The 115,343-nt window shown below is 37.2% G+C and carries 91 protein-coding genes, 1 pseudogene and 1 riboswitch (2 of these 93 cut by a window edge); of the genes and pseudogenes, 11 read left to right on the top strand and 81 right to left on the bottom strand.

Translation table 11 applies throughout. The features are described from left to right. From IGJ93_RS05580 to pcrA, 12 genes are all read right to left on the bottom strand, one after another. Positions 1 to 1,149 carry the 5' portion of an ABC transporter substrate-binding protein gene (locus IGJ93_RS05580; protein ID WP_067484414.1) on the bottom strand. The gene continues 96 nt to the left of window position 1, outside the view, so 1,149 of the gene's 1,245 nt are visible here — the first part of the coding sequence; the start codon lies at positions 1,147 to 1,149; its stop codon lies beyond the left edge, outside the window. Positions 1,150 to 1,166: 17 nt separating this feature from the next. Then, positions 1,167 to 1,991 carry a carbohydrate ABC transporter permease gene (locus tag IGJ93_RS05575; protein WP_067484411.1) on the bottom strand — a complete coding sequence of 275 codons (825 nt, stop codon included), beginning with the start codon at positions 1,989 to 1,991 and terminating at the stop codon, positions 1,167 to 1,169. Continuing rightward, positions 1,988 to 2,860: a carbohydrate ABC transporter permease gene (locus IGJ93_RS05570; protein ID WP_067484408.1), complete on the bottom strand. Its 873-nt coding sequence runs from the start codon at positions 2,858 to 2,860 to the stop codon at positions 1,988 to 1,990. The genes IGJ93_RS05575 and IGJ93_RS05570 overlap by 4 nt, the downstream gene beginning before the upstream one ends. Positions 2,861 to 2,874: 14 nt before the next feature. Continuing rightward, positions 2,875 to 5,142, bottom strand: a complete 2,268-nt coding sequence (locus IGJ93_RS05565; protein WP_284590541.1) for a TIM-barrel domain-containing protein — start codon at positions 5,140 to 5,142, stop codon at positions 2,875 to 2,877. Then, positions 5,126 to 6,157 carry a LacI family DNA-binding transcriptional regulator gene (locus IGJ93_RS05560; protein ID WP_067484404.1) on the bottom strand — a complete coding sequence of 344 codons (1,032 nt, stop codon included), beginning with the start codon at positions 6,155 to 6,157 and terminating at the stop codon, positions 5,126 to 5,128. The genes IGJ93_RS05565 and IGJ93_RS05560 overlap by 17 nt, the downstream gene beginning before the upstream one ends. A gap of 222 nt (positions 6,158 to 6,379) precedes the next feature. Continuing rightward, positions 6,380 to 7,753, bottom strand: coding sequence for a 23S rRNA (uracil(1939)-C(5))-methyltransferase RlmD (gene rlmD, locus IGJ93_RS05555; RefSeq protein ID WP_376715573.1), 1,374 nt, complete (start codon positions 7,751 to 7,753; stop codon positions 6,380 to 6,382). Between the two features lie 117 nt (positions 7,754 to 7,870). Beyond that, positions 7,871 to 8,914, bottom strand: coding sequence for a diacylglycerol kinase (locus tag IGJ93_RS05550; RefSeq protein WP_067484400.1), 1,044 nt, complete (start codon positions 8,912 to 8,914; stop codon positions 7,871 to 7,873). 10 nt (positions 8,915 to 8,924) lie between these two features. Next, a complete protein-coding gene (gatB, locus tag IGJ93_RS05545; protein WP_067484397.1) occupies positions 8,925 to 10,355 on the bottom strand; it encodes an Asp-tRNA(Asn)/Glu-tRNA(Gln) amidotransferase subunit GatB in 1,431 nt (476 codons plus the stop codon). Next, on the bottom strand, positions 10,352 to 11,824 hold the full coding sequence (gene gatA, locus IGJ93_RS05540) for an Asp-tRNA(Asn)/Glu-tRNA(Gln) amidotransferase subunit GatA (protein WP_071868476.1): 1,473 nt from the start codon (positions 11,822 to 11,824) through the stop codon (positions 10,352 to 10,354). Before gatA ends, gatB begins: the two co-directional genes overlap by 4 nt. After that, entirely contained in the window at positions 11,824 to 12,129 is a 306-nt protein-coding gene (gene gatC / locus IGJ93_RS05535) for an Asp-tRNA(Asn)/Glu-tRNA(Gln) amidotransferase subunit GatC (protein WP_067484390.1), read from the bottom strand. The genes gatA and gatC overlap by 1 nt, the downstream gene beginning before the upstream one ends. A gap of 99 nt (positions 12,130 to 12,228) precedes the next feature. Next, complete coding sequence (gene ligA / locus IGJ93_RS05530) at positions 12,229 to 14,271, bottom strand: NAD-dependent DNA ligase LigA (RefSeq protein ID WP_430597024.1); 2,043 nt, start codon at positions 14,269 to 14,271, stop codon at positions 12,229 to 12,231. A gap of 16 nt (positions 14,272 to 14,287) precedes the next feature. Further along, on the bottom strand, positions 14,288 to 16,525 hold the full coding sequence (gene pcrA, locus IGJ93_RS05525) for a DNA helicase PcrA (protein ID WP_071868478.1): 2,238 nt from the start codon (positions 16,523 to 16,525) through the stop codon (positions 14,288 to 14,290). Between the two features lie 164 nt (positions 16,526 to 16,689). Between pcrA and IGJ93_RS05520 the strand changes: the two genes are divergently transcribed. Further along, positions 16,690 to 18,225 (top strand): ClC family H(+)/Cl(-) exchange transporter, encoded by a 1,536-nt coding sequence (locus IGJ93_RS05520; protein WP_285700836.1) that lies wholly within the window; start codon positions 16,690 to 16,692, stop codon positions 18,223 to 18,225. A 32-nt stretch (positions 18,226 to 18,257) separates the two neighbouring features. On the opposite strand, the gene IGJ93_RS05515 is transcribed toward IGJ93_RS05520, so the two are convergent. The 9 genes from IGJ93_RS05515 to IGJ93_RS05475 all read right to left on the bottom strand — a co-directional run bounded on the left by IGJ93_RS05515 (position 18,258) and on the right by IGJ93_RS05475 (position 27,445). Next, positions 18,258 to 18,500, bottom strand: a complete 243-nt coding sequence (locus IGJ93_RS05515; protein WP_075491038.1) for an LPXTG cell wall anchor domain-containing protein — start codon at positions 18,498 to 18,500, stop codon at positions 18,258 to 18,260. Between the two features lie 51 nt (positions 18,501 to 18,551). Further along, positions 18,552 to 19,154, bottom strand: a complete 603-nt coding sequence (locus tag IGJ93_RS05510; protein ID WP_067484376.1) for a hypothetical protein — start codon at positions 19,152 to 19,154, stop codon at positions 18,552 to 18,554. 21 nt (positions 19,155 to 19,175) lie between these two features. Further along, complete coding sequence (locus IGJ93_RS05505) at positions 19,176 to 19,703, bottom strand: hypothetical protein (protein WP_244897512.1); 528 nt, start codon at positions 19,701 to 19,703, stop codon at positions 19,176 to 19,178. Then, complete coding sequence (locus tag IGJ93_RS05500) at positions 19,700 to 21,925, bottom strand: hypothetical protein (protein WP_430597023.1); 2,226 nt, start codon at positions 21,923 to 21,925, stop codon at positions 19,700 to 19,702. The genes IGJ93_RS05505 and IGJ93_RS05500 overlap by 4 nt, the downstream gene beginning before the upstream one ends. Before the next feature lie 210 nt (positions 21,926 to 22,135). Continuing rightward, positions 22,136 to 24,067, bottom strand: a complete 1,932-nt coding sequence (locus IGJ93_RS05495) for a PTS fructose transporter subunit IIABC (RefSeq protein ID WP_067484370.1) — start codon at positions 24,065 to 24,067, stop codon at positions 22,136 to 22,138. Between the two features lie 18 nt (positions 24,068 to 24,085). Beyond that, a complete protein-coding gene (gene pfkB, locus IGJ93_RS05490) occupies positions 24,086 to 25,000 on the bottom strand; it encodes a 1-phosphofructokinase (RefSeq protein WP_071868482.1) in 915 nt (304 codons plus the stop codon). Further along, positions 24,997 to 25,749, bottom strand: a complete 753-nt coding sequence (locus IGJ93_RS05485; RefSeq protein WP_071868483.1) for a DeoR/GlpR family DNA-binding transcription regulator — start codon at positions 25,747 to 25,749, stop codon at positions 24,997 to 24,999. Before IGJ93_RS05485 ends, pfkB begins: the two co-directional genes overlap by 4 nt. Positions 25,750 to 25,917: 168 nt before the next feature. Next, positions 25,918 to 26,106 (bottom strand): hypothetical protein, encoded by a 189-nt coding sequence (locus IGJ93_RS05480; RefSeq protein ID WP_067484364.1) that lies wholly within the window; start codon positions 26,104 to 26,106, stop codon positions 25,918 to 25,920. A gap of 10 nt (positions 26,107 to 26,116) precedes the next feature. Next, on the bottom strand, positions 26,117 to 27,445 hold the full coding sequence (locus IGJ93_RS05475) for a hypothetical protein (protein WP_270660324.1): 1,329 nt from the start codon (positions 27,443 to 27,445) through the stop codon (positions 26,117 to 26,119). Between the two features lie 133 nt (positions 27,446 to 27,578). On the opposite strand from IGJ93_RS05475, the gene IGJ93_RS05470 reads away from it, so the two are divergent. Beyond that, positions 27,579 to 27,743 carry an SPJ_0845 family protein gene (locus IGJ93_RS05470; protein ID WP_086271020.1) on the top strand — a complete coding sequence of 55 codons (165 nt, stop codon included), beginning with the start codon at positions 27,579 to 27,581 and terminating at the stop codon, positions 27,741 to 27,743. A 684-nt stretch (positions 27,744 to 28,427) separates the two neighbouring features. Here the strand turns inward: IGJ93_RS05470 and IGJ93_RS05465 are convergent. The 9 genes from IGJ93_RS05465 to ftcD all read right to left on the bottom strand — a co-directional run bounded on the left by IGJ93_RS05465 (position 28,428) and on the right by ftcD (position 37,825). Next, positions 28,428 to 28,958, bottom strand: a complete 531-nt coding sequence (locus IGJ93_RS05465; protein WP_067484358.1) for a folate family ECF transporter S component — start codon at positions 28,956 to 28,958, stop codon at positions 28,428 to 28,430. Positions 28,959 to 28,987: 29 nt separating this feature from the next. Then, positions 28,988 to 29,086: riboswitch (THF riboswitch) on the bottom strand. Between the two features lie 9 nt (positions 29,087 to 29,095). Next, positions 29,096 to 29,857, bottom strand: a complete 762-nt coding sequence (locus IGJ93_RS05460; protein WP_270345654.1) for a formate/nitrite transporter family protein — start codon at positions 29,855 to 29,857, stop codon at positions 29,096 to 29,098. Between the two features lie 51 nt (positions 29,858 to 29,908). Then, positions 29,909 to 30,787 (bottom strand): YitT family protein, encoded by an 879-nt coding sequence (locus IGJ93_RS05455; RefSeq protein ID WP_067484353.1) that lies wholly within the window; start codon positions 30,785 to 30,787, stop codon positions 29,909 to 29,911. A 239-nt stretch (positions 30,788 to 31,026) separates the two neighbouring features. Then, positions 31,027 to 32,580 (bottom strand): histidine ammonia-lyase, encoded by a 1,554-nt coding sequence (gene hutH, locus IGJ93_RS05450; RefSeq protein WP_071868486.1) that lies wholly within the window; start codon positions 32,578 to 32,580, stop codon positions 31,027 to 31,029. A gap of 42 nt (positions 32,581 to 32,622) precedes the next feature. Continuing rightward, on the bottom strand, positions 32,623 to 33,993 hold the full coding sequence (locus tag IGJ93_RS05445) for an APC family permease (RefSeq protein ID WP_067484349.1): 1,371 nt from the start codon (positions 33,991 to 33,993) through the stop codon (positions 32,623 to 32,625). A gap of 37 nt (positions 33,994 to 34,030) precedes the next feature. Next, positions 34,031 to 34,591 carry a HutD family protein gene (locus tag IGJ93_RS05440; RefSeq protein WP_071868487.1) on the bottom strand — a complete coding sequence of 187 codons (561 nt, stop codon included), beginning with the start codon at positions 34,589 to 34,591 and terminating at the stop codon, positions 34,031 to 34,033. Between the two features lies 1 nt (position 34,592). After that, positions 34,593 to 36,269 (bottom strand): formate--tetrahydrofolate ligase, encoded by a 1,677-nt coding sequence (locus IGJ93_RS05435; protein WP_075491026.1) that lies wholly within the window; start codon positions 36,267 to 36,269, stop codon positions 34,593 to 34,595. An 18-nt stretch (positions 36,270 to 36,287) separates the two neighbouring features. Next, on the bottom strand, positions 36,288 to 36,914 hold the full coding sequence (locus tag IGJ93_RS05430; protein ID WP_067484342.1) for a cyclodeaminase/cyclohydrolase family protein: 627 nt from the start codon (positions 36,912 to 36,914) through the stop codon (positions 36,288 to 36,290). A gap of 11 nt (positions 36,915 to 36,925) precedes the next feature. After that, entirely contained in the window at positions 36,926 to 37,825 is a 900-nt protein-coding gene (gene ftcD, locus IGJ93_RS05425) for a glutamate formimidoyltransferase (RefSeq protein WP_067484339.1), read from the bottom strand. 688 nt (positions 37,826 to 38,513) lie between these two features. On the opposite strand from ftcD, the gene glmL reads away from it, so the two are divergent. Then, positions 38,514 to 39,893: a methylaspartate mutase accessory protein GlmL gene (gene glmL, locus IGJ93_RS05420; protein WP_393968620.1), complete on the top strand. Its 1,380-nt coding sequence runs from the start codon at positions 38,514 to 38,516 to the stop codon at positions 39,891 to 39,893. Positions 39,894 to 40,007: 114 nt separating this feature from the next. On the opposite strand, the gene IGJ93_RS05415 is transcribed toward glmL, so the two are convergent. Both IGJ93_RS05415 and hutI read right to left on the bottom strand, forming a co-directional pair. After that, entirely contained in the window at positions 40,008 to 43,049 is a 3,042-nt protein-coding gene (locus tag IGJ93_RS05415; RefSeq protein WP_075491022.1) for an AAA family ATPase, read from the bottom strand. A 185-nt stretch (positions 43,050 to 43,234) separates the two neighbouring features. Then, positions 43,235 to 44,500 carry an imidazolonepropionase gene (gene hutI / locus IGJ93_RS05410; RefSeq protein WP_067484331.1) on the bottom strand — a complete coding sequence of 422 codons (1,266 nt, stop codon included), beginning with the start codon at positions 44,498 to 44,500 and terminating at the stop codon, positions 43,235 to 43,237. Positions 44,501 to 44,709: 209 nt separating this feature from the next. Between hutI and IGJ93_RS05405 the strand changes: the two genes are divergently transcribed. Continuing rightward, positions 44,710 to 46,734, top strand: coding sequence for a urocanate hydratase (locus tag IGJ93_RS05405; RefSeq protein ID WP_067484328.1), 2,025 nt, complete (start codon positions 44,710 to 44,712; stop codon positions 46,732 to 46,734). Between the two features lie 210 nt (positions 46,735 to 46,944). Here IGJ93_RS05405 and yihA read toward each other — a convergent pair whose 3' ends face one another. From yihA to IGJ93_RS05370, 7 genes are all read right to left on the bottom strand, one after another. Beyond that, positions 46,945 to 47,538, bottom strand: a complete 594-nt coding sequence (gene yihA, locus IGJ93_RS05400) for a ribosome biogenesis GTP-binding protein YihA/YsxC (RefSeq protein WP_067484324.1) — start codon at positions 47,536 to 47,538, stop codon at positions 46,945 to 46,947. A gap of 64 nt (positions 47,539 to 47,602) precedes the next feature. Beyond that, positions 47,603 to 48,853: an ATP-dependent Clp protease ATP-binding subunit ClpX gene (gene clpX / locus IGJ93_RS05395; RefSeq protein WP_067484321.1), complete on the bottom strand. Its 1,251-nt coding sequence runs from the start codon at positions 48,851 to 48,853 to the stop codon at positions 47,603 to 47,605. 235 nt (positions 48,854 to 49,088) lie between these two features. Then, on the bottom strand, positions 49,089 to 50,375 hold the full coding sequence (tig, locus tag IGJ93_RS05390; protein WP_067484318.1) for a trigger factor: 1,287 nt from the start codon (positions 50,373 to 50,375) through the stop codon (positions 49,089 to 49,091). A gap of 163 nt (positions 50,376 to 50,538) precedes the next feature. Beyond that, complete coding sequence (locus IGJ93_RS05385; RefSeq protein WP_067484316.1) at positions 50,539 to 51,474, bottom strand: hypothetical protein; 936 nt, start codon at positions 51,472 to 51,474, stop codon at positions 50,539 to 50,541. 257 nt (positions 51,475 to 51,731) lie between these two features. After that, a complete protein-coding gene (locus tag IGJ93_RS05380) occupies positions 51,732 to 52,412 on the bottom strand; it encodes an RDD family protein (RefSeq protein WP_082294006.1) in 681 nt (226 codons plus the stop codon). A 1-nt stretch (position 52,413) separates the two neighbouring features. After that, the gene (sppA, locus tag IGJ93_RS05375; protein ID WP_430597022.1) at positions 52,414 to 53,442 is read right to left on the bottom strand and encodes a signal peptide peptidase SppA; all 1,029 of its coding nucleotides are present in this window, start codon (positions 53,440 to 53,442) and stop codon (positions 52,414 to 52,416) included. Between the two features lie 23 nt (positions 53,443 to 53,465). Next, positions 53,466 to 53,756, bottom strand: a complete 291-nt coding sequence (locus IGJ93_RS05370) for a hypothetical protein (RefSeq protein WP_270344569.1) — start codon at positions 53,754 to 53,756, stop codon at positions 53,466 to 53,468. Between the two features lie 414 nt (positions 53,757 to 54,170). Here IGJ93_RS05370 and glmS point away from each other — a divergent pair, with 414 nt between their 5' ends. Then, entirely contained in the window at positions 54,171 to 55,979 is a 1,809-nt protein-coding gene (gene glmS, locus IGJ93_RS05365; RefSeq protein WP_270344570.1) for a glutamine--fructose-6-phosphate transaminase (isomerizing), read from the top strand. 186 nt (positions 55,980 to 56,165) lie between these two features. Here the strand turns inward: glmS and glmM are convergent, their stop codons facing one another. The 4 genes from glmM to nifJ form a co-directional block, all read right to left on the bottom strand. Continuing rightward, complete coding sequence (gene glmM / locus IGJ93_RS05360) at positions 56,166 to 57,521, bottom strand: phosphoglucosamine mutase (protein ID WP_071868495.1); 1,356 nt, start codon at positions 57,519 to 57,521, stop codon at positions 56,166 to 56,168. Positions 57,522 to 57,590: 69 nt separating this feature from the next. Continuing rightward, complete coding sequence (locus tag IGJ93_RS05355; RefSeq protein WP_075491020.1) at positions 57,591 to 58,730, bottom strand: CdaR family protein; 1,140 nt, start codon at positions 58,728 to 58,730, stop codon at positions 57,591 to 57,593. After that, positions 58,727 to 59,614 carry a diadenylate cyclase CdaA gene (gene cdaA, locus IGJ93_RS05350; protein WP_067484300.1) on the bottom strand — a complete coding sequence of 296 codons (888 nt, stop codon included), beginning with the start codon at positions 59,612 to 59,614 and terminating at the stop codon, positions 58,727 to 58,729. The genes IGJ93_RS05355 and cdaA overlap by 4 nt, the downstream gene beginning before the upstream one ends. Positions 59,615 to 59,803: 189 nt before the next feature. After that, the gene (gene nifJ / locus IGJ93_RS05345) at positions 59,804 to 63,487 is read right to left on the bottom strand and encodes a pyruvate:ferredoxin (flavodoxin) oxidoreductase (RefSeq protein WP_430597021.1); all 3,684 of its coding nucleotides are present in this window, start codon (positions 63,485 to 63,487) and stop codon (positions 59,804 to 59,806) included. A 204-nt stretch (positions 63,488 to 63,691) separates the two neighbouring features. Between nifJ and IGJ93_RS05340 the strand changes: the two genes are divergently transcribed. Continuing rightward, positions 63,692 to 64,207 carry a DsbA family protein gene (locus IGJ93_RS05340; RefSeq protein ID WP_067484295.1) on the top strand — a complete coding sequence of 172 codons (516 nt, stop codon included), beginning with the start codon at positions 63,692 to 63,694 and terminating at the stop codon, positions 64,205 to 64,207. 87 nt (positions 64,208 to 64,294) lie between these two features. On the opposite strand, the gene whiA is transcribed toward IGJ93_RS05340, so the two are convergent. From whiA to uvrB, 7 genes are all read right to left on the bottom strand, one after another. Further along, positions 64,295 to 65,230, bottom strand: coding sequence for a DNA-binding protein WhiA (gene whiA / locus IGJ93_RS05335; RefSeq protein ID WP_067484292.1), 936 nt, complete (start codon positions 65,228 to 65,230; stop codon positions 64,295 to 64,297). A 32-nt stretch (positions 65,231 to 65,262) separates the two neighbouring features. After that, positions 65,263 to 66,261 (bottom strand): gluconeogenesis factor YvcK family protein, encoded by a 999-nt coding sequence (locus tag IGJ93_RS05330; RefSeq protein WP_172843723.1) that lies wholly within the window; start codon positions 66,259 to 66,261, stop codon positions 65,263 to 65,265. Beyond that, a complete protein-coding gene (gene rapZ / locus IGJ93_RS05325) occupies positions 66,258 to 67,142 on the bottom strand; it encodes an RNase adapter RapZ (RefSeq protein ID WP_067484287.1) in 885 nt (294 codons plus the stop codon). Before rapZ ends, IGJ93_RS05330 begins: the two co-directional genes overlap by 4 nt. Positions 67,143 to 67,335: 193 nt before the next feature. Beyond that, the gene (locus IGJ93_RS05320; RefSeq protein ID WP_075491012.1) at positions 67,336 to 68,058 is read right to left on the bottom strand and encodes an amino acid racemase; all 723 of its coding nucleotides are present in this window, start codon (positions 68,056 to 68,058) and stop codon (positions 67,336 to 67,338) included. 2 nt (positions 68,059 to 68,060) lie between these two features. Continuing rightward, positions 68,061 to 69,326 carry a D-aspartate ligase gene (locus tag IGJ93_RS05315; RefSeq protein ID WP_172843722.1) on the bottom strand — a complete coding sequence of 422 codons (1,266 nt, stop codon included), beginning with the start codon at positions 69,324 to 69,326 and terminating at the stop codon, positions 68,061 to 68,063. A gap of 264 nt (positions 69,327 to 69,590) precedes the next feature. Beyond that, a complete protein-coding gene (uvrA, locus tag IGJ93_RS05310) occupies positions 69,591 to 72,416 on the bottom strand; it encodes an excinuclease ABC subunit UvrA (protein ID WP_430597020.1) in 2,826 nt (941 codons plus the stop codon). A 16-nt stretch (positions 72,417 to 72,432) separates the two neighbouring features. Beyond that, positions 72,433 to 74,427, bottom strand: a complete 1,995-nt coding sequence (uvrB, locus tag IGJ93_RS05305; RefSeq protein WP_430597019.1) for an excinuclease ABC subunit UvrB — start codon at positions 74,425 to 74,427, stop codon at positions 72,433 to 72,435. 258 nt (positions 74,428 to 74,685) lie between these two features. Between uvrB and IGJ93_RS05300 the strand changes: the two genes are divergently transcribed. Both IGJ93_RS05300 and IGJ93_RS05295 read left to right on the top strand, forming a co-directional pair. Then, entirely contained in the window at positions 74,686 to 76,179 is a 1,494-nt protein-coding gene (locus IGJ93_RS05300) for an amino acid ABC transporter substrate-binding protein/permease (RefSeq protein WP_270492484.1), read from the top strand. A 1-nt stretch (position 76,180) separates the two neighbouring features. Beyond that, positions 76,181 to 76,918, top strand: coding sequence for an amino acid ABC transporter ATP-binding protein (locus tag IGJ93_RS05295; protein ID WP_071868498.1), 738 nt, complete (start codon positions 76,181 to 76,183; stop codon positions 76,916 to 76,918). A 264-nt stretch (positions 76,919 to 77,182) separates the two neighbouring features. Here the strand turns inward: IGJ93_RS05295 and dnaJ are convergent, their stop codons facing one another. The 7 genes and pseudogenes from dnaJ to IGJ93_RS05260 form a co-directional block, all read right to left on the bottom strand. Next, entirely contained in the window at positions 77,183 to 78,355 is a 1,173-nt protein-coding gene (dnaJ, locus tag IGJ93_RS05290) for a molecular chaperone DnaJ (RefSeq protein WP_430597018.1), read from the bottom strand. Positions 78,356 to 78,616: 261 nt separating this feature from the next. Next, on the bottom strand, positions 78,617 to 80,446 hold the full coding sequence (gene dnaK, locus IGJ93_RS05285) for a molecular chaperone DnaK (RefSeq protein ID WP_067484266.1): 1,830 nt from the start codon (positions 80,444 to 80,446) through the stop codon (positions 78,617 to 78,619). Between the two features lie 46 nt (positions 80,447 to 80,492). Then, complete coding sequence (gene grpE, locus IGJ93_RS05280) at positions 80,493 to 81,056, bottom strand: nucleotide exchange factor GrpE (RefSeq protein ID WP_067484263.1); 564 nt, start codon at positions 81,054 to 81,056, stop codon at positions 80,493 to 80,495. A 96-nt stretch (positions 81,057 to 81,152) separates the two neighbouring features. After that, the gene (hrcA, locus tag IGJ93_RS05275) at positions 81,153 to 82,196 is read right to left on the bottom strand and encodes a heat-inducible transcriptional repressor HrcA (protein WP_067484260.1); all 1,044 of its coding nucleotides are present in this window, start codon (positions 82,194 to 82,196) and stop codon (positions 81,153 to 81,155) included. A 230-nt stretch (positions 82,197 to 82,426) separates the two neighbouring features. Next, positions 82,427 to 83,608, bottom strand: coding sequence for a radical SAM family heme chaperone HemW (gene hemW, locus IGJ93_RS05270; protein WP_075491004.1), 1,182 nt, complete (start codon positions 83,606 to 83,608; stop codon positions 82,427 to 82,429). 101 nt (positions 83,609 to 83,709) lie between these two features. After that, positions 83,710 to 83,940: pseudogene (locus IGJ93_RS05265) on the bottom strand (tyrosine-type recombinase/integrase); the annotation flags it as partial. A gap of 154 nt (positions 83,941 to 84,094) precedes the next feature. Further along, the gene (locus IGJ93_RS05260) at positions 84,095 to 84,928 is read right to left on the bottom strand and encodes a helix-turn-helix domain-containing protein (RefSeq protein ID WP_067484255.1); all 834 of its coding nucleotides are present in this window, start codon (positions 84,926 to 84,928) and stop codon (positions 84,095 to 84,097) included. A gap of 235 nt (positions 84,929 to 85,163) precedes the next feature. On the opposite strand from IGJ93_RS05260, the gene IGJ93_RS05255 reads away from it, so the two are divergent. Then, positions 85,164 to 85,817 (top strand): hypothetical protein, encoded by a 654-nt coding sequence (locus IGJ93_RS05255; protein ID WP_067484252.1) that lies wholly within the window; start codon positions 85,164 to 85,166, stop codon positions 85,815 to 85,817. Positions 85,818 to 86,243: 426 nt separating this feature from the next. On the opposite strand, the gene IGJ93_RS05250 is transcribed toward IGJ93_RS05255, so the two are convergent. Genes IGJ93_RS05250 through IGJ93_RS05240 form a run of 3 tightly spaced genes read right to left on the bottom strand, consistent with a single transcriptional unit; the run spans position 86,244 to position 87,346 of the window. After that, on the bottom strand, positions 86,244 to 86,405 hold the full coding sequence (locus IGJ93_RS05250) for a hypothetical protein (protein WP_169819314.1): 162 nt from the start codon (positions 86,403 to 86,405) through the stop codon (positions 86,244 to 86,246). Positions 86,406 to 86,449: 44 nt separating this feature from the next. Beyond that, the gene (locus tag IGJ93_RS05245; protein WP_067484249.1) at positions 86,450 to 86,668 is read right to left on the bottom strand and encodes a hypothetical protein; all 219 of its coding nucleotides are present in this window, start codon (positions 86,666 to 86,668) and stop codon (positions 86,450 to 86,452) included. Positions 86,669 to 86,683: 15 nt separating this feature from the next. Next, positions 86,684 to 87,346 (bottom strand): hypothetical protein, encoded by a 663-nt coding sequence (locus IGJ93_RS05240; protein WP_067484246.1) that lies wholly within the window; start codon positions 87,344 to 87,346, stop codon positions 86,684 to 86,686. A gap of 904 nt (positions 87,347 to 88,250) precedes the next feature. Here IGJ93_RS05240 and IGJ93_RS05235 point away from each other — a divergent pair. Next, on the top strand, positions 88,251 to 88,967 hold the full coding sequence (locus IGJ93_RS05235; RefSeq protein WP_067484243.1) for a hypothetical protein: 717 nt from the start codon (positions 88,251 to 88,253) through the stop codon (positions 88,965 to 88,967). Positions 88,968 to 89,203: 236 nt separating this feature from the next. On the opposite strand, the gene IGJ93_RS05230 is transcribed toward IGJ93_RS05235, so the two are convergent. The 10 genes from IGJ93_RS05230 to IGJ93_RS05185 form a co-directional block, all read right to left on the bottom strand. Beyond that, a complete protein-coding gene (locus IGJ93_RS05230) occupies positions 89,204 to 90,547 on the bottom strand; it encodes a glycosyltransferase family 2 protein (RefSeq protein WP_086271030.1) in 1,344 nt (447 codons plus the stop codon). Beyond that, positions 90,544 to 91,053, bottom strand: coding sequence for a cell division protein (locus IGJ93_RS05225; RefSeq protein ID WP_179189261.1), 510 nt, complete (start codon positions 91,051 to 91,053; stop codon positions 90,544 to 90,546). Before IGJ93_RS05225 ends, IGJ93_RS05230 begins: the two co-directional genes overlap by 4 nt. Before the next feature lie 169 nt (positions 91,054 to 91,222). Continuing rightward, on the bottom strand, positions 91,223 to 92,545 hold the full coding sequence (locus tag IGJ93_RS05220) for a 2-hydroxycarboxylate transporter family protein (RefSeq protein WP_071868505.1): 1,323 nt from the start codon (positions 92,543 to 92,545) through the stop codon (positions 91,223 to 91,225). Between the two features lie 99 nt (positions 92,546 to 92,644). Next, positions 92,645 to 94,288 carry a malolactic enzyme gene (locus tag IGJ93_RS05215; protein ID WP_422718645.1) on the bottom strand — a complete coding sequence of 548 codons (1,644 nt, stop codon included), beginning with the start codon at positions 94,286 to 94,288 and terminating at the stop codon, positions 92,645 to 92,647. A 495-nt stretch (positions 94,289 to 94,783) separates the two neighbouring features. Continuing rightward, on the bottom strand, positions 94,784 to 95,737 hold the full coding sequence (locus IGJ93_RS05210) for a tRNA dihydrouridine synthase (RefSeq protein WP_067484236.1): 954 nt from the start codon (positions 95,735 to 95,737) through the stop codon (positions 94,784 to 94,786). Positions 95,738 to 95,968: 231 nt separating this feature from the next. Beyond that, the gene (gene ribF, locus IGJ93_RS05205) at positions 95,969 to 96,907 is read right to left on the bottom strand and encodes a riboflavin biosynthesis protein RibF (protein ID WP_071868507.1); all 939 of its coding nucleotides are present in this window, start codon (positions 96,905 to 96,907) and stop codon (positions 95,969 to 95,971) included. A gap of 3 nt (positions 96,908 to 96,910) precedes the next feature. Further along, a complete protein-coding gene (gene truB / locus IGJ93_RS05200; protein WP_218658177.1) occupies positions 96,911 to 97,834 on the bottom strand; it encodes a tRNA pseudouridine(55) synthase TruB in 924 nt (307 codons plus the stop codon). 344 nt (positions 97,835 to 98,178) lie between these two features. Next, complete coding sequence (locus tag IGJ93_RS05195; protein ID WP_071868509.1) at positions 98,179 to 98,682, bottom strand: hypothetical protein; 504 nt, start codon at positions 98,680 to 98,682, stop codon at positions 98,179 to 98,181. 202 nt (positions 98,683 to 98,884) lie between these two features. Further along, entirely contained in the window at positions 98,885 to 99,853 is a 969-nt protein-coding gene (locus IGJ93_RS05190) for a metallophosphoesterase (protein ID WP_430597046.1), read from the bottom strand. A 79-nt stretch (positions 99,854 to 99,932) separates the two neighbouring features. Further along, positions 99,933 to 100,292: a hypothetical protein gene (locus IGJ93_RS05185; protein ID WP_270492483.1), complete on the bottom strand. Its 360-nt coding sequence runs from the start codon at positions 100,290 to 100,292 to the stop codon at positions 99,933 to 99,935. Positions 100,293 to 100,617: 325 nt separating this feature from the next. Between IGJ93_RS05185 and IGJ93_RS05180 the strand changes: the two genes are divergently transcribed. Continuing rightward, positions 100,618 to 100,953 carry a helix-turn-helix domain-containing protein gene (locus tag IGJ93_RS05180; RefSeq protein ID WP_071868512.1) on the top strand — a complete coding sequence of 112 codons (336 nt, stop codon included), beginning with the start codon at positions 100,618 to 100,620 and terminating at the stop codon, positions 100,951 to 100,953. Positions 100,954 to 101,104: 151 nt separating this feature from the next. Here the strand turns inward: IGJ93_RS05180 and rbfA are convergent, their stop codons facing one another. The 11 genes from rbfA to IGJ93_RS05125 form a co-directional block, all read right to left on the bottom strand. Next, positions 101,105 to 101,452: a 30S ribosome-binding factor RbfA gene (rbfA, locus tag IGJ93_RS05175; RefSeq protein WP_067484229.1), complete on the bottom strand. Its 348-nt coding sequence runs from the start codon at positions 101,450 to 101,452 to the stop codon at positions 101,105 to 101,107. Between the two features lie 26 nt (positions 101,453 to 101,478). Further along, positions 101,479 to 103,725: a translation initiation factor IF-2 gene (gene infB / locus IGJ93_RS05170; protein ID WP_071868513.1), complete on the bottom strand. Its 2,247-nt coding sequence runs from the start codon at positions 103,723 to 103,725 to the stop codon at positions 101,479 to 101,481. Positions 103,726 to 103,737: 12 nt separating this feature from the next. Continuing rightward, the gene (locus IGJ93_RS05165) at positions 103,738 to 104,049 is read right to left on the bottom strand and encodes a YlxQ-related RNA-binding protein (RefSeq protein ID WP_067484225.1); all 312 of its coding nucleotides are present in this window, start codon (positions 104,047 to 104,049) and stop codon (positions 103,738 to 103,740) included. After that, on the bottom strand, positions 104,046 to 104,339 hold the full coding sequence (rnpM, locus tag IGJ93_RS05160) for an RNase P modulator RnpM (protein ID WP_067484224.1): 294 nt from the start codon (positions 104,337 to 104,339) through the stop codon (positions 104,046 to 104,048). The genes IGJ93_RS05165 and rnpM overlap by 4 nt, the downstream gene beginning before the upstream one ends. A 19-nt stretch (positions 104,340 to 104,358) precedes the next feature. After that, positions 104,359 to 105,555, bottom strand: a complete 1,197-nt coding sequence (gene nusA / locus IGJ93_RS05155; RefSeq protein ID WP_067484223.1) for a transcription termination factor NusA — start codon at positions 105,553 to 105,555, stop codon at positions 104,359 to 104,361. A 21-nt stretch (positions 105,556 to 105,576) separates the two neighbouring features. Beyond that, a complete protein-coding gene (gene rimP / locus IGJ93_RS05150; protein WP_067484222.1) occupies positions 105,577 to 106,050 on the bottom strand; it encodes a ribosome maturation factor RimP in 474 nt (157 codons plus the stop codon). A 292-nt stretch (positions 106,051 to 106,342) separates the two neighbouring features. Then, the gene (locus tag IGJ93_RS05145; RefSeq protein WP_285700811.1) at positions 106,343 to 110,695 is read right to left on the bottom strand and encodes a PolC-type DNA polymerase III; all 4,353 of its coding nucleotides are present in this window, start codon (positions 110,693 to 110,695) and stop codon (positions 106,343 to 106,345) included. Between the two features lie 141 nt (positions 110,696 to 110,836). Next, positions 110,837 to 112,546, bottom strand: a complete 1,710-nt coding sequence (locus IGJ93_RS05140) for a proline--tRNA ligase (RefSeq protein ID WP_067484220.1) — start codon at positions 112,544 to 112,546, stop codon at positions 110,837 to 110,839. 66 nt (positions 112,547 to 112,612) lie between these two features. Next, entirely contained in the window at positions 112,613 to 113,881 is a 1,269-nt protein-coding gene (gene rseP, locus IGJ93_RS05135) for an RIP metalloprotease RseP (RefSeq protein ID WP_075491102.1), read from the bottom strand. A gap of 287 nt (positions 113,882 to 114,168) precedes the next feature. Then, positions 114,169 to 114,969, bottom strand: a complete 801-nt coding sequence (locus IGJ93_RS05130; protein ID WP_067484217.1) for a phosphatidate cytidylyltransferase — start codon at positions 114,967 to 114,969, stop codon at positions 114,169 to 114,171. Then, a protein-coding gene (locus IGJ93_RS05125) for an isoprenyl transferase (protein ID WP_067484215.1) crosses the window boundary here: on the bottom strand, positions 114,966 to 115,343 show its 3' end. The gene runs 435 nt beyond the window's last position; only the last 378 of its 813 coding nucleotides appear in the window; its start codon lies off the right edge, out of view — the gene reads right to left on this strand; the stop codon is at positions 114,966 to 114,968. The genes IGJ93_RS05130 and IGJ93_RS05125 overlap by 4 nt, the downstream gene beginning before the upstream one ends.

Raw genomic sequence — 115,343 nt, 5'->3', positions numbered from 1 at the left:
TTTACTCCAATCCGCATCTACTGGCGGTAAAATTAGATAATCCAATGAATCAAACACAGCTTGACGATTTTCAGGTGGTGTCTGTTCTAGATAAGGTGCCAAAATCTTGTCATCAGTAATCGCCGGAAGCTCCCAACCATTATCAATGCGAATTTTTGCAGTTTCCGGACTTGCACTCATAAAACGAGTAAATTTATATGCCGCTTCTGCGTGTTTTGAATCTTTAGAAACTGCCAAACCATTCGCAAAGAAATGTGTTGCCTTTTGAGTATTCCCTGCTTCAACTTGAATATCCCAATCAAAATCTGCATCCTTGAATTGACCAAACATCCAAATACCTGTGTGTACCATCGCTAATTGGCCATTTAAAAATAGATCTTCTGAATTTTGACCTGACATTTCTTCTGGTGAAGGAGAAATTTTTTCTTGAACAACATTATTAACCATGTGTTCTAATGCTTCGACATTTTTAGAATCATTCAAGGTCCAGTTTCCATTTTCATCTTTTAATTTGCCACCGTTTTGTGCAGCAACTTTATAAAATTCGTTCATTGTCACTGGTGAATAAGTACCATAGATATTTCCTTTACTATTCGTTAATTTTTTTGCAGCTGCAACTTCGTCTTGCCATGTCCACTCTTTTGTTGGATAGCTGACATCAGCTTCATCGAACAGTTCCTTGTTATAGAAAGTAACAACGTTAGAAAAACTTTCTACCATTCCGTATTGCTTTCCATCGTACTTGTATGCCTCAAAAGCCTCTTTATTTAAATCATTTGCATCAAATTCCGTATCTTTTTTGATGTAATCATCTAAATTTAATAGCGCACCTTTTTCAGCATAAGAAACAAAATTTTCATAATTTAATTCAAAAACATCTGGTGTCTGGTCCCCTGCCATCAGTGTCTGTAACTTTGTAAAGTAATCCTTATAGGGGATTAACTCGACATCAACCTTTATTTCTTCATTTTCTTTCTCAAATTCAGAAACCATTTCATTGAGCTGGTCTTCATAATCAGGCGTTGCCGAGAAACTATAATACTTGATGACAGTTTCTTTCTCACTTGACGAACTGCTCCCACTGCCACAAGCACTTAAAAATAAAGCTGTGATTACTGCTACTCCTGTCAATAAAACTTTTTTATTCATTTTATCTCCCCCAAATTTTATTCTTTCATTCCACTCATGGTCATCCCCTGAATGAAGTATTTCTGAGCAAATAAGTACACTGCCAAAATTGGTATCACGCTAATGACCACACCAGCCATGACTAGGTTCCAATTCGTGCTCCAACGACCTTGCAACAACGATAATCCTAACGGCAAAGTCGCCATCTCACGACTGCTTGTCACAATCAATGGCCATAAATAATTGTTCCAAGATTGCATAAACGTAAAAATAAAAAGTGTTGCAATCGTCGGCTTAACAAGTGGCAAATCAACTTTCATAAAGACCGTCCAATGATTTGCACCATCCATAAAGGCTGCTTCCTCCAGTTCAGTTGGAATTGTCAAAAATGCTTGTCGCATCAAGAAAACACCAAACACACCAAAAATATTTGGTAAAATCAATCCTTGATAGCTATCAATCCAGCCCAAATTTTTCAACAAAATAAATTGTGGAATCATGATTACTTGAGAAGGAATCATCATTGTGCTCAAATAAAGCAAAAACAACAGGTTTCTCCCTTTAAATCGCATACGCGCAAACGCATAAGCTGCCATTGATGCCACTACAATCGTACCAATCGTTGTCAATAATGAAACGATGATTGAATTTTTCATAAACGTTAGCATCGGAAACCGTTCGATTACTTGTTGGTAATTTTGTAGTTGTGGATTGCTAGGCAAAAACTCAGGTGGAAAGACCATCGTTGCCCCGCGCTCCTTTAATGAAGTTGAAACCATCCACAAAAAGGGTAAGATCATAACGATACATCCTAGCAAAATAATGCTATATTTTAGAATCATCCATACATTGACTTTTTTCATCTTGTCATCCTCCTTTCTCCCCACATTTGACCGATTGACACGACTAGGATAATTAAAAAGAGTACCCAAGACATCGCTGCTGCATACCCCATTTCTGAGTATTTAAAAGCTGAATTGTAAATATTTTGTACTAAGACCGTCGTCGCTTCACCTGGTCCACCTTCTGTCATGATATTTACTTGATCAAATACTTGAAATGAATTGATTAATGAGATCATCGAAACGAAAAAAGTAGTTGGTTTCAACATAGGTAATGTGATTTTCCAAAATTGATGCCAATGATCTGCCCCGTCGATATCTGCCGCTTCATATAATGATGGCGAAATGTTTTGCAAACCTCCTAAATAAAGCACCATGATAAACCCGATATCCTTCCACACGCTGGTAATGATAATTGCTAACATAGCTGTTTTCGGATCATTTAACCAATTAGGACCTTGTACACTTAGCAATGACAAAAAATAATTAATCAAACCAAATTTGGGATTAAACAACCATTTCCAAACTAAGGATACAGCCACCCATGAAGTAACAACTGGCAAAAAATAGATACCACGAAATACCGCTTTCATTTTCAGTTTGCTATTCAACAATAATGCTACCATCAAACCAATAATCATGACTGAAGGAAGATAGCCCAGAATGAAGAGAAAAGTATTCTTTAAAGAATTCCAAAATTTCGGATCATGGAGCAAATTTTGATAATTTTTTAATCCTACAAATTTCATTGGATTAATTAAATCCCAGTCCGTAAAACTCACCCCTAATGAATAAAAGACTGGATAAATAATAAAAAGCAAAAATCCAATCAAACTGGGTAATAAGAATAAACAAATCCAAAAGAGGTTATTTTTCTTTGAACCAATCATTTTTCATTTCCTCCTTAACTTTCTTCAATATAGAAGACTTCAAATAACATTTCTGTTAGCCATTCATCTTTAAAGTGTTTAACAGTTGCTAACCTCTTCATCAGTTCTTGCTTCTGAGATAGATACGTCCAAAGTTGATTTTTTAATTCGTATGAGATAGCCGGCCGATCAATTCGTTCAAACAATAAATCAGTGACCTCTTGCTTCACGATTTCCCTAACTGGTAGCTGAAGCTGATCAATTATTTCTGCATGAAAAATATTGTTGATTAGTTTGGAACCATCTTCATTTTCTACACAATATAAAGAGATTTGATTCTGCCGTTTTTCAGGTAAAATCGAAGTATCTCCACTGGTACTAATTGAAACGAGTTTTCTTTTCCAATCTAATGAAAGTACAGTGATACAGCGTTTTCCATTCAAATCTTCGATCATTTCGTAACAATTACTGTCACCTGGAAAAATTTTCCATTCAATTTTCTCTGGTAAACAATCAGGTTTTGTTTCCATCACATTTGGATCTGTTGGAATAATTCCACCCGCTTTAGCAAACACAGCCAGTTCATTCACTTGGCGAAAGATACTCAATTCTGCTTGTCCTGCATACCGATTTCCTGTATAAAAGTCGTACCATTTTCCTTCAGGCAACCAAATTTCTTCCTTAGCAAATTGATAATCAGGATTCATTTGATGCACAATTGGTACAACTAAGAGTTCTTGACCAAATAGATAGTTATTTTGATAAAGATATGCTTCATTTTCTTCGGGGTAGCTATAATATAGGGGCTGGATCAATGCCTCACCTTTTTCACTCGTTTCAACATTCGCTGTGTACAAATAGGGAAGTAAACGATGACGTTCTCTAAGGGTTTCCTTCATCGCTACTTGGATTTCTCCAGAGAAATTCCATGGTTCTTTGCTATTAAATGGGCTTGATGAACTATGCAAACGATTAATCGGACTAAACGTACCAAATTGCATCCAACGTAGTGTCAACTCATCATCCCGACTCCCCCCCATATGTCCACCAATATCGTGACTCCACCAGGTATACCCAATATTAGTAGCTGTTGCTGTAAAATATGGCTGAAATTGTAATGAGGCCCAACTAATGATAGAATCTCCTGAAAAACCAATTGGATATCGATGACTGCCTGGTCCCGCATAGCGGGAAAGTATCAGTCCCTCTTTTCTTTGGGAAAGATCTTCAAAATGATATTGATTTAACAGCCAAAGTGGATCTAGTCCTTCTTCTTTACTTTTCTCACCTTGTTGCCAATCAATCCACCAAAAATCAACACCTTGTTCTTCCAAGGGATGATGCACATCTTCAAAATAGCCTTTTACAAATGTTTCATTCGTCAGATCAAACTCTGCTGGCTCTTCAAGTAAAACGTTTAACTTCATTCGTTTAGAAATAGCTGGATAAGCATCCTCAAACGCACGTATTCCATCAGATGGGTGAACATTTAACGAAACTTTTAATCCTCGGTCATGAAGTTCTTGTAAAAATTTATCTGGATTTGGAAAAAGCTCTTTGTTCCATGAATAACCGGTCCAACCACTACCAAAACGTTTTGGAATATCGCGAAGATGCCAATCCATATCGACTACACTCACTGCGAGTGGAACCTGTTCTTCCGTAAACTGATTTATTAATGCTAAATAGGATTCATCTGTGTAAGCCCAGAAGCGACTCCACCAATTTCCTAAAGCATAGCGCGGAACGATTGGTGACGGTCCCGTCAATTGATAAAAATCTTTCAAAGCTTGTTTGTATTGGTGCTGATAACCAAAGAAATAAAGATCGATTCCTCCTGTTTTTCTTGGCTGTAAATTTCCTTTGGCTGTCGCAATGGCTGAATGTGAGTCATCGAGTACAGCGTAGCCTTGTCTAGAGATGATTCCCTCATCTAATTCCGTTGCACCATCTACATTGTCTAATGTTCGTGTCGTCCCTTTTAATGTCTCAATTTTTTCACCGTAGTACCACCGATTGTTAAAATCTGTAAAATTTGATTTCATTTCAATCACCAAGCCACGGCTTGAAAATTTTTGCTTATCATAACGCAGATGAAACGACTCAGTGTACACTTCCACTAGCGATTCTGACTCTACTAAGTCAAACTCAAATTCTGGGAATTCGCGATTCACAACTATTTGTGTATCAGAATCAACAAATTTACCCTCTTCTGAATATTCCATGCGAATTAAGTGAGGTGTCAGTAAAGTAAAGCGATACTTTTCACCAGTTATCATTTGCTTACTAGAAATTTTTACCATGTTCTTTTTTCCTTTCTAGAACAGAATCACGTTGAATCAGTTCTCCCTCAACTAAAATTTTGTTTTCCATTGTTTGCTCTTGTGTCGCGTGCTGCAACATTAAATTAATTTGACGGACTGAAATTCGCCCTTTTTCCTTTTGTCTAAGGTCTACAGTTGAAAGTGACGGATCGAGCAATTTAGCAAAAATATTATTATCAAAGCTTACAAAAGAATGAAACCTAAGTTTTCGTTCACGTAATTGTTGAAGATATTGTGCCGCTAAGTAATCAGAGTTGATGATAAACGCGGTATAGTTGCTGCTCAAGTCAATAAATCGCTCCATTTCTTCTTCGGAAAACAATAATTTTTCATCTGGTCTCAGTTCATACTCAGCTAAAGCATCCATATAACCTAGATATCTTTGTGGAACTACACCATCATCTGTTAGTGAGAAAGTTGGGCTGAAAAATGCAATCTGCCGATGTCCGTGTTCAAGCAATGTTTTCGTAGCCTCATAACTCAATTTTCGATCATCATTGTTAACAAAAAGAATATTTGCACGCTCAAAATCATGATTATAATAACTATCAATGAAAACGATTGGTTTACTGATTTTATTAATCAGCTCTGTAATAATATGCTCAAAAGCTCCGACAACAATAAAGCCATCAAAGTTCCAATTTCGCTGAAGTACATCGATATCCGCTAATTCGTTGAATCCATGGAACATCAAAAACATTCCTTGTTTTTTTGCTTCAAACTCAAGACCAGTCATCAAATCGGAAATAAACGGATCGCCAAAATCAATTTCTTCTTTTGTTGAATAATATAAAATTCCAATCATCTTTGATTCCTGTGCAACTAGAGAACGTGCATTCAGGTTTGGGGCATAATTATATTTCTCCATCAGCTTGTTAATCTCACGTTTTTTCTTTTCTGACACTCGATTTGGTTTATTGTTCATAACATTTGAAACAGTCGCAATACTAACACCTGCCTCTCGTGCAATATCTTTGATCGTTACCTTCTTCATTCTCTCCGCTCCTAATTAAAAAAAGTTAAACGTTTTACTTGTTTTGTCAGAAAGAGAATATCACTATTTCTATCCAATGTCAACGTTTACATTTTTTATTTTTCTTTTATTTTTTGTTTTGATGTGCAATATAAAAACAAAAAAGCGAGGATATTCTTCTAATATTCTCGCCTCTAACAATTTTCCCTAATGATGTTATAAAGCTTTTGGTAAGTCCGGTTGTTATTTTCCTTTTTGTTCTAGCAACGCCACCAACTCCACATGATGCGTCTGCGGAAATAAATCAACAGGTTGCACTTTTGTTGTTTCATAGCCTGCTTCGGCAAACAATTTTGCATCGCGCGCAAAGGTTGCTGGATTACATGAAATATAGACAATTCGAGAAGGGTTCATTTCGATTGCTGACTCAATGAAGCTGCCGTCTAATCCTTTACGTGGCGGGTCAACCATGATGACAGCTGGTTTGATACCTTTATCTTGCCATTTTTTCATTGCCTTTTCAGCTTTGCCCACTTCATAATGTGCATTTTCGATTTTATTAGTTAATGCGTTAAACTGTGCATCTTCAATCGCTTCAGGAATGATTTCCATTCCATAGACTTCAGCAACACGATCAGCTAAGGATAAACCAATAGTACCGATTCCTGAATATGCATCGATTACAACATCTTCTTTGGTTAAGTTCGCAAAATCAATTGCTGTTTGATAAAGATATTCTGCTTGCTGTGTATTGACTTGATAGAAAGACTTAGCAGAAATTCGGAAGGTCTTACCTAAGAGTTGATCCTCAATGTAATCTTTTCCAAATAAAACAACTTCCTTTTTACCAAAGATGACATTTGTTTTCTCTTCATTGATATTTTGAATGACAGAAACAACTTCTGGTAATTCTTCATGAATCACTTTAGCAATTTCTTTTGCTTTGAAGAATTTTTCTTTACGAGTAACTAAAACAACCATCATTTCATGTGAATAATGTCCACGACGAATGACGATATGACGAATTTGTCCTTCGTTTTTGGCTTCGTTATACGCACGAACTTGGAAACGTTCTAAGATATCACGCACAACAACGATTGCTTTATCGATTTCTGGATCTTGAATGTAAAAATCTGTAATGGAAACTAAATCATGGCTGTTTTTCTTATAAAAACCAGTAGCCAAATGACCATCGATTTTACGAACAGGAATCTGTGCTTTATTTCGGTAAGCAACTGGTGAAGCCATCCCCACTACTGGTAGGACAGGCACTTCTGGTAGCTTCGCAATTTTTTCCATCACATTTTCAACTTGGTGTTGTTTGAACACTAATTGTTTTTCATAACTTAAGTGTGCAAGTGGAGCGATTCCTGTACGAATTAATGTTTTGTCTTCAACAGGTTGACGATCTGGTGAAGTCGTTAACCAGTTTTCTACTTTCGCATAGCCAAATTTATTTCCTGCCTTTAAAACAAGAACTTCAACTTCTTCTCCAGGTAACGCATTTTCAATAAACAATGGGTAGCCGTCAATTTTAGCTACACCCATTCCTTCATAGCTTAAATCAATAATTTTTACGGTATAACGTTCATTTTTTTTCACTGTTTGTTCGCTCATTATTTACTCCTTTAACTTCTTACTTGTCTAGTTCTGACTCTACTATAAATCATTGTTTTTCACAACAACTAAAACCGGCACTGACCTAGGTTCCTAGTATCAGTACCGGTTGTCTGTCTATTTTTCCTCGTCAGCGATCTTGCCGTCACCGTCAATATCTTCGTCTGTTAATCGTTCGACTTCTTTTACAAATTCCTTACCAACTTCTTCGAATTCTTCTTCCTCTACACCCGTGATAGCGGCATCAGGAATCTTATCCGTATTCGCAAAAAATTCAATATGTTGATGTAAATTAGAGAAGTGCATCGGTGCATCGCCACCATATTCACCATCTAAATTGATCATCACTGGACGATTTGTATCATCTTCGGTTTCAACATACAATTCGCTTGTCTTTGTATAAATCACACGATGATCTTCGACATGACGTCCGCCATTCAACATCAGCGCTGCAATGTGTAAAATTTCAAAAATATTGGCTGTCTTGACGATAATCAATGAAAATTTTCCATCGTCAAGCTTTGCATCCGGAGCAATTTGCTCAAAGCCACCTACTGAATTCGTTAGCCCTAAGAAAAACATGGACGCATTTCCAATATATTCTCCTTCATCATACTTCAAACGCATTTTGATTGGTTTCACTCGAGGCAACATTTCTGCTCCCTTTGCGAGATAGGCTAAGTAACCAAAAATACTTTTCAATTCAGATGGCACTTCATAAGTTAATTCCGTTAAGTAGCCACCTGCTGCTATATTGATGAAGTAACTGTTTTCGGCATGACCAATATCCATTTTAACCGTCTGATTTTTTTTGATGACTTCGGCAGCTGCCTTGATATTGTCACGAGGAATTTTTAGTGCTCGTGCATAATCATTCGTTGTTCCAGCCGGGATAATCGCCATTTTAGGTCGTTTCTTCAAAGGTGCGATTCCATTAACAACTTCATTGATCGTTCCATCTCCGCCTGCTGCTACAACCAAGTCAAAGCCTAATTTTCCGACTCTCGTTGCTTCATTTTTCGCAGAGTCTTCTTCGGGAGTTGTTGCATAAGCACTTGCTTCATAACCTGCGTCTTCTAGTGCTTGAAGAATATCAGCGAGGTTTTTTTTCAGCAATTCTTTACCTGAAGTTGGATTATAAATGACACGTGCTTTTTTCATGATTTTCCTCTTAACGTTTCGTCAATTCATCTTTTAGTAGTTTATTCACAACACCTGGATTTGCTTGTCCTTTTGTTGCTTTCATGATTTGTCCTACTAAGAAGCCGACTGCACGATCCTTTCCGTTTTTAAAGTCTTCAACAGATTGTTCGTTATTATCTAAAATTTCATTGATAATTGGCAGTAATTGACTTGGATCAGATAGTTGGATCCAGCCATTGGCTTCAACGACTCCTTGTGCATCGCCACCTTTTGCGATTAACTCACGGAACACTTTTTTCGCAATTTTTGAACTGATTGTTCCGTCCGCAATCAAACGGATCATTCCTGCCAAGTTCTCTGGTGTTAATTGTGTTTCTGCTAATTCTAGTTTTTCACTATTTAAGTAGGCAGAAACTTCACCCATCAACCAGTTAGAAGCTTGTTTTGCATCTGCACCGTTTTCTAATGTCGCCTCAAAGAAGTCAGACATTTCTTTCGTTAACGTTAAGACCATTGCATCATACTCAGGCAATCCGAAATCATTGATATAACGTTGGCGACGTGATGCTGGTAATTCTGGTAATGTTGCTTTGACACGTTGAATCCACTCATCATCAATCACAAATTTTGGAATATCTGGTTCTGGGAAGTAACGATAATCACTTGATCCCTCTTTGACACGCATCAAAATTGTTTTATTTGTTGTTTCATCAAAACGACGAGTTTCTTGTTGGATTTCGCCACCAGAAAGTAAAACTTTTGCTTGACGTTTTTCCTCAAAAGCAAGTCCTTTTTTAACAAATGAAAGTGAGTTCAAGTTTTTTAGTTCTGCTTTTGTTCCAAATTCTTCTTGACCATAAGGACGTAAAGAAATATTGGCATCACAACGCATAGAACCTTCTTCCATTTTCACATCACTAACTTCAGTGAACTGGATGATTGAACGCAATGCTTCAAGATAAGCATATGCTTCTTCTGGTGAACGCATATCTGCTTCTGAAACGATTTCGATTAGCGGTGTGCCTTGACGGTTCAAGTCAACGTATGAATAGCCACCGATACCGTGCATGTTTTTCCCAGCATCTTCTTCTAAATGAACACGTTCGATTCTAATTTTTTTCTTTTGTCCTTCAACTTCAATCTCAATCCAACCATCGTGACCGATTGGTTGGTCAAATTGTGAGATTTGGTAAGCTTTTGGATTATCAGGATAGAAGTAGTTTTTGCGGTCGAAATGTGTATCTTTTGAGATTTCGCAATTCAATGCTAAAGCTGCCTTCATCCCAAACTCTAAAGCCGCTTTGTTCATTACTGGTAATACACCAGGGTAACCCCAGTCAATCACGTTTGTATTGCTGTTAGGTTCTGCTCCAAAATGTGCAGGCGCTGGTGAGAAAATTTTAGAATTTGTTTTTAATTCAACGTGGACCTCAAGTCCAATGACTGTTTCGAAGTTCATTCGCCTTGCCCCCCTAGAATAGCAGGTTGTTGCTTATGAAATTCTGTCGCTTGTTCAAAAGCATACGCTGCTTGATACATTGTTTTTTCTTCAAAATAATTACCGATTAGTTGTAACCCAACAGGAAGACCTTCTGAAAGTCCAGCTGGAATTGACATACCAGGAAGTCCTGCTAAGTTCACTGGAATTGTTAAAATATCACTCATATACATCGTAATTGGATCGTTGATATTTTCGCCGATGCCAAATGCTACAGTTGGTGAAGATGGTCCAATGATTAGGTCATAATCAGCAAAAACTTTTTCGAAGTCTTGTTTGATTAATGTTCTCACTTGGCCAGCTTTCTTGAAGTAAGCATCATAATATCCTGCACTCAATGAGAATGTTCCTAGCATAATCCGACGTTTTACTTCGTCACCAAAACCTTCCGAACGTGAGTTAACATACACATCTTCCAAATTTTTCACATTTTCAGAACGATAGCCAAAGCGAATACCATCGAAGCGTTGCAAGTTTGAACTTGCTTCAGATGAAGCGATGATATAGTAAACTGCTACACCATATTTTGAATGTGGCAAGCTAACTTCTTCGACCGTTGCACCTAATGAACGGAATGTTTCTGCCGCTTTCAATACTGCTTCTTTGACTCCAGGTGCCACACCTTCACCAAGATATTCTGTTGGCAAAGCAATTTTCATTCCTTTGATGTCACCAGTTAAGCCTTCAGCAAAGTTAGGTACAGAAACACCTGATGATGTTCCGTCTTTTTCGTCATATCCGCTGATTGCTGTTAATGCTAATGCATTGTCTTTAACCGTTCTTGTCATTGGTCCAATTTGATCTAATGAAGAAGCAAATGCAATCAACCCAAAACGTGAAACACGTCCATAAGTTGGTTTCATTCCAACGATTCCATTAAATGCAGCCGGTTGACGAATACTTCCACCTGTGTCGCTTCCAAGAGAGACAGGAATTTGTCCAGCAGCAACTGCTGCAGCAGAGCCACCTGATGAACCACCAGGAACTTTAGAATGATCCCAAGCATTTTTTGTTTTCTTGAAGTAAGAAGTTTCTGTACTTCCGCCCATAGCAAATTCATCCATGTTTAGTTTACCTACAGGAATCATATCTGCTTGATAGACTTTATCCATAACTGTTGCATCATAGATTGGGTCAAAATTATAAAGGATTTTTGATGCCGCTGTTGTCAACAAATCTTTCGTTACAATGTTGTCTTTGATCCCAATTGGAATACCTGCTAACACATTGTTTTCATCAATTCCTTTTTCATCTAATGCTTTTGCTAATTCAAGTGCTTTTTCTTCATTTAATGTAATAAACGCTTCGATTTCTGGTTCTGTTTCTTTAATACGTTCAAATGTTGCTCTCATTAGATCTTGTACAGTTATTTCTTTAGAAACAAGCATCCCATGCAATTCTTCTAATGAACGGTTGTATAATTCTGTCATTACGCGCCTGCCTCCCCATTATCAATAATTGCGGGTACCTTAATAAAACCATCTTCAGATTCTGGCACATTTTTTAATAACTCATCGCGACTCCAACCTGCTTGTGCACGGTCTTGACGCATTACATTCACTGTTTCAACCACGTTTGATGTGAATGGAACACCTTCTGTATCTACTTCTTCAAGCATTTCCACCATATCAATGATTTTACCTAATTGGTCTGTAAAACTTGCAAGCTCTTTTTCATCAAACGCAAGTTTTGCTAATTTGGCAACGTGTTTGACTTGTTCTTCACTAATCGCCATACTACCCCTTCTTTCTTAAACGAGTTAAAAACTTTGCTCTCTATTTTACCACAAGTGTGGAAGCACTGAAATTATTTATTGAAATTTATCTGAAAAAGCTTAGTTTTCGGTTTCCACAGGATGACTTTGTGCTAACGCTTCTGCCATCTTTTCTTCCGTCCAAATCTCACTTCCTAGTGATTCTGCTTTCGTCAGCTTACTTCCAGCTTCTTCACCTGCTACAACGATATCTGTTTTTTTAGAGACACTTCCAGTCACTTTTCCACCAAGATTTTCAATCGTAGCTTTCGCTTCTTCCCGCGTAAATTGAGTTAACTTTCCAGTTAGAACAACTGTTTTATCCTTGAATGGTGATTCTACTTCAGCTAATTGTTCCAAGCGAATGCCTTTGTAGTCAAAGTTGACCCCAGCAGCCTTTAATTCATACATCAATTCATGTACTTCTTCATTACTAAAGTACGTCACGATGCTATCTGCAATAATTGTTCCCATGCTATCAAGCGCAATGATTGACTCAAAATCACTCTGACTGATTGCTTCTAAATTACCAAAGTGTTCTGCCAAAATCTTAGCAGCTTTCGCTCCAACATGGCGAATGCCCAAGCCAAAAATTAACCGTTCGACTGAATTTCCCTTGCTGTTGGCAATTGCTGTCAGAATATTATTAGCAGCTTTTTCTTTAATCTTGTCTAACGTCAGCAATTCTTCTTCTGTTAGTTTATATAGATCTGCAACATCTGCGACTAGCTTTTTATCATACATTTGTTCAAGTACTCTTGGACCTAAGCCTTCAATATTCATCGCATTTCTGGAGACAAAGTGATTGAGCCCTTCTTTCATTTGTGCCGGACATTTTGGATTGATACAGCGAAGAGCAACTTCTCCGTCTAAATGGACTAGCTCGCTTTCACATTCAGGGCAATGTGTTGGTAATGGATAAGGTTCGCTATCTTTTGGTCGTTTGTCTTCAATCACGCGAGCAACTTCTGGAATGATATCTCCTGCTTTATAGATTAGTACCGTATCGTGCAGTCGAATATCTTTCATTTTGATGTAGTCGCCATTGTGCAGACTGGCACGGCTCACCGTAGTCCCCGCAACACGAACAGGGGTCATGACTGCCGTTGGCGTAACTACTCCTGTTCGACCAACAGTCCATTCAATTGTTTCGATGACCGTTTCGACTTCCTCTGGAGGAAATTTATACGCAGTCGCCCAGCGAGGAGCTTTGACCGTGAACCCAAGCTGGTCTTGAAGTGAAAAGTCATTGACTTTCACTACGATTCCGTCAATTTCATAAGGCAAATCAATTCGTTGATCATGAAACTTTTCAATATACGTCCAAACTTCTTCAATTGAATGACACAACTGTGCTTCATGATTGGTATGAAAACCAAGTTTCGCCAGTTCTTGCAATGCTTCGTACTGTGTTTTTGCTTCCATCGGACCAAAATCAGCTACAGTGTACAAAAAAGTATCCAAATTGCGCTTAGCTGCAATCTTTGAATCAAGTTGCCTTAATGAACCCGCCGCGGCATTCCGCGGATTAGCAAAAACATCATGACCAGCGGCTTCTCGTTTTTGATTTAACTCGACGAAGGATTTTTTTGGCATGAAGCATTCGCCACGAACCTCAATCGAAATTGGTTCGTTCAACCGCAAAGGAACGGAACGAACAGTTTTCACATTTTCAGTAATATTTTCACCGACCGTTCCATCGCCGCGAGTAGCGCCACGGACAAAGAGTCCATTTTCATAACGCAATGAAACAGAAAGCCCGTCAATTTTCAACTCACAGCAATAATCCACTGGATGACCAATCGCTTTTTGCACACGTTGATCAAAAGCAAACAATTCTTCCTTGTCAAATACATCATTTAAACTATAGAGTGGAATGTCATGCGTGACTTTCTCAAATCCTGCAAGAACACCACCACCGACCCTTTGAGTTGGTGAGTCTACGGTGATTAGTTCTGGATAATTTGCTTCGATTGCTACTAATTCTGCATAATGTTTATCGTAAACAGAATCTTCTACCGTTGGCTGATCTTCCACATAATATTCTCGGGACCAACGATTTAATTGTACACGCAATTCTTCTGCTCTTTTTGTTGCGTAATCAATCGTCATTTCTTGTGCCATCGTTTTCCCCCCACTATTAAACTTTTTCAATTGGTGCAAATGCCGCTAATAATCGCTTAACTCCTTGACCTTGAAATGCAACGTCTAATTCAAGATCTGTAGCTGTTCCATTTACTCGAACGACTGTCCCAACGCCCCATTTCTTATGCTTGACTTTGTCGCCAGCTTTCCAGCTATTGTTTTCGCCACCAGTCGCTGTTTTTGATGAAACAGTCGTCACTTGTGGCTGTTGATAACTAGGTGTAGTGGTTTTTGTCGTAAATGGAGAAATTTTCTTTGGTGTTGGTCGCATTCCTTGAATTTCCAATAAATCTTGGTCAATTTCGTCAATAAATCTTGAAGGACGATTGTATTGTGTTCGTCCATATAACGTTCTCGAAAAAGCATTGGTCAAGTATAAGACTTCTTCTGCTCTGGTAATTCCTACATAAGCTAAGCGACGTTCTTCTTCTAGTTCACTTTCTTCCATCAAAGCACGGGAAAGTGGAAAGACGCCTTCTTCTAGACCAATCAAAAAGACCACTGGAAATTCCAGACCTTTGGCCGCATGCAACGTCATTAAAGTTACTTGCGTCGTATCTTCTTCTAAATTGTCAATGTCTGAAACTAGCGCTAAATCATTCAAGAAAACCGTTAATTTTTCTTCAGGTGCATCTGCTGTTTCTTCATTCTGTTTTTCAAATTGTTTATCGAATTCTTGCGTAACACTTAAAAATTCTTCCAAGTTTTCTAGTCTAGCTTGTGCTTCTAGTGTATTTTGGATCTTCAAATCTTCTTGATAGCCACTGCGTTCCAAAACTTCTTTCGTTAAATCCGTAACAGATAAGTAAGGAACCATTTGTGTGACTTCATCAATCATCGCTCCAAATTCTGCTAATTGACGACCAGCTTTCCCACTAATATTTGCTAAGTCCACGTTTTGAGCTGCTTCTAACAATGCCCATTCATGAATTGAAGCAAATTGACGTAACTTATCAACTGAACCAGGACCAATTCCTCGCTTAGGCGAATTGACTACTCGTTCAAAGCTGATTGAGTCTTGCGGGTTGGCGATTACATTAAGATACGCCAAAATGTCTTTGATTTCTTTTCGATCATAGAATTTGTGTCCACCAACCATTTTATAAGGTATGTTGGCCTTTAATAGCGTTTCTTCCATTACACGTGATTGCGCATTTGTTCGGTAAAGAACTGCAAAGTCGCCATAATCTCGCCCGTTTTCACGCATTTCATGTTGCATTTTTTCAATGACAAAACGTGTTTCATCACGTTCATTATCGCCACGATAGTAGGTGATCTTAGCACCTTCTTGGTTTTCAGTCCAGAGATTTTTAGGTTTGCGGTTGGTATTGTTTTCAATCACTTGATTAGCAGCATCCAAAATTGTTTTGGTTGAACGATAATTTTGTTCCAATAAAATAACACTTGCATCAGGATAATCTTTTTCAAAGTCCAAAATATTTTGCATGTCTGCACCACGCCAGCCATAAATACTTTGGTCGGCATCTCCCACAACACATAAATTGCGGAAACGTCCTGCTAGTAAATTGACTAACGTGTACTGAGCATGGTTGGTATCTTGATATTCATCCACATGGATATATTGGAATTTATTTTGATAGTAAGTCAGGGAGTCTGGATGTTCATTGAACAAACGAATCGTATTCATAATCAAGTCATCAAAGTCCATACATTGATTGTATTGTAATTCTTTTTGATAAGCTTTATAACATTTAGCAGCAATTTCTTCATAATAGCTGCCTTGCATTTTTTCAAAGTCTTCAGGCATTTGTAAATTATTCTTGGCTTGAGAAACAGTTCCCAAAATTCCTCGAGGATCATATTTTTTAGGATCAATATTAAGCTCTTTTAAAATACGTTTCATCAAAGTAAGTTGTTCGGAAGAATCGATAATCGTAAAATTCCGATTGTAACCAATAAAATCAACATCTCTTCTCAAAATGCGGACGCACATTGAGTGAAATGTTGAAACCCAGACATCTTCGCCACCAAATTCCAAAATTGCGTTCACACGCTCTTTCATTTCTTTCGCGGCTTTATTGGTAAAAGTAATCGCTAGGATATTCCAAGGATTCACTTCTTTTTCTTCAATTAAATAAGCAATTCGATGCGTAAGAACGCGGGTCTTTCCGCTTCCTGCACCTGCCATCAATAACAACGGCCCCTCGGTATGAAGAACCGCTTCTTTTTGGCGAGGATTCATCCCCTGTAATAATTCTTGCTTGGATGACATTCACAACATCCTTTCTTTTATCAATCTCATCAATTATAGCATTTTACCACTCTTCATTAAACCAGCTAGCTGAAAATCATCCGAATTTCTGAAACAATTTTTTCGTCTCTCGTCAGAACAAAGATTTCATGCTAAACTAAAAGAAAGTGAGGGATAATTTTACGATGGAAAAACGATTTAAACGAATAACATTCGATGACACTCGAATTCTTTTTATTTTAAAAGGAATGCTTGTGGGTTTATTTGCTGGACTCGTGGTCAGTTTTTTTCGATTAGGGATTGAAACATTAAGCAAGAAGATTCAATTTTTTTATCAGCAAAGCCAGCAAACACCAAGCATTCTCATTGGCTTGTTTCTTTTTTCACTGGTTGCTGCTTTTTTAGTTGGTCAATTGATCAAGCATGAGCCTGCGATCAAAGGAAGCGGAATTCCCCAAGTGGAAGGTCAATTGCAAGGTGAACTAACTTATAATTGGCTTTCTGTTTTGTGGAAAAAAATGGTTGGCGGAATCTTTTCCGTCGGTTCCGGTCTATTCTTAGGGCGTGAAGGTCCTTCCATTCAATTAGGGGCAGCAGTCGGACAAGGTACGAGCCAACTTTTTCATTCTTCTAGCTCTGAAGAAAAAATTTTGATTTCAAGCGGCGCTAGCGCTGGCTTAGCCGCAGCATTTAATGCACCCGTTGCTGGATTGTTATTTGTCATTGAAGAAGTTCACCATTCATTTTCACCATTAGTTTGGCTCACTTCTTTTACTTCAGCAATTGTCGCAAACGCTGTTTCACTTTATTTTTTTGGACTGAAACCTGTACTTTATTTGGGGGCGTTGCCTTCTTTACCTTTTCATTATTATGGTGCTTTGATCATTTTAGGAATTATTTTAGGCCTTCTTGGTTTTATTTATCAAAAAACATTGCTCGCTTTGCCGCGATTTTACAAAAGAGTCCCCTTGCCTGAGTATTATCACGGACTCATTCCTTTTCTTTTGGTCTTACCAATCGGTTATTTATGGCCAACAATTTTGGGTGGTGGTAATCAAATCGTCGTGCAGTTAGGACAACTAACGCCGCCACTTCAAGGAATTATTTTACTATTAATCATTCGCTTTGTTTTCTCCATGGTTTCGTATGGTGGTAGTTTACCAGGAGGAATTTTCTTACCCATTTTGACATTGGGCGCCCTAATTGGCAGTCTTTACGGAAAGTTGCTTGTTCTTTATTTTGGAATGGATCCTGTTTTTGTTAAAGATTTCGTTGTGATTGCTATGGCGGGTTACTTTACAGCCATTGGAAAGGCACCTCTGACTGCAATAATCCTCGTGACAGAAATGGTTGGCTCACTCAATCATTTGATGCCACTTGGCGTTGCCTCTTTGGTTGCCTATATCGTAAATGATTTATTGGGTGGACATCCGATTTATGAATCTTTGCTTGAACGACTAGTTGACAATCAGCCAAAGCAATCATCTGGAAAGAAAACCACTTTTGATTTCCCTGTTACAGCTGAAAGTCAACTAGATGGCATGATGGTTCGCGATTTTAATTGGCCCAAAAATATGTTGCTTATTTCAATTTATCGAGGAAAAAAAGAATTGATCACTCATGGTGACACAGTAATGAAAGTTGGAGATATTCTGGTCATTTTGACAGATGAATCAAATATGGCATCAATCAAAAAAGAAATCCAACTAAAGTCTAGCTAGCATTTCAGCAAAAAAAGAGTGGCTATGAATTTTCATTCATACTCACTCTTTTTTTTATACCCATAGTTGAGACCAATTACTATAAAAACCAAAAGCATGCCAAGTACACTGAAAAAAACGTTTGACGAGTCACTTGTTTTGGGGAAGTCTTCAATCGTTCTCGTTTCTGTTTGTAATACAGTCTCAATGTTTTTTTCGTTACCTTCTTCCTGTTCAGCCGGCAAACTTTCAGAATCCATACCAATTGATCCTTTGATTTTTAGTGTCGTATCCATAAGTTATCACCTGCGATCCCTTTCAACACCAAAGCGAAGTTGAAAAATTCTTTACGGTGCAGTCCAAGAAACAGCATCTAATTGTAAAGTTAAATCAAATGTTGGTGCACTTTTGGCAGCTGTGCTTGAAGATAAGACTCCTTGGTAACCAAATGTTGTTTCAGACGCTGAAGTACTTTCACCAGCTGAAGTTAGTTTTCCTTCATTGTTTGCTAATGTAAATAATCGAGCTGGCGTTGTCTCAAAATCTGTGACTGATCCACTTGAAATTAATGCTGTATCACTTGCTTCAGGCGATACGAATTTCAAACTTGAAATCTCTGAGATCGACTCACTGTTGGTTTTTTCAAATTTTGTAATCGTCACATCTACGGGACGACCCGAATTATTTTTGATTGTATATGTTGGCGATTCAATATTGGTACGACCACTGATGTTATAGAAAATCGTCGCGGTATCTAAAGTTACATTGATCCAATCTTCACTCTCTTCATCAATTGTTTCTGTTGGATCCGTATTATCCAATCCAATCGATCCATTCACTTTGATTTCTGCACTACCGTCACCAATCACATCTTGTGCTTGAACTGCAATGGGAACCAATCCCCCTACGAAACTTCCTACAATAAACAAACTAGCTAATCTTTTTTTCATTTTCTTCTTTCTCCTTTTCAATCATTCAACTGTTAATGTAATTCCAGCGGCAACTTGCCCCTTTTTTTCGTTTGTCTCTGGATCATACAAACTGAATAATGCAACTGACGGATACTCCCCCTTTGTTAATGTCTGCTCTAAGGTGACATCTTTTATTTCATACCCAGGTTGAATTGCCCCGGAAGTATAAACAAGTTTATTCGTATGCTTTTCTCGAATCTCAACATTGATTGGATAATTGTTTTGGATGGAATTTTTAATCATCAATTTTCCTTGTAATGTTTGTTCGTCAATTTTCGCTTCTGGCGAAATCATCAAATTAAATTTACTTCTATCTACGGCTTTTTGCGCAAGTTTTTTTAGCTCTTTGTCAGATATTTTTTGTGCGTCTTTTTCTGCAGGTAAAAACTCACCGCTGACAACCGTTGTCGTTTCTGGTTTCACTTGGAAATATTGACGATAAATGAACCAGCTTGCGAGTAGCACTCCCAAGACAATCAAGATAATCATTCGTCTTTTCCTTTTATTCGTTTCGGTCTTTTCGATCATTTTGACTCTCCTTGAGGTGTCAAACTATAAGTAAATGTATAGTTTGTATCATATTTTTTAAAAATCGGGCCTGAATACTCTCCTTTTAAATAGATACCAAGTGGCTCAGTTAAAAATGGTGCTATCGTTAAGGAATCGACAGTATTTTCTCCTACTATTAATGGTCCTAATATAGTGTCATTGGTAGCTGCCAACTGAAGTCGTAATTGGTTGCTTTCTCCTGCTGTTACTTGATCAACTAACGTAATTGGTGACTCTACAGAAAGATCTTGAACAGAATCAATAGTAAAATCAATGGGATAGTTGCTCTCACTTAAAATTGGTTGAGCGGATTCCTTGGTGTCAAACGCACCCACTTCTCTCACTTGAAAAAGCAACTCCAAAGGAACCTCGACACTCAGCGGACTTTTTGCAATCTCCACCTCTTTTTCTACCCATAAACTTTCGCTAGCAAAAATTTGGAGTTCTGGGTCTTCATTGATTGTTCCAGAAATCTTTACATAGACATAATAAGAACCTGATATTAACTCTTCCACATGCCACGTTGAACTTGCTGAAGTTTCACTTGTTACCATACCTTGCGTTTCATCTGTCGCGTCTTCAATTTCTTGTTGCGCCGTTTCATTCTTGATTTCATCACCCGTCCATAGGCGTTCTTTGCTTAATTTAAATGTGTTGTTGGTTAACGTTCGTTCAGAAGGATCGTAATCCTTAATCGTTGTTATTAAGTTACTTCTCCCAACATCTACATCTGAAAAACTTTCCCAATCTATTATTTTGATTTTTTTCTGGTAAATCGCTTGTTTTAGTGACGGATTTTCAAAATAATTATCTGCTAATGTTAAAGTGGATGCTCCTGCTACTTCTTTTTTCAATAACTCCTGAGATGCACTTAAATAATTGAACTGATAGCCTCCAATTTCACCAACATTTCCATCTAAACGATTAAACGTCACATTTTTATTGAATAATCCCGTCGTGGCAGTATTCTTAAATCGTAGCCAATTCGGTTCATTGACATTCATCGTAATCGCTCCAGATGAAGTGATTCTTCCACCACTCAGTACAGTCATTTGCGAATCTTTTTGTGCGTTGATTTCTGCGCTTGCAGAGCTAGTATTTGTGAAAGTGAGTGCCTTATTATCCGTTTGTGTATAGAAAAACTCTGCTCCTTTGCCAATAGTTAGAATCAATCCATTGGAACCATATGTGAAATACGTTTTACTTGAAGTAAAGTCCACTTCAGCATCTTCTTCAAGGGTTACTCGCATCTTTCTATCGCCAGAACCTCCTGTACCATAACCATAAAGCAAACTCGAGTTTGCACTTGTCTGATGGTCAATTGTTGTCTTTGATCCTTTGGGAAAGAACAGGTTGTACCCTTCCATAAACTCTTGACTATTGCTACCAACCTCACTCTTAAAATGATTCTCCCCCATCATCGTGAAAGTAGATTCTGTGTTCCACGTCAGCAGAGGTTGCGCACCAGTTTTTCCATAGTAATTCACGTTTTCTAATGTTGCATCAAATTGAATCGCAGACGAACCTCCTGCACCAATAATTCCATAATAGCTTTGATTGCCATATACGTTTCCTTTATCATCCGTCAAAGTCGAGCTCCCAAAATTCAGATTTTTTATTTTGACTTGTAAACCTGAAACTTTTATTCGATAGCCCACATTCGCTTCAGTGGTACTCGAGCTGTTTTCATATAGCATATAGTTTCCTTGACCATTAATTTCAACACTTTTGTAAATCTCAAATACATCTGCACCTGAATAAACAATATTTTCCGTTAAATTAAGATAGTAGGTTCCTGTACCAACATCATTTTTGATTGCTGTCAGTACGTCTTTCAACTCACCCACAGTCCCAGCAGTGTAAGGATTCGTCACCGTTCCTTCGCCTATTAACGCAAAAGGAATCAACTGATTTTTTGTTTCACTAGACGAAATAGTTTTCTCTGCACTACTTTCTACCTTATCAACTGTTTCATCTGACGTTTCTGCATTTATAATTTCATCATTTTTTAATTCAGATGAAGAATGACTTTGCTCCGCTACATTCAAAAGCGGTACCTCTGAACTACTTTCCGTCAAAGATACCACCTGCTCATCTGCATCTGTGGTTTTTTCCAGTTCATCTGCAGTTATTTCTTTTATCGGCATTGTATACAAACAAATTAACATCAGCCAACAAACCGTCCATTTTCCCCATCCCATATCCAGTTCTCCCATTTTATTTTAATTAATATATGCAAAAAGTTAATTTTGCATGATAAATTTTATCATTATAATGATATGATACTATTTGCATTTTACAAGGTCAAACATTTATCGGCTACTTTCCGTTATTTCTTCAAACAAAAAAACCTCTCATCACCCTCCCCAAGAAAGAGTGACAAGAAGTTTTCGTTATTTATCTATCTAAAATTAAGCTTCAACAGCTTCTGGTGCTTTTCTTAATAATCCATAAATCACACCTGAAACAACTGCACCAATTGCAATAAAGACTAGGTACAATACAGGATGACTAAGTAGGAAGACAACGAAAATTCCACCATGTGGTGCTAATAATTTGATACCAAAAGCGCCAACTAAACCACCAGTTAAAGCAGAACCTACGATGAAGCTTGGAATTGCACGAACTGGGTCAGCAGCAGCAAACGGAATTGAACCTTCTGTTACAAAGGATAGCCCCATCACAATGTTTGTTAAACCAGCATCTTGATCTGCTTTACTAAATTTATTTCTGAATAACACAGTTGCAACGAAAATTGCTAATGGTGGAACCATCCCACCTGCCATAACAGATGCCATAACGACACTACCACCAGTTGCGACAGTTGTTGCAAGCGTTGCTGTACCAAACACGTAAGCTGCTTTGTTGATTGGCCCACCAAGGTCAGCAGCCATCATTCCAGCTAACAAAGCCCCAAGTAACGCAGCATTTGAACCACTCATACTTGTCAAGAAACCATTCAATCCATCATTGATTGCTTTCATTGGCACATTGACCATCAACATCAAGAAACCAGTAATCAATAGTCCAAAGACTGGGTAGAATAAAATCGTTTTGATTCCATCCAATGATTTTGGTAAGTTCTTGAAAACTTTACGTAAGAAGACAATGACATAACCAGCCAAGAAACCACCAATCAATGCACCTAAGAAACCAGCTCCACCAGCATTAGCTAATGCGCCTGCAGCAAAACCAACAACCAATCCAGGGCGGTCACCAATACTTGATGCAATAAACCCAGCTAAAACTGGCAACATGAAACCAAATGCCGCTTGTCCAATTTGGTTGAACCAGCTTGCCATTTGATTGTAATTCCCCAAGTTTGCCAATTGATCTTGTGGTACACCCATAAATTGGTCAATCATGAAGGAAAGTGCAATCGCAATCCCACCACCGATTACAAATGGAAGCATATGCGAAACACCGTTCATCAAATCTTTATAGATTCGTTGACCGATTGTTCCATCAGCATTTCCTTCATCTGATGAATCATTTTTACTATCGCCATGGAAAACAGGTGCATTCCCTTCAACAGCAAGATTGATTAATTCCTCTGATTTACGAATACCATCACTTACTGGACGGTTAACTAATTTTTTTCCATCAAAGCGATTCATCTCAACCTTTTTATCTGCTGCAACGATTACGCCATCTGCACGTGCAATATCTTCTGCAGTCAAACGATTTTTAATTCCTTCAGAACCATTTGTTTCAACTTTGATATCTACGCCCATCTCTTTTGCTTTTTTCTTCAAAGCATCTTCTGCCATGTACGTATGCGCGATTCCGGTTGGGCAAGCTGTCACAGCTACGACAAATTTTCGATCTGAATCAGTTAACGCTTCAATTTGTTGGGCAGCTTGTTCTGCCTTTTCTTCTGCTTCTTTTTCGTCCTCAGCTGTTTGGAAAAGTTCTTGCACTTCATCAGGTGTTTGAACTTCTTTTAGTTTTGCCACAAAATCCGGATTGATCAACAAACGTGATAATGCCGCTAAAGCTTGCAAGTGAGTGTCATTTGCGCCTTCTGGAGCAGCAATCATGAAAAATAGATAAGTTGGTTGACCATCGAGTGCTTCATAGTCAACGCCAGCCTTACTTTTTGCAAATAAAACTGTTGCTTCTTTAACTGCCGCATTTTTTGCATGCGGCATTGCAATTCCATCACCTAGACCTGTTGATGTTTGAGCTTCACGCGCCAAAATCCCTTGTTTATATGTGTCAATATCTGAAATACGGCCAGCATCATACATTTTTTGGACCATTTCATCAATAGCACCTGCTTTATCAGTTGCTTGCAAATCCATGATCATTGCTTCTTTGATCATCAAATCTTTAATATTCATGGTTATCCTCCTTAAAATTTAGTCGATTTTTGTAATTTCAACTTCAGGTAATAGTGAATCAATCATTTCACGAGAAGCTAAGTCATCAGAGAACGCTGTTGCACTTCCGCAAGCAACGCCCCATTTGAAAGCTTCGACTGCATCATGATGTTTGCTAAATGAGCCAATAAATCCAGCAATCATCGAATCTCCGGCACCAACTGAGTTTTTCAAAGGGCGTACTAAAACATTCGATTGGTAGGCACCTTCCTTAGTAAATAATAAGGCACCATCGCCAGCCATTGAGATTAATACATTTTGCGCACCTTCTGCCAATAACTTACGGCCATAAGGAATGATATCTTCAACTGATTCAAAAGTAGTTTGATACAACTCTGCTAACTCATGGTTATTTGGTTTGATTAATAATGGTTCTTTTGAAAGAGCATTTTTTAAATCCTCTCCCGTAGTATCAATCACAAAATCAGCACCTTTGTCACGGATGATTTCAATCAACTCTTGATAAAAACCTTTTCTAAGACTTGCAGGTGTACTTCCAGATAACACGACAATATCGCCTGCTTCAACCGTACTCAATGCTTGTTTCAATTCATTGATTTCTTCATTAGAGATAACTGGACCTAAGCCGTTAATTTCTGTTTCAGCATCTGATTTCAATTTGATATTGATACGTGTATCTTCATGGACTTTGGTAAACAAAGTATGAATTTGTTCTTTCTTCAACCAATCAGAGATAAATTCTCCGGTAAAGCCGCCTAGAAAGCCAAGAGCAGTTGAGTTTGAATCGATTCGTTTCAAGATACGAGAAACGTTGATTCCTTTGCCACCTGGTAATTTAAAATCTTCTGTCATGCGATTCAAGTCGCCTAATTTTAATCCATCCACACGAACAATAAAGTCAATTGATGGATTAAGTGTTACTGTGTAAATCATTGAATAGCCTCCTTAATTGTTGTCAGGTCACGATAATCTGCGACAAATTCTAATGGACAACGCTCGGTTACGATTGTGGCTGCCGCTAAAGGAGCAACAGAAGTAAAAGATAGCTTGTTAAACTTAGTTTGATCAATCAAGACAAATGCTTCTTCGGATTGTCTCATCGCAATTCGCTTAAGTGCTGCTTCTTCTGGGTCAGGGGTTGTAAATCCTTGAACCAAGTGCGCGCCGTTCATTCCCATAAACGCCTTGTTAAAATGAAATGCACTCAACTGTTCCACACTACTTGAACCCAATACCGCATTAGTAGATAGCTTGACTTGGCCGCCAAGGATAATCGTTGGTATTTGTAAATCAACTAAGTTAGCAGCATGCTTGACTGAATTGGTAACAACCGTCACATTTTTTCCTTGTAAAAACGGGATCATTTCCAACGTCGTTGAGCCAGCATCCAGATAGATGACATCATCTGATTCAATCAAATCAGCGGCTAAACGAGCAATTTGTTGTTTTTCTTGAACGTTTTTGAGCGTTTTTTCACTCATCGCTTGTTCAAATCCTAAAAGCTGCTCTTTTTTTGCACCACCATGAATTCTTTCTAAAAAACCTTCGTTCTCCAACTCTTGTAAATCACGGCGAATAGTGGACTCAGATGCATCTAACAAGGTTACAAGATCTTGCGATTTAACAATTTTGTGTTGCTCTAACAAGTCTAAAATTTTCTGTCTGCGTTCTTCTGTAAGCATTTCCACAACCTCCTCACGACAAATATTAACATAATAATTATTTGCTTGCAACACAAAACATCCAAAAACAATCACTATACTTCTAAAACGTTCAATCAGCACATTTTTTGAAAAAAACCGAAAAAAAGAGAGTCATCCTACAGATAACTCTCCTAACGTTACTATTCTTTATTGGTCTTTCTTGGTATAAATTGCTTGAACTTTCACTTTTCTTGATAATCGGTAATACATACCCAAGCCAGAAAACATAATCAAAAAGCCAACCAACGAACGAATTGAGAAATTTGGGATAAATAAAACCAATGCAGCTAATACGACTGTCGGACCCATCACACGATAATATAATTTTTTATCCATTTTTTCCACCTCATGCTCTCTGTATAGTTGTTAATGCTTCTAATTTACGATAATCTAAGAAAACGACCCTTAAATGATTGTCCCCTTTTTTCAAATCAAAGAAGATGGTTCCTTTTTTCTTTTTCTGTCGGCTTATTTGGATATCTGCTAATTGCTGCTTCATTTCAGCAATTGGTAAATTCGCTAAAGCTTCAGGAGGTACATATAATCTCAAAACCACTTGATAATCTTGATACTTTTCATCTTGGACTTCTACTTCCAAATATTCACGAATGTAATAGCAATAGGCTTGAATTCCTTCGTCCATTGCGACAGTTGGATCAATCATTTTGTAACACATCATTTGCGCACGGTTTTCATCAACCCAAGGAAAATAAGCTTGCGCATTTAACGCTCCTTTTACACGACGTTCACGATACTGATTTTGTTCGATATCATAGCTTCTTGTGACAAAGAAAGTTGCAGCTTTTTTTGGTACAGGTTGCATATTTTGATTTTGATACTGGACGGACTGGATTACTCGATCAGTGTATGCATATTCAATAAATGGTTCTTTCAGTAAGCCAACACCGTTATCCCAAGCCAAGTGATCAAAACCTAACTGGTCACGATAATAAGCTTGAAAACGAAGATTCTCTTTTTTTCGCCAATTAAATGGATTTTTGTAAAGCTGGATCTTCAATACCTGATTCTCTAGTTCAGTAATACTTTCCACTTGCTGAACATCAAGAAAAATTGGTTTTGGAATAACTTTGAAGTAAGCCGCACTGTAATACATCTCCCAACAAGAAGTCAGGCACAATCCGCGATAAAATAAATCATAGCCAGCAAAATGATTACAATCAACGATCACTTCTCCTTCCTGCCCTTTCATCTTAGGGAGGCTACCAATTTCTTCTTGTGTCTCAAATAATGTTCGTCGCTCAATTTCTTTTGTATTGTGTGCCAAGAATTCACTATAGGCACGTAAATAAGCAAATACACCATGAGTTGCCATTTTCATACGAAGATAGTCATGAATCAATGCTTCTTTTTCATTAAAGACTTGTTTATCAATCACATTTTTAATTAATAGTTGCTGATTTTCATAATGAAAGCTGCATTCATTTTCTTCGTTTCCAACTACGAAAAAAATTTGTTCATTCTCTACCGCTAACTCCAATGCCAATTGAAATTTTTTCAAATGAAAGGATTCAGTTGCTTCATGAAAAGGTCGAAAAAATGTCGGCTGGATCAATAAACGAATAAGTATACCCCAATCAGTTATTTCTTGGATTTTGTCACGTTCCTCTAGGTGGTTCATCTGGATAGTCATCAATAGTTTTTCTTCGCCAAACATTTTTCTCACCTCTTTCAAATCTTTTTATAATCTAATTATAACTAACAAACGCCAAAAACCAAAATTTTTCGACTTCATAAAATATAGTAGATTTTTAAGAATTACATGGTACACTATCAATGAGGTGATAAAAATGGGACTAAAATTCGAACGTACAGATAATCTCGACAAACTTTTCGAGTCATTCGCAGTGGATCCAGAGAAAAAAGTAGCTTCTAACGAAGAGATCAACCGTTTTTTAAAACCAGAAACTCCTGACACAAAAAAAGCGAACAAAGCTGCTAAACCAAAGAAGTAAAAACAAAAAAGAAGCTATCGCGTTTTTTAGTCAATGGAAGTCGAAACAAAAGAAACTTATTTCTGACTGATTCGGTTCATATAGAGAAACAATTAAATGATAAAAACAGCATTCGTTGATTCAAAAAAGATGATTTCAATTTTCTGTTAGAAAATTGAAATCATCTTTTTATTCGGGTCCTATTTTTTTGTGCTCATTTTCTCTGAAGAAAGTTTTTTCTATTTTTAAAAAAAATTGTCGCTCATCGTTCAAGATAAGAAAAATCCCAATCTTGAATTTTTTTGATTCTCTTCACTTTTTTTCCAATTGATTAATTTTTCTTTATTCTCCATCACTATATCTCCTCACCCATCTATTCATCTAATGAATAAAAACGATATAGCTAATTGATAGGAAAGTTTAGTCATCCTCGATACAACGCCTATCCAAATCAGCTATATCGATGAGTGACCTCGAAGTAAGTTCCTATTTTTTCATGCCCTTTCTGACGATAAAAGAAATTTTATTTTTCTCAAACGTCTTCTCCTGCACTCTAATCCAAAAGAATCAAAACAAAAAGAGTAGCTACCAGAATTTTGATACATGCTTCCTATACGATAGGTAAGATCAGCCAAATAATTTGGCTTAAAAGACAGGCATTCATCTAAGGTATCTACGCTTACGAAGTGTCATTCATTCTATTTTTTACGAAACGAATCGCTTACCAATTATTCTTATTGGAATGGCATTACCAAAGAAGAAGATAAGACTCGTTTGAATTGGCAACATCACAACTGCTTTGATTAAACGAACGGCCCAAAGTTTTCCATCCGTGAAAGGAATATCATACATTATGGACAGCCATAATGGTGTCAAAAACAGGCTAATAATCAAGGTGTTCACCAACACACAAAAAAAGGCATTTTTAAGTGTGACACTTTTTTTATAAAAGAAGAAACCATAGACACAGCCACCAATAAATGCGTTAAGTGTAAAGCCGATAAAGAATGGCGCTTTCCCTAACAAAGTATTTCCTATGATATCTGCAACAGACGCACCTACGCCCGTCCAAAAAGGACCAAACAGAGACGCCATAACTACTTCGGGGATAAAATCAAAGGTTATTTTTATTAACTGTGTTTCAAAGCCAAATACTTGAGACAATAGAACCATCAGAGCAATTAGTAAACTAATGGTTGTCAGAGCGTGTACATTTAATTTATTCATTACGAGCATCTCCTCTAGAGCTGCTACACAAAAATTCATGCAGCGAATGCGAGGGCAAAACCGCGAATACTTATTCTTCGTTCATAGAGCAACATCCCATCTCTTATGACACTTAACGCTTTGTCCTCTACTCTGTTATTTTTTATTTAATGATGAGTATAACTTAGATAGTAGAATCCGGAAACAAATGCAGATCCGCCAACAATATTTCCTAAATAAACGGGAATAAAGTTCTGAATAAAGTCCAGCCAAGTCCCACTGCTTTCAAAAATGGCTGCTGGAATGACAAACGCATTTGCCACACTGTGTTGAAATCCAATGGCGACAAAAACCATCACCGGAAACCAGATCCCTAAAATTTTCCCAGCTGTATCCTTTGCTCCATAACCTAACCATAAAGCAAGACCCACAAACCAGTTACAGCCAATACCTGAAACAAAAGCTTGAAAAAATGAACTCTCTACTTTATGCTGGGCAACATTGATTACTTGTTCTTGAAAAACACCGGTGTGAGTTAACCCGACAAAGTGACCAAAAAAATAGGCGACAAAAATGGCACCCACAATATTCGCAAGTGTAATGACTCCCCAATTACTTATTAATTCCTTTAGTGTCACTTTTTTTGCAAAAAATGCACAGCTAACTGCCATCATATTTCCTGTGACTAATTCACCACCTGCTAATAAGATGACAATCAGTCCAACTGGAAACACACTTGCTCCCACCAGACTTGCAAGGCTTGGGAACTCAACAGAAATTGATGCAGATACACGAAAATATGCCAGATATCCCAATGAAATCATTGCACCCCCGATGAACCCCAAGATTAGCTTTGCTAAAAGAGTTTTTTCAATTTTTTGACTCCCCATCCGAATACTGTGTTGTAGAATTTCATTTGGATTTAACATCGACCTATCTCCTCAACCTTCAAAAACTGATTTTCTATTTTAATGATTCATTTATAATATATCTAATTCTTCAAAGTGACTTAGAATTTTAATGTCTTGCGAGACACTAACAAACGCTTTTGGATCAACTTCTTTCATGATTTTTGCTAAAAGCTCCATCTCATAAAAAGTAATGACTGTAATCAAAATTGTTTGGGCACGATAATCATAAGCACCATATCCTTGGGGAATGACCGTAATTCCCCGCTTCAAAACCTTTTGTAATTCTGGGATGACGTGGTTTGGCTGTTGCGTAATCACCATAACTTGAACTTTTTGATGCTTGACATAGACTAAATCAGTTACCTTTCCACTGACAAAAATAGCAAGCAAACTATAAAATGCATAAGGCCAGCCAAACAGATAACCTGCAGTCAAAATAATTAGCCCGTTAATTCCCATTGAGATTGCACCAACACTTCGTCCAGTATGTTGTCTAAGTGTAATAATAAGTGCATCCATTCCTCCGGTAGCAATTCCATATTTCAATGCTAAACCTAAAGAAAATCCATTGATAACTCCACCAAAAATAGCACAAATGATGGGGTCATTCGTTAGCGAAACCGTTGGAACCATTGAAATAGCAAAAGAAGCAAAAGTTACAGAGATTACTGTAAAAAAGACAAATTTTTTATTTATCTTAACCCATGCTAAGATAAACATCGGAACATTCAACAAATAATAGATAACCGAAATAGACAACGTAAATCCTCCAGTTCGATCAAATAAAGTAGAAAGAATTTGCGCAATCCCAGTCAATCCGCCTGCATAAATATGTCCCGGTTGCCAAAAAAAGTTAAGGGCTATCGAATATAAGAATGCATAGATTAACGCGATAGTTACTTTTGTTACCAAATCTTGCCAAAACTTTTCTTGTTTTGCCTGAAACATGCTGCTACACTTCCTTCATTTCCTCATTGAAGACTTCACGTGCTTTATTTTCAACAAATGGCCATTTTTCAGATTCACCTAGCAAATACCTGCTGTTTTCTTTTGCTTTTGGTACTTCATATGTCAGCCTCCTCATTCAAGAATGCATTGCTGTAGGAAAACAAAAAGTGTAAACCAGTAGAGAAGACTGAAGCAACCTTTTCTTTCTACTGGTTCCACTCATCAATCTGGTTAATCAACTAGCTAAATTGAATAGCTAAATCTACTTCTTTTTCTACAGCAGATAATAAATCGCCATGAATCATGACTTCTGTTGCCTTGTTTAATTCCTCATACATTTCAATTTCTTTATCATGTTCAATAAATGCCACGAATTGGCGGAATGCTTGATAAGCAGCCTGTGTTCCTTTTCCTAGTTTGTCTTGATAACCGCGGATATCTATTGCCTGACAGGCCGCCATTATTTCAGTTGCTACCACACGTCTAGAATTCAGTAAGATTTCTGCGGCAGTTCGTGCAGCAGTTGTTCCCATACTAACAAAGTCTTCTTGATTTTCACAAGATGGGATAGAGTCTACACTTGCTGGATGTGCTAAGATTTTATTTTCAGAAACTAAGGAAGCACAAGCGTATTGCGTAATCATAAATCCGGAATTTAATCCAGGATATTTAACTAAGAAAGAAGGGAGTTTACTTAGTTGTTTGTTTACTAATCGTTCCACACGACGTTCCGACACATTCCCTATTTCAGCTACGGCAATTCCTAGAAAATCAAATGGTTGCGCCATTGGTTCTCCGTGGAAATTCCCACCAGAAATTACTTTTCCATCACGTGTAATGATTGGATTATCGGTCACTGAGTTAATCTCAATTTCAACTTTCTCTTTCACGTACGCGACAGAATCTTTACTAGCACCATGGATTTGTGGCATACAGCGTAAAGTATACGGATCTTGCACATGATCAGGGGTTGCCTCTGTGATATAACCACTTCCTTCAATCAACCGACGAATGTTTCTAGCAGTTGCTAACTGTCCGCTTTGTGGACGAATGGTGTGTAGGTCTTCTTCAAACGGGCTAGATATTCCCCCATGTACTTCTAAAGAAAGTGCTCCTGCAATATCTGAAAGTTTCAACAACTCGATTGAATCGTACGTTGCTAGCGCACCCACAGCCGTTAAAACAGTTGTTCCATTAATGAATGCAAGACCTTCTTTTGCACTCAATTGAATAATGGCTAATCCAGCCTTCTCCATTGCCACTTTACCTGGCAATAATTCTCCTTTGTAGTAAGCTTTTCCAAGACCGAGTAAAGGCATCACCATGTGTGCTAATGGCGCCAAATCTCCAGAAGCACCTAGTGAACCTTTTTCTGGGATAAATGGATGAACTCCTTTATTTAACATGGTCATCAGTGCTTTTACCGTACTTAATCGAATACCAGAATAGCCTTTCACAAGTGAATTCACGCGAATCAGCATGATTGCACGAACGACATCTTCTGCAAAAGGATCCCCAAAACCAGCAGCGTGTGTCCGAATAAGATTTTCTTGTAGCTGTGCTGTGTCTTCTTGGGAAATGCTCACATTACATAATGAACCGAACCCTGTATTTACCCCATATACCACTCTTTTTTCGGTTACGATGTCGTCAATGATTTTCCGAGAGCGGTTGACCGCTTCTTCTGCGCTTTCTGCGATGCTCACTTGGACATTTCTTCTTGCAACGGCAACCACATCTTCCAATGTCAAACTTTTACCATCTAAAATAATTGTTTCTTCATCCGCTTTCATGTCTAATATCCTCCAATTTTCATTCGCTTATATTCAACATTTCTACTCTGGTGTTGTTCCAGGTCTACTTCCTTTATTGATCACAAAATAGAGAAGACTGGCAACAATCACTCCGACTAACCCAGCAATTAGGTTGAATGGATTAGCTGCTGCTACCATCCAAATACTCACCGCAATGGAGATAACAGGGATAATCGGTCCTAGAGGTAGCTTAAAGGCTGGTACAGTATCCATCTTTTTCCGTCTAAGCCAAATCAGCGCCAAAGCTGTGGGAATATATTGGAAGAAACGGAAAACCACACTCAATTCAGCCAATTGTTCAAATGAACCACTTAATAAAAAGCCAATCGTAATTAACCCGGATACAATAATGGCGACAATCGGTGCTCCTTTAGCATTTTTCTTTGCAATAACTTTCGGCAATAATCCTTCGTCTGAAATGGAAGCACCATAACGTGGAATCATCAATGAATCCCCCATGTTTAATCCAGCAATAGAAATTAATGCCCCAATTGAAATAATCCATTTTCCTGCCGGACCTACCATTTCAACAAATGCATCCTGCACTGGAGCATTACTTTGAAGAATCCCTGTGCCTAACATCGCGATCGTTCCAGCAATAATCATAAAATACAAAATAGATACAATGCTAATTGATCCGATAATTGCCTTTGGTACATTTTTCTTCGCATTTCGCATTTCCCCTGCAACTACTGGCAAAGCTTCAAATCCAATAAATGCGTAAAACACAGTTAGTGAAGTAGATGCCATCGCCTGAGACAAGGTCATATCAGGATTCAGTTGTAGAAAAGGTGTAAAGTTTCCAGCATTAATCCCATTTTTTATAAAGAAAATACTCATCAAAGTAAAGGCAATAATTGGAATTAATTTTGCAATAGTAATCGTGATTGTAAAAATCTTTGATGTTTTAATCCCCATACTGTTGATTATTGATAAAAAGATAATCAATAGCACACTTATCAGGGTATTTTGTCCCTCTAATGTTGGAAATGTTTGAATTAATAATTTCGAAAATCCTGCAGCCATCGCAGCCCAGGCAATGATTGTTACAAACCAGCCCAAAATTCCGACGTTAAATCCAACAAAATCACCAAAGGCTGCTTTTGTATATTGAAACGCCCCACCATTTTTACTAAAATACCCTGCTACTTCCGCAAAACAAACGGCAAGCATCAACACAAGTAATACGACAACAAGTATCGCTACTAGTGATGCTGGTCCTAAATCTTGATAGATCGTCCTTGGAAGTAAGAAAATTCCTGAACCAATGACCGCGTTAATTCCATATAATGTCGCACCGCTCAGGCTGAACTTTTCATTTTCTTCTCCCTTCGAAAATTCTTCTGGATCTTTAATGTCTGAAATTTCCGGAATCTGTTCCTCATTTTGCATGGTTTCCCTCCTCTTCTTAAAGCGCTTTCATTCAAATCTAATTGCAACTGACATAAATTAGTTTAACGACATCGTCCTTTGGTAACAGTTCTATCGCAGTTCGTTCTGTTATTCCAGTCAGCGCGAGACTATCAGATTGTTTCAAGAAATAAGTAGCGTGCTTTATTTTTACTGTACATTGTTCGACACAATACAGATAACAATCTTTTTCTACTGAATATAGAGAATTATGTGTTTGAACACGCTTCATCTCCCCCTGCATGGATTTTTTATAAATTAAATTAAAGTCAACACATTTCCCCACACTTGTTGTAGAAAGTTCTCCGTCAAATTCGCCCACATCAAACGTTTCTAGTCGTACCGTTTGTTCACTATTCGTCAGTGTGACACTTCCTTCAAGTGGCATCAAAAGTCGGTTGTACCCAGGTAATACAGTAAACATAGAATACTGTTCCTCAATCGTGGCGCTAGAAATTCGATAATCAAATACTCTCCGCTGATAATTTGCCTCCGGGGGAAAGAGGAAAAGCTCGGTTGTTTTTCCTCCACTCCAAGTTGATTGATGATATTGGCTACTCCTAAAATGTTCTACATTCATCTTAGAATAGTCCAGAGATATTTCCTTCAGCATCTACGTCAATTCGTTCTGCTGCTGGTGATTTCGGTAGACCTGGCATTGTCATTACCGCACCTGTTAAAGCCACAATAAATCCTGCGCCAGCAGACACTTTTAGATTGCGAATAGTTACCGTGAAATCTTTAGGTGCTCCCAGCAGAGTCGCATCATCTGAGAAAGAATACTGCGTTTTTGCCATACAAATAGGATACTCAGTAAATCCAAGTTTTTCTAATTCCGCAAGTTCTTTTCGAGCGCTTGGTGCAAGTTCTATCCCTTTTCCACCATACACTCGTTGAACGATTTTCGTTAATTTTTCTTCTATTGAATCTGATAGATCATAAACATGACTAAAACTATTGGGTTTTTCTGCTAGTTCTATTACTTTATTTGCAAGATCAATGCCGCCTTCGCTACCTTTCGCCCAGACATCTGATAGTGTTACTTCAACGTTTCGTTCTTCGCAAGCTTTTTCGACAGCAGCTAACTCAGCATCCGTATCGGTAGGAAATTTATTGATTGCAACTACAACAGGCATACCATATACTTCTTGAATATTACTCAAATGTTTTTCCAGATTAGGAAGGCCTTTAAGAACGGCTTCTACGCTTTCTGTTCCTAAATCAGCTTTTTTCATTCCTCCATGCATTTTTAATGCACGAATCGTCGCAACTAAGACAACTGCGTCTGGTTTTAATTCGGCTAACCGACACTTGATATCAATAAATTTTTCTGCGCCTAAGTCTGCTCCAAATCCAGCCTCTGTTACTGCATAATCGGCATATTGCAATGCAAGCTTTGTAGCGAGAACACTATTACAACCATGGGCAATATTCGCAAACGGTCCCCCATGAATAAATGCAGGTGAATGTTCAAGTGTTTGTACAATGTTTGGTTGGATTGCTTCTTTTAAAAGAGCGGTCATTGCCCCTTCTGCTTTTAAATCTCCTGCTGTGATAGGAGTTCCTTCAAAGCTATATGCAACAATGATTTTTTTTAGTTTTTCTTTTAAATCAGTAATGTTATTTGCTAAACATAGAACCGCCATAATTTCAGAGGCAACTGTAATATCGTAGCCATCCTCACGGGGAACGCCATTAATTCTTCCCTGTAGACCATTCACAATATGACGTAGTTGTCGATCATTCATATCTACAACACGCTTCCAAGTAATTCTTCGGCTATCAATCCCTAATGTGTTACCTTGATGGATATGGTTATCTAGCAAAGCTGCCAGTAAATTATTAGCCGCACCAATTGCATGGAAATCGCCAGTAAAATGCAAGTTGATGTCTTCCATTGGCACTACTTGCGCATAGCCTCCCCCTGCTGCTCCACCTTTCACACCAAATACTGGTCCTAAAGAGGGCTCGCGTAACGCAATGGCTGCCTTCTTTCCAATTTTTGTTAGAGCATCAACTAACCCAACGGAAGTAGTTGTTTTTCCTTCACCAGCTGGCGTCGGTGTGATTGCTGTTACAAGAATTAGTTTCCCTCGTTTCGCTTTGTCTAAATTTTCTAGCTTGCTAACATTGATTTTTGCTTTGTAATCGCCATACAATGCGAGGCTTTCTTTAGGAATTCCAAGTTTTTCAGCAATGTCCGTAATTGGATTCATCTCAACTTGATTTGCAATTTCGATATCTGATAAGTTTGTCATTTTTCTCTTCCTTCCTAGCTAGACAATTTTTTCGATGGCAGTATAGATTTCATCTGCCAGACTCATTCCTTCACTTAACAATGCATTTCCTTTTTCTTTGTATCGAGTAACAAATGCTTCGTCTTTTACTCCTGAAAGATTGATTAAGACGTTTAACCAAGCACCTTGCAATGCAGATTTCAAATTTAATGCTGCTACACCTAAGTCACTTGCTGCGTTTGTATTGGATTTTCCAATCAATTCTCTGGTGACTTTTAATGCTTCCACCGCAATTTCCATCATTTTGAAAGGCGTTTGTGTTGCACCTTCTAAAGCACGTTGCATCGTTTGTTTGCGTAGTTCTTTTTCTTCTTCTGTGTCTTTTGGCATCGTAAATACTGCCGACACTTTATTAAATGCCTCTGTATCTTCATCAATGGCGCGTACGAACGCAGATTGTAAACGAGTCGCTTCTTGTTGCGCTGCACTCATTTCTTCTGCAAATTCTGCATATTTCTTTTTTCCAATGGTTAATTCTGTCACCATTTTTGTTAGTGAAATACCCATTGCACCTGCAAGCGCTGATGCTGATCCACCTCCAGGAGCTGGTGCATCAGACCCTAAGACCGTTACAAATTCTTTTACTTTTTGATCAATTAATTTCATGCTCAGTCCTCCTAGTTTAGTAGATGATTTTCCAATACTTGTTTTTTATAATCAAATTCTTCAATTTGCAAATAGTATTCTGCGCAATCAATGAGTGCTTTTGCAGGAGTCAACCCAATAACTTCACTGCCAATAATATTGACGCCATATCTTTTTGCTTCAAAGCGAATCGTTTCAAATGCTCGATATAATGGCGTACCTTCATAATTCACCATATTCATGGAAACTTGCGCAATATTTCGGTCTTCCAACATCACACCAATTCCCTTACAATATTTAAATCCCCCGCCAGATCCACGAACAATCTTTGCAATTTTATTTGCGATAGCAATGTTATCGGTATCAAGATTTACATTAAATGCAACTAGTGGCATGCGTGCCCCTACAGCAGTAACTCCAGCAGTTGGATGTGGTTTTCGTTCACCAAAGTCAGGTGCCCACTCTTCTTCTAATAATTTCTCGGCCATTCCTTCGAATTGTCCTTTTCTTACTTTTGCTAAGTTTGTACGAGTAGGTGTACTTGCCGATTCTTCATACAAGAAGATTGGAATGTTCAACTCATCATTAATTCTTTTAGCTACTTTTTTTGAAATCTCGACACATTCTTCAGTTGTCACATCTTTAATTGGGACAAAAGGAACAACATCCGTTGCACCCATACGAGGATGCTCACCATGATGTTTGGTCATGTCAATGTTTTGACTCGCATACTTAACTAATTGAAAGGCAACTTCTTGAATCCCTTCTTCATCACCAACTAGGGTAAACACACTGCGATTATGACTTGCGTCCGATGAATAGTCCAAAAGAGTAACACCGTTGACACTTTTTGCAGTATTCACTAAGCCTTCAATTACTTTTTCGTCGCGACCTTCACTAAAATTTGGGATACACTCAATTAATTTTGCCATTTAAAACATCCTTTCTTTTTTCACTTTCGTCTTTTAACTTTCTTTTAATTACCAAAGTATAGACTTCCGTTTGCGCAGGTCATCACTCCCGCACAAAATAAAAACACGCAGTTTCTCATCACAGTTCTTGTTCTAAAAAATCAAGATTGCTACGTTAACAAGATTCATATTTTGTTAACGCTTTCATTTACGGATTTACCTTATCATGCTTATATGGGTTGGTCAACACGTATAAATAGCGTGATATCAGTCTTTTCTCATCATTCAACGACCATTTCATCCAAGCTAATTCCGTTTCAAAAGATTCACTTATTTTTTTGAGGCAAATCATTTGACATTTTTTTGACTACTTTTTTTTACACTCAGAGTATTATTAGTGATTAAAAAGTAACTGACGCCCAACTGAAAAACTATTCATTCTCTAGATAATTTTGATAACATAGACAGTCTTTTTTTGTAAGGATAGAAAGTAACTGTTAAACCGAATGAAAATCATCTCAATTAAATAAATAGGAAGAAACAAACAGAAAATCTTCTTCTTTTTTAGATCGATATAAAATTTAATCAGTACATAGATTTTAGAACCATTTCCGATACTTTTGACGTTTAATTGATTCTAAAATGAGGAAAGTAAAACATAAATTAATTTTTTCTCATTAAATATTTTTCTAAATAGGAGGTTCAAAAGATGAATAAGTTCATTTTACTCGTGGATTTCGGAAGTACTTATACAAAGTTTACTGCAATAAACGTAACAACCATACAGGTAGTTGCTCATCTTAGCCTACCTACCTCTCATGAGCAAGGGATTATGACATGTTATCAAACAGGTGAAACTAGTTTGTTACATCAACTTGGTTTGCCAATGTTTGATGATGTCTTTATTTGCTCCTCTGCGTGGGGTGGTTTTCGGATGATTGCTATTGGTTTAACTGAAAGTCTCACAGCAGAGGCAGCAAAACGTGCAGCACTTGGCGCTGGAACAAGAGTAGTCAAAACCTATCATTATAGACTGACAAAAGAGCAAGTAGAAGAGATGAATCAGCTAAATGCGGACATCATCCTTTTGTCAGGAGGAACAAATGGAGGAAATCAACAAATCATCTGTCATAATGCCAAAATGCTCCATCGCTATTTATCTTCAGGAACCATTTTAGTTGCAGGAAATGAATCAGCAATTTCTGAAATTCGTTCGCTTTTAACTAATACGCATCTAACCATTTACTACACAAAAAATGTTATGCCTAAAGTAAATGTACTACAGGCAGAGCCTGTAAGAAAAATTGCAAGAGAGATTTTCTTAAAAAAAATCATTCACACAAACGGTATTGATTTAGTTGCAAAAAAAAGTCTGTTGCCCATTATTCCAACACCTACATCTGTTTTACTGGCTATCCAGTTATTAGCTGACGGTCTTCCAACTATAGAAGGAATTGGCCACACTTTAGTAGTCGACGTTGGTGGAGCAACTACAGATGTATTTAGTGTGGGAAATCCAGCAATTACAGATGATCAAACATTTTTTGAAGGTTTAGAAGAACCTTACTCAAAAAGAACTGTTGAAGGCGATCTAGGTATGCGTTATTCTTCAGAAAGTCTGATTGAAGCAGTTGGCTTTGAAGACTTCCAACGATTATTTTGCGGAGATAAACAAGCACTATACAGAAGTATTCAAAAAAGAATCGTCCAACCAACTTATCTTCCTGATACAAAGCAAGAGCAACAACTGGATGTACTATTGGCATCCAATGCTGTTGCTCTTTCAGTGAATCGACATGTTGGTACTCTGCGTGCCAGTCAAACACCTAACAGAACTATTTTCTATCAAATCGGAAAGGACTTACGAAATTTCCCAAATGTCATCGGAACTGGTGGCGTTCTAGTCCATCATCCACAACCTAAGCAGATTTTAAAGCACGCTTGTATCTCTGATACGGTTCATTTAAAGCCAAGATCACCTAATTTTTTTATTGATACACATTATTTATTTTCCGCACTTGGACTACTTTCTCAAAAATATCCAAAAGAAGCACTTCTCCTGTTAAAAAAGATGATAGTTCCATGCTAAAAAGGACATTGAATAAAGAAAAAAAGCCAAGGAGTACCTCTGCGTTCCTCGGCTCTTTTTTGTTTGGGCTTAACTTAGCATTCGTATAGGAAGTGCTGCCCTCTTCATTTTTGATTAGGACGATATCTTATCAAAAACAACTTCTCGTAAATAATGTAACTCATATTGATCTCGATAAGGACTAAGGTTTTCGACTGCTTTTTCGTAATAATACGTTTCTTCTCTCTCAAGTAACTTACTTAGATTCGGCTCCACCATCACCTGTGTATTTAACAAATGCTTGACGATTGCTTGATAAAAATATAAGATGCCCAAGTCTCTCGGATTCGTCATTTGCGTTTGAATTTCATTAAATCGTAGGAGAGCTTCAAAAACTGCATGATACTCACCTTCTAACAAATCAATTAGTGCAAGATAGACACTGAGTTGTGTCCTTTTCCAAGGAGAAGTTAGATTGACATACATTTCATTTGACCGTTGCAAATAGAGTCTGGCCTCTTTATAGTCTTGTGCAGCAAAAGCTGAAATACCCATATCTACATAAAAAATGACCAAACTGGTAACTAGGTTTGTTTCCTCACACAAAACAATGGCTTTTTTCTGATAAGAAATAGCCTGCTGGTAATTTTTCCGCAAACGTTCAATTTCTGCTAGATAATCATAGGACGCAGCGATATTGCTCGCATATTTTTCTCTGACTTCATCAGAAATAGTAAAAATTGTAATGGATTCATGAAACAATCGTTCAGCCACTTCTAGTTCACCCACCATTAAGTTATATAAGCCTTTTAAACGCAATAAAATCCCGATTGATTCATGGTCATTTGTCCTGATGGAAATAGACATCGCTAATTCTATATATTGTGCCATCTCACTTGCATTATCTGTCTGGATAAAATAATAGATCATTTGTCGATAAGCTTTCACCAGATAGCAATCATTGTGATATTCCCTTGCTTTTACAATCACCCGCTGAATGTTTTCTATTCCCCGAATATAATTCCCACGATTAATAAAGTAACGCCCCTCAAGATATAAATATTTCATTAACAATAGTTGATAATCCTCTTGTTCACCATATAACTCTTCATTCTTTTTAAGTTGCTCACCAATTTGCTCAAATTTTTCAAATTCTTTTTGCCATTCAATTGGCTGAAGTTCAATCGCTATTTCGCTTCGTTCATTATAGATAGGAAAAAGTTCATGTTGAAACTTCAAAGACAACTCCAATTTCGATAATTCATAATCAAGAGATTTCAATTCTTGATTGGCATACTTATAATGATACGCAATCAATGCTAATAGCTCGTTGTCATTCGTCAACTTCCATTGTTGTTCAAATAAGGAAGCAATTTGTTCGTGAATGACACGAAGCTTTGTTGTTGATTGTTTTGAGTAAATATATTCTTGTAATTTTTTTTGCTTGAAACAAACACTGATTTTTCCAGAAAATACTCGTTCAATCAATAAATTTCGCTGTTGTAAATTTTCAATCGCCTGCGCAAGTTGCTCATGATTGGTTCGTAAAATAGTCGCTAGCATCGATAGCTCCGCTAACTCTCGAAAATAGGAAACAATTTCTAACACCTCTTCATCAAATGTTGAAAGCTGTGTCAGTGAAAATTCAAGCTCTTCTTGAATTTTTGGTGTAATATACGAAATTTTTGTCCCTATTCTAAGCTGTCGAACGTATTCCATTAAAAAAAGTGGATTTCCTTCTGATTCGTTATAGAGCCTGTCATAAAAATCATAACTAAATTTTTGATCTGGTATTTGCTTTTCAACAAAGGCTTTGACTGCTTCTCTAGGGAAAGGCTCTAATAAAATTTGTGTGAGTTTATCATAATGACTAACAGCATTGATAAAATCAGTAATTCGTTTGTGATGATCTGTCCGCAAGGTTAGAAGAAACATACAATCTTCATTGTGTAGTAACACACTTGTTAATAGTTGTAGACTTCGCTCGTCTATCCACTGTAAATTTTCTATTAAAAAGACCACAGAATGAAGCTTGGCAATTTTTTTAAGGATAACAAGCAAAAACTGAGAGAGGTAATTAATATCTGAATCATCCACTGATTCTTCAAATTTTGCACTCTGGTTGTCAATAAAACTAGGAAAAAATCGATAGCACATAGCACGCCAGGTTTCTTCTTTTACTATTTTTTCATCTAGTACAATTTGATCAATCTGATTGATAATCTCCCGCCACACTCTTAATGTAAAACTCTGTTCTGCTTGATAACAAGTCACCTTAATCAAGATTTTTGGTGCCGTATTGCTCAAAACAAGCTGACACAAAGCCGTCTTTCCAATACCATCATCTCCTTGAACAATGATTGATTGAAATGGCTGCTTATGAAAAAAACAGTCAAGATTTGCTTCCAGCACTTCCACTTCCGCTGTTCTACCAAAAAAACGGTAATTTTTGACTTTTTTCTGTTCTTTTTTTCTTTTAACAATGGCTAACGTTTTTTCATAGATTGCTCGTGTTTCTTCACTTGGTTTAATTCCTAATTCTTCATCCAATATACTGGAAAGGTCATAATAAGTCTCAATAACTTTTCCATTTCTGTGACTATCCTGATAAAATTTCATCAACATTTGATAATTTCGCTCATCATACTCATCAATTGCAATTAATCGTCGAATGTTTTTCTCTACATCGATCAACTGGTTATTTTCAATATCTGTGGCGACTTTTTGATAGCAACTTTGAATGAATTTTTGTTCAAAATAATTGCGCATTTTTGTCACCCATAAATCAAATTCATCTGAATCTTTTAAGAAAAAACCTTTTAAAAACTCATCATGATATTCATCTAAGTGATTTACTGGATCTTGTAAAAAACGATCGACATCACTTGGTTGTACCAAAGCATCATTCAATTGCAGAATTGCTTTATTTGGAGAAACAATAAACTCCTCTTCTAATTCTTTGTTCGCCTGATAGATTGTGTTTCGAAGATTTTTTTTTGCACTTTTTTCTGATTTATTAGACCACAAAACTCCCGCAATTTCATCCCTACTAACTGAACCATTAAGGGCTAAATAATAAATAAGTGCGTTGATTTTTGAAAATGCAAAAAAGACGGGTTCATCATTTAAATAAATTTTAGGATTACCAAATAATTCACAGCGTAATCGCTTCCCCATGTATTCACCTTCTCTCTTTTATTCTATGACTCGTTCTCAAAAACATAGACAAAAATGTACATTGATTTTTTGCTATTATTTTACTTTCTCGTTCAAATAAAGAGATTACATAAAACACGAAAGGAATTTCACCTAAGATTACAGGTGCCTCCTTTCGTATACAAATCAGCTTAGTATGAAATTAATCAGACTCTTTGGCGTTCGTTGACCACTAACTCCCCATTTTTATATACTTGACTAACCAGATTAGTTGCAAAGAAGTACATTGGAAAATCAATGTTTGGCGCATCAAACACCGCGATATCTGCCTGTTTTCCTGTATCAAAGCTACCAATTTTTTCATTTCTGCAAACGGAGTATGCCGCATTAATCGTGACAGCATTGAATACTTGAATTGGTGTTAGTTTTAACTGAAAACAGCCTAATTGCATAATGAATTGTAAGTTTGCGGTTGGACAGCTTCCTGGATTACTATCAGTTGTTAATGTAATTGCCATGCCGCGTTCAATCATCTTTTTAGCGGGCGCATAAGTATCCTCCATCAGGCTAAAGGTCGTTCCAGGTAACAGATTTCCAATTACCTGTGCTTCGCTCAAACGATCGATGTCTTCATCTGTAATGACCATTAAATGTTCTGCGCTTACCGTATGCAAATCTGCAGCTACTTTAGAACCTCCAATTGATGCAATCTCATCAGCATGTATTCTTAGCTTAAAGCCCATCTTCTTGGCAGCACTAAGTAAACGATAAGATTGTTCCGCTGTAAACACATTTTTTTCGCAAAAGATATCACAAAACTCAGCCAGTGATTCTTCTTTGACTTTCGGTAACATTTCTTCGATCAGTAAATCGATGAATTCATCTGCTTGCCCTTTAAACTCAGGTGGAATAGCGTGTGCACCCATAAAGGTTGAAACCAGGTCAATATCATGGTCAGTTTCTAATTCTTTTACCACGTTTAATTGACGTTTTTCAGTTTCCCAATCTAACCCATATCCACTCTTTGCTTCTACCGTCGTGACCCCATGAATAATCATTTCATCTAATAGACGAGTAGACTTTTGATATAATTCATCGAATGAAGCTGCTCGCGTTGAATTTACTGTGCTAAGAATCCCCCCACCTGCTGCAAGTATGTCAAGGTAAGGGACACCATTTAGTTTTTTTGAAAATTCGTTTTCTCTACTTCCACCATAAACTAAGTGAGTGTGACAATCAATTAGCCCTGGCGTAGCTAGTTTCTTATAGCAGTTAATGACTTCGGTCTCTTTTCCCATTAATTCTTCACGAGGACTTCCTGCTTTCACTTCGAGTATTTTCCCGTCCTTAATTGCTATATATCCGTCTTCAATAATCGTTGCCTCACTCATTTCTGCTCCTCGTAAAGGATGACCTTTATCAATCGGACAAAAAATTTGGCTAAAATTAATTAGAAGTTTATCTGCTTTCATTTCTATTCACTCCTTTTTTTCTTGCACCTTATATTTTATTAAATACTGTCAAATTTATGTCAAAACATTGAAAGCGCTTAACTATATTATATAATAGAAATTAAGTAAAGAGATAGACTGTTTATTGACTTTCTTATTTATACTAAAGATGCAGTCATCAAATCACAGTTTCTCTAAATTTCAAGTATTTTGTTAGGGAGGAAAAATAAATGGTAGAGTTAACAGAAGTTGAAGCATCAATGACCATCAAGTTAGATGATGTCTTACCAGAAAAAACAGTCTTTCAGGAAGGAATTCGTCGTGCGCCAGATCGTGGTTTTCGCTTAAGTAAAGATCAGACGATTCTTGCTTTAAAAAATGCATTACGTTATGTTCATCCTAAATATCATGATATTGTGATTCCTGAGTTTCTAGAAGAATTACGAACTCGTGGAAGAATCTATGGTTATCGGTGGTATCCAAAAGAAAGAATCTATGGAAAACCAATTGAAGAGTACAAAGGAAACTGCATTGCAGCAAAAGCAATGCAAGTAATGATTGATAACAACCTTGATTTTGAAGTTGCACTCTATCCTTATGAATTAGTTACTTATGGTGAAACAGGCCAAGTATGTTCAAACTGGATGCAGTATCAGCTAATCAAAAAATACTTAGAAGTTCTGACAGATGAACAAACGCTAGTCTTAGAATCAGGACATCCTCTTGGATTATTCAAATCAAAAAAAGATGCACCTCGTGTAATCATTACCAACGGTCTTTTGGTTGGAGAATATGATAACATCGATGATTGGGAAATTGCTGAAGAAATGGGTGTGACAAATTACGGACAAATGACTGCTGGCGGTTGGATGTACATTGGACCTCAAGGGATTGTTCATGGAACCTTTAATACACTTTTGAATGCTGGTCGATTAAAATTAGGCATTCCAGATAATGGAGATTTAGCTGGAAAATTATTTATTTCTTCTGGATTGGGTGGCATGAGTGGCGCACAAGGAAAAGCCGGAGAAATTGCCAATGCTGTTGCCATTATTGCTGAAGTAGATCGGTCTCGAATCGACACACGCTTAGAACAAGGTTGGATCAGTAATTTAGCTGAGACACCAGAACAAGCGATGCGTATTGCAAAAGAATACCTGGACAAAAAAGAGAAAACCTCTATTGCTTATCATGGAAATATTGTTGATTTACTTGAATACATTGATAAAGAAAATATTACTATCCATTTATTATCAGATCAGACTTCTTGTCATAACGTGTATGAAGGTGGCTATTGCCCTGCCGGAATTTCATTTGAAGAACGAACAGAATTATTAGGTTCAGATAAAGCACGATTCCATCAGCTTGTCGATGAAACACTTGCCCGTCATTATAATGTAATCAAATCTTTAGTAGCAAAAGGAACCTATTTCTTTGACTATGGAAATTCCTTTATGAAAGCTATTTACGACTCTGGCATTAAAGAAATCTCCAAAAATGGAATCGATGATAAAGACGGATTTATTTGGCCGTCTTACGTGGAGGATATCATGGGTCCTATGCTCTTTGACTATGGTTATGGTCCTTTCCGTTGGGTATGTTTAAGCGGAAACCATGAAGACTTGGTTGCTACAGATCAGGCAGCAATGGAAGTTATTGACCCAAATCGTCGCTACCAAGATCGTGATAACTACAACTGGATTCGTGATGCAGAAGAAAATCAATTAGTAGTAGGCACACAAGCGCGAATTCTCTATCAAGATTGTATGGGACGAGTAAATATCGCTTTAAAATTTAACGAAATGGTACGAGAGGGAAAAATAGGCCCAGTAATGCTTGGTCGGGACCATCATGATGTGTCAGGAACAGACTCCCCATTTAGAGAAACTTCAAATATCAAGGACGGCAGTAATGTTTGTGCAGATATGGCAACTCAATGTTTTGCTGGGAATGCAGCACGAGGTATGACGTTGATTGCTTTGCATAACGGCGGCGGTGTAGGTATTGGAAAATCAATTAATGGCGGATTTGGTTTAGTTTTAGATGGGTCAAAAGAAACAGATGAAATCATCAAATCTGCGATTTCTTGGGACACAATGGGCGGAGTTGCGCGCCGTAGCTGGGCAAGAAACGAGCATGCAATCGAAACCTCCATTGAATACAACAAGATGAATGCAGGTCAAGATCATATCACTATTCCTTACCTTTCCGAAGAAACAAAAGTAGCAAATGCAGTAGCCGAACTGTTTCGTTAAGTTCACTCTCTAATACTAAAAATAAACTCTATCAAAAAGGCATCTGGGAGAAAATTAAATTCCCAAATGCCTTTTTTGCTAAATTCAATTTAAAAAAAGACGATTGCAGTTGCTTTGCAATCGTCGGCTTATCTTTTTATCAATTATTTTTGGTGCAATTATGACACGAAGTAACCTGACTAATTCACTGATGTCACAGGTTTTTCTTTTTTATGCTTGATAGTCAATTGCATCTTCAATTGCTTTCCAAGCTTCATCTTTTCCTTTTTTCGTTACGGAAGAGAACAAAATAAATTGATCATTATGATCAAAATCCAGCGCCTTTTTGATTTCGCTCTCATGCTTGTTCCACTTTCCTCTTGGAATTTTGTCGGCTTTAGTTGCCACTACAATTACAGGAATATCATAATACTTTAGAAATTGATACATTTGAATATCTTCTTGTGATGGTTTATGTCGAACATCGACTAAGGACACAACTGCTCGCAATTGTTCACGTGTCGTTAAATAGGTCTCAATCATTTTTCCCCATTTCGCACGTTCCGTTTTCGAAACTTTCGCATAACCATATCCAGGTACATCAACAAAGTGTAACGCATTTTCAATCAAATAAAAATTTAACGTTTGGGTCTTCCCCGGTTTACCTGAAGTTCTAGCTAAGTTTTTTCGATCAATCAGTGTGTTGATAAATGAAGATTTTCCAACATTTGATCGTCCTGCTAGCGCAATTTCTGGTAATTGCGTTTCAGGATATTGTTTCGGAGCAACCGCGCTGATTACGATATCAGCTTGATGAACTTTCATAATTTCTCTCCTTTAAAAAAAGGCTGAGACATAGCTTGAAAGTTATGTCCCAACCTCTTTCGCATTATCCAGCTTTTTTCTCTGTATCTTTATAAATAATTGTCGGTTTGCCCGTCAATTCAGCTGCTTCTTTGGTGATAATCACTTTCTCGATGTTTTCGTCTGAAGGAATGTCAAACATTACATCCATCATGATTTCCTCAATGATTGAACGCAAGCCACGAGCACCAGTATTACGTTCAATTGCTTTGTTAGCAATTGCTTGTAGTGCTTCTGGTTCGAATTCTAGTTCAGTATCATCTAAAGAAAGAAGTTTTTGGTATTGTTTAACTAACGCATTCTTAGGTTCTGTCAAAATACGAACTAAATCAGACGTTGTTAATTTTTCTAACGCTGCCATTACAGGTAAACGGCCAATAAATTCTGGAATCAATCCAAATTTCAATAAATCTTCTGGAATGATGTGTTGCATCACACTTTCTTCATCAGAGATTTTTTGATTATTAGTACCAAAACCAATTGTTTTTTCGCCCATTCGGTTTTTTACAATCGTTTCGATTCCATCAAACGCACCGCCGACGATAAATAAGACATTCGTCGTGTCGATTTGGATAAATTCTTGATGCGGATGTTTACGTCCTCCTTGAGGTGGCACACTCGCAACTGTCCCTTCCAAAATTTTCAACAAGGCTTGTTGTACGCCTTCACCAGATACATCACGAGTAATCGAAACATTCTCGCTTTTACGCGCAATTTTATCAATTTCATCGATGTAAATGATTCCCTTTTCAGCACGTTCAACATTGTAATCAGCCGATTGTAATAGTTTTAATAAAATGTTTTCAACATCTTCTCCAACATAACCAGCTTCTGTTAAACTGGTTGCATCTGCGATAGCAAATGGCACATTCAATGTTTTAGCTAATGTTTGTGCAAGGAACGTTTTACCAGAACCCGTCGGACCAATTAAGCAAATATTACTTTTCTGTAGTTCTACATCTTCTGAAGTATCGCTTGCTTGTTGATTGACACGTTTATAGTGATTATAAACCGCAACTGCTAATGATCGTTTTGCGCGATCTTGCCCAATCACATAATCATTTAAGACATCAAGAATTTCTTGAGGTTTAGGTACTTCAGTGAATTCACGTACTGCTTCTTCATAAAATTCTTCGTCAATTATTTCTTTACATAGGTCGATACATTCATTACAGATGTAGACCCCAGGACCTGCTACGATTTTTTTTACTTCTTCTTGGGTCTTGCCGCAAAAAGAACAACGCACGGTCTCATTACCACTTGGATTATCATACATGGTCTTCACCCCTTAGCTTGCAAAAAATGCAAGAAACTATCAGCGACTTTGCAGTCTTCAATTATCATAACATAAAACAAAAAAAAGCAAAAGCACTGAAAATCAGCCTTTTTTGTAGCTTTTATTAAAAAAAGGAAAGCTGGGACATAATTTAAAAAACTAAATCAAGTCCCAGCCTTTCCAGTAAATTTTCACATTTTTGACCGATGGATCAAATCTGTTTCATCTTTAGTTATTACTTAGCTTCTGTTGCAGTTCCAGTAATCAAATCAATTGCTTTTTTCATTGTTACATCATGACTTAACATATCTTCAGTCAACACGCGTTTGATTTGTTCGATTGGCATATTGTAAGATTCAGCCAATTCGTTGATTTCTGCAGTGATTTCTTCTTCTGTTGCATCTAAGTTTTCAGCAGCAGCGATTGCTTCGATCACAAGGTTTGTTCTTGTACGCAAGTCAGCTTCGCCTTCAAATTGTTTATGCAAGTCTTCTTCTGTAGAACCAGTCAATTGGTAGTACATTTCAGGAGAGATTCCTTGACGTTGCATGTTGTTTAAGAATTCATCCATTGAACGGTGAACTTCGTCGTGAACCATTACGTGTGGTAATTCAACGATTTCAGCGTTATCAACAGCTAAACGAATAGCAGCTTCGTCTTTTGCGTCTTCAGCAGCTTTTTCTTTTGCTTCTGTTAATTCTTTACGAATTTTTTCTTTTAATTCTGCTAATGTTGACACTTCATCATCAACATCTTTTGCAAATTCATCGTCTAGTTCAGGAACTTCTTTTGATTTTACTTCGTGAACAGTTACTTTGAATGTTGCATCTTTACCAGCTAAGTCTTCTGCTTGGTATTCAGCAGGGAAAGTCACGTTTACATCTAAGCTGTCGCCTGATTTATGACCTACTAATTGTTCTTCGAATCCTGGGATAAATGAACCAGAACCTAATTCAAGTGAGTAGTTTTCACCTTTTCCACCTTCAAATGCTTCGTCACCAACGAATCCTTCGAAATCGATTACGACAGTGTCGCCGTCTTTTGCAGCTTCATCTTCTTGGATAACTAATTCTGCTTGTGCATCTTGTTCTTGTTTAAGACGTGCATCAACATCAGCATCCGTTACTTCACGGTCTTGTTTTTCAACAACTAAATCTTTGTATTGACCTAATTTAACTTCTGGTTTCACAGTTACTTCAGCAGTGATTGTCCAGTCTTGGCCTTTTTCCATGCTTTCAACGTCGATTTTTGGTTGAGATACTGGATCAATTCCAGCTTCTTTTACAGCAGCTTCATAAGCTTCTGGTAATACAGCGTTCAATGCATCTTCATACAAAGCTTCTTCTCCGTACATACGGTTGAAGACTTGACGAGAAACTTTTCCTTTACGGAAACCAGGTACGTTTAAGTTTCCTTTAACTTTATTAAACGCAGCTGTTAGTCCTTTTTGGATTTCTGGTTGCGCAATCGTAAATGTTAAAACACCATCATTTGTGCCTTTTTTTTCAAATGTTGCAGTCATTTATTTCCCTCCGAGTTTTGAAATTCATTTTATACATCAAAAGCGTTTCATGCATACCATTAAATAGTACACTAACGCTTTAAAATTGTAAACATATTGAATAGTCTGAATCCTTGATTTTTACTAGTTTTTTTTCTTTTTTTTGACGATTTTTCATTCCTGTTCAAAGAAATTGTTGCATCAAATACAAGATTTTTTCTCGTTTGGCTAAAAACTTTTCTTCTTCCACTTCAGTGAAACCCATTTCTGTCGTTCCTTGATACACTTTAATCGTTTCCTCAAACCATTGCGTAGCTTCGCCAATATAAGTGTCAAAGATTGGGTACGTGATTGCCGCCTGCATCATGAATTCTTCCTTTAATCCCGCACTCAACAATGCGTCTTGATTTTCATAAGCTTGTGCTAACTTACTTAAACAGCGATAACTTTTTTGCTCGGCTGGTTTTGGTAACCCTTGTGGCACGACTTCAATCAGTTGCTCATCGATTGTTAAAAAAGCTACTGGTTTGCTTTCTCCAACTTGTACGAGAAGCTCTAAAAGTTTTGCACGCACAAATAAATGGATATCTGTACGAATCAATATTTTTTTCGTTGCTTGAATAAATTCATGATAGGGTAACTGCTCAAGTTCACTAATCAATGTTAATTGTTGCGTTGGCGACAGTTCAGCGATATTGGCTAATTTTTGATGCGTCTGACGTATTTTTTGCCTCGCTAATTGTCCTGAAAAATTTTCTGCTTGCTGGATTTTTTCAATCATTGCATGCTCAAAGTGCTCTGAAAAGTTAGTCGCTGCAATTAGTTTACGTGCATATAGCCAATCTTTTGCACCAATGAGTAAGTCAAAATAGAAAGTGGCAAATTCTTCTTGTTTCAGATATTCTGTTTCATGGATCACTGCTTGACTCAAAGCTTCTTGTTTTTCATCAAGCTCATACAAACAATAAACGAGTAAGCTGTTTGCTTCAAACGTTTGCTTTAATTCATACGCACGGGTAAATAATTCTTTTGCTTTTCCCAAATTCTGTTGCGCAAGCGCTTGTTGAGCGACACGCATTAAATTCTCATATTTTTCTGGAAAATCAACTGGTCCAACCATGTCACTCCTCCTAACCCTTTTCCATTTTAACAAAACAAAAAAAGCGTGACAATCAAAATCATAATCGTCATGAAAGAAAGAATTTTTGAAAAAAATTTTTTTGCTTTTTTGACGGCTTTTGCTTAAATTTTCAAAAATATTGCTTTTATCTCACCGTTTAATCATAGCCACTAATCAAAAAAAGAGGCTGGAACATCTTTTTGTTCCAGCCTCGCTTCGTTCGTACGATTTTCAATCAAAATAACAAATTTTAGAAATTAAGCATTTATTTCTTGATTAAACGCTTTGATCAAATTAACTGTTACAACACTGGTATTTGAGAAGTAGTCACCCAAATGCTGTTTTTTCTGACTAAATATTGTTGGAATATAGCCAATAAACAATAAAGGAAACTTCAAAATAAATCGGCAAGCCGCTTCACGTACGAGAACAGTTGACCAACTCAATTTCCTTTCATCAAAGCTGATGACCCGAATGCCGAAAATCATTTTTCCTAAGGTCTGACCATGATTTAATTTTGTCAATAAAACAAAGTAGCTTAAATAAATGACTAATCCTAACAAGCCATACACACTTAGGTAGGAATCATTGATTGACAACCACCCGAAATTACTTGCCACTCCAAGAGTTAAGCGTGTGATTGCACCAATACAGAGCAAATCAATTAAAAAGGCAAAGAAACGAATCCAAAATCCAGCGTAAAAATACGTTGGAAAGTCATTCAGTTCTTTCTTCTCTGTAGGAGTCTCTGTATATTGTTGCCATTCAGCTTGTTTTTCTTTGATTTGTTCTTCTGTCAATTCTTCTTTACGAAAAGAGTTCAGTACCTTTTGAGAAAATCCTTTATCTGGTCCAACAGCTGGTTGTGGATTTATTTTTGATTCATTTGCTGTAGCTGGTTGTTCATTTGTCGGTTGTTTTTCCGGAGTTTCTGCCATCTTATTCACCTCCGTAGTAATACATCGCTTTAGGAGATTCTGCCGTACCAAGGTTTTCTAAAACGGATAAAATTTGGCTTGTTTCAGAAGCCTTGATTCCTTGGAATTCTGCAAACTTCGAGCCAAACCAAGTATTCGCAAACCCAGTGCCAGAAGTGCTATATTCGATCAACTGTGCATTTTCTAGTTTCTGGTCTTTTCTCATTGCTGCTAGTGCTTCATCTGGAAATGCTAATTCGTCAACCAGACCATTTTCCTTCGCTTGCACGCCGTCATAAATACGACCATCAGCGATTTTTTTCACTTCTGCTTCTGGCATGTCACGTCCTTCGCTGACTACCGAAACAAATCGACCATAAGCACTATCAATGTAGGCTTGTAAGACAGCTTGATCCTCTGCTGTTTCCGGACGAGTGCTTGATCCCATATCTTTTAGCGCACCACTTTTGACTGTCGTGTCTTCTACACCAAGTTTTTCTAATAAACCTGAATAGTTTAAACCAGACATGATTACACCGATTGATCCAGTAATTGTTTCTTCTGTCGCATAAATTTTATCTGCATTAGCTGAAATATAGTACCCACCACTTGCGGCCATGCTTGTCATGCTAACATATAAAGGAATTTTGCGTTCGGTTTGGATTTTCTTTAGTTCTTTCGCAATTTCTGCACTTTCGTAAACGCCTCCTCCTGGAGAATTCACTTCTAAGAAAACGCCTTCAACCGTATCATCTTCTTCAATTTCTTTTAACTGTTTCATAAAACTGGCATGGTCGTAGCCTTCTGACGCGAAAATACCGGAAGAGCCACCACCTTGAATCGTTCCATCAACAGTTAATTTAACGATTTGCTCTGATTCATCACCCGGTTCAAGGACGTTTGCTGACAACTCATCTTCTCCATATAGTAATCGATTAAAACTATCTAACTGGATTTCATCACTTACAGGTCGTGTCATACCTGAAGCTACCATTGATACCACTAACAACCCTGTAGCAATTGCCACAGCAATCCATCTTTTTTTATTCATCTTTTTCTCCTTACTTTACAAGTTTAATATAGATTTTTAATTACGATTACTGTTTCTGTTGCTTCTTCTGCATTCATTTTTTCCGCTTTTTCTTCTAATGCGTAACCCGCAAATGCTTCATTCGTCAACTCATCATGAACAACAAACTTTTGTGCTTTTGCTACAGCTACCGCATCTGGCGCTAGCTCTTGGATACTGTCCCAACCAGTATCCAAGAAAATTTTTGTTTCATCTGTTACATCCGGCATCTCTTCTAGTGCCTTCAGTTGTTTTTTTAACTCACCCAACGTAAGAATTTCTATTTTGGCTTCCATCTTTTCCTCCTACAATTTAGACATTTATGATTGTTTCCATTGTACCGAACTACTGGAAAAGATGATAGTCAATTTTCGATAAAATTCTGGCAGTTCCTTCTCCAAAAATACATTTTAGATATATACCAATTTAACAAAAAAAGATTTTTATTGACAAACATTCCCAATAAAAGTTATTATTTTAAATGTTTCCAAAACTTTTTTGAAAAAGGAGAATAGTAGACCATTAAGGATAGCGCCAGATCTGGGTAACCAGATGACGAGGAAAGGGTTTATCGAAAGTTTCGGCGGGTGACCCTAGGGAGCTGCACTCTACAGAGTATGAAAAAAACGATTTGTGAGAATCGAACAAAAACATACTCATGCAGTTGGAAACATCAGACAAATTTATTGAAGAAAGTAGGATGTTTTTTTATGTGCGGAATTGTTGGAATGATTGGATTAGAAAATGTAACTCCTGGATTAGTAAACGGATTAGAAAAGTTAGAATATCGCGGCTATGACTCCGCCGGTATTTTTGTTGCAAATGACTCTGCTGATTATTTGATTAAGTCACAAGGACGAATCCAAAATTTAAAGGATCGCTTAACGCCAGAAGTTGTTGGAACAATTGGCATTGGTCATACACGTTGGGCAACTCATGGAATACCTTCAGAGAAAAACGCCCATCCCCATACATCACAAAGTGGTCGTTTTGTTTTAGTTCACAATGGTGTGATCGAAAATTTTGAAGAACTAAAAGAAACTTATTTAGCTGACCATACATTGATTGGTGAAACAGATACAGAAATCATTGCACATTTAATTGAAGTATTTGCTAATAATGGATTGTCAACTAAAGAAGCCTTCTTAAAGACACTTCAGCTAACAAAAGGTTCTTATGCGTTTGGTTTAGTGGATCGCACAACTCCTGATGTCATCTATGTTGCCAAAAATAAAAGCCCTCTATTGATTGGGTTAGGCAACGGCTTTAACGTGATTGCCAGTGATGCAATGGCAATGCTAGCCCAAACGAAAACGTTTGTTGAAATCGAAGACCAAGAAATGGTTCTCATCACGGCAGATGACGTAACCATTCAAAATTTTCAAGGAGATGTCATCACTCGTGAGTCTTTTGAAGCACAAGTTGACGCTTCTGACATCGAAAAAGGAACCTATCCTTATTACATGCTCAAAGAAATTGATGAACAGCCAATCATCATGCGTAAAATTGCGCAAACTTATGTAACAGCTGAGAATCAGATTGCACTTAATCAAGAATTAGTCACAACACTCGCGGACAGTGACCGCATTTATATCGTTGCTTGTGGTACCAGTTACCACGCCGGTCTTGCTGGAAAACAAGCTTTAGAAACATTGACAGGAATCCCGGTTGAGGTCCATTTAGCAAGTGAATTTGGTTACCATATGCCTTTGCTTTCTAAAAAACCATTTTTCATTTTTCTTAGTCAAAGTGGCGAGACCGCTGACAGTCGACAAGTATTAGTGAAAATCAATCAACTTGGGCTTCCTTCATTAACAATTACGAATGTAGCTGGATCTACGTTATCAAGAGAAGCTTCTTTCACTGTTTTATTACATGCCGGGCCAGAAATTGCTGTTGCTTCAACGAAAGCTTATACTGCTCAAATCGCTGTTTTAACATTATTAGCAAAAGCTGTCGGCGATCAAAACAAGAACATGCTTTCTTTGGATTTTGACGTAGCCCATGAACTAAGTTTAGCAGCAACTGCTATGGAAACGATCATCACTCAGAAAGAATATTTAGAACAGCTAGCTACTGCCTACTTGAATGATACGCGAAACGCTTTTTATATTGGACGTGGCTCTGACTATTACGTTTCTCTTGAGGCAGCTTTGAAATTAAAAGAAATCAGCTACATCCAAGCAGAAGGTTTTGCTGCCGGAGAATTAAAACACGGAACGATTGCCTTAATCGAAGAAGGCACCCCAGTAATTGGGATTATTAGTGATCCTATCACTGGTGCTCACACTCGCGGAAATTTAAAAGAAGTTGAAAGCCGTGGTGCAAACACGTTAGTCATTTCAACAAAAGCGTTAGCAAAAGAAAATGATCAGTTGGTTTTACCAACCGTTCATCCGTTCTTCACGCCATTAACGACTGTTGTCCCTACCCAATTACTTGCTTACTATGCGACTTTGTTACGTGGGTTCGACGTTGACAAGCCACGTAACTTAGCAAAATCTGTAACCGTTGAATAAAATATTCTAATTCTAGTCTTCCCCAATCAATTCAAAAAAGAAGTAGCCGTGAATTTTTCACGGCTACTTCTTTTTAATACACATGTACAAACCGAAAGACCATTTTGCGCATGGAATTTTATTTTTGGGCAGGAGTTTAGCAAGAAAAAGAGCCAAAGCAAAAATCCGCTTTAGCTCTTTATTTAATTAGTCAATACCAATTTCCGCTTTTACGACTGCAGCAATTTTATCAACATAATAATTTACTTTTTCATCCGTTGGTGCTTCTGCCATGACACGTAACAATGGTTCTGTTCCTGAAGGGCGAACTAAGATACGACCTTCCCCATTCATTTCAGCTTCTGCTTCATCAATAACTGCTTTGATTGCAGGAACATCCATTGCTCCATTTTTATCGCTGACACGAATATTCACTAATTTTTGTGGATAAATCGTTACTTCACCAGCAAGTTCTGATAATTTTTTGCCTGTTTGTTTCATGATATTCAACAATTGAATACCAGATAACATTCCATCACCAGTTGTATTGAAATCTAGGAAAATCATGTGACCCGATTGTTCCCCACCAAAGTTATAATCATTTTTACGCATTTCTTCCACTACGTAACGATCGCCAACTTGAGTAATCACATCTTTCAAACCGATTCCTTCAACCGCTTTGTGGAAACCTAAGTTACTCATAACCGTTGTTACGATTGTATCTTTTTTCAAGCGATTTTTTTCTGCTAAGTATTTTGCACAGATAAACATGATTTTATCACCATCAACGATATTTCCTAGTTCATCAACCGCAATGATTCGGTCACCATCGCCATCAAAAGCTAAACCAACATCTGCTCCTTTTTCAACAACCATCTCAGCTAATTTTTCTGGATGTGTTGAGCCAACGCCGTCGTTGATATTCAAGCCATCTGGTTTTGTTCCCATCGTGTAGAAATCGGTTTCCAAGTCTGCAAACAAACGATTGACAGAAGTTGCTGTTGCACCATTCGCCGCATCAACACAAACTGTTAGCCCAGACAAATCACCATTGATTGTTTGAACTAAAAATTGTGAATACTTCAATAATCCTTCTGGAAATTCTTCGACAGTTCCTAATCCCTCAGCAGAAGGTCTTGGTAGCTCATCAGTTGGTGCATCAAGCAATGCTTCGATTTCTAATTCTTGGTCATCCACCAATTTGAATCCATCTGCTCCAAAGAATTTGATTCCATTATCTTGTGCAGGATTGTGCGATGCAGAAATCATTACTCCAGCACTCGCTTTTTGTAAACGAGTCAAGTAAGCTACACCTGGTGTTGAGATAACGCCTAATTGAAAGACTTCGATCCCTACTGATAACAACCCTGCAACTAATGCAGATTCAAGCATTTGGCCAGAAATACGAGTATCACGACCAACTAAAACTCGAGGACGTTTTCCTTCAACTTCATGTTGACTTAAAACATAGCCTCCATAACGCCCTAATTTAAATGCTAATTCTGGTGTTAACTCTTTATTTGCTTCTCCACGGACACCGTCCGTTCCAAAATATTTACCCATAACGATTAACTTGCTCCTTTAACTTCATTTTCTAAGAAATTTTCCCATTCAATTGTTCGGTTTCATCCATTAGTTTTGAGTTGAATCAACTGTCTCGTTTATCGATTCTTCAGTACTCGTAGCTTGTGTATCTGAACTTGAAGACGAATTTGAAGTTGATGGTGTTGTCGTTCTCGTTGTATCCGTTCCAGATTGTGTTGTTGACGTACGATCTGCACTGCTTTCTGAACGTGAAGATGAACTTCTGTTGGTCGTCTCTTCTAACACCGGTGTGATTTCGACACTCACTTTTTTCGGTGAAACACTTAGCCCATCACTGACCGGAATCTCATACTCTCTCGTCAAACGATGTGTAATCCCTGACACGTCGATTGGAACGATGATACTATCTCCCAGTTGTTCCAATAACTCACTGGTTCCCGTTACTTCTGCTTCCAGTTTTGAAAAATTAAAGTCATAGCTTTTCACACCATCTGCACGAACACCTTGCTGTGTTCCATAAAGACGAACCGTTTTTGTCGGTTTGATTACATCTGCTTGTACTCTTACATGCACTGGATCAGCAATGATGCTCAACGCTTCTCCCGCGCTATTTAAAGCTTGCACAGCTACATTACTATTGATACCATCATCTGTCACGTCCGACGCATTGACTTCAGCAACCACTTGGTTGATTTCCGCTAATGTTTTATCACCTGTCGTAATCGACACTTTTTTTGGTGTTTCTGAAACAGTGTCTAATTGATAACCAGAAGGTGTCGTTTCAGATGGCAAGATTGTTGTTACTTCAAAATCTTTTTCCACCCGTTTTTCGATTGTCACCGTGATTGTGGTTGGTTCAACTTTCGCATTCACTGCACTACTAAGATTTCTGACTCTTAGTGAAACTTCATGGGTTCCTTCGCTCAACTTAGTTAAATCTGCACTCAAACGGAACGTTCGCGTGTCAATATTTGATTCCGCATTTAACTGAACACGATTAGCGCTAGTAAGTTTCACTTTTGCCGTACTTACAAATCCATGAATATAATATTTTTCAGAATCATAAGATAACTGAATTGGCACATCACTCACAGTTTGTGTATACGATTCAGAACCAGATAAGACACTTTGAGTTGATTGATTGTTTGCATTGAAATACAAAACGATACTAAACATTAAAGCAATAAACCCATAGAAAATACTGGTCCTTTTTTCTTTTGAGATCATTTACGACCCCCTCCCTTAGTCATGCCATCTAGGAAGGATTGAAGAACATTTTTTCTGTTCTTTGTTTTTTCATCTGCAATCAATTCACGACGCAAGATTGCTAAATATTCTTCTTGAGATAGACCAGTAATCAATTCGTTATCTAAAGTGATACTGACATCTCCTGTTTCTTCAGAGACAACGATCGTAATCGCATCACTGACTTCACTGATACCGACAGCTGCGCGGTGACGAGTCCCAAACTCTTTCGGGATCAACATACTTTCAGATAAAGGCAAATATGCGCTGGCCACTGCAATTTTACCGTCTTTTACAATAACGGCCCCATCATGAAGCGGCGTATTTGGAATGAAGATATTAATCAGTAATTCCCCCGTAATATCTGCATCTAACGCAATTCCAGTTTCAATATACTCATCTAATCCTGTATGACGTTCGATTGTGACCAATGCACCAATTTTTCGCTTGGACATATATTGGATCGCTTTATCGAATGACAAAATCATTTTTTCATCTTCTTGCTGTTCACTCTTCGTTTGCTTAAATAGTGAACTTCTTCCAAGATGCTCCAACCCGCGACGAATTTCAGGTTGGAAAATGACAACTGCTGCGATAACACCATAGGTAATGACTTGATTCATCAACCAGGATAGCGTATGAAGTCCAATTATTTCTGCTAAAATTCGAATCACGATAAAAATCGCAACCCCTTTTAGTAATTGAATGGCCTTCGTTCCTCTTAGCAGCTGGATCAGTTTGTACACCAAGTACCAGACAACCAGAATATCAAGTATGTTCACAAAAAAGTTTAGCGATAAAAAATCACCGGAAAGCATTTGCTGCCAATAATTCAAATTAAAAAGTTCCCCGATTTGAAATGACATAAAAAGCCTCTCTTCTCTTTTGAGATTTCTTTCCCATTATATCATATGTTTATTCTTTAAAGAGTTTTCTGCTTCGTTTTTCCAGATAAAATCACAATTTTTTCAAGAAAGTTACAATTTCTTTTTTCGTCAAAAAAAGACTTACTAAATTTTCACCTTCAAGGCGTCATTAGCAAGTCTTTCTTTTCATTATTCTTGTTCTTTACGACGTTTTGCACGTTCTTCACGCCGTTTTGCTCGTCGTTCTTGTGCTTCAAGATCAACAGGTCTTTCTTTTTTAACACGCTTCTCTTTTTGCTCTTTCTCAGGCGTATTCGAAGCGAGTTCAGGTTCTAACTTCGCTTTGATTTTTTCGAGTTCACCAGACATCAACGCATAACTATAAAAGCGATTTTTTGCATCATGAACAGTTTTTTCAAATAGGTCTTTAGCCATTAACGGATTTGTATTTTCTAATGAAGAAAAACGAACTTGTTTACGCATAAATTCTGCCATCGTTGAAAAATCTGGCTTTTTATAGTCCAATGTCATTGGATTTTTTCCCTTTTCGAGTAAAGTCGGATTATAGCGATACAGTGACCAATAACCTGAAGATACAGCTTCTTTTGCTTCCTTGATTGATTCTTTCATCCCACCAAATAAGCCATGAGTGATACATGGTGTATAGGCAATAATCAGAGATGGACCAGGGAATTTTTCGGCTTCTTCAAATGCTTTGATTGTTTGCATTTGGTTTGCACCCGACGCGATTTGCGCAACGTAAACATGATTATAAGTCATCGCCATTTTGCCTAAATCTTTTTTCGCTGCATATTTCCCACTGGCAGCAAATTTAGCAATCGCTGAAGCTGGTGTTGCTTTCGATGTTTGTCCACCAGTGTTGGAATAAACTTCATTGTCCAAAACCAAAATGTTGACATCTGCGCCACTGGCAATCACATGATCGATACCACCAAAACCAATATCGTATGCCCAACCATCGCCACCAATCATCCATTGGCTATTTTTTACAAATAAATCTTTTTCGCGATAAATCATTGCTAATTCTGGAACAGCTTCAAGTTCTGCTTCTATCGCGGCTTGAAGTTTTGCTGCCCGTTGTTGTGTGCCTTCACTATCAAACAAATGATTCAACCAATCTTCCATCAATAAACGTAATTCTGAAGAAACTTTTGGTAGCACTCCACTCATCGACTTCGCTAAAGCTTCACGTCTTGTTTGTGCAGCCAGTAACATCCCATAGCCAAACTCGGCATTATCTTCTAATAATGAATTTGACCAAGCTGGGCCTTGTCCACATTCATTTGTCGTATATGGTGAAGCAGGTGATGCTCCTCCCCAAATGGAAGAACAACCAGTTGCGTTAGCAATCATCATTCGATCCCCAAACATTTGAGTCAATAATTTCACATAAGGTGTTTCACCGCAACCAGAACAAGCACCTGAGAATTCTAATAATGGTTGATTGAACTGAGTTGATAACACAGTGTTTTTTCCTTTAACCGGGTTTTCTTTTTGACGTAATGTCATGGCAAACGCCCAATTCACTGCTTGTTCTTTTTGTTCTTCGTAAGGTTTCATTACTAACGCTTTTCCTTTTGCAGGACAAGCTTCCACACATAGTCCACAGCCTGTACAATCTTCCACAGAAACTTGGATTCGGTATTTCTGGCCATCAGCGCCTCGCATTTCACGAACGATGAACCCTTCTGGTGCTTCTTCCATCTCCTCTTCATCTGCCAAAAATGGGCGAATTGCTGCGTGCGGGCAAACAAAGGCACATTCATTACACATCGTGCAACGGTCACTGATCCATTCAGGCACCTCAAGCGCGACACCACGTTTTTCAACAGCACCTGTCCCAACAGGCATTTCGCCTGCTGTCATTCCATTTCTTACTAATGTTCCCACCGACAATTCATTGCCCTCTTGTGCGTTCACAGGTACGAGAATTTCTTCTACATAACTTGACTGTTTACGAGCGGCTTTTTGCGGTACTTCAAGCGTTTTCCAACTTTCTGGAACATCCACTTTGTGAAGAAGCTCGACTGTTCGATCAATGGCTTGTGTATTTTTTTCAACGATCGTCATTGATTTATGCCCATAACTTTTCAGCGCTTCTTCTTTTAAAATTGGCAAGACTTCTTCAAACTCAATAATATTAGCTAATTTAAAAAAGGCCGTTTCCATTGCTGTATTGATTCGCCGACCAAGTCCTACTTCTTGTGCAAGTTTCATTGCATTGATTGTATAAAACTGGATGTCATTTTGTGCTAAATATTTTTTTAATTTCGTTGGTAAATGTGTTTCAAGTTGCTCATCGCTCCAGATTGTATTCAATAGGAATGTTCCGCCAGGTTTCAATCCTTTAACCAAATCATAACTATGCAAGTAAGCTGGCGTATGGCATGCAATGAAATCAGCATGTTCAACTAGATAAGTCGAACGGATCGGCGTTTCACCAAAACGAAGATGCGAGACGGTCAAGCCACCTGATTTTTTTGAATCATAATGAAAATACCCCTGTGCATACTTATTCGTATGATCGCCAATGATTTTTATCGCAGATTTATTCGCACCAACTGTTCCATCTGAGCCAAATCCCCAGAATTTTGCTTGATAAGTTGTTGGGTTCGTTAAATCAAGTGTCTCACGTTTTTCAAGTGAAGTATACGTAACATCATCAACAATTCCGATTGTAAAGCGCGTTTTCATTTGCGCTTTTTCTTTTTTTAATTCATCAAAGACGGTCACGATTTGATCAGGCGTAACATCTTTTGAACCCAAACCATATCGTCCACCAATAATTGTTGGACGTATTTCTGCGTCATACATTACGCTTTGAACGTCTAATAGTAATGGTTCTCCACCAGCTCCTGGTTCTTTGCTTCGATCAAGAACCGCAATTGATTTAACCGTACTTGGTAATTTTTCTAGCAAGTTTTTAACTGGGAATGGTCGATATAAATGAATATTCAAAAAGCCAACCTTACGACCATTTTTATTTAAATATTCGACTGTCTGTTCAATCGTCTGTGCAACAGATCCCATGGAAATAATGATTTCTTCTGCATCTTCTGCACCATGATACGTAACCAAATCATAATTAGTATTTCTCAACTGATTAATTTCTTGCATATATTTTTGAACGATTTCTGGAAGTTTATCATAATATTGGTTAATCGTTTCTTTTTGTTGAAAATGGATATCAGGATTTTGATTCGTTCCACTAACGGTTGGATGATTCGGGTTCATTGCCCTTTGACGGAATTTTGCTAATTTTTCTTGATTAATCAATGGCGCTAATTCATCATATTCCAACACTTCGATTTTTTGAATTTCATGACTCGTTCGAAAGCCATCAAAAAAATTCATAAAAGGAATTTCTGCTTCAATCGAGGCTAAGTGTGCGACTGGAGCTAAGTCCATTACTTCTTGGACACTACTTTCTGATAGCATCGCAAATCCCGTTTGTCTAGCGGCCATGACATCCCCATGATCGCCAAAAATATTTAAAGCATTAGTTGTCACTGCTCGACTTGCCACATGAAAAACGCTTGGCAATAATTCACCTGCTATTTTGTACATGTTTGGAATCATCAATAACAATCCTTGTGATGCTGTATAAGTAGTCGTCAAAGCACCTGTTTTTAAGGAGCCATGAACCACGCCAGCAGCGCCGGCTTCTGATTGCATTTCGACAACTTTAACTGGTTGACCAAATATATTTTTCTTTCCTGCTGCCGACCATTGATCGACTAATTCTGCCATTGTTGAACTTGGTGTAATTGGATAGATAGCAGCTAACTCGGTAAACGCATAGGAAATATATGCTGCGGCTGTGTTCCCATCCATGGTTTTCATTTTTCGCATTTATCATCATCCTTGTTCAGTTTCTCTCGAGTAATCTGCTTCATTATACCGTAAATTTGAGGGGAATAAAAATAAATTTCGAGCATTTATTCACATACTTTCAAAAAACACTCTTTTAATAAGGAATATTTTGTGAAATCCTCCGAAAACAAAACGCTATCTTTTTTTATTTTGAATCGGTAAAATGTATTTGGAGGTGTTTCTATGGATATTTCAGTCATTGATGCAACAAAAACAAACGAAACAACAGGAATTTACTACGGAGATACAGCAGCGCCACAAACAACGATTGAGTTTCTCAATCTTGCTTGTCCTTATTGTAAAAAATGGTTTGAAGAATCTTTTTTGACACTTGACTCATTTGTACAAGAAGGAAAAGTCAATCGTCTAATTAAACTCTTTGATAAAGAAAAAGAAAGTTTACAACGCGGTAATGTCATGCATCATCACATTACTGCTAACGACGGCAAAAAAGCTTTAGCAGAAATCAAACAGATTTTTGAAATGCAAGACCAATGGAAAGAACTTTCTTTAGAAGGAGTTGCGCAATACGCAACGCAAGAATTAGGATTGACTTATCAACCAGATATGGAAATGGCAAAAGCAATCATTGACGAAGCAAATGCTGCGCATATTCAATTCGTCCCAACGATTATACTCGATCAAACTATTTTTGACGAAAGCATCACGTTAGACGAATTAACTTCTTTAATCAACTAATAAAAAAGGTGAACCAAAACGAATTCCGTCTTGGTTCACCTTTTTTATTAACAGTGATTCGCTCAATCAATGCGCTAATTGAGTCAATCACACAGCTTCTTCTCTTAGCTTCTCAGCAAAATCATTGATCTTTCGTATTCGATGATTGATGCCCGATTTTGAGATTGCTCCTGATGGAATCATCTCACCTAATTCTTTCAAACTGACTTCTGGATGTTGCAACCTTAATTCAGCAATTTCTTGCAGTTTTTCTGGTAGAGCATGTAAACCAACCCTTGCTTCAATGAATTCAATATTTTCAATCTGTTTAGATGCCGCATCAATCGTCTTATTTAAATTCGCCGTTTCACAATTAACCAAACGATTAACCGAGTTTCTCATGTCACGAACGATACGAACATCTTCAAAACGCAACATCGAATTTGTCGCACCAATCAACGTTAAAAAGTCAGCAATTTTTTCTGCTCCTTTTAAGTAGGAAATATAACCATTACGCCTTTCAAGTGTTCGTGCATGCAGGCCATAGTAATTCAACATGTCACAAATGTCTTGATTATGTTGTTCATAAATGGAAAAAATTTCCAAATGATAACGACTCGTCTCTGGATTGTTCACAGATCCAGATGCCATGAATGCACCACGTAAGTAAGAACGCATTTTCTGTGCATTTCCCATGATTTCATCAGACACATGACCATTAAACATCAAGCCATCCATAATATCTAAGTCCATCAATACGTTTTTCGTTCCTTGCTTCAAGCGAACGATATAAACATTATTCTTTTTTAATTTCATTTTTTTTCGAACAAGTAACTCACTTCGAACATTATAATGATCTTTTAAAAGAGAATAGATACGTCGGGCAATCGCAGCATTTTCTGTTTGAACATTTAAAATGAACTGCTGATTGACAATGCCTAAAGAGCCGTTCATTCGCAACAAAGCAGCAAGTTCTGCTTTTGCATGTTCACGATGAACTTCCAAACCAGTCAACTCTTTTTTTACATCAGATGCAAATGACATTCTATTCTCCTCCTTTCTTTCACAATCCTAGTCTAATATTTCGATCCAAAAACTAACCGAAAAAGTTCTTCAACGACTTTTTCGCCGTCATGGAACACGCCACCATTTTTCAACTCCAAGAAATCAGTTGAAATAACGCGACAACCTTCATTTCTAAGCCCGTTGAAATCATGCTGAACCTGAACAAGGTATTCATCATAGATTTCAGGATCCATGTAATCTTCTGGTACCTTTTCTGTATTCACCAACACCGTATCAATAAATTTCTCCTGTAAGTGTTCGTGCAACACACGTATGTGATCCGCATCAGTGAAATGTTCCGTTTCACCTTTTTGCGTCATGATATTACAGATGTAAACAACTTCTGCTTTTGTTTTAACGATTGCTTCGCCGATTTCAGGAATAACTAAGTTGGGCAAGATACTCGTAAACAAACTTCCCGGACCAAGTACAACCATATCTGCTTCCGCAATAGCATTCACAACTTTACGCGCTGCTTTTGCTACTTGATCGTCCGTCGTATTTCGCACAAAAACATGGTCAATCGTTTTACGATCTAACGCAATTTTTGATTCACCCACAGCTGTTGTTCCATCTTTAAATACAGCATGGAGCGTTAAAGGTGTTTCAGACGATGGATAAATATGCCCATCTACGTGCATCATTCTCGACAATAACTGAATCGCATCGTACGTACTACCTCTCATTTCTGAAACAGCCGCAATAATCAAGTTACCAATACTATGATTAGCTAAGAATTGATCCTCTTTCTTAAAACGATATTGAAAAATATCTTCATAAAACTGAGGCATATCAGAAAGTGCCACCAATACGTTTCGCAAATCACCAGGTGGTGCCATTGAAATTGATTCCCGAATTGCACCACTACTTCCTCCATCATCCGCCACTGTTACAATGGCCGTTAAGTCTGCGCCTTGATTTCGTAAACTTTTCAAGATAACTGGGAGACCCGTTCCACCCCCGACTACCACAATTTTTGGTTTTCTAATTCGATAGGTCTTCATATTCAAGAGCGATTCACCGTCTCTTTCCGCTTATCTTTGTCACGGTGCGTAACATTCACTTTATAATTTTCACTCAACGCTTTTGATAAACGTTCTGTTAAAGCAACTGAACGATGTTGTCCGCCGGTACAACCAATTGCAACAGTCAAGCTGCTCTTTCCTTCTTTGACATATCCCGGCAAAACAGTCTCCAATAAATGAAGAAATTGACTATAAAAATCCTCTGTTTCAGTAAACGACATCACATAATCATAAACGGGTTGATCCATTCCAGTTAACGGGCGTAACTCTGGAATGTAATGAGGATTTGGCAAAAAACGCACATCCATCACAATATCTGAATCAATCGGTAACCCGTATTTGAATCCAAAAGAAACAAATTCAATTCGGAAGCCTTGATCTTCTTGCGTTTTGAACGTAGCAATGATTTTTTCTCTTAATTGGCGTGGCGTCATCGTTGTCGTATCGATAACAACGGATGCTTGCACCTTTAATTCATTTAAAATTGCACGTTCTTTACGGATTCCTTCAGTTACTAGGCCATCCATTGCCATCGGATGGGTACGACGAGTTTCTTTGTAGCGGGCTACTAATTCTTCATCTGAAGCATCTAAGAACAGAATCGAAGTATCAATGAAATCCGTATTGACAATTTCAATCAACATTTTTTGAATTTCTTCAAAGAATGAACGAGAACGTAAATCGACACCTAATGCCATTTTTGTTACCTTTCCAGATTCTTTGATTAGTTCCCAAAATTTAGGAATCAATCTTGGAGGCATGTTATCAATACAAAAGTATCCCATGTCCTCAAAACTTTGTATCGCCACAGTTTTTCCTGCGCCGCTCATTCCTGTAATAATTACGAGTTGTAAATTTTCAGCCATCTTCTCGAACCCCTCTCTAATTGTCATTTAAATTATATCATTCCGGGCGTATCATCGCTAGCTATATCTTTCCTATTTATGGAATTTTCATGAAAAAATAACCTGTTGTTACAAAAAACTTGGACCAAATACCACAAATGATGATACTTGCTCCAAGTTTTTCTATCGTTAACGATTCAATTAATTGTCGCTACTATTTAGCATTAGAAGATTGTTCCCGAAATTTTTCTGCTAGCTCAATTGTTCGATCAGCTAAAATTGATTGTGCATCAATCACTGGGTACGTATCATCAGAAGCAAATTCTTGCATCAATGATAATTCGGTACAACCCAAAATGATTTTTTCACAGTTTAGTTGTCCGACCGCTTCCTCTAAAATTTCATAGTACAAAGCTTCATTTAAATAGTCTGATTCTTTGATATCATGATAAATCAAATGATTGATTTTCGCTTGTAGTTTGTCATCAGGAGTCACTACGTCAAAGCCTAATTGTCTCACTTCACGCTCATAAATTCCTGCCTTCATGCTACCTTCTGTCCCTAAGATAGCTACTGAACCAGTCGTTTGTTGACGAACTAACTCGTTGGCTGCTTCTCTTGGCATATGCAAGATTGGGATATTTGTTGCTGCTTGTAGCTCATCAAAAAAATAATGTGCTGTATTACAAGTCAATACGATAAAGTTTGGCTGTAGTAGGTTTTGCTTTTCAATATCATCCAGCAAATAAGGAATTGGATTTTCCTTCTCACGATCTAAAATATAAGCAGTTCGATCCGGTACCGTTGCATGATTGAACAATACATAGTTTAGATATTCTTGGTCCCTAGTTGCATTCGTGCGGTGATTGATCAAGCGGACAAAACTCTCCGTTGCCATTGTTCCCATACCGCCCAAAATACTGAAAAAATTCTCCATGACTAGCCTTCTTTCACATGAAAATATTTTTTGAATCGAGGAATATAGTTATGGAACATATATTTCATTAGTACCCATCGTTTCAATGAACGATCGCCATCATAAAATACAGTTGTACCAAAACGTTTTTCCTGAATCATTTTTTCTGCAATTTTTTTATCTTCGTTCTCTCTAGCATATGTTAAAAAGATTTTTTTAGGTACGCCCAGCCATAGTTTTGCGTCTGCGGAATCTTTCGTACCATAAATAGTTTCTGTAAATGGTTCATGGAATACTCTGTCTTCTGTAACGAAGCGCGCTAAATTTAGCCCATTCAACGTAACAAAGAAGCTACTACGTCCTTGGCGTAAGTTAATTTCAAATAATTTGTATTCTCCATCGCGTGGATCATATTTCATATCAAAATTCGCAAAACCAGTATACTCGATTGTTTCCAAAAATTTCTTGATTGTCTGGTAAATTTTTTCATTGTAATCAGGCATGATTACGACATAATTACCGATTGATGCAGGTGTTGGATCTTCCAAAAGTGGATGTCCCAAACACATCATCCGAACCTGATGATTTTCATCAACATAGGCATTTAACACGCGCATATTGCTGTCATCTCCAGGAATGAAATCTTGAACAATCATTTCACTTGTATATCCGGCTTCGTAAATTCGTCCTAAAATCAAGTCAAATTCTTCACGATTATCGATAATAAATGCTTTTTTTCGTCCTTCAAATTGAATAGAAAGATACTCTACACTATTTGCTGGTTTTAACGCTACTGGAAACTCAAATGGCAAGTCTTGTTCCAAGCGGCCATTCACTAACATTGGTTCTCTAACAATCAATGTTTTGGGATAAGGAAGTTGATATTCTTCGCAAACTTCATAAAAGCTTACTTTATTAATTAATCGTTCGAATAATGAATAATCAATATACGGACAAATAAAGTATGCTGAAAGTTCTTCTTTATGTTGAGAAATCAACTCTGCATATCCATCTCCACAAGCAATCAACAAATATTTTTTACTTTGATCTGAATATTTTTCTTTTGCCAAGCGTAGCATCGTTTCAATAAAAACTGGATCCTTATCAAAACCTGGAATTACTTCGACACTCACGATGTTGCTGTAACGAGTTGGCGCAAGTTGGTTTGAAGCATATGCTTGACACACTTTACCATAAGCTTCATTAAATGAACGTGCCATACCATAGACGTTCATATCACTTCCTAATAATATAGGAACAAATTCTTCATTTACATTACTATTCATCACAATCTCTCACTTACTCATTAATCTACTGATTCTTTATTTAACTACACAAGGAATATCATACCATAAAGAAAAAAGCAATCAAAGGAAACTCCTCCGATTGCTCAATTCTTTTTTGAACGGATTGAACTTATAGGAAGTTTTTATCTATACCAATTCAGTGTAGAAAGAACTACCTTGTAATGTATTTTAGAAGATGCTATCTAAAAAAACAAGTGTTTTATCATCTTTTAAAGTTTTTTTAACCATATCACCATTTTTTAATTTTTAGACCTTTTCATTCATCACTTTTTCTAGGTATCGCCCAGTATAACTCTCTTTTACTTGGACAATATCTTCTGGTGTTCCAGTGGCTAAAATCGTTCCGCCACCATCACCACCTTCTGGTCCCAAATCAATGATGTAATCTGCCGTTTTGATGACATCTAAGTTATGCTCAATCACTAATACTGTATTTCCTGCATCCACTAGACGTTGCAAAACATCTAGTAAGCGTGCAATATCATCTGCATGTAGTCCAGTCGTTGGCTCATCAAGAATATAAAAATTCTTTCCGTTAGATATTTTATGTAGCTCACTGGCTAACTTCATCCGTTGTGCTTCCCCACCGGATAATGTTGTTGCCGGTTGCCCCATTGTAATATAACCCAAACCAACATCCACGATTGTCTTTAATTTACGATGAATCTTAGGAATATGTTGGAAGAATTCTACAGCATCTTCAACAGTCATTTCTAAAATATCAGCAATGTTTTTCCCTTTATAACGTACTTCCAATGTTTCAGAATTGTATCGTTTTCCATGACAAACTTCACAAGGAACATAGACATCCGGTAAAAAGTGCATCTCGATTTTGATGATTCCGTCACCCCGACAAGCTTCACATCGGCCACCTTTTACGTTAAAACTAAAGCGCCCTTTTTTATAGCCACGCATTTTGGCTTCGTTTGTTTGTGCAAAAAGATCACGAACATCGTCAAAGACACTTGTATAGGTTGCTGGATTACTTCTTGGTGTCCGACCAATCGGGCTTTGATCGATATCAATGATTTTTTCAATCGTTTCATAGCCAGAAATCGTTTTGAATTTACCCGGTTTAGCTGAATTTCGATTTAATTTTTGTGCAAGAGCTTTTTTCAAAATACCATTAACTAAAGTACTTTTTCCAGAACCAGAGACACCAGTGACTGCCACAAATTCTGCTAAAGGAAACTCCACGGTCACATTTTTCAAATTATTTTCTGCTGCTCCAGTAATTTTAATTGCTTCACCATTTCCTTGACGACGCGTTGTTGGCACAGCAATTTTCTTTTTCCCTGAAAGATATTGTCCTGTTAACGAATGAGGATCCTTCGCAACTTCCGCAGGTGTACCAGCTGCAACGATTTGTCCGCCTTGCTCACCCGCGCCTGGTCCTACATCAATCAGATAATCAGCTGCTCGCATGGTATCTTCATCATGTTCCACAACAATCAAGGTATTTCCTAAATCTCTCATTTTCTTCAATGAACCAATCAAACGATCATTATCACGTTGATGCAATCCAATCGATGGCTCATCCAAAATATACAGAACACCGGAAAGATTTGAGCCAATTTGGGTAGCTAAGCGAATACGTTGCGCTTCCCCACCAGATAGTGTTCCAGAAGCCCGACTCAAAGTTAAATATTCCAAGCCAACATTTTCTAAGAATGATAGTCGATCATTAACTTCTTTTAAAATTGGTTTAGCAATCATCGTTTCTTGTTCTGATAAAGTTAAATTAGAGAAGAAGTCAACTGCCTTTTTGATTGACAATTCATTTGTTTCACCAATATTTGTTCCATTAATTTTGACAGACAATGCTTGCGGATTTAAACGTAATCCTTTACATGTTTGACAAGTTAATTCAGTCATATATTGACGCATTTGTTCTCTCGTAAAATCACTACTTGTTTCTTGGTAACGACGCGCGATATTCTTTAGTACGCCTTCAAAAGAAGCTTCAACATCACGCACACCACCAAAATCATTTTCGTAATGGAAATGGAATAATTCATCCGTCCCATTCAAAACAATTTCTTGATGCTCTGTTGGCAACTCATCAAACGGTGTGTTCATATCAATTCCATAGCTTTCACACGCTTGCGCCAACATTTGAGGATAGTATTGAGAACTAATTGGATTCCATGGAACAATTGCTCCTTCAGCCAAGGTCTTCGCACGATCAGGAATAACTAAATCTTGGTCAACTTCTAATTTCAAACCAAGTCCATCACAATCTGGACAAGCTCCAAATGGCGCATTGAATGAAAATAGTCGTGGTTCTAGTTCACCAACTGTAAAGCCACAATACGGGCAAGAGTAATGTTCACTGAATAACATTTCTTCTTCACCAATCACATCAACCAAGGCATATCCATCTGCCAAACGTAATCCTGCTTCAAAAGAATCGAACAAACGTGAACGAATGCCCTCTTTTACCACAATTCGGTCAATAACAATCGCAATATCATGTTTTTTATTCTTTTCTAGTTCAGGAGCCTCAGTAATATCAAAGGTATCGCCATCCACTCGTACACGAACGTAACCTTCTTTTTGGATTCGCTCAAATACTTTTTTATGTTGCCCTTTTTTCTTTGCAACAATTGGTGCTAAAATTTGGATTTTTGTCCGTTCTGGCAATTCCAATACTTGATCAACCATTTGTTCAACCGATTGACTGGTAATCTCAATGTGGTCATTAGGACAGATTGGGTGTCCCACACGAGCAAAAAGCAAACGCAGATAATCATTGATTTCCGTTACTGTTCCTACCGTTGAACGAGGATTTTTACTTGTCGTTTTTTGGTCAATCGAAATCGCCGGACTTAAGCCATCGATACTATCAACATCTGGTTTATCCATTTGTCCCAAAAACTGACGAGCATAGGCTGAGAGACTTTCGACATAACGTCGTTGTCCCTCTGCATAAAGTGTATCGAAAGCTAATGAGCTTTTCCCAGAACCAGATAACCCTGTAATTACTACAAATTTATCTCTTGGAATTGTTACATCTACATTTTTTAAGTTGTGCGCTCTGGCGCCATGAATAATAATTTTATCGTTAGCCATCTCGTCCTCCTGCTCTTTACTCTGCTGCTTTCAATTCTAAAATCGTATCACGTAAATTAGCGGCAGTTTCAAAATCTAAAGCTTTCGCAGCATCTTTCATTTCTTTTTCTAATTTCATCAGTAAATCAGCTTTTTCTTTTCGACTCATTTCATTGTAAGAAACTTGAACGGTTCCTTTTGATTCATCTTTTGCCTCTTTCGTAATAGAAATCAAATCACGAATTTCTTTGATAATCGTTTTCGGTACGATCCCATGTTCTTCATTATAAGCTTCTTGAATCGAACGTCTCCGTGCCGTTTCATCCATTGCTGATCGCATGGAGTCCGTTATTTTATCAGCATACATAATTACTTTACCTTCTGAATTTCGCGCTGCACGTCCAATTGTTTGGACAAGTGAACGCTCACTTCTCAAGAAGCCCTCTTTATCAGCATCTAAAATGGCTACCAACGAAACTTCAGGGACATCTAATCCTTCACGCAATAAATTAATCCCAACTAAAACATCAAATTCACCTAAACGTAAGTCACGAATGATTTCCGTTCTTTCAAGTGTTTTGATATCACTGTGTAGATATTTAACTTTGATACCAAGCTCTTTAAAGTAATCCGTCAAGTCCTCAGACATTTTTTTCGTTAAGGTCGTCACAAAAACACGTTCGTTTTTCTCCACGCGTTCATTGATTTCACCAACCAAATCATCAATTTGTCCCATGATAGGGCGAACTTCAATCACTGGATCTAATAAACCGGTTGGACGAATAATTTGCTGGATCACTGTATCTGTTTGCTCATGTTCATAAGGTCCCGGTGTAGCTGAAACATAGATAATTTGATGGACATGTTGCTCAAATTCTTCTAATCTCAACGGCCGATTGTCAAGTGCTGAAGGCAAACGGAAACCATAATCAACCAACATTTGCTTTCTTGCTCGGTCACCGTTATACATCCCGCGAATTTGAGGCATCGTTACATGGGACTCATCAATGACAATCAAGAAATCTTCTGGAAAGAAATCAAGTAACGTATAAGGTGGCTCTCCTTCTTTTCGGCCATCCATATGACGCGAATAGTTTTCGATTCCTGAAGTGTAGCCCATCTCCAACATCATCTCAATATCATAATTTGTTCGTTGTTCCAATCGTTGTGCTTCTAATAACTGATTATCTTCTCGTAACACTTTTAAGCGCAACTCTAGTTCAGTTTTGATATTCGCAACGGCTTGTTCCATATGCTCATCATTTGTTACAAAGTGAGTAGCCGGAAAAATAGCGACATGTTCTGTTTCTCCAAGCACTTCGCCAGTTAATGCATCTACTTCACGAATCCGTTCGACTTCATCACCAAAAAATTCGACTCTCAAAGCACGTTCATCACGTGAAGCTGGAAAAATTTCCACCACGTCACCACGCACTCGGAACCGACCACGCTGAAAGTCAATATCATTTCGTTCAAAATTAATCCCAACTAAATTACGAATCAATTGATTACGGTCAAGTTCTGCTCCTTGTCGAACCGAAACAACTTGCTTTTGATACTCAAAAGGTGAACCTAATCCGAAAATACAAGAAACAGATCCAATCACAATCGTATCGTTTCGCTCTAAAAGGGAACTCGTAGCCGAATGACGTAACTTATCAATTTCGTCATTGACACTTGAGTCCTTTTCAATATAAGTATCACTAGATGGAACATACGCTTCTGGCTGATAGTAATCATAATAGGAAACAAAATATTCAACCGCGTTTTTTGGAAAGAATTCTTTAAACTCTCCATATAATTGTCCAGCTAAAGTTTTATTATGTGCAATAATCAATGTTGGTTTATTTACTTCCTGGATCACATTGGAAATCGTATAGGTCTTCCCCGTACCGGTTGCACCTAATAAGATTTGCGCTTTTTTCCCACCAACAACACCATCAACTAATTGGCGTATCGCTTCAGGTTGATCCCCCGCTGGTTGGTACTTCGAGACAAGCTCAAATCGTTGAGAGGTATCTCTTTCAATCATTTTTCGTCCCCCTTTTCATTCATTCCTTTTCATTTTATGACTTGCAAAAAGAAAAGGAAAGCAAAGGCATTCCTTACTAAAAAATTATAACACACCGAACATACTTTCGCCACTTCTTTCCCTCGACTGCAGATGTTAGGTTTTATAACATTGATTGTTAGGTTTTGTCGCTTTTTTCATTTTTTTAAGCTTCAGAACTTGTCTGATTCATTACTTTTCCCCTATAATAAACAGATATTGAGAATTTAGGAGGTAATTATGAAAAGAAAGCATTTATTCTACTCGTTCATTTTCATAATGGTAGGATTTGTCACACTTGCAACTAGCAATCCTGCCCAAGCAGAAACAAAAAATACGGAATCAAACACCGCCGAGACGATGCAAATGATTCAATCCAAAAAAGACAAATACGTCGTTGCTAGCGACTCTGCCTTTGCACCATTCGAGTTTCAAAATACAGATGGCAAGTATGAAGGAATCGATGTTGAATTAATGAAACAGATTTCTGAGCTTCAAGGATTTAATATCCAAATGGACTACCGCGGTTTTTCTGCTGCTTTGCAAGCGTTAGAATCTGGTCAAGCTGATGGCATGATTGCTGGAATGACCGTCACAGATGAGCGTAAACAAAGTTACGACTTTTCTGACACTTATTTCGATAGCGGAATCCAGTTAGGTGTAAAACAAAGTGATACATCCATTAAAGCCTACAAAGATTTAAAAGGAAAAACAGTTGGTGCCAAAGTCGGAACCGAAAGTGCGGAATTTCTAAGTAATCACGAAGAAGAATATGGCTATAAAATCAAATACTTTGATGCTGCTGACCAACTATACGATGGGTTAAAAGTTGGTGCGATTGACGCAATAATGGATGACTATCCTGTCCTTGGTTATGCCATCAAACGAGGCCAAAAAATTGATACACCGATTGCAAAAGAATCTGGTGGTAAGTATGCCTTTGCAGTAAAAAAGGGTGAAAATCAAGAACTTTTAGCAATGTTCAATGAAGGTCTTAAAGAGTTAAAACGTACAGGAGCTTATGACAAAATCATCGACAAGTATGTAGCTACTTCAAATGAGTCAGCCGATTCAACCAAAGATGAATCAACAATCATTGGCTTGATCAAAAACAATTATAAACCACTATTACGCGGTTTCTGGATGACAATCGTACTTGCTTTGGTATCATTTGCTTTAGCATTAGTTGTTGGTGTCATTTTCGGCTTATTCAGCGCTTCACCAATTCGTGCGTTACGCACAATCGCAACCATTTACGTTGATGTGATTCGCGGAATTCCAATGATGGTACTTGCCTTCTTCATTTTCTTTGGCTTACCTGGTATCGTTGGATTTACAATCCCTGATTTCATTGCCGGCGTTATTACATTGACATTAAACGCGAGTGCTTATATTGCAGAAATCGTTCGTGGCGGAATCAATGCTGTTCCTGTCGGACAAATGGAAGCTTCAAGAAGTTTAGGTTTATCTTATAATCGAACGATGCAAAAAATCATCTTGCCACAAGCAATTCGAATCATGCTCCCTTCATTCGTTAACCAGTTCGTTATCTCATTGAAGGATACAACAATCATCTCTGCAATTGGTGTTGTCGAATTACTTCAAGCTGGTAAAATTATCGTTGCCCGTACAACCCAAAGTACGTACGTTTACCTAATCATTGCAATCATGTATTTAGTTTTGATTACCGCTTTAACAAAATTAGCGAAAGTTTTAGAAAAGAAGGTGAAGTAAGATGTCAGAAAAAATCTTAGTTGAACATCTTGTAAAAAAATATGGTGACAATACTGTATTGAACGATATCAACGTCTCAATCAACGAAGGTGATGTCGTTTGTATCATTGGCCCTTCTGGTTCAGGAAAAAGTACTTTTCTGCGTTGTTTAAATCGTTTAGAAGAGCCAACTGACGGAGATATTATCATCGACGGCGCTCACTTAATGGATAAAAACACAAACATCAATCTCGTTCGTCAGCATATCGGAATGGTGTTCCAACATTTCAATTTGTTTCCTCACCTTTCTGTTTTAGAAAATATTATTCTTGCGCCAATGGATTTGAAAAAGGAGTCTCGCGAAGAAGCAGAAAAGAAAGCAATCAAGCTATTAGATACAGTTGGCTTGGCTGACAAAAAAGATATGTCACCAGAAATGCTCTCCGGCGGACAAAAACAACGCGTTGCGATCGCCCGTGCATTAGCAATGAATCCAGACATCATGCTTTTTGACGAACCAACCTCTGCACTTGATCCAGAAATGGTCGGCGACGTTCTAAACGTCATGAAAAAACTTGCGAAGCAAGGAATGACCATGGTCATCGTTACTCACGAAATGGGATTTGCCAAAGAAGTTGCCAATCGTGTCATGTTCATTGACGGTGGAAACTTCCTTGAAGATGGAACGCCAGAACAAATTTTTGAAAATCCACAAAATGAACGTACAAAAGACTTTTTAGATAAAGTTTTAGATATTTAACAAAAGAACCTGAAACAGTTTCAACCCATGAAAAAGCATCGTCAAAATCTTGAATAAGATTTTGACGATGCTTTTTTGATTTGTATTTTAGAAGAGCCAGTCGTCACTAAGCTCTTCTTTTATCCCTTTTACTATTCATTACTGAAGGAATGACGCGTTCATCGCAGTTCTTTTTTACTCAGCTTATTTCCAAAAGAGTTTACTACATTGAACGTATAAGTAATAAAACGGTGAAGCGACACATTTGTCAGCTTCACCGTTTTATTATTTACGCTTTTTTCCGCCAAAAGCGTCCTTCATTTTATCGAAAAAACCATCTTCTTGTTGTTCTTCGACTCTCATTCCACCTGCTTCAGCAAATGAGCGTAACGCTTCTTTTTGTTGTTCATTTAAGTTCTTCGGCGTAATCAGTTTCACTTTCACGTGTTGGTCACCTGTTGCACCACCACGTAGTTTAGGCGCACCTTTTCCGCGAAGACGGAAGTTTGTTCCAGTTTGTGTTCCTGCTGGGATCTTTAACTTAACATCTCCGTGAACAGTTGGAACTTGAACTTCATCTCCTAAAGCTGCTTGCACAAAACTCAATGGTAACTCGTAATAGATTTCTGAACCATCACGATCAAAAATATTACTTTCTTCAACACGGAAGACTACATATAAATCACCAAATGGTCCGCCGTTTTCACCTGCTTCACCTTGACCAGCTAAACGCATTTGTTGTCCTTCTTCGACACCGGCTGGTACATTCACTTTCACAGAGTGAGCTTTCTTTTCATGACCAGAGCCGTGACAAGTTGGACATGGTTCTTTGATTTCTTTTCCGGTTCCATGACAAACATCACATGTTTGACGACTCATCACGCGACCTAATGGTGTTTGACGTTCAACATTGATTGTTCCTGAACCATGACATTTTTGACATGTAATTGGTTCCGTCCCAGGTTTCGCACCATTCCCATGACAAGTATGACAAACTTCTTCCCGGTTGTATTTGATTTCTTTTTCAATACCAAAAATTGCTTCCTCAAAACTCAAATCAACTGTGTATTGTAAATCAGCTCCTTGACGAGGTGCCGTTGGATCAACTGAACGACCTCCGCCTCCGCCAAAGAAAGAATCAAAGATATCTTCAAAACCACCGAAGCCACCTCCGCCTCCAGAGAATCCTCCAAAGCCACCGAAGCCGCCTCCGCCTCCAGCGCCATAGTTTGGATCTGTACCAGCGTGACCATATTGATCATACGCAGCCCGCTTTTGCGGATCACTTAAAATTTCATAAGCCTCAGACACTTCTTTAAATTTTTCTTCTGCATCTGCTTCTTTGTTAATATCAGGATGATATTTCTTAGAAAGTTTACGATAAGCTTTCTTTATTTCATCTTCTGAAGCCCCTTTTGAAATTCCTAGGACTTCATAATAATCACGTTTCGTTGCCATAGGCTTTCCTCCTATTGGTTCTAATACATCAAATTCACATCGCTTGTAATCATATCACATTTTAGTTGAAACCAAAACTGCTACTTGCATTCTTTCAAAAGAAAAAGACTGTGGCAAAAAGTCGAATCGACTTTCCCCATAGCCTTCTCTTTTTTACGAATAGGTAGACGTTTCAGAAAAGATGGCTTCAACTGAATCTACAGCTATCATCAAAGTCCAACTTTTCTGTTCTAGTCTACTCCTAGCACACTAGGGAACTAATTATTTGTCGTCGCCGTCGACTTCTTCAAAGTCAGCATCAACGACATCGTCTGCTCCGCCTTGTGCTGCTTCAGGATTTTCTTGCGCTTGTTGTTGTGCAGCTTGTTCATATAATTTAACTGTTAAGTTTTGAACGATTTCGTTCAAAGCATCACGTTTTGTTTTCATTTCTTCAATGTTATTTGCTTCAACTGCCGCTTTTAATTCATCGCGAGCTGTTTCTGCTTTTTGAACTTCTTCTGCGTCTACTTTACCTTCTAATTCTTTCAATGTTTTATCAACTGAGAATAATAAGGCATCTACATCATTGCGAAGATCAACTTCTTCTTTACGAGCTTTGTCAGCTTCTGCATTAGCTTCTGCATCTTTTACCATACGTTCGATTTCATCGTCTGATAAACCTGATGAAGATTTGATTGTGATTTTTTGTTCTTTTGAAGTGCCTAGATCTTTCGCTGATACATTGACGATCCCGTTTTTATCAATATCAAAAGTAACTTCGATTTGAGGGATACCACGTGGCGCTGCAGGAATATCAGTTAATTGGAATCTTCCTAGTGTTTTGTTATCAGCAGCCATTGGACGTTCACCTTGTAAAACATGAATATCTACAGCAGGTTGGTTATCAGCAGCTGTTGAGAATACTTGTGATTTACTTGTTGGGATTGTTGTATTACGATCAATCAACTTAGTGAAGACCCCACCCATTGTTTCGATACCTAATGATAATGGTGTTACGTCAAGTAAAACAACATCTTTTACATCACCAGTGATGACCCCACCTTGGATTGCTGCACCCATTGCAACGACTTCATCAGGGTTCACTGATTTATTTGGTTCTTTACCAGTTTCTTTTCTTACAGCTTCAACAACTGCAGGAATACGAGTTGAACCACCAACTAAGATTACTTCATCAATTTCAGATTGTGATAAACCAGCATCTTTTAATGCTTGGCGTACTGGAATTTTTGTACGTTCAACTAAGTCAGCTGTTAATTCATCAAATTTTGCACGAGTCAATGTCATTTCTAAATGCAAAGGTCCTGCTTCGCCAGCTGTGATAAATGGTAAGCTGATTTGAGTGCTTGAAACACCTGACAAATCTTTTTTCGCTTTTTCAGCAGCATCTTTCAAACGTTGTAAAGCCATTTTGTCTTGACCAAGGTCTACGCCGTTTTCTTTTTTGAATTCAGCAACCATGTAATCAATGATTTTGTTATCAAAGTCATCCCCACCTAAATGGTTGTCACCAGCTGTTGATAATACATCAAAGACACCATCACCTAATTCAAGGATTGATACGTCAAATGTACCACCACCAAGGTCAAATACTAAGATTTTTTCATCACGGTCTGTTTTGTCTAAGCCATAAGCTAAAGCTGCTGCTGTTGGTTCGTTGACAATACGTTCCACTTCCAAACCAGCAATTTTACCAGCATCTTTTGTTGCTTGACGTTGTGCATCGTTAAAGTATGCAGGAACAGTGATAACTGCTTTCTCAACTTTTTCACCTAAGTAATCTTCAGCAAAACCTTTGATATATTGAAGAATCATTGCAGAAATTTCTTGTGGTGTGTAAGATTTTCCTTCAACTTCTACTTTATACCCAGGTTCACCAATGTGACGTTTGATTGATGAAATTGTGTTTGGGTTAGTTACAGCTTGACGTTTTGCCACTTCACCAACTTGGATTTCACCATTTTTAAATGAAACAACAGATGGTGTTGTACGGTTTCCTTCTGGATTTGCGATAATTTTTGCTTCGTTTCCTTCTAATACAGCAACTGCAGAGTTTGTTGTACCTAAGTCAATACCAATAATTTTAGTCATATTAACGTCTCCTCATTAAATAAAATTTAGTTTATAGTTGCACGAATTACTGCGCGACAATGACCATTGTTGGTCTTAATACGCGATCGTGTAATTTATATCCTTCTTGCAAAACTTCCACAATCGTATCTGCCGGCACCTCATCAGATGCGGGAACAGTTTGGACTGCTTGGTGAAGCATTGGGTCAAATGTTTCGCCTTTTGCAGGGATTTTTTCAATTCCCTCTTCTTTCAAAGCAAAACGAACACCTTCTAATACCATTTCGACACCTTTTTTCAAGCTAGCACCTTGTTCATCTGAAACTTCTGTTGCTAGCGCTCGCTCTAGGTTATCAATTGAAGGTAATAATTTTTTAGCTAAATCTTGTGAACGATATTTTTGCAATTGTTCACGTTCATTTTTTCCGCGGTTTGCCATGTTGGCAATTTCAGCTCGGGCGCGTAGGAATTTATCTTCCATTTCTTCTAAGTCAGCTTTCAAGTTGACGATTTCAACATTTTCCACTTCAACTTCTGAAACACCTGAGTCTTCCGCAGCTTCTGTATCGACTTCCAAATCTTGCTGGATGTCTTTTAATTCTTTTTCTAATTCCTCTTGGTTTTCTTTCACGATACAGTCTTCCTTTCATTATTCAGTCAGCTGTCTTGATTGTTCATATTAAAAATCAGATTAGCTGCTATCAATTTTAGAAATGCGGACTTACAATCATGAGCCAGACAAATCAAGCAAACGATAGTAATCAGCCAGTCTATTCGCTAATTCTTTTCGATAGACATCGACCAACCCAAACATTCGTGAATACGGCATGCTTGTTGGTCCAAGTAAAGCAATTGTTCCTCGGCCATGTCCATCAATTTCATAACTTGCTTGAATCATGCTCATATTTTGTAGCAGATCATTCCCTAATTCAGAGCCAATCTTAATATGAATATTACTATCCATCGGAACAATCATTTGAGTAAGCTCGTCGGAATCCCTCATTAAAGAAAACATCGACTTAAACTGATTCAAATCTTGATGGGGTTCATAATCAAGCAGGTTCATTTGTCCACTCACATAAATCTTATCTTCAAATACTTGACCTAAAACAGCATCAAATAAGTAGGAGATACCTTCCGTTGATTGGAAATATTTATGTAAGATCATTGGGATCTCTGTTCGCAGTTTTTGATAAACCGTCATTAGCGGATCACCCACCAAGCGGTCATTCACAAGCCGAACCATTTTTTCTAAATCTTGACTCCCCAGGTTTGCTGGAAGAGTAAATACCTGGCTTTCAACATTGCCTTTATCCGTCACCACGATAGCAATAATTTGTCGATGGTTTAACGGTACGATTCGGAAACCAGTTAATCGGCGATCTTTCACTTCTGGTCCCAACGAGAATGTCGTATAGCTTGTCAGTTCAGATAAAATTTCAGCAGACTGACGAATGATTTCGTTAATCTCATGAAATTCTTTTCCTAAAGACTGCCTAATCACTTGCAAATCATCATTTGTTACACGAGTTGGTTTCAATAAATGATCCACATAGTAACGATATCCCGCCGCAGATGGAATCCGACCAGAGGAAGAATGAGTTTTTAACAGCAACCCGTCTTCTTCTAGCGCCTTCATATCGTTGCGAATCGTCGCTGAACTTGCTTCAATTCCCTCAGCCATTAGCGTTTTGGAACCAACGGGTACGCCACTACTCGTATAGTTTTGGATGATCAGACGCAAAATATCACTTTGACGCTGTGTTAACATCTTCCATCACCTCTCATTAGCACTCCTATCTTCTAAGTGCTAACCCACTTACTAATATAACAAGTCGTCTTCTTTCTGTCAAGAAAAACACATCACTTTTTAGCACTCTTCCGCCCCGAGTGCTAACGATGAGTTTTATTCAAAAAAAAGCGGGAAATCAATGTTTGTTTGACTTCTCGCTACGCAATTATTTGTGATTATCTTTTTATTTAACTAAATTTAAACATTTTTTATTCATTGATTTCTGTTTTTGGTAACAAAAATTTTTCAAAAACTTCGTTCCCTAAAAATGTACCTTTAGGGGTTAAATAAACTCTTTCTTCAGTGTTCACCAACAAGTCGTCTTTCACTAACGTATCTAACGTTGACTGGTAGAGTGACTCTATCGTTTGTTGATAACGATCATAAAAATGTTGTTTGTTGATTCCGGATTTTTTACGCAACCCCAAAAACAGCTCCTCTTCAATCTGGTTGTTTCGTGATAACGTTTCTTTTTCTAAAATCGGTAAATTTCCTTCACGCAAGGGACGCAAATAATGCTGGATTGGCCCCTTGTTTCGATAACGTGTTTGATCAAGATACCCACTTGCCCCTGCACCAAAGCCAAAATAATGGTCATTATTCCAGTACATTAGATTATGTTGTGATTCATGACCGGTCAATCCAAAATTACTAATTTCATATTGATGACGGCCATGTTGTTCCATTGCTTCAATCGTTTCCTCGAACATTTGCGTTTCTGTTTCTTGATCGGGTAACTCTAATCGACCTTGTCTTACCCAGTTCATGAACATTGTTTTATTTTCCAAAATCAACGAGTATAAAGAATAGTGCGGTAAATCTAGCGCTAATGCTTTTTCCAGTGTATCACGATAATTTTCAAGTGTTTGTCCAGGCAAAGCATAAATCAAATCAATGCTTACATTGGAAAAGTTTTCTGCTTCTAAAAATGACATTGTTTGGTATACATCTTCAGCAGTATGCTTTCTGCCAATTTTCTTTAACAAACGATTATCAAACGTTTGAACGCCCATAGATAAACGGTTCACACCATAGTTTTTCATGACTTGTAGTTTTTCTCGCGTTAAATCACCTGGATTCGCTTCAACAGTAAATTCCTTTCCAGTTCGAAAAGGTAAAATATCACGAGCGCCTGCTAGCAAACGATCTAGTTGTTGTGCGGATAATGAAGTTGGTGTTCCCCCACCAACATATAATGTTTCTAAATCTTCTATAGGATGTTTCTCCATCATCAACTTCATCTCTTTTAGTAACATTTCAACATACTCATCAACTGGTTGGCCCTCTAAAAAAACTTTATTAAAATCACAGTAATAGCAGATATGTTCGCAAAACGGGATATGGATATACGCAGAAGTTTTATGTTCTGCGGAATTAGTTGTTTCATTCATTCAATTAAATTCTCCTTACATCGAAAAGTCGTACCATTTTTCGACCTTCTTTTCGACCACTCTTATAAAAGCATACTAACTGTAATTGGGAAACAAATCCACTAAAAAATCCAAGAATCGACTTCTTGGATCACTTTTTCTTTCGTTGTACTAGACACTTGATTGTAAATTTCCAGTGTTGTTTTCATATTGGAATGACCCACTCGATCCATGATGGCTTTGATTGGGACGCCAGCTTCAGCCAAAAGAGAAATATGCGTGTAGCGAAAGGTATGTGTAGTAACATGTTTATTAAAATCAGGGTATTTTTCTCTTAAGATATCTTTGACACAGTTATTTATTCTTAAACAAAAATGTATTATTTCAGATGTTTGTTTTTTATTCAATACTTGTATTTTATTTTTTCATAATATGTTATCTTCGTGGTATACATTATTCTAACCATTCATTGTTGGATAGTGGACTTAGAATATTTTTCACATACGTTTATGTATAAACTTTTTCAATATAATCGACCCATTCCATTTCATCAAGCAATTCTAATGTATTTACGATTCTTCTTTTTTCATTTTCATTGTCAATCCCCTGATCATGATTTAACAATAGACTAAAAATGTTTTTTACCATTTTAGCTTGCATATCATCGCTATTAGAAATAATTTTATCGAGTTCACTTAAAAATAATTGGATATTTGCCTCATTTTTTCTCGTATAAGATAAAGACAGGCCATTGATAATAAAATTTTGTAAATCTCTTGAGTAATTTGAACTGTCTAAATAAATCTTCATATACTGTATACTTTCGACAAAATTAAACCTTATGTACTTATCTTCAAATAAAAATAAACAATTTGAAAATATAACAAGTTCGAATCTTCCCCATGTTTGTATCTTATCTAAATAGTTAATGATTTTTTTTGCAATTTTGCGTTGTTCATTTTTATCTAGTGCGTCACCTTTATACTCTCTAACTAAATAATATTGAGCATATAAACTGTAATAATAGAAATCTTTGGTATCAATATACATATCCAGAATTTCATTTGCAAAATTTATATCAAAAGGATTAAGGTACTTTTTCGATAATTCAACAGATACTTTCTTTTTACCTTCTAATTCTTTTTCATTCAATATGAATTCATATTCTTCTAAGCTAATATTTAGTCTTTTAATATATTTCAATAAAATAGTAAAACTTATTTTAATTCCCCCATTTTCAAAAGAAGACAATGTATTTCTATGTGAAATCCCTTCAGCCAGCTTTTCTTGGGTAAAATTCCTTTCTTTTCGTAAAAGTTTCAATAGTTCATTGTGCTCCATACAAACCCCTCCCTTTTTGTAAAATTTTAAATCATTTTACTCTATTTAAAAATACTTTTTTGACGAATTACTATGCAAAATAATCTGATGAGAAATTTACTTATATAATTACTTTGCAAACAACCATTATATGAAGGAGGTTATTTTATGGAAACATATCCTGAATTATTACTCGACGGCGCTTGGCAAACAACTGGAGTTAAATAAATTTATATAAGAAAAGAGGATAAATAAAATGATGAGAAAAGGATTTATTGGTTTAGCCGCAACATCAATGTTAGGTTTTTCACTTCTAAGTAGTGCTAGTCTAGTTGTAAATGCAGATGATTTAGCTGTCGTAGATTCTAATGGTATTCAGCTTTCAAACATAGATTCTTTTACCTTAGATCTTAATTCACAACAACAACTTTTTATGAACAAATTAACTCATATATATCCATACTTCTATTTCAATCATAATCAGCTTGCTTTATCAATTGATTATGATACATTAAAAACAGAATATGGTTTTACTGATGATGATATCGTTACAATTGATTCCATGTTAAAAGCTCCAGCAATCTCTTGGGATAACGAAACTTCCAATATTCAATCCAGAATGTATGTTAAAGGGAGCAAAGTATATTTCACTCATGCTGATGTAGTTTCTGCTCTTTACTCAGCAGCACTTATCGGTCCATCCGCTATTTATGCAGCAATAGTCGGGTTAGGAACCATTTCTCTCGGTCCAGTTGGAACTGCTATTGCGGGAGCAGTAGGGATTTTAGGCTTTCCAAGTTTGGCTGGGTTTACCTATCAAGTTATCCAAGCAGCTTCGAATGGACAAGGTGTCTATTTAGGAGTCGAAATGAACGGAATTTTTCCAAATATCGTCAGCGGTACATTTTAAAATAGATTGAGGGATTTTATTGAAGAATAGAAATTTGTTGGTCATAAGTATTATCTTAATCCTAGGATCTAATATAGGTTTTGTCACCCTATCTGATCCTCCAAAATCTATCTGGATTACACTTGTTTTTATTGGTAGTTGCTTATTTTTGTACACTTGTATAAAATACGGTCTTACTTTAAAAAAATTACTCATTTTTACTTTTTTGATTATCGCTACTTTTTTAGTATCAAATTTTTTTCTTAATATCTCTGCTTTACTGGTATATTTTGTTAATAGTTTAGTTGGTAGTCTGCTTATTTATTCATTAGAAAAAACATAATGGGTGCAACTACTTAAAAGACACGAACAACTTTACAGAAAATAGTCTATAAAGTTGTTCGTGTTTTTATATGTTTTCATAATTGGAACATATCAATCAGTTTTTTATTTATCCAACCCCACTAATTTTCGTTGCTTACGATTTGCCTCATCTGCTACATATTTCATTACCGTTTTAAATTCTTTTACGGAGGCATTTTCTGATAAATCAGCAATACTCTTATTGTATTTTTTTACGATTTTTTGTACTTGTTCTTTCTCAGTCATGTAATTTCTCCGATGTTTTTATCTGTCTCTGCTTAACGTAGCCTTCAATTATTATCATAAGAATCACCTTCTTTAATCAACTTCATTTCTTTTTTTAAATTCCAAAAAGAAGCAATACCGACAATCATTCCAATCATACTCAAAAATGCCCAAAAATATCTTTTTTGAAGAAGTAAGATGACTGAGAAAATAGCCATGATAATCGAGCAAAATATGCCTATATTAATCAAACGATTGATTTTTTCTTTTGTCTTTTTACGCATCCAAGTATGCTCCTATTATGCTAAAATATAATTGTCGTTCTTTCCATCAGCACGATCCAAACCTTCTGCTAAAATCCCCCCAACCGAAGCACCAGAAATAACTAATGCTATGTCAATCATACTATTTAAGAATCCCCCTACGCCAATTCCTACTTTTGAAAGAATCTGTTTTTCAACCATTCTAGTAATATTTTTGCGATTATTTCTTAATAACGTTCTTACCGCTCCAAAATTGCTTGCAGCCGTCCATAATCCAATTGCTATTAATCCTACATCAATAACACCAGCAACAAAACCAGTTGAATTCCACCAGTTTTTCCCTACGCCTCGCATTCTTGGATTGAATCCAGTCATTGCTAAATACTGACTGATTGCTTGTTCCATTCTTAATTCATCTTCAGGCGTTAATAATATTTCTCCATCTTCGTTAAATTTAGGTGGCACGTCTCCATACTTTTCCTTGATTTTTTCAAGAGCTAGTTCGGAATTTTTTTCTTCTTTCGAGTAATAAATTGCCAAGTCTTCATCATTAAAGTAGCTTTCACTATTCTGAGTTTCATCTGGAAATAACTCATTTGCTGATACAATCATACTGCCACTTGTTGCTACAATGGACAAAACAAAAGTTACTGCTATTACACGAACCCACACTTTCAAACCTAGATATTTCTTTTTCATTATGTATCCTCCAAAGTTAATATTTGTCTATTATGACAATAAAACTATAAATCAATAACACAGTTATTGATTAGATACATCATAAAAAGTACTTTTATACTCATAATCGTCACTTATTTTATAGCTTATAAAAAAACATCAGATATCTTAAAATCACAGTAATAACAAATATGCTCACAAAATGGAATATGAATATACACAGAAGTTTTATGTTCTGCGGAATTAGTTGTTTCATTCATTGAATTCTCTTTATTATGTATTAGTTTAAGCAATATACTAGAATCAAATTGATGGCTTAAAATAGGAAACCAAGAAAAATAAATTCTTTCTAACGTTTCATTGCTGACTCAATCTTAGACATGTCGGAGTCTGACACTTCCTTGTCTACATTTGAACGAACGATTTTTTCACCTTATATAATGAATGGATTCCCCAACAAAACATACCAAGCCAATCTTTCCAATTATAAATCTACTAATAAAAATCAACCTCTCTCCTGTCTCTACATCTCTCTACACTAAGTAACTAATTAATTTTTTGTTCACTTATTTACTCCTTTTGATTAACTCCACTTATATCAAAATCTACTATCAATCAACAACATCTTCATTCATCCTTTGTCTCTTTTTTACCTTATGATCAAAACATAAACTCCTTCTTTCAACATTTACTGTTGTTTTATGAAGACGGCTTAACTATAAATAGATGACAAAGTTATTGTTTAGTTTGCTCGTAAAAGTTCTATTGTTTTCCTAATTGTTTCATTAAAACAGGAAAAATGACAATATCCATGCTAGATAATTTATCAAAAACACCATTCATAACCTAAGTAAATTCAGACATTCGACACAAAATACTATCTGTTATGGTATACTTTTAATAACATAAATTTGGAGATGATTTGATGAAAAAAATGAGTCCTATTTTACTTTCTGCTGCCCTCGCCTTGCTTTTAGTTGGCTGCAGTCCTAAACAAAGCCATACTAAAAAAGCCGCAAGCAAACCTAATTTATCAATAACAACTAAAAGCTCTGTCGCTTCTTCAAGTACAACAATCAGCACAACCAAAAATTCCAGTGCCTCAACAACAAGTAGTTCCTCTACTCAAGTCACTTCTCCTTCTCAGGTAGAGTCGCAAACAAGTGAACTAGCGGTTCCTAGCACTAGTGAGCAGCCACTAACTGACACAAGCTCTTCCCAAGTAACTCAAGTAGATCCACTAGCTGGTTATTCTGATTTGCAAATTGAGTACGCTCGTGTTTGGTTGACTTTCATGGGTTCTACTATACCAGATGATTTCGAATTACATGTTCACCTTAGTCCAGCAGGTCAGCCGATTGATCCTTATGACAATGGAAGTCTTACTTACCCAACTGAAACAGTTACTCTTTCTGGGAAATATTCCTACCAAGGTCTTGTCGTTTATGCAAGTAATCACGATGGAACAGTTACACGTTACCCAACACCTTCTCACTGGCAAATGTCTGCGGAGCAAGCAAATGATCCAGAAGCGATTCGCGCATTAACACAAAACGTTCTTGATCAAGCAACCGTTGTCCCTATTCCAACCGGTGATTCAGAACAAGTAAAACGATTGATAGCTGTTACAGTGATTGATTAATGACTGTAAGGTAATCTTGAACTGATTTCCAACTATTTCTTGAACAACGAATCTACTTGTTAAAAAAACTATTACTGCACACAAGTATTTTCCATTCAATATTTAGTTGACATAATTTATTTCCTATACACATTCTTCTCACAAAAAACAACACAAGCAATCCTATCTAGGGATTACCTGTGTTGTTTTTTGCGTATCCTTCATTCGTACTTTCGTAAGCATGAACAATCATTTTTCTATTCATTCATTTCATCTGTTAAATCTTTTTTTGAAGTTGGTGGGCCTTTTCGATCTGGGCTTTTCCACGTGCCTGAACCTAAGCCTAGAATTGTTTTGATCGCTGGAATAAAAGTTGTCACAATCGTTAAGGCATTTATCATCCAATAAAGTAACATATATAATGGTGCAAAAAATAAATACTTGATTTTTCTTCCTTGGTCATCCAAGATGAGCGATGCTCCTAATTGAAAAATTCCTGAGATCATTTCAAAGCAGACAAAAAGAAAAGACAACGTAATCATGTGATAGATTCTTTCCGTGTTCCCTTCCAAAATAAACTTGATTAAACTCCACAAAAAAATCAAACTAGAGATCCAAAAGAAAAACGACCAAATGATACTGAACGTTTGGTCAATGAACATGACCGTGTGGCCAATATTTCTAAATGGGTGCAACACTATTTTTTTGAAATTCGTCAACCAAACTTCTGTTCCACCTTTAGCCCAGCGTTTTCTTTGGCGATAAAGCATCCTCAAAGATTCTGGAACCTCCATAAAAAACATGATTCGTGGAGCAAAAAGTGAAAGCCAACCATCCATTTGATGATCCCACGCAATACTGATATCTTCCGTTGCTCGGTCTTGTCTAAATAATCCCACATCGATTAATGCGTCTTTTCGGTACATCGTGTTTGCACCACTATAAGCGTAGATACTGCCTAAAACGCCAATTTGTGTACGTTTTATGATTCCGACAATACTAGAAAATTCGACCGTTTGTGACTTTGCAATTAGTTTCGTTCTATTTTGCACATCCATATTGGCTGTAACTGCAGAAATATTTGTCGAATCTTGGCGAATAAAATAGTTGACGTACATGTTCAAAGAGTCGGGCTCCGGAACTGTATCTGCATCATTACTTAGAATCAATTTCCCTTTTGCAAACCCCATACCAATATTGAAAGCATGTGCTTTCCCCTTGTTCTTTTCAATTCGAATGACTCGTAGCCTGGAATATTTTTTTTGTAACCGAGCTAAAATTTCAGGTGTACTATCAGTAGAGCCATCATCTGTTACCAATACTTCATAATGTTTATAGTTTAGTTTAGTCATCAAGTACTCTATTGTATTTTCAATAACGATTTCTTCATTATGAGCAGGAACCATGATCGTAATGAATGGCTCAACCTCTACCGGGATATCATCCCACTCTGTTTGTTTATATTTAAAAAGAAAGGTATAACATAAAACACCGATAAACCAAGAAAATCCACCAATAATTGGATACGTAACTAGAACCAAAAACATGATCATTAAAATAATATCTAGTATATCATTACCAGTTTGAAAAAAAGTCATCATAGCTCCACATTGCCTTTCTTATAAAGGTTGCGTACAAAATCTGTATCTAAGTTTTGCTCTTCCTTTACGGAATAACTACACACTTCTTTGCGAACTGCTTCAGGACCAAATCGAACATCAAACGCTTCGTTTAGTAACTGACGACGTTTTTCCAATTGTTCTTCGTCATATTGAACCTTTTTCTGCAAAAGATTTTTGAAATGAAAATTATTTCGTATCGTCAATCCAATGTAAAAGATAGCAATCACAACAAACGTGACGCTCAAGAAAACAAATAGAAATTTTAAAGTCTGTAATTCATCTTTATAAACAACTAAATGGTTCTTCCATGCTTTTTCTGGCGATAAAACTGGTAGTAATAACCAAATAAAAGGTGCTATCACACAAAGCCATCCCACAAGCGAAACAATCGTCTGAAAAATTTTCAATGGATAGTGTTTTTTCTCAAAATAAGCGTCAGTGACAAGCATTCGCTCTACTTCCTCTCGACTAATCTTCGGTTTCATGTTATCTCCCCCTCTTTCTTATCAGCTGATGCTGCGTTTCTTCTAGTCTGACGGTTTTTCAAACATTTAGCAACTTATTTACCTTCAATACGCGCTGCATTTTCACCAACAATCTGCGTAAAAATAAAAAGCCAAACATGTTCACTAAAAACATGCTTGACTTCTTTTTCTATGAAAGCAACTGCATCAAAAATCCTGAGATAATCAAGACAATTGCTCCGCCTAAACGATTTCCCATTTGAGCAAACGCAATGAGTTCCATTCGATTCGCAGCAGAAAGTACCGCAACATTACCGGTACCGCCCATTGAATTATTACATAACCCAGCAGTAATTGAAGATTCAATTGGATAAAGACCAAATAGTCGACCGACAAAACCAGATACTATTGAAATAACAATGACACTTGTTAAACAAAGTACAACAAACTGCCAAGTTAAGGCGGAAGCTAATACATTTAAATTCAAAAGCGCAATCCCGATACCAGCAAGAACAGCCGCAGTCAAGTTTTTCACAATTAAGTTATTGAACATAATAGCTGCATCCTCATAATATTCAGGCAAGATATTCGTAATTTTACAAATGACAACGATAATAATCATAAACGCATACGCATGAACTTTCGGAACAAAGTAATTACAAATTTGTCCAAGAATGAAAAAGGTGATTGAAATCATCAATCCTACACCCAATTGAGAAATATTCGGTTTCACTGTACGAGGTTTTCCATCACCAAGATCGCCTTTTTCCATCAATTTTCCATTCCCATTAATTTTAGGCATTGATTGTCCAGCGCGTGCCACTAAAGCTGCTCCGATAATGGCTAATACATTGGTCATTGCCGTTGCAGGAATCAAACGAGAAATAATCGACGAGGCATCCGTTCCTAAAACATTTGCATAAATGCTAGACAACGGAACCGCACCTGCACCAACACCACCAGCCATTGCAGGAAGTGACACATACAATACTGAATCAGCAAAGCCGTTGCCGATCAACATCCCTACCAAACCAACTGCAAAAAAGGAAGCAACCATTGAAATCAATGCCACTGGAATAAAACGGACAGAAGCTTTCATCAATAGATTACGATTCATTCCTAAAATACTACCAGTAATCAATGCAGCAATATAAAAATCCAAAAAACCCATATTATTGATAAAATTCTCAGTCGCGTGCACGACATATTCAGGTAAAATACCAAAAGTCGCGATAGCTGCTGAAGCAAAAATAGCAAAAACAGAGCCACCACCAAGATAACTTTTTACAATTGGAAGTTTTGAACCAATGAAATGAAATAAATTCCCTAAAATAACTAATACAGCAATTGGGCCAATCATGTTCGTCGGTAATTTTCCCAACGCCATTGCGACGATCAATACTGCAACCATAATTAAATACAAGGGCAAACTGATACCACTAATTTTTGTTGACCAAATGCTCGTCTTTTTTTCGTCTTCAACTGCTGAAACAGCTGTTGCTTTTTGTACCATACTTACAGATCCTTTCTCCTTTGGCAATCAATAAGAAAAGTAGAACCGTTTGGATGAACTGTCCGCTTTTCTTATTGTCTTGCACACAACTACTTCTAATTATTCAGCCGTTAATTCTGTGTACTCTGGTACCCATTTAGCGTCTGCAACAGCTGCTTTGATATCTGAAATTTCTTCACGATTTAGCCTTTGCTCCACCACTGATTTGGCTACAGTTTCTGCAATGATTTGAGAAAACTCAGTAATTTTTGCAACAGGAGGTAAAATAGATGCTCCTGGTTGTGTCACATCAACGATTCCTCCCAAGGCACGACTTGCTTGAGAAATGATTTCTGCATTCACACGCGTTGCAGTTGAAGCAATCAAACCTAATCCAAGCCCCGGATACATCAATGCGTTGTTTGCTTGACCAATTTGGTAAGTTATACCTTGATAGTCAACGTCAGCAGCAGGAATCCCTGTTCCAACTAGTGCTTTTCCATCTGTCCAAGTAATCAAATCTTGCGCTTTTGCTTCAGCAAGCTTAGTTGGATTTGACAAAGGCATAATAATTGGACGTGCTGTATGAGCAGCCATTTCTTTAACAATTTCTTCAGTGAAAGCACCTGGTTGTGTTGATGTACCAATCATGATTGTTGGATGGATTGCTTTCACAACTGCAGTTAAATCTGTCAATTCTGATGCATTTTCAAATTCATCACGATTTCGTGCAAAAGGAATTTGTCCTGGAGTTAGTCCTTCTGTATCTGTAAACAGTAAACCTTGTTTATCTACTTGGTAAAAATGTTTGCGTGCTTCTTCTGCTGGAACGCCTTGACGAATCATTTCATCTAAAAGAATATTTGCAATTCCAACACCGGCAGTCCCTGCACCAAAAGTTAAAATTGTTTGGTCTTTTAGTGCTTCACCAGAAATATTCAAGCCACCTAACACACCAGCTAAAACAACAATTCCTGTTCCTTGAATATCATCGTTGAATGTTGTAATTTGATCTTCATACTTTTCTAAAATAGTTGCTGCATTTCCACGACCAAAATCTTCCCAATGCAATAGTAATTCGGGGAACAACTCAGTTGCCGCACTTACAAATTGATCAACAAATTGATAATAAGTTTCGCCTTCAACACGTTTATGGCGATTGCCTAGATATAATGGGTCATTTAGTAATTCTTGGTTGTTTGTTCCAGCATCAAGAGATACCGGTAATACTTGTGCAGGATTGATTCCAGCTGCTGCAGTATAAACCATTAATTTTCCAATCGCAATATCTACACCATTAACTCCCCAGTCACCCATTCCTAAAATTCCTTCTGCATCAGTCACAACGATTAAGCGAATATCTCGGCCATCTGCAGCATTTTTCAGACTTGCTTTAATACTTTCTGGATCATCAATTGAAAGGAAAGCTGCATCTTGCGGTTTCAAGAAAATTTCATTATATTGTTCAATTGAGTCAGCGACTACTGGATCATAAACAACTGGCATAAACTCAACTAGATGTTCACCCATTAATTTGTAGAAAAGTGTACGACTTGTATTAAATAAGTTCATTAAGAAAATTCGTTTTTCTAAGTCAGATGGTTTACTTAAGTATTGACCATAAGCTTGAACTGATTGTTGTTCTAATGTTTGAACGGTACTAGGAAGCATACCTGTAAGCCCGTATTTAGCGCGTTCCTCTTTCGTGAATGCTGTTCCTTTGTTTAAAAATGGATTGTTCAATAAATTTAATCCTGTAAGCATAAAAAATTCCTCCTAAGTTTTACTACATGCGAAAGTATAGTCGCCACTTTTAGCTATAGTCAAAACCACGGGTCACGATAAATTTTATTTATATGTAAACATAAAAAAAGTATGACAAGTCAATGCCATACTTTTTAGCTAACAAATGATTTTCAACTATGCGACTTCCAAAATATTTTGCGCCTGTTCAAAAATAAGAAAAACGATTTTTCTCAGTTGTTCTTTACTTTTTCGAAGCTAAACGCTTGGAACCACAACCTTTTTCTCGGTGTTCCCAAACCAACTCCTCGAGATAGCTTGCATCCACTTCAAAACATTAAAAGCTATTTTGAGTGTTTGGTCGCTATCTTATCGGAGCTAAGCGTTTTGTGCCACAACCTTATTCTCGGTGTTCACCAAGCAACTTCTCGAAATAACTCTCAACTGTACAAAAATAAGGCTATTTTTCTCAGTTGTTCTTTACTTTTTCGAAGCTGAACGCTTGGCGCCACAACCTTATTCAAAACGTTCAAGTATTTCCCGCACCTCATCCGTCGTCTTCGTATTCATCAACCGCGCTCGCAAATCACCAGCACCTGGAAATCCTTTAACATAAATTTTGAAGAAACGATGCAATCCGACTATCGAACGTGGAACCAGCTCAGCATATTGATCTTGCAAATCTAATTGTAAATGCAACAAATCGAGCAGTTCTTTTGAAGAGTGTGCTCTAGGTTCCTTTTCAAAAGCATACGGATTTTTGAAGATTCCTCGACCAATCATCACTCCATCCACACCATACTTTTCAGCTAATTGAAGCCCAGTTTGGCGATCAGGAATATCTCCATTAATAGTAATTAGTGTTTGGGGTGCTACTCGGTCTCGAATGGCTAACACTTGAGGAATCAAATCCCAGTGTGCATCCACTTTACTCATTTCTTCGCGAGTTCTTAAGTGAATTGACAGATTAGCAATATCTTGTGCTAAAACATGTGATAACCAATTTTCCATTTCTGCTATGTCTTTATACCCAAGTCTTGTTTTCACACTGACCGGTAGCCCACCAGCTTTTGCAGCTTCAATCAATTCTGCCGCAACTTCGGGACGTAAAATCAATCCACTCCCTTTACCATGACCAGCAACATTAGGAACTGGACATCCCATATTCAAATCAATTCCTTTAAAGCCCATTTCTGCCAAGCCAAGGCTCATCTCACGGAAAAATTCTGGTTTGTCTCCCCAAATATGGGCGACCATTGGCTGCTCATCTTCAGTAAAAGTCAAACGACCTCGAACACTTTGTCTACCATCTGGATGACAATAACTATCCGAATTAGTAAATTCTGTAAAGAAGACATCCGGTGCGCCTGCGGCTTGAACAACATGGCGAAAAACAACATCTGTCACATCTTCCATTGGTGCTAAAATAAAAAAGGGCTTTGGTAATTCTGCCCAAAAATTGTTCGTCATTACTTATCTCCGTTCTCTCTTCATTCCAATTTAAAAAAACATGCTTATTATACTAGGATTTTGAAAAAGAAGCAAAGGGAAGGACTCCAATCGTTTTTACTATTGCAGTTAACGAAATCTTCTAAAAAAATAAGAGAGTGTGACATAATTTTTTGCCACACCCCCTATTTATGAATAGAGGTGTTCTAGAAGTAACTTATTAAATAATGTTACAGCCCTCTTAACTTCTCTTTATTTTTTAAAGTAGGCCGCTGTATCAGCCTCATCTTTTTTTAGTTGTGCAATTAACCCATCAACATCCGTAAACTTCACTTGATCGCGTAAAAATTCATTCCAACGAACAACCACATGTTCACCATATATATCTTGATTAAAATCTAAAATAAATAATTCAACAGTTAGCTCTCGGCCTTCGCCAAACGTATCATTATGGCCAATGGATCCCATTGCTGGATACCAGTTGTCACCAACTTTGATTTCAGAGACATAGACACCTTCTCTAGGTAAATGAACAGTTCCTTTGACTTTGACATTTGCTGTAGGGAACCCTAACAAGCGCCCCCGAGCGTCACCATGAACCACGACACCTTCAATCTCGTATACACTCCCCAAAAGCTTGGTTACTTCTGTCACATTTCCTGCATCCAATAACTGACGAATACGTGTGGAGCTGATTTTCTCGCCATCTTCGACTTCTTTTTGAACAGTTACAACTTCAAAACGATTGTTTGCATATTCTGGAAGGTGTTCTACATCTGCAACATCTTTTGGTCCATAGGTATAGTCAAACCCTGAAACAGCATATTTAGCGTGTAAACCAACAATGTATTGATCGACAAAATCTTGAGGTGCCAAGTGTGCAAATGCAGAAGTAAAATCAATTTCGTATAAGAAATCTACACCAAGTGCAGCCATTTTTTCTTCTTTTTGTTCAAGCGTAGTTAAATATTTAACACTTGCTGGATCAATCTTTTTAAACACGATTGAAGGATGTTGGTTGAACGTCATCAAAGCTAATTTCAATCCTTCTTGGTCAGCGATTTTCTTGCCTGTTTCGATTACTTTTTGATGGCCTAAATGTACCCCGTCAAAAAATCCTAAGACAAGTACTACTTCCTCTGCTGGAATTTGATTTTTTTGATAAGGGTGACGAATTTTGATAATTTCCATCAGTTATACCTCATTTCTTAACACTTTACTTGGTTTTAATTTATCTTTTTCCTTTGGATTAGGCTGGTAGATGCTAACAACTTGATTTTGATAAAACAAAGCAATTTCTTGATCTGGCATCGTTGGCAACCCAAACACGTTGTAATCTAAACGCATGCCATTCTTGACTTTTTGCCAAACAGCTTCACTGATATCTACTCGTGGAAACTTCTCAACGCCTGCTTCGATTGGTAATAAATACTCAGAAATAGTCCCGTTTTCCATATACTCAGCTACTTGCGCCAAAGTGATTGCTTGTTTTTGATTCATTCCTGCGCTTGCTGTTCTTGTCAAGTCAGACATGTGAGCAGGAAATCCTAGTTTTTTTCCCGTATCAACAGCAAGTGTTCGCACATAAGTTCCTTTTCCGCAATCAACTTCAAAACGCCAAGATAACAAACCTTTTTCTTGATTCCAGTTTAATTCACTAGTGCGTTCAAAACGATAAATTTGGGCTTTTCTACTTGGACGCTCAACTGTTTCATTGTTGCGAGCATATTCATAAAGACGTTTGCCATTGACTTTCACCGCTGAATACATTGGCGGAATTTGCGTGATTTCTCCCAGAAAAGAGTCCATGATTTGATCGATCTTTTTTTCTGAGATTCGTTCTGTCACCGCTTGTTTTTCAACCACTTCGCCAGATTTATCTTCCGTTGTTGTACTGAAACCAAGCGTAATTTCACCTTGGTATGTTTTCCCAGAGTCAGTTAAATATTCAATAACTTTTGTTGCTTTGCCAATACAAATTGGTAACACACCATCTACATCTGGATCTAGTGTTCCACCATGACCGATTTTTTTGGTATGTAATATTTTTCTTAATTTAAATACGCAGTCATGACTTGTCATCCCACGTTCTTTCCATAACGGTAATAGCCCTTCCATTTCTGCTCTCCATTTCTTTTTGATTCAACTGATTTATTATAACACAGCAAGAATAATAACTACATTTTTGAATTCAACTCCAACGATTTTTACATGTTGGATACAAAAACGTAATAAAATTCATCGGGGTGTAAATAGAATACATGTTATTCTTTTTTTATACAAAAGGAGGGATTAGATGGAAAATATTTTCTTCGCACCCTTTGATTGGTTATATGGGTGGCTTTCAGGCAAATAAACACGTCTTCCCCAAGACAAACGAAGAATTTTAAGCTTCGTGCATAAAAAAACGGCAAGTCTCATCATTTGAGGACTTGCCGTTTTTAATTTTTTCAATCATTTGCTTAATATGGGTTTCCACTAGGATCAGTTTCTTGCACTTCTCCTATCGGTGAAACTCGGAAAAAGGTCAATGTACCAGAACCTCCACGTTCACTTGCAGAAAGACTGTAAGCTTTAAAAAGATAATCGCCATCAATCATTTGCCAAAAGATAAAAGCAATATCTGAATCCTTATACTTTGGATATTTTTCGTAAATAGCATCTAGTGCTTGTTTTTGTTCTGGTGTAAAGGAAGGCATTTCACTCGTTGAGTTTGTTGCTGATGTATTTGTACTTTGACCTGTTGAACTCGCTGGTGTTGTCGTTACAGTTGAATTCGTTTCTTTAACAACTGTTTCCGTGTTTGAATCACTTGTTGCCGTTTCTGAGACAGTCGTTGTTGTTGTTGTTTCACTCGTTTGAACCGTCGATTGTGACGTTTTACTTGAAGTTACTTGCTCATTTTTCCCGCAAGAAGCAAGAAACAAAGTCATGCCAATCACACTTAACCCAATTATCTTTTTCATTATCGCCACATCCTTTTATTTTTTTATCAATCCAAAAGATACAAAAATTTCTAGAAAATCTCTTACCATATTCACCTCATTATAACAAAAAAACATTACCCAATAAATGGGTAATGTTTTGGTTAATTGGTAAATAAAATTGAAGGGAATCAAGATACGTTCCATATTTATTCCATAACACGTAACTTATTCTCATTTATCATTAATAATCTATACTTCGAATAGTTGACCGTCCAAATCCATTTAATATTAATTTTCTATTTACTATATCAATTTGTAAAATCGTAAACGAATCTTCTTTATATGAATTCAAATAAGAGTCATCTTCTGGCCAAGCATTATCACAAACAATTGTCTTAAAATATTCATTCTGAATAATTGATTCAGTATGGTCATGACCCGAAATAAAACCAACAAAATTACTTTCCTCTCTAATTGAAAAATCAGTAGTAAATTCTTGAACTTCAAAATCTTTTATATTGCTCTGTAACGTTACCGTTCTCCTATTTATAAATGAATTAATAAGATTTATCAATAGATCAAAATTTCGATGATTCCTTAATTCTTCTTGACGTATTCTCAACGGGATGTGACTGAACATAATTACATGATAATTGTCTGGACACTTGCCTAAAGCTACACTAGCAATCCATTTTAATTGTTTTTCTTGGTATCCATAATCCCATTGTGCAAGATATTTTAGACTACCATCATTATTAAGAATTTCAGGATTGTCTAATGAATCAACAAAAACAACTCGAATTTTTTGTTGATGGTAATCTTTGTATCCATAAAGACTATTATCATCTCTAACTTCTCCATATAAATTTTCTTCAGACTTCATTTGTTTTTTGAATAAATCATCTGAAATAATGTCTATTGGAAAAACTTTTCCGTTTTGATTATAACTAATTAATCCCCCTTGATCATGATTTCCTCGAATAGCAAATCTATCTGCGCTTTTACCTGAATAAAAAAATGATAGATAAGATTGCATATTGCTAATTTTTTGTTCATAACTGATTTGCTCACTATCTACATTATCTCCTCCGCATATTAATACCTGCATTTTATCACTTAAAGATAAAATGTTATTGAGGTTTCTTAAGCTTAAATAAGCATTTTTTCTCCATGTTCCAAAGTCATAATGAGAATCCGTTACAAAACCAATAGTAAAAAGTTCATTATCAATCTTGTTTCTTAATTCTATTAGTTTTTCTTTATAGAAAGGCTCTGGTACTCCCAGAGCCTCATCTGGGAAAAGGATCAGCTGTGTAATAAGTCATATTCCCTTTAAGACTTTGAGAATTAGGTAAATTTGCATCAACTATAATTTGCATTTTTCCACCAGTTGAATATACTGCTGCACCAATCCCACGATTAGATGAAGACGATAATCGAGTAGCAGCAAACGGCTGTCTTTGTGGCAAGAATCCTTTTGGATAAATACCTAAGTCTATCCAACCCAAACTTTTTTTTACTTGAAAACTAAAACCAACTGATACTAGGTTACCTACTCTCCAAAAACCAATAGTTCCTCCATCATAGTTATCGTTAATAGGAACAGTAATTTCTCTATATGCAACTTGTTGTTCAATTAAATTCTCCATTATTTACTCCTGCCTTCATTTTTTGATTATAAATTAATCATAATAAATTAGTTGTAATACTATTGTCAGTATTTCTTATCAACTTTAAATCCTTACACTGTAATTGACATAAATCCAACTATAGTGTACTGTCTAACCATGGCTAAATAAGCTTACAAAATAACCACATTATTTCCAAAGCTATAGTATTTTCTTATTTTGCAAGTAAACTAGATAATAAACATTCACGAAATATATTTCATGAATAAAATATAACCCACTATTTTATAATAGTCAATAAAAATCCAACTTTTTTATACTTAAAAATAAATACTAGGAGTTAATCATGACACTATTCGAGCGTATTCAAATACTTTCTAAAAAAAAAGATAAAAATTTAAAAGATATTTCATTAGATTTAGGATATAGTAAAAATTATCTATATACTTTACGTACTAAGGAACCTTCTGCTGATAAATTGCGTAATATTGCTGATTATTTTCATGTTTCCGTAGATTATCTACTTGGACGAACAGATACACCTTCTCTAGGCGATAAAGTAAAACTACCTGAGGATCTCAATAAACTTTTAGATAATGTAAAAAGCTTCGATGGGAAACCTATAACTGAAAATGATAAAGAAGCTGTACGCATATTTTTAGAAGGAAGATTGAGTAAGTAAGAGATTTATTTTATGGAAAAAGTAAGTAAAAGAGCTACTCGTTAGCCCTGGAGTTGAGCCTATCGTGATGGAATTAGAAAGATGAACGAGGAAGAGAGAAAACAAAAAAGAGTAACAAAACCTGATATACCAGGTTTGTTACTCTTTTTGTTTAGTCCTTATTCAAATTACGCAACAGCTCGTCGATATGGTTACCATAGCCGACAGACTCATCTAATTCAAAAATTAGCTCAGGTGTCTTGTAAATGCTTAGGTTATGACCTAATTCACGACGAATGAGCCCACTTGCTTTACTCAAACCTTCTTGAGCTTTTTTCTTATCTGAAGCAAGATCAGATAAGATGCTGTAATAGATGGTTGCTTGTTGCAAATCACCTGTTACATGTACATCCGTGATTGTTACGTTTTCAACACGTGGATCACGAACCTTTTTACGTAAAATATCATTGACCTCTTTTAAAATTTCTTGACCGACTCGACGGTCACGATAGTTAGCCATAATGAGCGGCCTCCTTTATTTTTTTATTAGTCGTTTTTAACTTCTTCCATAATGAAGCCTTCAATGATGTCATCAACTTTGATGTCATTGAATTTTTCAATCATTGCGCCACATTCAAATCCCATTTTAACTTCTTTCACGTCATCTTTAAAACGTTTCAAGCTAGCTAATTGGCCTTCATAGATAACGATTCCGTCACGAATGACACGAACACCACTATCTCTACGAATAAATCCTTCAGTCACGTATGCGCCAGCAATCGTTCCAACTTTTGAAACTTTGAAGGTTTCACGAATGATCATTTGACCAGTAATTTTTTCTTCAAATTCAGGATCAAGCATCCCTTTCATTGCTGTTTCGATTTCTTCGATTGCCTTATAAATGATTCGGTGTAAACGAATGTCTACTTCTTCCGAATCAGCTTGGCTCTTCGCTTGTGGTGTAGGACGAACGTTAAACCCGATGATGATTGCGTTACTTGCAGCAGCTAAGGTAACGTCACTTTCATTGATTGCACCAACAGCAGCATGCACGATTTTCACGCGAACGCCTTCGACATCAATTTTATTCAATGAAGCAGCTAAAGCTTCGGCAGAACCTTGTACGTCAGCTTTGATAATAACATTAACTTCTTTCAATTCGCCTTCTTTAAGACTTTCGAACAAGTTATCTAATGTTACACGGCTTGTAGCGGCACGGTGTTCAACAACTGCACGTTTGGCACGTTCTTCACCAGCTGCACGAGCTGTTTTTTCATCTTCAAAGACAACAAAGTGATCCCCAGCTTGTGGTACATCGTTCAATCCAGTGATTTCAACTGGTGTTGCTGGACCCGCATCTTTTTCACGTCGACCTAAGTCGCTGACCATCACACGAACACGTCCGTAAGTATTGCCGACAACGATTGGGTCTCCTACATGTAATGTTCCTTGTTGAACAAGTAAAGTAGTGATTGGTCCCTTACCTTTGTCTAAACGTGCTTCGATAACTGTACCGATTGCGCGTTGTGTTGGATCAGCTTTCAAGTCTTCTACTTCAGAAACTAATAGAATCATTTCTAATAGTTCTTCAATATTTTGACCAAATTTCGCTGAAATTTCAACGAAGATCGTATCTCCGCCCCACGCTTCAGGAATAAGTTCGTATTCACTTAATTCTTGCATAACGTGTTGTGGGTTTGCGCCTGGTTTATCAATTTTGTTTACAGCAACGATGATTGGAACATTCGCAGCTTTCGCATGGTTGATGGCTTCAACCGTTTGTGGCATTACACCATCATCAGCAGCAACAACCAAGATTGTAATATCTGTGATACTTGCCCCACGCGCACGCATACTTGTAAAGGCCGCGTGACCTGGTGTATCCAAGAAAGTAATTGGTTTACCGTCGATGTCAATTTGGTAAGCACCGATATGCTGAGTGATTCCGCCTGCTTCATCATTTGTTACACGTGAGTGACGCAAAGTATCTAATAAAGTTGTTTTACCATGGTCAACGTGTCCCATAATTGTGACAACTGGTGGACGTGAAACTAGATTTTCTTCATTCAATTCTTCTGGTTCAAAGAATTTGTCTAAATCTGCAATATCCACTTGTACTTTTTCTTGTGGTTCCATACCATAATCTGTTGCTAATAACTCGATTGTATCTTTATCAAGTGCTTGGTTTTGATTGACCATGACACCTAGCATAAATAGTTTTTTGATGATTTCTGCTGGTTCACGGTGAATTTTTTTCGCAATATCTGCAACGTTCATGCCTTCTGTATACTCTAGAACTTCTGGTAGTTCACGGAATTTACGTGGTGGCACAGCTGGTTTGTTTGACGTTTGTTGTTTCCCTTTTTTCCCTTTTTTGTTAAAACGATTGCGGTTATTATTGTTGAATTTTCCGCGATTGTTATTGTTGTTACGATTTTGATTTCCGCCTTGACGGTTTTGGTTATTTTGGTTGGATGATTTATTTTGTCCTTGATTCACTTGACCGCTCCCTTGACCGCGATCTTGATAGTTGCGGTTATTTTTATTTTTTTGTTGTGTTACATTTTTTGTGTTTTCTTGAGTTTTATCATTTGGCTTTTGATTGACGGGTTTCTGGTTTGGCTTTTGTACAACTGGGTTTTTGAAAGCTTGCTGCAATTTATTCTCATCTTCGCGATTTAAAGTTCCCATATGGTTCTTTACGTCGATCCCTAAATTTTGGGCTTTTTCGACAATCACTTTACTTGATTGATTGAGCTCTTTTGCTAATTCATAGACTCTTTTTTTTCCCATGTAATCACCTTCCTAACCTTCAATTAGCTCCTTGATTTTTTTCGCAAACCCTGCATCTAAGACACCGAAGACTTTTCGTGGTTTTCCAATCATTTGCGTAATTTCAGCTTCTGAAAATAGCTCAAAACAAGGAACTTTGTAATAGGAACTTTTGTCTTTGATCTTTTTTCTTGTGTTATCACTAGCGTCAGTCGCAACAAACACTACTTTTGCCTTTTGGCGACGAATATCTGCAATGGTTAACTCTTCACCGGTTACTAACTTTCCAGCACGCATCGCAAGACCTAGTAAATTCATGACTTTTTGTCGATTTACTGTGTTCATTTTCCGAAAAGCTCTTTTCGGGCTTTTTGGTGCGTAACATAATCTAATAGTTCTTGATAAAATTCATCTGTTAGTTTTACATCGAGAACTCGATCGAGGATTTGCTTATCCCAAGCTTTTTGCACTTCTTCCGGCTCAATTGAGACATACGCTCCTCGTCCAGGCATTTTTCCAGTAGGATCAATTGAAACTTCCCCTTCTTTTGAACGGGTCACTCGAATCATTTCTTTTTTCGGTTTCATTTCACCCGAAACCACGGATTTGCGTAAAGGAATTTTCCTTTGTTTCATCTCGTTTGCCTCCTTACAATTAAGCTTCTTGATCTGTTGTCTCAGTTGTTTCAGTTTCTTCAAAAGCCATTGTTTCGTATTCATCAGCTGTTAGGTCTGATTCAACGATTGCTTCATCATGAAGCTCTTCAACTACTTCTTCTGAAACTTCTTCTTTTTGTGCTTGTTTTTCATAAAACTCAGCCATATCTGATTCAGATTTGATGTCGATTTTATGATTTGTTAATTTTGCAGCTAAGCGAGCGTTTTGTCCACGTTTACCGATTGCTAAAGATAATTGATAATCAGGTACCACTACTGTACAAGCTTTCGCATTTGTTTCGTCAAAAATGACATCCATTACTTGAGCTGGGTTCAATGCGTTCGCAATAAAAATTGCTGGATCTTCGTTCCATTCAACGATATCCATGTTTTCACCTTTTAGTTCGTTTACAATTGCTTGAACACGTTGGCCTTTAGGTCCTACGCACGTTCCAACAGCATCGATATTTGCATCATTTGAGCGAACAGCAACTTTGGAACGGTCGCCTGCTTCACGAGCAATGCTTACGATTTCAACTAATCCATCGTAAACTTCAGGTACTTCTTGTTCAAATAAGCGACGCAATAAGTCTGGATGACTACGGCTTACAAAAACTTGAGGACCTTTTGATGTGTTTTCAACACGTGAAACGTAGACTTTGATTCGGTCATGTGGTTGATAAAATTCGTTTGGCATTTGGTCTTGTTTAGACAACACTGCTTCGATTTTACCTAAATTCACATAGATATAACGTTTATCTTGGCGCTCAACGATTCCTTGCATGATGTCTTTTTCGTATTCGCTGAATTCGTTATAAATAATTGTTCTTTCCGCTTCACGGACACGTTGCAAAATTACTTGTTTTGCTGTTTGTGCAGCAATTCGACCAAAGTCTTTAGGTGTAACTTCAAAACGGATTGTATCCCCTAATTCATATGCTGGGTTAATCAAAAGTGCGTCTTTTAACGATACTTCTAACTGAGAATCCATTACTTCTTCTGTAACTTCTTTCACCGCATAAACATGGATATTTCCTTTTTTCTGATCAAACTCTACTTCTACATTTTGGGCTTGTCCATAGTGACGTTTATAAGCAGAAACTAAAGCAGCTTCCAAAGCGTCGATCACGATTTCTTTTGAGATACCTTTTTCAGCTTCTAAAGCATCTAACGCGTTCAACATTTCTTTACTCATTATTTTGATTCCTCTCCGTAATTAAAATTGAATAGCTAAGCGAGCTTTCGCAATATTTTTACGTTCAATGGTTAGTTCCTTTTCGCGTGTTTTAATGCGAATTTTTAACGTTAGTTGCTCAGCATCAAATGATTGAAGAAAACCCTCGTATTGTTTTTCTCCATCAACAGGTTGATATAAAGACACATGGACGTAATCGCCTAGTGCTTTTTCATAATCTGCTTCTTTTTTCAATGGACGTTCTGCTCCAGGAGATGACACCTCTAGGAAATAGGCTTGAGGAATCGGATCTGGGTCTGCAGCATCTAGCTTCTCACTTAATTTTTCACTGACATAGACACATTCATCGATGTCAATTCCGCCTTCTTTGTCAATGAATACTCGTAAAAACCAGTTTTTGCCTTCTTTTGTAAACTCTACTTCTACAAGTTCAAAATTTTGTTCATCTAAAATCGGGGTCACCATTTCTGTGACTGTTTCAACGACGCTACTCAAAAATTTCGCCTCCTTAAAATTGGCTACGTAATTCCATTAAAAAGAGTGAGCGAAAATTCCGCTCACTCACAATTAGTATCATTACCAATGAAAACTATATCACAAATTTCATAAAATGACAAGTTTGCTGGTTATTTATTGCTTTCTTCAGCAACTCGATTCGTTTAAAATAAAGGCTTGCTAAATTTTTTCCTTTTTTGATTCATTTTTATTTCTTCATAAAAATTTTTCTCGTAAAAAAAATAAAGGCACCAACGATTAAACGTTGATGCCTCTTGTTAAGAAAAATTGCCTATAGCATATCAAACAATGATAATTGATTTTCATCTGGTAAATCTTTTAATACACCATTGTCGTCCATGTATTCAATCAATGTTTTAGAAACTTTTCCTCGTGTTGCTAAGTCTTCTTTCGATAAGAATGGACCATTTTTTCTTGCCTCTACGATTTGATTTGCCACGTTGGCTCCCAAACTAGGAACTGCGCGGAATGGTGCAATCAATGTATCACCATCAATCACGAAATTTGTAGCATCTGACTTATACAAATCAATCATTCCAAAATTATAGCCACGTTCCAGCATTTCATTTGCTAATTCAAGTACAGTTAACTGATTTTTTTCTTTCACTGAAGCCTCTAATCCCTTATCAGTGATTTCTTTCATCGCTTCTTTGACAGCTTCTTTTCCTTTACACATCGCAACTAAATTAAAGTCATCAGCACGAACAGAAAAATAAGCACAGTAATAAAGAATTGGGAAATAAACTTTAAAATATGCTACCCGTAAAGCCATCAACACGTAAGCTGCCGCATGGGCTTTCGGGAACATGTACTTGATTTTTGAACAAGAATCAATATACCAATCTGGCACGTTATTTTCTTTCATTGCTGTCAAATACGTTTCTCTTAAATCATCAGGAATCTTCGTCCATAAACCTTTACGAACAGTTTCCATGATTTTAAATGCCATCCCACTATCTAAACCGGCATGGATCAAATAAACCATGATGTCATCCCGACAACCAATTACTTCAGCCAAGGTTGCATCCCCACGGCGAATCAGTTCTTCTGCATTTCCTAGCCAAACGTCCGTCCCATGAGATAGTCCAGAAATCTGTAACAACTCAGCAAATGTTGTTGGATGTGTTTCTTCAAGCATACCTCGAACAAAACGTGTTCCAAATTCAGGAATTCCTAAAGTACCCGTTTTTGAAAAAATCTGATCTTTATCGACGCCTAATACCTCTGGGCCGGCAAAAATCCGCATAACTTCCGGGTCATCTGTTGGAATTGTTTGTGGGTCAATTCCAGATAAATCTTGCAGCATCCGAATCACGGTCGGATCATCGTGTCCAAGAATATCAAGTTTCAATACGTTATCGTGAATGGAGTGGAAATCAAAGTGAGTTGTTTTCCATTCAGAGTTCTGGTCATCTGCCGGATACTGAATCGGTGTAAAATCATAAACATCCATGTAATCAGGGATTACAATAATCCCCCCTGGATGCTGTCCAGTTGTTCGTTTAACCCCAGTTGCGCCCTTAGCTAAACGATCGACCTCAGCACTACGAAATTGTAAATTGTGGTCGCGTTCATACCCTTTTACAAATCCATATGCCGTTTTGTCTGCGACTGTTCCGATGGTTCCAGCTCGGTAGACATACTCCTCACCAAATAAAACTTTCGTGTAGTTATGTGCTTCTGCTTGATAGTCACCTGAGAAGTTCAGATCAATATCGGGGACCTTATCACCATGGAAACCTAGGAATGTTTCAAATGGAATATCATGACCATCTTTATTTAAGCGCGCACCGCATTTTGGACATTTTTTTTCTGGCATATCAAAACCAGAACCATACGTGCCATCTTCAAAAAATTCCGAATACTGACAGTTAGGACAATAATAATGTGGCGCTAATGGATTAACTTCTGTGATTCCTGTCATGGTCGCTACAAAACTTGAACCAACAGATCCACGGGAACCAACCAAGTAACCATCTTCATTACTTTTATGCACAAGCTTTTGAGCAATCAAATAAATAACTGAAAACCCATTTCCGTTGATTGAGTTCAATTCTTTTTCCAAACGTTTTTGAATAATTTCTGGTAAAGGATCGCCGTACAATTCTTTCGCACGATTATAACTCAATTCGGTGATTTCATCTTCTGATCCAGGAATTTTTGGTGTATATAATTCATCTTTAACAGGGACGATTTCTTCACAGCTATCCGCAATTTTATTGGTGTTATCAACAACGATTTCTTTGGCAAGTTCTGCTCCCAAAAAGTTGAATGCCGTTAACATTTCATCCGTTGTTCTGAAATGAACATCTGGCAAACTATGACGGTTAAGGGGGTTTGCTCCACCCATCGAGTTGATCAAGATTTTTCGATAAATGCCATCTTCTTCATTTAAATAATGGACATCACCCGTAGCAACGACAACTTTATCTAACTTTTTACCAATATTGACTAGATTTCGAATGATTTCTTCTAAATCGTGTTCATTTTTCACTAATTCTTGTTCCAATAAAGGAGCGTAGACTGCTTTTGGCATAACTTCGATATAATCATAAAACTTCGCACGATTTTCTGCTTCTTCGACCCCTTTTTGCATCATTGCTTCAAAAATTTCACCTTTATCACAAGCAGAGCCAACCAAGAGATTTTCTCTAAATTTTTTCAACTGTGAACGAGGAATCCGGGGAACCCGCTCAAAATAATTGATATTTGACATTGAAATCAACTTGAACAAATCTTTTAGACCAGCTTGATTCTTCGCCAAAAGAGTTGCATGAAACGGTCTAGCTCGTTTATAAGAGTCGCCTTCACCAACATGATCGTTTAACTGATCGTGATAATACATCTCATGATTTTCCATTGCCTCTTTGACAAAAATCCAGGCTAAATGACCTGTTGCCTCCGCATCAAAAATGGCGCGGTGATGTTGTTCTAAACTGACACCGAATTTTTTAGTCAATACACCTAACCCAAAACGTTTAAATTGAGGATATAAATAGCGTGCTAATTCTAACGTGTCAATAACAGGATTTTTTGCTTCTGGAATTCCGTAACGTGCATAACTTGTATTTAAGAAACCCATATCGAACGTCGCATTGTGGGCAACTAAGATCGAGCCTTCAGAAAATTCAAGAAACATTCTTAAAACTTCTTCTTCAGATTTTGAGCCGCGGACCATTTCATCTGTGATACCTGTTAAGTCCACCGTTGTTCTTGATAAACGATGACCGGGATCAATAAATTCATCAAAGCTTTCAATGACGTTTCCTTTATGCATCTTGACTGCAGCCAATTCAATAATCGTATCATATACAGCTGATAGACCAGTCGTTTCCACGTCAAAAACCACATAGGTCGCATCATTCAAAGAATCATGTGTATCATTATAAGCAATTGGAACACCGTCATCGACAACGTTTGCTTCTACGCCATATAAAATCTTGACTCCAGCCTTTTTTCCAGCGCTATGTGCTTCAGGAAACGATTGGGCTCCGCCGTGATCTGTAATAGCAATCGCTTTATGTCCCCATTTACCTGCTTGCGCAACAAAATCAGAGATACTATTCGTCGCATCCATCGTACTCATATTACTGTGTAAATGTAGTTCGACTCGCTTTTCCCCTTCAGGAGCGTAGTCTTTACGCGGTGCATGTTTAACTTCAACAATATCTTGCGCATTCATTACCAAATCACGCACAAATGTATCTTCTTGAATACTTCCGCGAACTTTTAGCCAGCTTCCCTTACTAATTGCATCGAAAACTTGTTCATCTTTTTCACCATTCGAGAACTTTTTGACAATGAAAGAAGAGGTATAGTCTGTGATTTTCAACGTCAAAATTTTCCGTTTGGAGCGTAATTCACGAACTTCTTTATCAAATACATACCCTTCCAAAATTACGCGGCGCTCTTCTTCAACGATGTCAATCATCGGTGTAACAGGGTCATCTGTTGGAATATTACGTCCAAGTTGAATTGGTCCTTCCAGAGCAGGTGCTTGTTCTTTCTTTTCTTTTTTCTTTTGTTCATGAACAAGGAGACTTTCTGCCGCTTGCTTCATGAAGGCTTCTGCTTGCTCTTGCTTACGTTCTTCAAAAAGTTCCAGCACGCGAGCCGCTTGCTCTTCATCGACTTCAGGTTCGATATGAAATTTAGGAAAGCCATAACTAAGATAAAGTTCTTCTACCAAAGGCAAATATTGTTGCTTCAAATAGGAAATGGCTCCTGTTTTATCCACTGGCAACACAATTTTTCTTTCTTTTAAAATTGGAACTTGTGTTTTTAAGACTTGTTGGACTAATGGTGTATCACATTGTTGACTTTCTAAAGCTTGTGCCCAGTAATCTTGTAACAATCGTTCGTCAAATGTTTGATCTTCTGCTTTGATTATCAATTTGACCTGTGCGATTTCATTAAATGCTATTGTCAAATGTTGTAGGAATGAACGATAAAGCATGATTGGCAATATTTGAGAAAAATGAAGCGTAAATTCCCATAAACGTGATTTACGGTGCACAACAACACGTTCCATTTCGCCAGTAGAAATTAACGGATGATTTTTTTCTTCATCTTCTAGTTGAATTTGTTCTAACAGTTTTGCAAACAAATCTCGTTTTTCTGACAAAAAAATACGCCCTTTCTAGTTTATTTGTTTTGAGACAAATAATTTTTTTCAATACTATTCAGTATACTCGTTTTTCTTTTGATTTACATTAAAAAAATTCGAGAAAGACTTTGTCTCTCTCGAATTTCGAGGTTATTTGAATTATTCGCCTTGGTTTAAAAGAATTGGTAAAGTATTCGCAAGCTCTTCTTTACGTACTTCCACCATTTCACCAGTCTTCTTGATTTTTACTTCAACGATTCCATCGACTGCTTTCTTACCAACCGTAATTCGAATTGGGCAACCAATCAAATCTGAATCTGCAAACTTAACTCCTGCACGTTCATTACGATCGTCAACTAATACTTCGTAGCCTGCTGCCATCATTGCTTGCTCAACTTCATTTGTTAAGTTTGTTTGATAGTCATCTTTTAAATTCATTTGAACAACATGTAGATCATAAGGAGCGATTCCTTTAGGCCAATTGATGCCATTTTCATCTGCATTTTGTTCAACGATTGCTGAAAGTAATCGGCTCACACCGATACCGTAACAACCCATAATCACAAATTTTTCACGGCCATTTTCGTCTAACACAGTTGCACCCATTGATTCACTATAACGAGTACCTAGTTTGAAAATGTGCCCAATTTCAATTCCTCTTGTAAATGCAAGAACACCATTATTATCTGGTGAAGGATCACCTTCTTGAACAAAACGTAAATCTTCATAAGAAAGAACAGAAAAATCGCGTTCTGGATTTACATTGATGTAATGGAAGCCAGTTTCATTTGCTCCAGCAATCGCATTTGCTAAATCTTGGACATGGCGATCTGCATAAACTTTTACTTCGTCCGCTAAGTTCACTGGACCAACAGAACCAAAATCAGCACCAAGATATTTTTGTGCATCTTCTTCTGCTGCTTCTTCTAGGAAATCAGCGCCTAAGAAGTTTTTCAATTTGACGTCATTGACTTCATGATCGCCACGAATCAATACCAATACAGGTTCTTCATCTGCAATGAATAAAACAGATTTGATGATTTTTTGTGGTTCTACATCAAAGAAACCTGCAACTTCTTCAATCGTTTTGACATCAGGTGTTGCTACTTTTTCTAATTCCAATTGTGTTTCATGTGACTTTTTAGGAACATAGTAGCTTGTTGCCATTTCCAAATTAGCTGCGTAGTCACTTTCTGTTGAATAACAAATCGTGTCTTCACCGATTTCAGAGATTGCCATAAATTCTTTGGAGTCTTTTCCGCCCATTGCGCCACCGTCTCCGATAATTGCACGGAAATCTAAACCACAACGTTTGAAAATCTCAGTATAAGCTTTTTCATAATCTTTATATGTTTCGTCTAAACTTTCTTCTGAAGCGTGGAAAGAATATGCATCTTTCATAATGAATTCCCGACCACGTAACAAGCCAAAACGAGGACGTTTTTCGTCACGATATTTTGATTGAATTTGATACAAGTTTAATGGCAATTTTTTGTATGAATTGATTTCATTACGAATCAATTCTGTAAATGTTTCTTCATGAGTTGGTCCCAAAATCATTTTACGATCATTGCGGTCATTCAAACGGTATAAGTTTGGACCATAAGTATCATAACGACCAGATTCTTGCCAAAGTTCTGCTGGAAGAATTGCGGGCATCAACATTTCAACTGCCCCAATTTTTTCAAATTCTTCACGCATGATTGTTTTCAATTTTTCTAACACACGATTTGCCAATGGCAAGTAAGAATAGATACCGGCAGATACTTGACGAACATAGCCAGCTCGCAATAGCATTTGATGACTTAGTACTTCAGCATCATTTGGTACTTCCCTCAGTGTTGGAATCAACATCTTTGATTGTCTCATTTTATATACTCCTTTAATCCTCAAAATAGTTATCGCTTGTTATTATACCCTATTTGTCAACTCTATTTAAAAAAAGAATCGTTGAATATCATTCCATGTCACTAAAACCATCAATAGCATCAAGAAACCAAACCCAATCAAAGTTAAGATTCCTTCTTTTTCTTGACTCAATGGTTTGCCACGTACACCTTCAATGACATTTAATACCAACTTACCGCCATCAAGTGCTGGAATTGGCAATAGATTCACAATCCCTAAGTTCATTGAAAGCATCGCCATTAGCCCAATAACAGTCATCATTCCTTGACTAGCTGCTTCAGACGATAATTGGAACATCATCACTGGACCGCCTAGTTTATTCAAACTAAATCCTGTAAATAGTGATCCCAGCGCTTTGAAGATTTCTAATGAACTACTGAAAGCTTGTTTCGTTCCACCAACGATTTTATCAATAAAACCAGTTTTCATCGGTGCTTGTATACCAAGCTGTCCAACTTTTTGCCCATTTGATTCTACTGATTTAGGTGTCACTTCAATGTCTTGAACTTTTCCGTCACGTTGAACTTCAAAATTCAATTTTTTTCCAGGATTTGCAGTAATTTGACTTGTTAAATCAGTCCACGACGTGATTTTTTTATCATTAATACTTAGGATATGGTCATTTTCCTTTAAGCCAGCTACATCGGCTGCACCATCAGGAAGTACTGCACCAATTTGATTCGTATTTGTTACCTGAATGCCTCCTTGCATGAATGCAAGCACAATGAACAAAAAAATCGCTAAAATAAAGTTATTCATCGGTCCAGCAAAGTTAGTTAACATACGTTGCCATAATTTTGCTGATTGAAACTGAACATCTCTTGGTGCAATTCGAATTTCTGTTCCATCTGCCTCAATAATTGTGGCATCATGATCTACTGGGTAAGTCACAGCCTCCGTATCATCGCCGTTAACAAAAGCTGTAATTGTCAGCTCGTCCTCTAGATCGTAACGAACAAGTTCCACTGGAATTCCATTCGTTAGTTGAACTTTTTTACTTAAGTTGATTTTCTCTACGATACCATCAGAATTGAGTGAAAGCGACAGTGGCATTCCTGGGGCCATCTCTGTCTCATCATCGCCGTTGCCTGCCATTCTTACATAACCACCAATCGGTAATAACCGAAGTGTATATGTCGTTCCATCTTTAGCTTGATGTCCATAAATTTTTGGACCCATACCAATTGCAAATTCTCGGACTAGGATTCCTGATCGTTTCGCAAAGAAGAAATGACCAAATTCGTGGACAATAACCAAAATACCAAAAACGATGATAAAAGTTAGAATCGTTTTCATAGTTTGCTTCTCCTTTATTTTTTTCTAGCATTTTTCTAATTTTTGTGAAGATAAACAACATAATTTTACCACAGTCTGACACAGACACCAATAGCTACCTTTAGGAAAACAAAAAAGAGCAGTGGCAACACCCACTACTCTTTTCATCATTTCAAAACAAAAATTTTTGATCCATCCAAAAGTGATTTTGGCTTTCTACTTTAAATAAGTCTAAATTTCTCAAAAATTTAGAAAAGAATTTCCGACAGTTTATTTATTGAAGCTGAGTACTTCTTCTCACAAACTTTTTAAATCACACCAAATAATTGCATGATAGGAAATACAAATAATAGACTATCGAAACGGTCTAAAATTCCACCGTGACCTGGTAAAATATTTCCAGAATCTTTTACATCGTAATGACGTTTGATTGCTGATTCAACTAAATCACCAAATTGTCCAACAATTGAGAAGACAATTGTTAACAACAACATTACTAGTGTTCCATAATTGAAGTATTCCTTACCTGGGAATAACAAGAGATAAATCAATGCCACAACGATTGCACTTGCGATACCACCCAAAGCTCCTTCAATTGTTTTATTTGGTGAAATTGCTGGGATCAGTTTATGTTGACCAAAGCGACGACCAAACATATAGGCACCGATATCTGTTGCCCAGACAATGAATAGCCCAAATAATAACACAACTAAGCCTTCCGTTCGCGCATTCACGAAATTCTGGAATCCCATACCCACATACAAACTTACGACAACTGGAAATCCAGCTTCATCAATGGTATACGTATTTTTTGATACAACACTTGTTCCCAATAAAATCATTACAACAAAATAAAAAAGCGTAAATGTATTTGTATTTTCTGGTAAAAAGAAAAACCAACGTTCTTTTGGCAACACCAGAAAAACTGCACCTATTGCTGATAAGATTCCCTCAAAACTTAATAGCGTTAATCCTTTCATGCGAAACAGTTCGTAGACACCTACAACCGCTAGTAACGCCCCTAACAACTCAACAGCCATGCCACCAACCCAAATGATTGGAATGAACAAGATTAAAGCTACGACAGCTGTGATCACTCGTTGTCTCATGATTGATCCTCCTCATTTTTATCCGATTTTTTAACACCGCCAAAGCGACGGTCACGATTTTGATAAGAAGCAATTGCTTCCTTCAAATGATTGCCATCAAAATCTGGCCATAATGCTTTTGTAAAATAAAGCTCACTATAAGCAATTTGCCATAACAAGAAATTACTGATTCTTTCTTCCCCGCTCGTCCGAATAACTAGTTCAGGATCACGAAGTTCATTCGGCAAGAAACCTGTCATCAAGTGATCAGCAATTTTTTCTTCGTCAATTGCTTCAACAGCTAATTCTTGATTACTGATTTCAGCCGCAATCTCTTTTACTGCCGTCACGATTTCCGCTCGGCTTCCATAATTCAACGCAAAATTCAACACCAT

The organism is Enterococcus sp. DIV0174, from assembly GCF_050529065.1.
In the GTDB taxonomy this organism is placed as follows: domain Bacteria; phylum Bacillota; class Bacilli; order Lactobacillales; family Enterococcaceae; genus Enterococcus_B; species Enterococcus_B thailandicus.
The sequence above is the reverse complement of the archived record's forward strand: the minus strand, read 5'-3'. Positions and strand labels throughout refer to the sequence as shown.

Excerpts from the sequence above, each read along its gene's own strand:
- IGJ93_RS05385 (WP_067484316.1), bottom strand. The coding sequence starts at position 51,474 with ATGGTTGGACCAGTTGATTTTCCAGAAAAATATGAGAATTTAATGCGT.
- IGJ93_RS05165 (WP_067484225.1), bottom strand. The coding sequence starts at position 104,049 with ATGAACACAGTAAATCGACAAAAAGTCATGAATTTACTAGGTCTTGCG.
- IGJ93_RS05550 (WP_067484400.1), bottom strand. The coding sequence starts at position 8,914 with ATGAAAAAAGCACGTGTCATTTATAATCCAACTTCAGGTAAAGAATTG.
- IGJ93_RS05515 (WP_075491038.1), bottom strand. The coding sequence starts at position 18,500 with ATGGATACGACACTAAAAATCAAAGGATCAATTGGTATGGATTCTGAA.
- rseP (WP_075491102.1), bottom strand. The coding sequence starts at position 113,881 with ATGAAAACGATTCTAACTTTTATCATCGTTTTTGGTATTTTGGTTATT.
- IGJ93_RS05255 (WP_067484252.1), top strand. The coding sequence starts at position 85,164 with ATGATGAGAAAAGGATTTATTGGTTTAGCCGCAACATCAATGTTAGGT.
- IGJ93_RS05505 (WP_244897512.1), bottom strand. The coding sequence starts at position 19,703 with ATGATCGAAAAGACCGAAACGAATAAAAGGAAAAGACGAATGATTATC.
- IGJ93_RS05260 (WP_067484255.1), bottom strand. The coding sequence starts at position 84,928 with ATGGAGCACAATGAACTATTGAAACTTTTACGAAAAGAAAGGAATTTT.
- IGJ93_RS05240 (WP_067484246.1), bottom strand. The coding sequence starts at position 87,346 with ATGAAAAAGAAATATCTAGGTTTGAAAGTGTGGGTTCGTGTAATAGCA.
- tig (WP_067484318.1), bottom strand. The coding sequence starts at position 50,375 with ATGACTGCAACATTTGAAAAAAAAGGCACAAATGATGGTGTTTTAACA.
- yihA (WP_067484324.1), bottom strand. The coding sequence starts at position 47,538 with ATGAAAGTTCATCAAGCTGATATCGTAATCAGCGCGGTTGCTCCGAAA.
- IGJ93_RS05475 (WP_270660324.1), bottom strand. The coding sequence starts at position 27,445 with ATGTTTGGCGAAGAAAAACTATTGATGACTATCCAGATGAACCACCTA.
- gatA (WP_071868476.1), bottom strand. The coding sequence starts at position 11,824 with ATGACAGAATTATACAACCGTTCATTAGAAGAATTGCATGGGATGCTT.
- IGJ93_RS05245 (WP_067484249.1), bottom strand. The coding sequence starts at position 86,668 with ATGCGTAAAAAGACAAAAGAAAAAATCAATCGTTTGATTAATATAGGC.
- IGJ93_RS05300 (WP_270492484.1), top strand. The coding sequence starts at position 74,686 with ATGAAAAGAAAGCATTTATTCTACTCGTTCATTTTCATAATGGTAGGA.
- IGJ93_RS05415 (WP_075491022.1), bottom strand. The coding sequence starts at position 43,049 with ATGGGGAAGCGATTACGCTGTGAATTATTTGGTAATCCTAAAATTTAT.
- IGJ93_RS05440 (WP_071868487.1), bottom strand. The coding sequence starts at position 34,591 with ATGAATGTAGAACATTTTAGGAGTAGCCAATATCATCAATCAACTTGG.
- infB (WP_071868513.1), bottom strand. The coding sequence starts at position 103,725 with ATGGGAAAAAAAAGAGTCTATGAATTAGCAAAAGAGCTCAATCAATCA.
- pfkB (WP_071868482.1), bottom strand. The coding sequence starts at position 25,000 with ATGATTTACACAGTAACACTTAATCCATCAATTGACTTTATTGTTCGT.
- ligA (WP_430597024.1), bottom strand. The coding sequence starts at position 14,271 with ATGGCACAAGAAATGACGATTGATTACGCAACAAAAAGAGCAGAAGAA.
- uvrB (WP_430597019.1), bottom strand. The coding sequence starts at position 74,427 with ATGATTGAAAGAGATACCTCTCAACGATTTGAGCTTGTCTCGAAGTAC.
- IGJ93_RS05435 (WP_075491026.1), bottom strand. The coding sequence starts at position 36,269 with ATGACAAACTTATCAGATATCGAAATTGCAAATCAAGTTGAGATGAAT.
- IGJ93_RS05485 (WP_071868483.1), bottom strand. The coding sequence starts at position 25,749 with ATGCTTACAGAAGAACGCAGACAGAAAATTTTAGACTTGTTAGAGCAA.
- IGJ93_RS05320 (WP_075491012.1), bottom strand. The coding sequence starts at position 68,058 with ATGGAGAATTTTTTCAGTATTTTGGGCGGTATGGGAACAATGGCAACG.
- hrcA (WP_067484260.1), bottom strand. The coding sequence starts at position 82,196 with ATGTTAACACAGCGTCAAAGTGATATTTTGCGTCTGATCATCCAAAAC.
- rapZ (WP_067484287.1), bottom strand. The coding sequence starts at position 67,142 with ATGGCTGAAAATTTACAACTCGTAATTATTACAGGAATGAGCGGCGCA.
- IGJ93_RS05460 (WP_270345654.1), bottom strand. The coding sequence starts at position 29,857 with ATGTTAAATCCAAATGAAATTCTACAACACAGTATTCGGATGGGGAGT.
- nusA (WP_067484223.1), bottom strand. The coding sequence starts at position 105,555 with ATGAGTAAAGAAATGTTGAACGCGTTAGATGCTTTAGAAGCTGAAAAA.
- IGJ93_RS05295 (WP_071868498.1), top strand. The coding sequence starts at position 76,181 with ATGTCAGAAAAAATCTTAGTTGAACATCTTGTAAAAAAATATGGTGAC.
- IGJ93_RS05235 (WP_067484243.1), top strand. The coding sequence starts at position 88,251 with ATGAAAAAAATGAGTCCTATTTTACTTTCTGCTGCCCTCGCCTTGCTT.
- glmS (WP_270344570.1), top strand. The coding sequence starts at position 54,171 with ATGTGCGGAATTGTTGGAATGATTGGATTAGAAAATGTAACTCCTGGA.
- IGJ93_RS05230 (WP_086271030.1), bottom strand. The coding sequence starts at position 90,547 with ATGATGACTTTTTTTCAAACTGGTAATGATATACTAGATATTATTTTA.
- hutI (WP_067484331.1), bottom strand. The coding sequence starts at position 44,500 with ATGAAAGCAGATAAACTTCTAATTAATTTTAGCCAAATTTTTTGTCCG.
- clpX (WP_067484321.1), bottom strand. The coding sequence starts at position 48,853 with ATGTATGATAATCCAAGTGGTAATGAGACCGTGCGTTGTTCTTTTTGC.
- IGJ93_RS05185 (WP_270492483.1), bottom strand. The coding sequence starts at position 100,292 with ATGGAGAATTTAATTGAACAACAAGTTGCATATAGAGAAATTACTGTT.
- gatB (WP_067484397.1), bottom strand. The coding sequence starts at position 10,355 with ATGAACTTCGAAACAGTCATTGGACTTGAGGTCCACGTTGAATTAAAA.
- IGJ93_RS05195 (WP_071868509.1), bottom strand. The coding sequence starts at position 98,682 with ATGAAAAAGATAATTGGGTTAAGTGTGATTGGCATGACTTTGTTTCTT.
- IGJ93_RS05560 (WP_067484404.1), bottom strand. The coding sequence starts at position 6,157 with ATGAAGAAGGTAACGATCAAAGATATTGCACGAGAGGCAGGTGTTAGT.
- IGJ93_RS05225 (WP_179189261.1), bottom strand. The coding sequence starts at position 91,053 with ATGAAACCGAAGATTAGTCGAGAGGAAGTAGAGCGAATGCTTGTCACT.
- IGJ93_RS05445 (WP_067484349.1), bottom strand. The coding sequence starts at position 33,993 with ATGCAAAATGAGGAACAGATTCCGGAAATTTCAGACATTAAAGATCCA.
- IGJ93_RS05575 (WP_067484411.1), bottom strand. The coding sequence starts at position 1,991 with ATGAAAAAAGTCAATGTATGGATGATTCTAAAATATAGCATTATTTTG.
- truB (WP_218658177.1), bottom strand. The coding sequence starts at position 97,834 with ATGGAAGGGCTATTACCGTTATGGAAAGAACGTGGGATGACAAGTCAT.
- IGJ93_RS05465 (WP_067484358.1), bottom strand. The coding sequence starts at position 28,958 with ATGCTCGTAATGAATAAATTAAATGTACACGCTCTGACAACCATTAGT.
- whiA (WP_067484292.1), bottom strand. The coding sequence starts at position 65,230 with ATGTCATTTGCATCTGATGTAAAAAAAGAGTTGACTGGTTTGGAAGTT.
- IGJ93_RS05220 (WP_071868505.1), bottom strand. The coding sequence starts at position 92,545 with ATGGTACAAAAAGCAACAGCTGTTTCAGCAGTTGAAGACGAAAAAAAG.
- ftcD (WP_067484339.1), bottom strand. The coding sequence starts at position 37,825 with ATGGCAAAATTAATTGAGTGTATCCCAAATTTTAGTGAAGGTCGCGAC.
- glmM (WP_071868495.1), bottom strand. The coding sequence starts at position 57,521 with ATGGGTAAATATTTTGGAACGGACGGTGTCCGTGGAGAAGCAAATAAA.
- IGJ93_RS05495 (WP_067484370.1), bottom strand. The coding sequence starts at position 24,067 with ATGAATATTAAAGATTTGATGATCAAAGAAGCAATGATCATGGATTTG.
- IGJ93_RS05480 (WP_067484364.1), bottom strand. The coding sequence starts at position 26,106 with ATGGATAAAAAATTATATTATCGTGTGATGGGTCCGACAGTCGTATTA.
- IGJ93_RS05380 (WP_082294006.1), bottom strand. The coding sequence starts at position 52,412 with ATGGCAGAAACTCCGGAAAAACAACCGACAAATGAACAACCAGCTACA.
- glmL (WP_393968620.1), top strand. The coding sequence starts at position 38,514 with ATGAATAAGTTCATTTTACTCGTGGATTTCGGAAGTACTTATACAAAG.
- hemW (WP_075491004.1), bottom strand. The coding sequence starts at position 83,608 with ATGAATGAAACAACTAATTCCGCAGAACATAAAACTTCTGCGTATATC.
- nifJ (WP_430597021.1), bottom strand. The coding sequence starts at position 63,487 with ATGCGAAAAATGAAAACCATGGATGGGAACACAGCCGCAGCATATATT.
- sppA (WP_430597022.1), bottom strand. The coding sequence starts at position 53,442 with ATGAATAAAAAAAGATGGATTGCTGTGGCAATTGCTACAGGGTTGTTA.
- gatC (WP_067484390.1), bottom strand. The coding sequence starts at position 12,129 with ATGGCGATTAGTGAAGAACAAGTCAAACACGTTGCCAAATTAGCAAAA.
- IGJ93_RS05520 (WP_285700836.1), top strand. The coding sequence starts at position 16,690 with ATGGAAAAACGATTTAAACGAATAACATTCGATGACACTCGAATTCTT.
- IGJ93_RS05455 (WP_067484353.1), bottom strand. The coding sequence starts at position 30,787 with ATGTTTCAGGCAAAACAAGAAAAGTTTTGGCAAGATTTGGTAACAAAA.
- IGJ93_RS05470 (WP_086271020.1), top strand. The coding sequence starts at position 27,579 with ATGGGACTAAAATTCGAACGTACAGATAATCTCGACAAACTTTTCGAG.
- dnaK (WP_067484266.1), bottom strand. The coding sequence starts at position 80,446 with ATGACTAAAATTATTGGTATTGACTTAGGTACAACAAACTCTGCAGTT.
- rlmD (WP_376715573.1), bottom strand. The coding sequence starts at position 7,753 with ATGAGCGAACAAACAGTGAAAAAAAATGAACGTTATACCGTAAAAATT.
- IGJ93_RS05130 (WP_067484217.1), bottom strand. The coding sequence starts at position 114,969 with ATGAGACAACGAGTGATCACAGCTGTCGTAGCTTTAATCTTGTTCATT.
- IGJ93_RS05370 (WP_270344569.1), bottom strand. The coding sequence starts at position 53,756 with ATGGAAGCCAAAATAGAAATTCTTACGTTGGGTGAGTTAAAAAAACAA.
- IGJ93_RS05570 (WP_067484408.1), bottom strand. The coding sequence starts at position 2,860 with ATGATTGGTTCAAAGAAAAATAACCTCTTTTGGATTTGTTTATTCTTA.
- dnaJ (WP_430597018.1), bottom strand. The coding sequence starts at position 78,355 with ATGGCAACGAAACGTGATTATTATGAAGTCCTAGGAATTTCAAAAGGG.
- uvrA (WP_430597020.1), bottom strand. The coding sequence starts at position 72,416 with ATGGCTAACGATAAAATTATTATTCATGGCGCCAGAGCGCACAACTTA.
- IGJ93_RS05355 (WP_075491020.1), bottom strand. The coding sequence starts at position 58,730 with ATGATCTCAAAAGAAAAAAGGACCAGTATTTTCTATGGGTTTATTGCT.
- rnpM (WP_067484224.1), bottom strand. The coding sequence starts at position 104,339 with ATGAAACAAAGGAAAATTCCTTTACGCAAATCCGTGGTTTCGGGTGAA.
- IGJ93_RS05250 (WP_169819314.1), bottom strand. The coding sequence starts at position 86,405 with ATGACTGAGAAAGAACAAGTACAAAAAATCGTAAAAAAATACAATAAG.
- IGJ93_RS05500 (WP_430597023.1), bottom strand. The coding sequence starts at position 21,925 with ATGGGATGGGGAAAATGGACGGTTTGTTGGCTGATGTTAATTTGTTTG.
- IGJ93_RS05565 (WP_284590541.1), bottom strand. The coding sequence starts at position 5,142 with ATGGTAAAAATTTCTAGTAAGCAAATGATAACTGGTGAAAAGTATCGC.
- IGJ93_RS05510 (WP_067484376.1), bottom strand. The coding sequence starts at position 19,154 with ATGAAAAAAAGATTAGCTAGTTTGTTTATTGTAGGAAGTTTCGTAGGG.
- IGJ93_RS05215 (WP_422718645.1), bottom strand. The coding sequence starts at position 94,288 with ATGCTTACAGGATTAAATTTATTGAACAATCCATTTTTAAACAAAGGA.
- IGJ93_RS05340 (WP_067484295.1), top strand. The coding sequence starts at position 63,692 with ATGGATATTTCAGTCATTGATGCAACAAAAACAAACGAAACAACAGGA.
- IGJ93_RS05210 (WP_067484236.1), bottom strand. The coding sequence starts at position 95,737 with ATGACGAACAATTTTTGGGCAGAATTACCAAAGCCCTTTTTTATTTTA.
- rbfA (WP_067484229.1), bottom strand. The coding sequence starts at position 101,452 with ATGGCTAACTATCGTGACCGTCGAGTCGGTCAAGAAATTTTAAAAGAG.
- IGJ93_RS05405 (WP_067484328.1), top strand. The coding sequence starts at position 44,710 with ATGGTAGAGTTAACAGAAGTTGAAGCATCAATGACCATCAAGTTAGAT.
- pcrA (WP_071868478.1), bottom strand. The coding sequence starts at position 16,525 with ATGTCATCCAAGCAAGAATTATTACAGGGGATGAATCCTCGCCAAAAA.
- IGJ93_RS05180 (WP_071868512.1), top strand. The coding sequence starts at position 100,618 with ATGACACTATTCGAGCGTATTCAAATACTTTCTAAAAAAAAAGATAAA.
- IGJ93_RS05140 (WP_067484220.1), bottom strand. The coding sequence starts at position 112,546 with ATGAGACAATCAAAGATGTTGATTCCAACACTGAGGGAAGTACCAAAT.
- ribF (WP_071868507.1), bottom strand. The coding sequence starts at position 96,907 with ATGGAAATTATCAAAATTCGTCACCCTTATCAAAAAAATCAAATTCCA.
- cdaA (WP_067484300.1), bottom strand. The coding sequence starts at position 59,614 with ATGTCATTTCAAATCGGGGAACTTTTTAATTTGAATTATTGGCAGCAA.
- hutH (WP_071868486.1), bottom strand. The coding sequence starts at position 32,580 with ATGAAAGCGGATGAAGAAACAATTATTTTAGATGGTAAAAGTTTGACA.
- IGJ93_RS05430 (WP_067484342.1), bottom strand. The coding sequence starts at position 36,914 with ATGAAATTAATTGATCAAAAAGTAAAAGAATTTGTAACGGTCTTAGGG.